Here is a 115,343-nt window from a genome sequence, read left to right as displayed (position 1 = left end):
GCCGGGGGGCGCCTCGGCCAGGAGCAGCGGCGACGACGCGCGCAGGTCGTGGAGATCGGCGACGTCCCACGCGCCGGCGCGCTCTTCGAGGCAAGCGAGCGCCGCGTCCGCGACCGCGCGCTCGTACCCCGACGCGGCCAGGACATCGTTGTAATCGGTGATCCCGGCGCCGAGCAGCGCGACGACGCGCTCGTCGCCGACGCGGTGAACCGCGAGGGGCGCGAGGCCGACGAGCCCCCCGTCCGACCGGAAGACCAGGGCGAGCACCTCCTCGGGCCCGAGCGCGCGGCACCACGGGATCAGCCACTCCGGCCGCTGGAACGTCGTCGCCGCCGGGCAGCGCTGCCACAGCGCGCTCCACGGCTCCCGCAGCGCCTCGAGCTCCTCGCGGCGGCTCAGCACCTCTACGTCGAGTCGTTCGCTCACCTGCCCTCCGAGCGGCGGGCTCAGCGCTCCTCGGCGCTCGTCGGTCGTCGTCGAGCGCGCGCGGGCGCTCACCGGGCTCCCCGCCCCTGCCGGCGCCGTATCCTCGCAGAGGCGCGCGGCCACGCAACCGGGGCGCGCTACCTCGGAGAGGGCTCTGGAGAGCTCGAGCCAGCCGGCCCGTCGCCTCTCTAAGCCCCTCCCGCGCGCGCCACGGCGAAGATCAGGTGACGTTGCAGCCGGATCCCCTCCGGCGCGCGGCGGCGCTCGAGCTCGGCCGCGAGCGCTGCCTTGACCCGCGTGGCCTCCGCCGGATCGAGGTTGGACAGGAAGTTGCCGAACGAGCTGGCCAGGTAGAACGCGATCACGTCGTCCGTGTCCGCGAAATGGTCCGTGAAGGTGCGGATCTGGAGCCTCGGATCCTCGAAGCCGGCGAGCAGGAGGGTGCTCGTCAGGTCGTCCGAGGTCACCTTGTAGGTCGTGCTGCCGAGCGTCTCCGCGGTGGCGGTCACGCCGAGAGACGACCGCACACCCTCGATCACCTGCTCGAGCTCGTGCGGGCGCTCCCTGGCGGCCGAGCTGATGCCGAGGCGCCCTCCCCGCTTGAGGACCCGGCGCGCCTCGCGCAGCGGGCCGAGCTTCTCGGGCAGCCAGTGGAGCACGCTGTTCAGGAACACGACATCGAAGCTCCCGGCCGCGAACTGCGAGAGATCCTCGGCCTGCCCGACGCTGGCGCGGAAGTTCGGCCAGCGCTTCTGGTTCGCCAGCTCGACCCGGAGCGGCAGCGGATCGACGCCGGCCACCGCGCCGGAGGGGCCGACCCGCTCGGCGACGTAAGCCCCGAGCCGGCCCGTCCCACACCCGACGTCGAGGACGCGCTCGCCCGGGGAAATCTGGAGATCTTCGATGAGCAGCTTTCCGTGGTTGAACTGCCGATCGCTCACGCGATCGTACGTCTCGGCCAGGACAGCTGAATCGAGCGAAAGGCTGACCATCATGGCTCCTTGAGAGAGGAGGTGGAGATCGGCGAAAGACGGGGGCCGAATGGAGGATCTCCCCGAGCGCCACACGTCTGCTATCGAGGACAATAGTCCGCCATAACGGACCGAGCAAGCGCTATCTCGATGGCTGCGCGTGATGTGCGCGTGACGGCGGCGGTGCTGGCCCGGTTTCGCCGTCGGGGGCGGGCGTGGTAGCGTTCGCGCCTGCTCTCGAACAATGAGGAGTCGCTCATGAGCTGGATCGACCAGTACCGCGCCTTGGCTCGCTACAACCGGTGGATGAACGACAGGCTCTTTGCGCTGGTCGGCAAGCTCGACGACGTGGAGCGCAAGCGCGATCGCGGGGCCTTCTTCCGGTCGATCCACGGCACGTTGAACCATATCCTGCTCGCCGACCGCACGTGGATGGGGCGCTTCACCGGCGGCGCGGAGCGGTTCGTCTCCCGCGATCCGAGCGGGGAGGCCATCGAGATCACCGCGCTCTCGCAGGAGCTCTACGCGGACTTCGGCGATCTCTCCCGCGAGCGCGCCAGGACGGACGCCGATATCCTCGCGTGGGTGCACGAGATCGATGACCGGGCGCTCGCGGGCGACCTGACGTACACGCGGAGCGGGACGGTCTACACCTCTCCGCTCTGGTGGTCCGTGGGGCACTTCTTCAATCATCAGACCCATCACCGCGGTCAGGTGACCACCCTGCTCACGCAGATGGGAATCGACCCTGGCGCGACCGATCTGATCGCGATGCTGCGGGACGAGAGCCGCGGGCGATGACGCGCGCCTCGCCCCCCGGCGAGCGCGGATGTCCGATGGCCCGATAGCACCTTGAGCGGGCGGGCGGGCGAGGCCAGCCCGGGATCACCGGGCGGCGCGCCGCCGGCCGTCCTGCCGCGCCTGGCTCGCCGCCCTGACCTCGACGAGCGGATTGCGCGCCTCGGCGGCGCGCAGCCGCTCGAAGCGCTCGATCCTCGCGCGGTTGCCGCTCTGCCGCAGCGTCCGCGCGAGCACCACGCTCTTGGCGAGCCGGATGAACCGCAAGCGGTGGGCCGAGTCCACGTCCTCGACGTCTCTCCTGCCCGCCCGGGGCCCGAACTCGCGTTCGTAGGCGGCCCGGAGCCGGCGCTCTCCGTGGAGGCCCAGCGCGTCCGAGAGCCCCTCGAGCGCGGCCCGCTCCGCCGGGGTCGACCACGAGAGGACCCTGGAATAGGGCGTCGCCATGGTCTCGTGATCGGGCTTGATGACGAAGCGGCGCAGGAACACATCGGACGTCGCGACCGGCACATCGCCCGTCGCCTGGTGGAGGAGGGCGTACGCGAACGCCTCGTTCATCCCCACGAGCTGGTTCCGATCGTAATCGGCGCCGTCGACGCGCTTCCCGAGGCGATCGACGCCCGAGAGGGCGGCGAAGAAGAAGCTGCTGAAATCGGTGTAATCCGCCTCGTCGATCTCGGGCGTGCAGCCCGACGCGGGGCGGTCCCGGGTCGCCGCGAAGAAGCCGACGATGTCGCGCTCGACCAGCTCGCCGTCGGGCCTGCCGCCCTCGAAGAGGAGGTTCGCGAACGAGCCGGAGTAGCACTGGGCCATGACGAGGACGACGGGGGTGCCGCCGGGCAGCTCCTTCATCCGGGCGGCGAGATCGCGCACGGACAGCGCGCCGCCGCCCCAGAGGTCGAACACGTTGTTGTCGAGGTCGTGCCCTGGATCCGGGCTCCCGTGGCCGGCGAAATAGAGCAGCAACGGGTCGGCGGGGCGCGCGTGGACGAACCTGCGCCAGATCGCGTCGAACCCGGGGCGGGTGGTCGCCCCGTCGATGCGCGGCAGCCTGGGCGCGCGGTAGCGCGTCTGGTCGCCGTCGAGGAACTGCACGCTCCGCGTGCCCCGGCGCCCGTCGGCGAAGAGGACGCGCCGCTCCGCCCTGGCCGGGAGCAGCGACTGGAAGTACCGGATGTGGCCTTCGATGGCCACCTGGTTCATGGGCGGCCTCGGGCCGCCGCCCACGACGAGCGCGCGCCAGGCCGCGGGCTCGGGGGAAGCCGGGGCAGGCAGGGCGGGCGGGGCGGGCGAAGCCGGGGGCGCGGCCGGCGCAGGCAAGAGGGCCTGCGGCGCGGCCGGCGCAGGGCGCGGCGGGCGCCGCGGCGAGGGGGCTGGCGCACGGCGCGGCGAGCCCACCGGCGAGGCCGCCGGCGCGGGGCGCGGCGGGTGAGCCTGCGGGGCGGCCGGCGCGGGGCGCAGCGGGCGCAGCGGGCGCGCGCCCGCCGTCGCGGCGGTCGCCGTGGCGACGGCGATCACAGCGACCCGGAGGAGCAGATGGTGCGCGGCGGTCACGTCCTCGGCCTCGGCAGCGCGCGCATCGCGGCGCTCGATTCTAGGTAGCACGACCGGCTCCCCCGCGTCGACACGCGCTCTCTCGATCTCTCTCGGCCGCCCAACCGGCTTGGCCCGGCCCACGTGGGTTACATCGAGCGCGAGCTACACTGGGGACGCCTGGTTCCGTGGCGAGCGCCACCGGGATGCCCTCGCTGCGTACTCGTGGGCCTCCACGAGGGCGCCGCGCGTCGCGTGTCGGCCTGTTTCTGTCTGCCAGGCAGTCTGTCGGCCAGCGTTCAAGCAGGCAGTCTGTCGGCCTCTCTGCTTCTGGTTCAATCGGATCCAGGGGAACGCGATCACCGACGAGGACCTGCGCCAGCCGGCAGCATTTCGCCGCAGGCGGGGCAAATTGCATCGCCGAGCCCATCCTCGACCACAGCAGAGATCCCCTGCTTTCACCGCGGTCTCCGCCAGGTGACCGCGACGCGTCGCGGGCACGACGGCGCGGTCCGGCAGCGCGACGGGCTCCGCGGCGCGCCGCGCTCGGTCCAGGGAGCCACCGTATGGCCGAGGTCGGCCCTCGCGTGCCCGGATCTTCTCATCGGCCTCTGGCATGCGGATTGCCGTTCCCCGCGCCATCGATGCACGAGCACAGGAGGGAAGACCATGTCGGCCAGCTCATCGAAGACGACCATCGTTCATGACGAGATCCGCCAGTGGGTCGAATCGCGCGGAGGCCGCCCGGCGACGGTGAAGAGCACCCAGGAGGGCGGCGAGCCTGGCATCCTCCGCATCGATTTCCCCGGGTACAGCGGGGAAGACACCCTGGAGGAGATCTCGTGGGAGGACTTCTTCGACAAGTTCGAGGAGTCGAACCTCGCCTTCGTGTACCAGGAGAAGACGGCGGACGGGCAGCCGAGCAACTTCTCCAAGCTGGTGAGCCGCCCGGCCGACGTCGGCGGCAAGAAGGCGAAGCAGGGCAAGCAGAAGTCGAGAAAGGCGGCCTGAGCCCGGAAGCCAGGACCCGGCCGGGAGACCGGCAGAGACCGGCACGCGGCAGGAAGTGCGATGCCGGGGCTCAGCGCCGGCGCGCGGGCGGTGTCGGGGCGGCGTCGGTCGCGCTCGACGCGCCCGACGCGCCCAACGCATGGTTTCTCTGCCACGCCGCGGCGTGCGCGAGCAGCGCGTCCCGGAGCTCCGCGGCCGCGCCCTGGAGCTCGCCGCCGCGCCGGCGGACGAGATAGAAGACCTTGCGCGGCAGCTCGGGCAGCGGGCGCGCGACGAGGCCGCGGGGGAGGCGGCAGCAGGCGTTGACCACCGCGATGCCGACGCCGAGCTCGACGAAGTGGAGCATCAGCTCCCAGCCGTTCGCCTCGACCGCCGGCTCCCAGCGGACCCCCGCCGAGAGCAGCGCCTGCGCGAGCAGGGCCCGGTGGGGCCGCGACGGGCCGGGGACGACGAGCCGCGCCCCCTCGAGGTCGCGCAGCCGGATGTGGCGCTTCCGGGCGAGCGGGTGGCCGTCGGGCACGACCAGGACCTGCGCCACCTCGGTGAGGCGATCGGCGGCGAGCCCGTCCGGCGCCCCCTCGAGCGGCGCGACGCCGAGGTGCGCCTCGCCCGCCGCGACGGCCTCGATCGTGCCCTCGCGGTCGCGCGTGAGCAGCCGGAGCGGGGCGGCGCCACGCGCGGAGAAGGCGCGGATCCCCTCGCCGAGCAGGTAGAGGTACGAGCCCTCCCCGGCGCAGAGCACCACCGGCTCCCGGCTCTCGCCGTGGCGGAGCACGTCGAGGAACGAGCGCGTCCGCTCGCCGACCTCGCGCCCGAACGCGGCGACGCGCTTGCCGTCGGCCGTGAGCTCCAGCCGTTGCCCGCGCCGCTGGTAGAGCGTGACGCCGAGCGCCTCGCCCAGCTTGCCGATCTGGGCGTGGAGCGCAGGCTGCGAGACGTGGAGCGCCCGCGCCGCGCGCGTGAAGTTGAGGTGCTCGGTGAAGACCACGAAGGCGCCGAGCCAGTCGAGGTTGAGCATGGCGGCAAGCTATCGCGAAACGCGATAGCGACTCCAGAAATACTTCTTCCGCATGATAGCCGGGTGTCTATTCTTTCCTCTGCCGATTCCCTTCACGGTTTCGGTCCCGGTCCCTGCACCGTCCAGGGGCCTTCCGGAGGCCTCTGCGTGCCCGCGCGAATCGCGGGCCGCGGCTCCGGCTCACGAGACGAGAATGGAGCTTGACGATGGGCCGCGATCGCTTGACCGACACGAGCAAGAAGCTCTCCTGGCTGCTCCGCCACGCGGCGCCCTCGCAGGGCGTCGCCATGGACGACGCCGGCTGGGTGGCCGTGGACGACGTCCTCAAGGCGCTCCGGATCTCCCGGCCGGTGCTCGACGAGGTGGTGGAGAAGAACACGAAGAACCGCCTCGAGATCCGCGGCGACCGGGTGCGCGCCTCGCAAGGCCACTCGCGCGACGGCATGCCGGTGACGCTCGCGGGCCTCGAGGCGTCGTGGGAGGAGGTCCACGGCGACGCGTCGATCTGGCACGGCACCAGCGTCGACGCCGTGAGGGGCATCGCGCGCCACGGCATCCGGCCGGCGGCGCGCACGCACGTCCACTGCACCGACGCGCTGGGCAGCGCGGTGGGCAAGCGCGCGAAGGTCGACGTGATGCTCGAGATCAGCCCGGCGAGGCTCCGGGCGCGCGGCGTGCGCGTGTTCCGCAGCCAGAACGGGGTGATCCTGGTGCGGGAGGTGCCGGTCGAGTGCCTCGTGGGGCTCTTGCCCATCGTGGCGCGGGCGCAGCGGGAGGCCGAGGCGCTCCGCGCGATGCTCTTCGGCGACGGGTCGCGCGGGGCGGCGTGATGTCCGGATAGGCCCAGGCGCTTCGCGCGACGCGGATCATCGGTGCGTCCTCGAGCCGCCCAGCGTGGGGACCAGCTCGTCGCCCTCGACCGCGAACGCGCGCCGCACGACGGCAGCGTCGCGAGACAGGTCGTCGAGAAAGTCAACGGGGCGTCATCACTGAGCCTGCACGTAGAGCGAGAACGGGAATTGCCCTCCCCGTCGACGAAGGTCGCGTCAGGGACGTCGAGCACGAACTCGTGCATGCCGGCGCCCGCGGCCCCCACGGGGCGATCCGGGTGTCGATGATGTCGCAAGGGCATGAGTTGCTGAACGACTGCCACTCTTCGTCCGACCGTCGGCCTCTGTCGATCAAGCGCGAGGGCCGGAGGGCCGGGGAGTTGCATCACTCGTTCGCCTCTATTTCTCGGCTTTCGAGCTGCTCGGGTACGAGCCCGGCGTGCGCTGGGAAGACGGGCTCGGTCGGACGGCGGACTACCTCTCGGACCTGCGGGTATGCTTGGGCTGGTACTCGAAGAAGACGTGATCCTTGTCCGCGAGGACGACGAAGAAGTGTCCCTTGCGGCACGGCCCGGGCTTCTTGTCCTTGCGCTCCTGGATGGCCCCGGGCTGGATGGAGACCCCGGTGGCGTCCGTGGACAGGCGACGACCTGGAGCGGGGCCGCTTCCCCCTCGCCAGAGCTGCTCGCATCCGTGACGGACCGCTCGGCCTCGTACACGACGCGTGCGAGCACGATGCGGCGCATTCCGCCGCGCTCGTAGCCGGCGGCGCAGCGCAGGGGGCACCGGCTCGTGTGTCCACGTCGGATCCGGCGGGCCGTTCGGCGGCGCGCCCATTGACCGCGGCCCTCGCCGGCGCGATTCATCCATCATGAACGCGCCAACGTACGAGCTGTACTATTGGCCTGGCATTCAGGGCCGCGGCGAATTCGTGCGCCTCGCGCTCGAGGACGCCGGCGCTCCTTATGTCGATGTCGCCCGCCTGCCCGCGGCGAAGCACGGCGGCGTCGCCGCCATGCAGAAGCTCATGAAGAGCCACGCGCTCGCGCTCGAGCCCTTCGCGCCGCCGTTCCTCCGCTCCGGCGATCTCGTGATCGCCCAGGTGGCCAACATCCTCTTCTACCTCGGCCCGCGCCTCGGCCTCGCGCCGGACGACGAGGCGAGCAGGCTCGGCGCCCATCAGCTCCAGCTCACCATCACCGATCTGGTCGCCGAGGTGCACGACACGCACCACCCCATCTCTGTCGAGCTCTATTACGAGGACCAGAAGCCCGAGGCCCTCCGCCGCAGCCAGGCCTTCCTCGCCGAGCGCATGCCCAAGTTCCTCGGCTATTTCGAGCGCGTCCTCGAGCGCCACGGCGGCGGCCGCGTCCTGGGAGGCGCGATGTCCTACGTGGATCTCTCGTTGTTCCAGGTGATCGCGGGCCTCCGCTACGCGTTCCCGCACGCCATGGCCGCCTTCGCGCCCAGGATCCCCTGGCTCGTCGCCCTGCACGACCGCGTGGCCGAGCGCCCGCGGATCGCGGCCTACCTGGCCTCGGATCGGCGGATACGCTTCAACGAAGACGGCATCTTCCGGCACTATCCGGAGCTCGATCCGGCGCCGTCGAAGAGGCGGTGAATCCGCCCGACGCGATCTCGAGCTTCGTGCGGGTCGCGCTCGCGCAGGGAGCGCTCGCGACCTGCGCGTGCGCTGGGCGCTGGAGGAGGCCGGGCTTCCTTACACAGACCTGGTGACCGAATTTCCCGTGCTCGACGCCTACGTCAAGCGCTGTGAGGCGCGGCCAGCCTTCCCAAAGGCCTTGCGCGACCAGATGGCGGACTACGCTCGAAACGCTCCAGTCGCAGCCTGATGCCGTGAAATGTGATCGTTCACATGGACGAGGTCAATCCAAATTAGCCGATGATGGGGCGAGCTCTTGGCCGGAGCGCGCGCTCGAGTCGTCGCGCACAAGAGGCGATGCCCGGGGCGCCGGTCGCCTGTGGCATCGAGCGCAGCCGTCCGTGCGCAGGCCGGCATCGAGGCGCCAGCCGTCCGTGCGCAGGCCGGCGTCGAGCGCATCGGACCTGCGATCACCGCGGTCCGGCGCCCGCCCGCCCCCCGTGACGCGGCGCTCCGGAAGAGCTCGCCAGCGCAGTCCTCCCTTCGGGATCGAGGATCCCGCCCGGGCCGGTCGATTGGGTTTGACACCAGGAATGTGATCGTTCACATTTTGAAAGGGTATACTTGTGCTTTGCCCTGGGGGGGTCGTCCTGCGTGCCTTTGCGCGGGCTGCCCTCTCATTGGATGGCGCCTCCGTCGAGTCAGCACCAGGGGTGCGGGGCGCCGGCAATTTCGCTCGCGAGAGGATTCAACGTGCGCTTAAATACAACGTTCTACCGAGCAAGAAGAATGACCCTGTCGGCGATGGCGCTGGGCCTCGTCGCCGCGATCCCCTCCCCCGCTCGGGCGGACAACCCGATCGTGCAGACCTTTTACACGGCCGACCCCGCGCCCATGGTGCACGAAGGCAGGTTGTACCTCTACACGTCCCACGACGAGGACGTCACGGTGGACAACTTCTACACCATGAACGACTGGAGGTTGTACTCCACCACGGACATGGTCAACTGGACGGACCACGGCTCGGTGGGGGGCTACAAGACCTTCAAGTGGGGAACCGACAATGCGTGGGCGCCGCAGGGTATCGCCAGGAACGGCAAGTACTATCTGTACGTGCCGCTGAACAACAACACCGGCGCGAGGATCGGCGTTGGCGTATCGGACAATGTGGCAGGCCCGTTCATGGACCCGCTCGGAAAGGAGCTGGCCATGGCGCCCGGAGGCGGCAACATCGACCCGACGGTGTTCGTCGACGACGATGGACAGGCCCACATGTACTGGGGGAATGCCAAGCTCCGGCACGTGAAGCTGAACTCGGACATGATCAGCACCTCGGGAAGCATCACCGAGGTGCCGTTGAGTGGCTTCACCGAGGGGCCGTGGCTCCACAAGCGAGGGTCGCTGTACTACCTCGTCTACGCCGCCATCGCCGGGACCGAGAAGATCAGCTACGCGACCAGCAACAGCCCGACCGGGCCCTGGACCGTCCGCGGCGAGATCATGGGCGCTGGCCGGACCTACACCAACCACGCTGGCGTCGTCGACTACAAGGGGCACTCGTACTTCTTCTATCACAACAGCGCATTGCCGGGCGGCAGTGACTTCAAGCGCTCGGTCTGCGTGGAGGAGTTCACCTACGGCGCCGACGGCAGCATTCCGAAGATCACGATGTCCACGAACGGACCGTCCGCCGTCGACACGCTGGATCCGTTCAAGCAAGTCGAGGCCGAGACCATCGCCTTCTCGTCCGGGCTCAAGACCGAGGTGTGCACCGACACCGGCGCCGGCATGAACGTCACGTCCATCAGCAACGGCGACTACATCAAGGTGAAGGACGTCGATTTCCTGGACGGCGTGACCTCTTTCGAGGCGCGGGTATCGTCCGCAGCCAGCGACGCGAAGATCGAGCTCCACCTCGACAGTCAGAACGGCACGCTGCTCGGGACGTGTGACGTCTCGGGCGCGTCGTCCTGGACCACCAAGACCTGTGCGGTGACCGGGGGCAGCGGGAAACACGACCTGTTCCTGAAGTTCGTCGGTGGCGGCGGCGACCTCTTCAAGTTCAACTGGTGGCGGTTTACCGGACCCACCATGCCGGGTGACGGGGGCGACGGAGGAGGCGGTGCCGGCGGCTCGGACCAGGGAGCGGGCGGCAGCGGTGGCAGCGACGGCGCCGGGGGCGCGCCCACGGGCACCGGCGGCAGCGCCGAGGCCGGGGGTACGACCTCGGGCAGCGGCGGCTCGGTCACCGGAGCCACCGGCGGAACGACCGGCTCCGCCAGTTCGGGCAGCGGCAACGGCGCCGGCCCCTCCGGCGGGAACGACGGGGCCGGCAACGACTCGGACAGCTCGTGCGCTTTCCGGACGGGCGCGAGCACCGGGGGAGGTGGACTCGCCGCCGCTCTCTGGCTGGCCGCTTCTGCGCTCGTTCTTGGGCGTCGGCGCCGGTAGCCGCTCGGCGGGTGGAACCGGGAGCCCGCACAGCTCGGGCTCCCGCTCGCGGGCGGAGCTGTCGTCCGGCTCGCGCCCTCATCCCTTGACCGTGACGAGCGGCCAGAGTCGCGCCACGCGCCGCGCGATCCCTGCCTCCTCGACGGAGCGCACCACCGGCGTGATGGGCTTGTAGGCATACGGCGCCTCCTCCTTCATCCGCTGGTGGTACTTCGCGAGGATGTCGCGCCGCCGCCGCACGTGCGGCGCGTCGGGGTCGAGCGGCGTCACGACGTGCAGCTTCTCGACCGCGCGCCGGTAGACGTCCTCGTCCGCATGCGCGGAGCGGCCGCGCGTGAGGCTGCGGCCCGCGCCGTGGCACGCGCTCGCGAGCAGCGCCGCGTGCCCTGCGCCCGCGAGCACCCAGCTCGAGTCGCCCATCGAGCCGGGGATGATCACCGGGTCACCGGTGTACGAGAACGCGCCGCCCTCGCCGTCGGGTCCCCCGGCGGGCGTCGCGCCCTTGCGGTGCAGGTAGCGCGGCTCGGCCCCCTCGGGCTCCCAGATGAGGTTGTGCGGCGCGTCGTACACGAGCGTGCTCGTGACGTGACGGCCAAGGACCTCCCGCATCGCGCGCACCACCATGAGGCCCAGGAAGAGGCGGTTCGCGAACGCGAAGTTCGCGGCGTTCCGCATCGCGTCGAGGTAGACGGAGGCCTCGTGGGCGTGGGGGCCCACCGCCGGCAGCACATAGAAGCCGTGCGCCGGATGGGGCACCCCCGCCGGGTACAAGGCGCGCGCGCGCTCGTTGAAATAACCGCCGACCGCGTGTCCGAGCCCGACGGAGCCCGCGTGGGCCATGATCGTGACGGCGTTCTTCGAGAGCCCGAACGAGCGCGCCGTCGCGCCGTCGACCAGCTCGTCGACGGCCTGTATCTCGACGAAATGATTGCCGCCGCCGACCGTGCCGATCTGGATGTCACGCCCGTCCGCCCGGCCCGACGCCTGGATGTACGCGTCGAACGCGAACGTCCCACGCGCGGGGAGCCCGCCGTGGAAGTGCACGCGATCGAGATCCGCGCGCTGGGCGCGAGGATCGTAGTGGGCCCACAGGCCGGTGCGGGCGTTGTCCGCCGCCGTCTCGTGCAGCCCGGACAGGCCGTCACGGAGCATGGCCGCGCGCTGGCGCGGCGACATGGGGATATCGCGCTGGCCCTGGAAGAAGATCGCGCGGAGCCGCTGCTTCAGGGCGCCGATGTGCGGCGCGAGCTCGCCCCGGTCCACGTCCGTCGCGAGCAGGCGCATGCCGCAACAGACGTCGTTGCCGACGGCCTGCGGCACCACGAACCCGCGGGCATCCACGACGGTGCCCACGGGGATGCCCGCGCCCTTGTGAAAGTCGGGCGTGAGCACGATGGAGCGGATCTCGCCGGCCGTGCCGCCCCAGAACGGGGCAATCCTGCCGGCCTTCTCCCATGTCCGAAGATCGCGGAGCGTGCCTTCAAGCGAGGCGAACCGGAGGAGCTCCTCGATGCCGTCGGCCTCGACGACGACATCCTCCCTGGCCACGAGGGTGATCGGAATACCGAACGGATTGTCGATGCGGGCCGTCGCGCCATCCAGGCGACGCACCACCGCATCGAGATGCAATTTGCCAACCATGCTGCTGTCCAATCCACGAAGACGCACGCGGCCGGCGCGATCACGCGACGGGGCCGCGGCTCACTCTCCCTCGATTTGGACCCGGCGCGCGAACGAGGGGATCGCACACCGCAGCAGCGAGGAGCACTATAGACGAGGGACGCCGGTCGTCAAGCGGCGCCGGCCGGCTCGACCTGCCCGGCCGGGGCGGGGCCCGGGCGGCGCGTCCGGTCGCCGCGGGCCTCGCGCTCATCGCGGTTCAGTGGACGCTCAGCAGCGGCAGCCGCAACACCTGGAAGGGCGGGATTCCAACGCGGAACGAGCACGACTGGTTCGCGAGGCTCGCGAGAGCCTGCTTGCGGTTGTCCATCTCCGCGAACGAATGGCTGAGCCCCCGATTGTCCGTCACCGTCAGTGGACCTTGCAGGAAGGCCGAGATGCTGGGAATGCCGCCGGGCCCCGCGGGGCGAATGTGGTAGAAGAGCGTGTCCGTCTCGCCCGTATGGCAGCCGCTGCACGTGTTGGACGAGAACCGAAAGCGCGCGTCGAGCTCCGCCGGCGTCTCCAGGTCCGGGTGATCCCAGAAGGTCCCGGCGTTGTAGGTCGACGCGCCGCCCATGAAGGGCACGCCCCCGCGGGCCTCGGGCATCGTGTAACCGGGGCTCATGGAGGCCAGGATCTCCGTGAGCAGCGCGTCGCTGCCATTCAGATCGATCGGCGCCGGGGTCGTGCCCGGAACCGACGTGAAGCTCGCCTGGTGCTCGCGGGGGTTGTTCTTGGTGGTGGTCTGTTGCAGAGGTCCGCTCCCGGGGCGGATCACGAACTCGCGCATCTGCCAGATCCCCGTGAGATCGATCTCGTTCGTGCGCAGCTGGTTGAGCGCGCTCTGGTTGGGGTTGCCCGGCGCGGCGCCGTTCCTCACCACCTGCTCGGTCAACGCCTCCAGCGCCGTGCCGTAGGCGGGGTCACCGGGGAGCAAGGCGCTCAGGTTGACCCACTGGTTCGCCCACTCCTTGATGTCGACGCAGCTCGTGATGGGCACGCCGTACTCGAAGATCGCCGCGGCCTCGATCGGCTGGCAGGTGTCCACGCCGTCCCTGGCGTCGCCGTCACGGTTGCCGTCGCGCACCTCCATCAGGCCGAAGACGAAGCGGAGCTCGCCTCCGTTGTTGCCGGCAGCCCCGCCGAGGTAGGGCGAGCTCTGCGCGAGGTCGGGGCGAACCAGGATGGCCTGCAGCCGAAACGGCGCGATGCTGAGGTTCAACGCGCCCCCGCCGCTCCTCTGGCGCCAGGGGTTGATGATCATGCTGTCCACGTTCGCCGCGGCGGCCGCGCTCGTCGCGTCGAGGACCAGGCTGCCCGAGCTCGCGTTGACGATCTGCTGGGTGCGCCAGGAAGCCAGCCACTGCTCGACGAACTGGCTCGCGGTGAGCCCGGACCCGATGGCCATCTGTTCCATCAGGTAGCCGAAGGTCCACTTCTTGAGCGGGGCGTTCGCGGCGCTCGAGTCGCACGGGTTCATGGTGCGCGCCGGGTCCTCGATCACCGGCAGCGAACGGATCAGCAGCGATTTCTGCGGGTTGATGGCGGCCGTGGTCACGCCGCCGAGCGTGCGCAAGGGGCCGAGCTCCGCCAGGTTGGGCAAACGGATGGTCGCGCCCTTCTTCAGCGCCTCGATGTCGATCGCGTTGGTCTGCGAGATCTCGATGGCCTTGGAGGCGAGACGCGACCCCGGCTCGAACGTCTGGAGCCTGCGGGTCTTGAGCTTCGAGATCTCGCTGTTGATCTGGCTCAGCCGTTCCAGGTCGATGGGGACCGAGGCGGAGAACAAGCCGTCTCCGGCCTTGAGATCCGGCTTCGTTCCCGAGTCGTTGAAGGTGATCGCCTTCTCGCGCGCATCGAGGCTCATCTGGAACGCCGCGCCTTTGTTCTCTTCGATCACCCGCTTGCGGTCGCTCGGCGCGAGCTCGAGCGAGAGCACCCCGACGCCATCCGACGTGAGCCGCAGATGCAGTTGATCGACCCTGGGCGCCCGCTTGGAGGGCGCCACGATGAGCGAGTCGCTGTTCGAACCGGCGAGCTCCGGCTCTTCCGGCTCGGTGCCGCAGGCGGCGAGCAGCAGGGCGCAGGTCAACGCTGCGCCTATCGATCGATTCTTCATGGAATTCTCCATCGCTGGTCGTTGGTGCGCGCGGCGCGAAAGGCTCCCGCGCGTGACGAGAAGATCCAGAGCGTCTGCAATCCTCACGCAGAGCTGGACGTATCCCCCGCCCTTGGCCACGGATCCCGGGCCGAGTGATGGCTATCCGGGCGCCTGACCGCCCGGTCGGGCAGACGCTTGCCGGTATTGCAGCTCCGGTGCCAACCGGACGGACGACCGCGTGTGGCCAGAGCTGGCGTTTCAGGCGCGTGCCAAACGCGGACGCCCGCGCCTCGACGGGGTGATGCCGAGGGCTGGATGTGGCGTGCCATGGCGGCCCATCGTTCGTGGCTCCACGCCGAAACGGACCGCCGGCCCGGCGCATCGGTACCGTCGCCGTCCTGTGACGCCCCTGGCTCCGCGCCGCGCGGTGCAACAGCGGGGCGCCCGACCTGTTACGGGGACACGTGCGCGGCGCGTTTTTCCGCAGCGCAACACGGTGTATCACCGGCGTAACACCCCGGTTTATCGCGGGCGCTGGGCGCGCCGAGCGGGCTCACCGCGCCGGCGCTCGGCCCGGCCTCGACGGGACGGCGAACGTGCCGCCCGCGATCAGAACCAGGCATCCAGCCACGCTGGTGGGCAACGGCGCGCAGCGCACACTGTGGCACGAAAGATGCTCTGGCGGCGGCAAAAACCATTCAGCATCGATGGGGCCAGCTGGCCAACCGCCGCGCGTCCGTGCCAGGATGCGCGCCCGCGAGGGGCGCTCACCTGGCGACTCGAGTTCAGGAGAAGGAGAATGCCTGTGGCCATCAGCCGTTTGTACATGGCGCTAGCCTGCATCGGCGTGGGTTCTTTCCTGGGGTGCGGCGGATGCATCGTCACGGTGAATCCCAACGGGCCTGTGACGCCGGCGTCCACAGGTGGGCCAGCAGCGCCAGTCGCGCCCCCGGGGCAGCTGCCTCACAACGGCATGCCCAAGAACGGCATCAGCGCGGAGGCGCTCCGCGCGAACAGCGAATTGCTCGAGCGCCTCAAGGTGAGCAAGCTGAACAGCCTGAAGCTCGACGATGTCAGGCCTTTCAGCACGCAGGACCCGACGCTGGAGCCCCGCGCCGTTCAGCTGATGCACTACATCGTATCTTTTGCCCTGAAGGAGGGCCAGAAGGTGTCGGCCCGCGTGGGGAACAAGCGCTATGAGTGGAACGGGCAGATCGGGGCATGCGCCGGCGGGGGATCGCTCGGGGACTGGTTCAACGACCTTCCATCCCCGGAATGCCTGCAAGCGGTCTCCGCCGGCGTGCTCGCCCGGGTGAACGCGCTCAACAAGGTGGTCGTGGTATCCATGCGCGGCCCAGGGGATCTCGTCGCGCTCCACGACAAGGTCCCCGCCGAGACCAGGTCTCGAGAGAGGAACACCGGCACAGGCGAGGCCACGAAGATCGAGAGCTTCGCCGCGTGCAACGCTCCCGGAGGACCACGTCAGGCGACGAGCGCCTGCGGGTGGACGGCGCGTTACGTCGGGCAATGCGTGGCGCAGCGGTCAGGCGATAGCGGGCCGAGGAAGGTCACGCTCAAGCTCAACTCGGCCCACGCCAGCTCATCTCCGGTGTTTGTGCGCGTGTGCGCGGGCATACACGGCTGCAACCATGTGGACTACGACGCGGCAGATCCTCGCAGCAGGTACATCAAGCACATCAAGAGCGACACGCTCGACGGTCCGGGCGACACGGTGGATTTCTTGTGTCCCGCGAATGGTCCTGCTGGCGCAGGCATTGTTGACGAGACGAGCTCCACCCCCGAACAGGTCGGGTACTTCAGCGTGATGCTATCAGAGCGAAATTTTGCGGTCGACGTGAAATTCGAGAATGCGGTGGGCGAGGGCGTGAGGTATCCGGCGAAGGAGGTGGAGCTGTTCAGGTACCGCGAGGGCGGGTTCTACGGGAACATCTTCGATTCGAACCCCGGGGGGGCTCGGCCCGACGGGGTGCTCTTCGACAAGCAGTACGCGTGTTATGGCGAGGACTGGAGTCAAGGCATGGCGAACCTCGCCGACAGGCTCTGCGCCCTCCCTGCGTCCGACGCGGCAGCGCAGTGCTTCGTCCATGAGCCGAAGCCATGCTCTCCTTTCAACGGGAATCCGGGCGCTTGCGCTCGGTCCGCTGGTGACAGGCGATCCATCTACACGCCGTGTGATGAGGCGGGCGCAAACTGGAAATACCCTGTCACGGTCTACTTGAACCATCCATGCGATCTCAGGAGCGATGCCGGGTGCTCGTCGTTCAAACCCTGGTTGATCGACCGTTCACTCAAGTAGCCTCGCCGCGAGCCGCCTCATCGACTCGACCGCCGGGACAGGGGCGTCCACCGCCGACCAGGCCTTGATCACCCGCTGGGCCAGCTCGAGGGCCCTCTGCCTGTCCCCGCGCCTCGCCGCGCGCTCCGCCTCGCGCACCGTCTTCAGGCTCGCGCCGTTCAGGGCCTCGCTATCGTCCGGGCTCGCCCGCTCCAGCCGGTCCACGAGCTCGTGCTCCCCCTCGCGCTCATAGGTCGCGACCATGGCGTCGCCGAGCACCTCGACGAACGGCTCGGGCTCCTGCAGCAGCGGGCGCCACGCCAGCGCGGCGCCCCTCCGGTCTCCGCTGGCATGACGCTCGGCTCCCGTGATGAAGCTCTCCGTGTTCGGCAGCTCGCCTTCCGGGAACCGGACCCGGAGCTTGCGAAGCCGCTCGAAGCAGCGCCGCGACACCGCCCGGCTGGCGCGGGCGCAGACGGCCCCCATGCGGAGCGGGACGCTGATGTGGGTGCCCTCGAGGAGGGGTGGCTCCGGGTCGAGGAAGCGGGCGGCGATGAGGTCGGCGATCTCGCGCTCGCGCCCGAGGACGAGCGCGAGCTCCAGCGCGCGCCAGGCGATCTGGAGGCGTTGCACGCGGACAAACCCGGAATCGAAAGGGGAGATGGCCATCGCGCGCGTCGCCCGCTCGAGGGCGGCGCCGATGCCGGCCTCGCTCGCCTCGACGCGGAGGAGGAGGAGCTCGCCGCCGACCTTGTGCAGCACCTGGCTCCCCTGGCCCACGGCGAGCGCTATCCCGCGCGCCTCCTGGCGCGCTCCCTCGCGGAGGAGCCGATCGACCAGCGTGTCGGCCACATTCATGTCCAGGGGCGAGAGGACATAGGCACGCCGCGCGAACCTGAGGGCGCGCCTGCGAGCCTGCTGCGCGGGAGCCTCGGCCGCTCCAGGGTCGGAGTCCTCGAAGAGCCACCCATACGCCTCCCACGGCATCCAGGCCCGCATTCCCTGCAGCGCGCTCGCCGCGCTCGGGGTCCCGTGCGTCACCGTCGCCAGCTGCACCCAGGGCGCGCACCACTCCCCGATCGGGTTCTTCGGCTCGGCCTGCACCGCGCTGAACGCCATGTCCTTGGCGAGCGTCGTCGTCTCCGTGGCGCGCTTCTCATCGGGCGACGGCAGCAGGCACGATAGGGTCGCCGCGAGGGTCGAGCGCCCCCAGGCCGACGCCTCGCGATCGTGGAGGCGCTGGAGCTCCGCCACCGCCGTCGGATCGACGGCACGCCGCATCATGAGATCGACGCGGGCGCGCGCGGCGAGCTCACCCGGTGAGGCGTTCGCGCTGACCGGTGGGAGCGCGAGCTCAGGTGCGGGCTCGCCGAGCGTGTAGGCGCAGCGGAAGCGCTCTCCTGGTCCCATCTCCGCGAGCCCGCCGCCACGCGCCTCGAACCGGGCGCACTCCTGCCGGAGCCCGCCGGCGTTGTGGGTCATGGCCAGCGTCAGGTCGAGCAGATCCAGCGCCCCGTCGACCGTGCGCGCCCTCGAGTAATCGGCCACGGCGTCGTCGAGGCGCGGGGCCTTTGGCAACGCCCCCGCATCGACCCAAGGGTCCATGGCGTTCCTCACGGCTTCATAGAGCGCGCTCGCCCTTCCGACCGAGGACGCGAGCTCCCTGCCGTCGGCGGCCCGCAGCGTGACCGTGAGCCGAAAGGCACGCGACGGCTCCAGGACGATCGCCCCGTCCACGTAAGCCGCTCCCCTCCTGCGCGCCGCGTCCAGCGATTGCGCGCGAGCCTCCGGCCCGGCATAGGGATCGATCGGAGCCGTGTCCGCGTGCGGCCGCGGGAGCGAGAGCAGCTCCGCAGGGACCAGCGTGCGCGCCGCGCGGCCTCCGAGGAGGACCCGAGCCCGCTCGCACAACGTCGCCGCCGCGGCCGCTCCCAGCCACCCGGCCGGCTCCTCGACCCCGGAGGCCTCCAGGATCGGACAGGCGAGCACGGCGCTGTCGGGCTCCAGCGGAGATCGCACGACGGTGGGAGGAGGAGCAGGCGCTGGCCGGTGAGGGAACGCCCACCGGACGGCGCCCAGACCCATCGCGGCCAGCGTGACGATCGAGGCTGCGATCCAGCGCCACCGGCGCGACCGATGCACGATGGCCTGCTGCTGAGGGGGGGTCGGGTTCGGTGCATCGCTCTCGGGCTCGGAGCGAAGCGGCTCGGTGCCGGACCCCCATGCGCCGGGGCCCACCGAGTCCGTGCGCCTCACCGCCTCGCCGCCGCCCCATCGCCCGTCGGATGGGAACGTGTCGGTCCGCGTCGACCGCTCGCCGACGGGCGGCGCCCCCTCACGAGCCTCGTCCACGTCGGCCTGCTCGGCGGGCAGATCGTGGCCTGGCACGCCGAGCGCTCGCGCGAGCGCCTCCACGGCGGCGCCCGCCGTCGAGAAGCGCTGGCCCGGCGCGAGCGCCGTCGCGCGAGCAAACCAGGCGTCGAACGCGGGCGGCAACGTCACGCCGTGGCTCGCGGCGCGCTCGCACGCACGGTCCTTGGGGCCCTGCAGCGCGATGAGCGCGAAGGCGACGGGGCTGTCGCCAATGCCCACTTCGTCCTCCCAGTAGGGTCTGCCGACGAGGAGCGTGAACGCGATCATGCCGAGCGCGTAGATATCGGCGGAGCGCGTGATCCTGCCGCTCTGGAACTGCTCCGGCGCCATGTAGATCGGCGTCCCGACCGCGCCGGTCGAGCCGCGGGTCGCGCCCTCGCGCAGCACCTTCGCCACGCCGAAATCGAGGATCTTGAGGCGCGGGGCGTCGTGCTCTCGCTGCTCCAGGAACAGGTTGCTCGGCTTCAGGTCGCGGTGGACGATGCCGAGCTGGTGCATCTTGTCGATGGCCGGCGCCGCTTGGCCGAGATAGGCGAGCACCTCCTCCGGCGGGTGGCGGCCCACGCGCGAGAGCCGCTCACTCAAGGTCTCCCCCCGGAGCAGCTCCATCACGAGGAAGGGAGTCCCCGTGGCGTCATCGACGCCCGCGTCGACGACGTCGACGAGCGCGGGGCTGTCGACCTGACCGGAAACGCGGGCCTCCAGCGCGAATCGCTCCCTCAGGTCGGCGCGCTCGACCGTATGAGGATGCATCACCTTGAGCGCCCGCCGGCGCTCCGTCTGGACGTCGATCACCTCGTAGACAGCGCCCATCGCGCCCGCGCCCAGCCGCCGCACGACGCGGTATCGGGCCGCGATGACCGTGTCCGGCGTCATGCCCGCCTCACCCCACGACCGCGGCGCAGCGCCTCACTGGCGGAAGTCATCGGGGTCGATCTCATAGCGCTTCAACCAGCGATGGATCTGCATCCTGGCTTTGCCCATGGCGCGCGCCACGCCGGCGATGTTTCCGCCGTGCTCGCGCAGGAGCGCCTTGAGCTCCTCGGGCCGGGTAGGATCGTCCCCCTGCTCCGCGGCGTCGGAGGCGTTGCGCCGCAGCGCGCTGTTCAGGTGATCGAGCTCGATCGTACCCCGCTGCGCCAGCACCGCCGCGGTCGTGATGCACTGCTCGAGCTCACGCACGTTGAGCGGCCAGCCGTACGTGACGAGGGCGCGCGCCGCGCGCGGGTGCAGCTGGATGTGCTCGGCGCGCTCTCCGTCGGCGCGCCGGAGGATCGCGCCGAGGATGAGGCCGAGGTCCTCCCGGCGAGCCCGGAGCGGCGAGAGCTCGACGGCGTGACCGGAGAGCCGCGCGAGCAGGTCGGAGCGGAAGTCGCCCGACGTCGCCATGCGCTCGATCGGCCGGTGTGTGGCCGTCACGACGCGAAGGTCCACGGAGATCGAGCGCGTGCCGCCCACCGGGCGCACCTCGCGCTCCTGGAGCACGCGGAGCAAGGCCACCTGGGCGGACAAGGGCAGGTCGCCGATCTCGTCGAGGAAGAGCGTGCCGCGATCGGCGCTGCGCACGAGCCCGGGGCGATCCTCGGTGGCCCCGGAGAAGGCGCCCTTCCTGTGCCCGAAGAGCTCGCCTTCGACGAGATCCCGCGGCAGCGCGCCGCAGTTGATCGCCACGAACGCGCCCGGCCTGCCCGAGAGCGAATGGATGGCGCGCGCCATGACCTCCTTGCCGGTGCCCGTTTCGCCCTGGATCAGCACGGGGATGGTGGAGGCCGCCACCACCCTGAGCTGCTCGAACATCTCGAGCTGCGACGGGATGAGGGAGAGCAGCCCGGGGACGTGCGCGGCGAGGCTCGACGCTTCCAGCAGAGTGACCTGCTCGGCGCCGCGGAAAATCGCCGCGCGGTAGAGGAAGAACGTGCGGCCCAGCTCGAGCACGTCGCCCTCCGCGAGCTCGGCGTGCTTCCTCGGCGCCCCATTGAGGACGCTGCCGTTCTTGGAGCCGCAATCCTCGAAGCACCACCGGCCGAGGACCCGCATGATCCGCGCGTGCCTCGACGAGAGCCATGGGTCGTCGAGCCGGATCTCGACGCGCCGGCGTGAGCCGCTGTCCACGACCTCCAGCCTCCGGGCATTGCCGCGGCCGATAACGACCTCCTCCACGTCATCGAGGGCGATGCGCGCCGACGACGCGAGCGGCCGATGGCTGTCCGCAATCAGAAACAAAAAGCTGCCGTTACCTGATTTGTCCAGATACCGCTGTCCGCCCGTGGCGGATAGCGTTCGTTGTTCAGGTTCACCAGGCACGAACCCAGTCGTACCCAGTCGGGCAGACGCGGTCAATATGCCACGGGCGGCATTCCGAGCGGCTGCCGCGCGGGTTGCGTCGGGTCATCGACTGGCCAGCGTCCCGGCGTCCTCGCCAGATCGAGCGGTCAACCGAACGCGCTGCGCTCCTTCTTGAGCCAGGTAAGCAGCGCCTTCTGTTGCGCCCGCAGCGCTGCTTCGCGGTCGAAGAGCGCCTTCTCTTTCGTCAAGACGAGCGTCTGGGGGCTTCCGCGGCGAAGCGTTGTGTGGGTGACGGGCAGGCGGTGAGCATCGATCACACCGTGGATGTGCCGCCTCCGTTCCTTGGCCAGAGGCCACGCGAGCTGGACCTGGGCTCGATCGACCAGAAACGCCGCGAGCACCTTGCACAGCGCACAGGAGCACCCGGGCGGGGGCTCGATCGACCAGTCGTCCGCGCTGCGCGCGTTCGCCGCGACGGCTCGTTCGAGCAGGGCCTCGACGCGGCGGACGAGCGCCTGCAGCCCGAGGGCCTGCACCGCGGCGGGCTTGCGCCCTTTCCGGCACGTCTTCAACAGCGCGCCGGCGGTCATGAGCGGCAGCGCCGACTCGGGCGCCGTGAGGGAGGCGATGAGGTCGTCGCGAATGGAGGGCGCCCGGATCGCGGCAGCGGTCTCCAGCAACGAGAGCAGATCGTCGACGAGTCGATCGGCGCCGGCCTCCCTGACGGTTTCCGGCAACAGGAGCGCGCCCTTGCGCCCTTTCTCGAACGAGTCCACCTCGCGCGAGAGGAGCCACGCGGCGAGCGCCTTGCCGTGCTCTCCGCCGGCCCGGAGCGCCTCGCCGAGGCGGGGGAGGAACGAGAGCCAGGGCGGGGTATTGTAGCGCGCGCGCTCGGCCCACGCGGAGAAGACCTGTTTCGACCACGAGAAGCCGTAGCGTTCGACGAGGGCCACGAAGGCGGGCACCACGCCGGGACGCAACCGATGCGGCCCCGAGGGCGAGACGAGCCCGAGGGCCAGATCGGCGTCGTCGAGCGCCGCCGATACCTCGATCAGCCGCTTGAAGGACGCCTCGCTCAGCTCGTCCGACGCAGCCGGATGCCAGGAGGGCAGGAGCCTCTTCGCCTTGTCGCGGGCCTCGTCCGCCCTGCCCGCCTCGACGTGGGAGGCGAGCTCGTCGACGGCCCATGACGGCGAAAGCTTCGCGCGCACCTCGAAGGCCAGATCCCGCGGCCACATCACCACGGCGGCCCGATGATACCAGCGGTCCACGGTGTTGCCGTAGTTGCCCATGTACCCCTCGTGCTCGGACCTGAACGGCGCCATCTCGGTCGAGGCCCTCGTGAAGCAGACATCGTCGCCCGCCCGCATGGTCGCGATGCCCGGCGCGCTCCGCCCATCCGGGCCGACCCAGTGGCGAAGCACGACATCCGTACAGAGGAGATCGATGAGGTCGTGCTCGTCCGCGTCGCGGGCGCCCTCGGGATCGTCGTCGTGACCGCGATCGCCGCGCCAGCGACCACCGTAGTCATCCCAGGCGCCCTCGCACGACCAGCTCTCGTGCACGTCGGCGAGGGCGAGGTACACCTCGCAATCGAGGCGATCGGCGACCTCTTGCAGCGCCGAGGCGCGCAGCCGATCCGCATTCTTGAGGTGGCCCCATCCGAGGCTCTTCTGCGTGTACTCGTGGTCCAGGAGGTAGATCAAGCGGTCCGGCCGCCGTGGGGGAGACTGCGCGTACGGCAGCGAGATCGGCGTCGAAAGGTAGGCTTTGATGCCCGCCTCGATGCGCTCGATCGCGGCGCGGCCGAGCGGCGCGCGGGCCTCCGCTGCCCCGCGGTAGAGGAGGTGGTACGTGAGGGAGATCCGGTAGCCTGCGTCGACCGGCCTCACCTCGTGGCGACAATCCGCGTAGAAGGCGAGCAGCGATAGATCTTTCGGACCCCGCGCGGCCCTCTGAAAGACCTTCTTCTTCCCGTCGTGCTCGACGACGATGGATCCGCCCTCGTGCCTGGACGGCAGCTCCACAACGAGGGTCCCCACCATGTCGTCGGCGCGCTCCGAGTCCTGGTGCGGCGCGAAGAACTGGCCGGGTCCGTACACGAGCATCTTGTCGAGCTCGGCGTGGAGCTCACCGCCCTCGGGCAGCCCGAGGCCTTGACGGACGAGCGCCAGCTTCGGAGCGAGCGTGCGTCGCCACCGCTGCGTGTCGATCTTGAGCCGGCGCCGGCCGATCTCCCAGCTGTCGCGCACGCTCGTATCGAGCAAGGTCTTGTCGCGCCGGCCGAACGGGGCCGGGCGGGCGACGGAGCACAGCTTTCGCGCGGTGGCGGCGGAGATCGGGAAGCGGATGGGGCCGACCCCCTCGACCTCGATGTGCAGATCCTCGCCGCTGCACCCGAGCTCCGTGGCGAACGCGCCTGCCGGCTCGACGGCGGCGAGCGCCGCGGCGATGTCCTTCAACAGACCAGCTTGCAAGTGGGTGTCTCCTGCCAGGGACGCATACCACGGCTCCAGACGCTTCGAATATCCAAATGGGCCGTTCACCGGCGCAATGGGGCTCTGCACCAGAAAAACGGAGCGAGCGGGCCGCGCGGATTCGCTGGATGACCTCGAAAAGAGATTTTTCTTTCGTCAGAATGAGAATCTGCGACCCCTGAAGGCAATGCCACCGTGATGACGTCCGTTGCGAGGCTGGTCGTCGACCTCGGGCTCCGCGACGGCATCCGGCTGGGCGCGATGGAGCGCGCTGCGCGCCTGCCGTCGCTCGCCGCCGATCCCGACCGGCGCATCGAGATCGACCGGCTGCTCGATCTCTGGACCTATCTGCGTCAGATGCTGGACGACCCGTCGCTGCCGATCCGCGTCGCGCAGCGGGCGAGGGTGGAGGACCTGCATGTGCTCGGCTTCGCGATCATGAGCGCGCCGTCCATCCGCCATGCGTTCGACACCGCGGCGCGGTAGAGCGCGCTCCTGACCGACTCGGGCCGATGGGAGGCGATCGAGAGCGGGAAGCGCGCCGAGGTGCGGTGGCATCGCCTGCGGCCGCTCACGCTGGGGCACCGCCTCTCCAACGAGACCGCGCTGGCGCAGAACCTCGGCTGTCTGCGGCAGATGGCGGGCGACGCCCTCACGCCGCTGGAGGTGAGCTTCCGCCACGCGGCCCCGCCGCGCCGGACTGCGCACGTGGAGTTCTTCCGTTGCCCCGTGCGGTTCGACGCGCCCTGGGACGGGATGGTGTTCCGCCGCGAGGTCCTCGACATGGTGCCTGTGGGCGCGAACCAGAGGTTATGGGAGTACCTGTGCCGGAGCGTGAGCGCCCTCTGCGAGCAGCTCGCGCCGCCGTCGAGCGCGGACGGCGTGCGGCACCAGCTCGCCCGCGCGCTCGCGAGCGCCGAGGGCGGGATCCCGACGCTGGACGACGTGGCTCGCTCCCTCGGCACGACGGAGCGGACGCTGCGCCGGCGCCTGGAGGTCGAGGGGACGAGCTTCCGGAAGCTGGTCGAGGAGGTGCGCCGCGACCGCGCGGCCGACCTGCTGGCGAGGAGCAGCGTGACCGAGACGGCGCTCCGGCTCGGCTTCTCGGACACGACCGCGTTCAGCCACGCGTTCCGGCGCTGGTTCGGCTGCCCTCCGCGAGAGCTCCGGGGCGCGAGGGGGCTGCGGGCAATCAAGGGACGTGAGCGGGGGCGAGCCCGGGGCCGAGGTGACAGTGCACCTCGATACACGCTCCGATGACTCGCTCCGACAGATCCCACAATCTTCTCGATTCCCTGTCTCTCGGTGCAAAATCGATGCTCAGGCCTAATATATCGACGCGGGACCAGCTCTGGCTGCGCGGAATTGACATCGCCGAGAACCGCCTGCAAACGAGCGGCCTCAAAGCCGCCGACCCCAATCGAGCAGGCTCGAGAATGGTCCCCACCTCTCGATTCTCCACGTTGGGCTCTCTCTCCTCCCCGTCTCCCCGTGTACTCTCCCTTTCTCTGTCTCCCGCCCAACAAGCCGCTGGTGCCGACCACGCCTCGCGCGGCGGCACGCCGGCAAGACGTTCGGCGGGCGAGTGCGGTGCCGATGTGGGACTGGCGATCGCACATCCGCGCACCGTGCCGGCGCCGGCGCGCCCGGCCATGCACCCGACGTGCCAGGGCAGCAAGCTGATCGGCACGATGGGGAGCGATGCCTCGTCCGCGACGGACGATGCCCGCCCAGGGCGCTGAGTCAATCCGATACGCCGCGGGAACCAGGCAGCAGACGTGCGGCTCTCGCCCGCCACGCGGCGCTTGACACGGGCGAACGTCTGGGTGTTGCTAGAGTTCCCGGAGAGGATTGAAGCATGAGTTCGGCCGCATCCCTGAAGACCTTCCTGAAGGACAAGAAAGCGCGCGATGAGGAATCGGGGCGTCTCGCCGACAAGGAAGAGAAGATCAAGCTGCGCAGCACTGCGATCGGTGAGCTCTTCAACCACATCGAGGCCTGGCTCAAGCCGTCGGTCGACGAGGGCATCGTCGAGCTGGAGAGGGACTCCTACGTCCATCCTGACGAGCAGCTCGGTATGCTCTCAGAGGAAAGCATGAGGCTGATTGTCGGGGTATCGGAGGTCCTCTTCGCGCCTCGTACGGGCACCATTGCCGGCGCCTCAGCTCGCGTAGACATGACCTGTGACGCTCGCACGCTGCCCATTGTGCTGCTGCCGGACCGCGGATGGCACTTCCTCGTGCGAGGTCCGATCACTCGTACTGAACCCGTCACCGAGGACTCGTTCGCGGACGCGTTAAGGGAGCTTCTCGGCGGATGAGCTTCTTCGCGGACCGACCGCGCGCCTCGCAACTTCGGCAGTGGCACCTCGAGATGCGAGCTGCCATTGACGACCGCGAACTCAAGATATTGGATCTGATTGCTCAACACCTCCCGGTTCCGAATGCAGTTCTGGGTATGACGAAGGAGGAGGTAACCGTCTACCTCGAGGACGCGCGCCGCGAACTCGATGCCGCGGCGAGCCTTTTGGCGCTTGCCGAAGCTGAAGCCGTGCTCCGCGTCGACTATCTTTCTCGAGTCCAGCGCAAAGCGAAGGATCCCGTCAGCAGAACCTACCGCGAGCTGTACAAGGACAAAGAAGCAAGCGTACGGCTCGATGAGGATCTATTGGCCACTTGGGTCACCCACCATGCGGAGTGCAAATCCGCAGTGTCCGAGTTCAGGGCGGCGCTGAACCTTCGCCATTGGCTCGCGCACGGTCGATATTGGACCCCAAAGCTGGGACGGGCGTACGCTCCCAAGGACGTGTTCGAGATAGCTGAGCGACTCTTCGCGAAGCTCCCCGGAGTCACCGGCTGGACCTGACGCGCGATGCGCGGAAGTAGTCGAGGATGGCCGTAACGCACACCGCCGAACAAGATTCAGGTGCTGACGACTCGCCTAGCCGGTGCACCGCAGCACAGCCATAAGGCGCTCGGCAGCCAGGATCTCCCGCAATATCACACATCTGAGACCACGTAATCCTACAATCGGCATAGAACCCGCGAGGAGACATGGCTGAACCATACACCATACGGATCTACGTCCCAGCCGGCGATCCAGAAGGACTGAAGATTGTCGATCGGCTTAACTGGACCGGTGTAGGAGTCGCCTTTCCTCGGCTCTTGTGGCCAGAAATTGCTGCGCGGCCGGAGTTCGCAAGAGCTGGTGTGTACATCCTGAGCGGCACGGAAGAGGGATCCGCCGACGATCTACCGACGATCTACGTCGGCCAAGGAGACGGCGTCGGCGAGCGAATCAGGGCTCACTACGCCGAGAAAGAGTTCTGGGAGTGGGGATACGCCTTCGTCTCGAGCAACAGCGGTCTGAACCGCGCGCACATCACCTGGCTGGAATACGCGCTACTGGAGAGAGCCCGCAATGCCGGGCGATGTCATTTGAACAACGCGAACGCCCCGCGAGAACCCGGCCTGACGGAGGCCGAAAAGGCGGACACGCAGGGATTCCTTCGAGAACTCCTTCGCATCCTTCCACTTCTGGGCGTTCGCGTCTTTGAGAAGCCCGTCCCCATCGCTTCCTCCAACACACCACGCGCGGCTGCCGTGCCCGTGTCGCAGATCGACGATCGCGACACCATTGTAGTTCCCGCTCAAGAGGACGGGTTTCGTGACGTTTTTCTCGCCGAGAACTGCTGGTATGCGATCAGGGTCAGCGGTGGCATGCTGACGCGAATCAAGTACATCGCTGCGTATCAGACCGCCCCAGTATCCGCGATTACTCACTATGCGCCGGTGCGCGCGATCGAGCCCTACGGGGACGAGGGCAAATATCGACTTGTCTTCTCGGAAGCCGCCAGGCCGATTGGTCCTATCCCCTTCGCGAACGCCCCGACGAGCTCCATGCAAGGCCCCCGTTACACGAGCCTTGCCAGGCTCAAACTCGCGTCGAAGGTTGCAGATCTATTTATCAAGTAGGACTATCCTGACGACCCGCACTGCGGAACGAGTCGCTGCTACCGACGGCGCCGCGCTCCGCGGCAGACCGGCGCACCGTACGTCGAATGTCGGGCAGGCGGCTTACGGCCCGATCGGTCGGGGGCCTGGACAAGCAGAGAGCGGCTGTCGATGTGAGCATCGCGAGCGGCGCCCGCTTGTTCGACACCGCGGGGATGTACGGCTACGGCGCCTCGGACGCGCGGTCGGAGAGCTGACGCGAGACACCGGTGCCTCCATCGCGACTGGTCGGCCTGCTCCGGGAGTTCCCCGAGGCGCGCGACAGGAGCCGTCGCCATGTGGCCCTGCGCTGGTTGATCCAGAAGGACGTAGTTACCGGGCGCGAAGAGCAGCGCGCAGGCACGACACAACGCGGGTGCGCTCTCGTTCGCGCAGTCGAGCTCGGATTGAGGACATCGAGCGTGAGGCGGCCGCGTGGCGCGAATAGGAGGACGATGGCGCACCTTCTGATCCTGACCGTCGCTCGCCGGGCAGAGAACCTACACCACCCGCCACCGGGTCTTCCGCATTTTTTCCTCGGGCGCTCGCGCAGGCGGCGGAGCAGCGGATAGCGTGGAAGGATGAAGAACCTTCTGCAATTTCCCCTGGTGATCGCGCTGTTCCTCGCCGCCTGCGACTCCACGCCGGGCTCCGGCGGCGACGGCGGCGCAGGGCCGGACGCGTCCTCGTCGGGCTCGAGCGGCGGCGGACCGAACAATGGCGGCGGGGGCGGCGGAACGAGCAATGCCGGCGGGGGCGGCGGCGACACGTCGCCGTCCGGCACGCTGAGCGAGCGCTACCCGGACGACGTGGGGATGGCCGGTGACCCCGCCGTGCTCTTCCACGACGACTTCGAGCAAGGCTGGGGGCGCTGGGACGGCCCCACCGCCGACACACGCTATCTGCACATCGAGGCCGACGCGGCGACCGCCCACGCCGGGCAGGGCTACCTCCGCTCGACCGTGACGACCGCCGATCTGGCGGAGGAGACGTACATCTCGTCGTCCACGTGGGTCACCCATGAGCGCGTCGACGCGCTCTACTGGCGCTTCCATGTGCGCTTCCCCGAGCTCGCCCCGAACCCGCACCACTGGGTGCGCATGGCGGCGGGCACCGAGAGCTGGGACAGCAGCGGCCGCGCGAACACGGTGCCGCCCGGAGACGAGGGCTTCTGGTTCGACTTCGACACGACCACCGACGACGTCTTCAACTTCTACGCCTACTGGTACAAGATGCGCTCCGGGCGCTGCAACGACGGGACCGCCACCCCTGGCTGCGCCGGCGATCAAGGCACGACGTACTACTACGGCAATGTCTTCCAGCCGCCGGGGCAAGCGCCGTTCCCGCGCGACCGGTGGTTCTGCGTCGAGATGCACGCGCGCGCCAACACGGTCGGCCAGAGCGACGGCGCGCTCGCGTTCTGGATCGACGGCGTGGCGATCGGCGACTACCGCCCCGGCTACCCCGACGGCACCTGGCTCCGCGCCCAGTTCCACACGGGAGGGTGTGACTTCAGCGCGTGCACGCCGCCCGAGCCGTTCAGTGGCTTCGACTTCCGATCGAGCGATGACGTGCGCTTCAAGAGCTTCATGCTCGACGCCTACTACGAGCGCGACTCCGACGCGCGCCGGCGGGCGGAGATGGAAGAGCTCGGCATGACCGTCTCCGACACACACACCATCCTCTACGACGATGTCGTCGTCGCGACCGAACGCATCGGCTGCCGCCGCTGAAGCACGCTCCGCGCTCGGCCCTCTCCATGGTACCCTCCCGCGCATGGGTACCGCGAACGCCCCCGCCCCCCGACGGCGCTCGGCCCTGCGCTGCGCCGCATGCGCGGCCCTCCTGCTGGCCGCGTGCGGCCCCGCGCCCACGCTGGCCGAGCCGCGCGCGCCGGAGCCGCCGCCCGCCGCCGAGACGGTCTACATCGTCCTCCAGGATCCGCCCCCGGCGGCGGCCACAACGGCGGCCGACGGCTGGGTGCCGGAGGAATTCCCCGGCGACAACCCGTTCGAGCGGACGCGGACCTGGATCGGCGATTACGACTGCCCGCAGGGCACGACCGAGATGACGTTCCGGATCCTGGAGGTCAAGGGCGACAGGATCAAGGCCGTGTTCGGCTTTCATCATGCCGAGTCCAGCGCCGCCGGCAAATACATCATGAGCGGCCGCTACGACGCCGAGACGCGGACAGCATCGTTCTCGCCAGGCGCCTGGCTCGAGCGCCCGCCCAACTACGTCACCGTGGGCATGAAGGGCGACCTCGCGCTCGACGGCTCGCTCTTCGCCGGGCGCATCGAACACCCCGACTGCGGCGCGTTCCGGCTCCGGCCGGCGGGGTAGCGCCGCCCCTCGCGCTGCTCGTCGCAGGGCCGCGCCGAGCGACGAGCAGCGGTTTCATGATGTGGGCAGTCGCGCGAGCGAGGGGCGCCGCGCGGTCCTCAGGGCGTGCTCGACGGGTCTGCCGGGTCGCTGCCCTCGTCTTCCTCGTCGCCGTCGCGGAATCCATCGTCGTCGCGATCCAGCCCGATCCGCACCCCCGAGCCCGGCGGCACGCACGTGTACGTGAGCTCGCCCCGGTTGCGCGAGGCCCGGTGCCGCAGCGCCGCGTCGCCGATCGGCGCGTCGCAGAGCCGGTCGCCGACGAACAGGCCGGCGCCGACGTAGAGGAACCCCGTCGCCTCGTGGTTGCGCGATCCCTTGACCACGAGATCGCACTCCCCTGCATCAGCCCGCGCGCGGAGCAGATCGATCCTCGGCCCGACCGCGGCCGCGTTGTGCTGGGTGAGCGTCACCTGCTGCCCGACGATCGGCGCCAGGTTGCTGTCGAACGCGAGCAGGAACTGCTCCACCTCGCGCCGCATCACCTCCCCCTCCGGCCCCGGCGGGAACCCGCCCGGGGTGAGCGGCGACTGGTTGAACCCCATGTCGGGGGTCGCCGAGCTCACGAAGCGGAAGAGCGTCGGGACGCCCCCTTCGTTGTTGAAGCCGAAGCCGCGGACCTGGTCGCCCAGGAACGCGTCGCTGCCCGGGAAGAGATCGTTGTTCGCCATCCCGAACATGCCGACCTTCTGGTACAGATTGCGGAAGTGCGGCGACTTGAAGGCCTCGGTCTCCAGGTCGAACGTGTACCGGCCATCGGCGCCGAAGAAGCCAGGCGCATCGACGCCGAACTCCTCGTTCCCGTGGCGGTCGAGCACATGGCACGAGACGCAGGTGCCCTCCTCGCTGAAGTCGGACACGTTGTTGAAGAAGAAGCCGCGCCCGGCCTGCTGCGCCGGCGTGAGCGAGTTGTCCAGCGCCCGGATCGGGTTGGGCGGATAGGTGACCTGCAGGATGAAATCGGCGAACGCCTGCATGTCGGTCTCGGGGATGAACTCGCTCCTCCCCAGGAGATCCGTGAACGCGGCCTGGAACTCCATGAACGCCGTCACCTCGTCGAACGTCCCGCTGTCCGGGTGCGCGCTCGGCTCGTCGTCGCCGCCGGTGCGATCGCCGCGCCAGTGCATGGGCCCGTGGTTCGCCATCCCGCGGAGGCTCTGCGTCGTCATCGGCCCCTTCATCGGGTGGTGGGTGTCGGGTATCCCGAAGTCCAGCGGGTGTGACTCGAACGGCCCCGGGATGTCGACGACCACGCCGTCCGGATTGCCGAGATCCCAGGCCAGGCTGTCGAAATCGCCGTAGACATGGCAGCTCGCGCACGACGAGTCGCCGTGGCTCGACTCGAACGACGCGTCGTAGAGGAACCGGCGGCCGGCGACCACGCTCGGCGGCTCCGGGTTGTGCATCGGCACGTGCGCGATCTCGGACTCGGTCGTCGTGCTGAGGATCGAGATCGCGTTGTCGAAGCGCGTGATCGTGTAGAGGCGCCGCCGCGCCTCGTCGAGCAGGAGCCCCGTCGGGCCGCCGCCGGGCACCGGGATCTGCTTGGAGGTGCTCGGCACGAAGGTGTCGTTCTCCAGGGCGGCGGTGCTGAACACCCCGATCTTGGACGACCCGATCGTCGCCACGTACAGCGTCTTGCCGTCCCTCGTGATCGCCATCTGCTGCGGGATAGCGAGGCTCTTCCCGTTCTCGGCGTTCGGGACCGGGGCGCAGCACGCGCTGTAATCGATGTGCTTGTTGAGGTGCCTCGGCGTGACGCTGCCCGCCGGGCCGAGGACGGTGATCCTGCTCTCGTGCAGGTGGCCTCGTACCGTCTGGCCGGCGAAGATCCCGGGCCCCTCGAAGCGCTTCTCGTTCCTCGCCTCGGTGTTCGACACGTACACCTTCCCGCTGACCGGGTTCACCACCATGTTGTAGAGGATGGTGCCGACGCCGGTGTAGACCCCGGCGGCGCCGGGCAGCTGCCTCGGCGGGCTCGCGTTCGCGTCGATGACGAACACGTCCTTGTCGGGCAGCGAGAGCCGGACGGAGCTGTCCCAGACGCGGTTCAGCTCGTCCACCCAGTGGGAACCGTTGAACTTGACGATGAGCCCCGTCTCCGGGTGCGGGATCCCCTCCACGTTGGTGGCCGGCCCCGGCACGCCCCCCGCCGCCTCTCCGCCGTTCGGGATCAAGCCCTCGTGGAGCGCGGTGGTGCGGTTCCCGGAGTGGAAGGCCGCCGCATACACCTTGCTGCCGTCCGGCGTCACCGCGAGCGCCCGCGGGGTATCGCTGAACAGCGTGACGATCGTGAGGGGCGCGCCGGCGAGCGTCGACCCGAGGTGGGCGGCGTCGAAGACCCATACGTCCGCCCGGCCCACGCCGGGGGTCGTGAGCTGGGGGTCGAACGGGATGTTCTGTCCGCGATGCGCCGTCGTGATGAACGCGCGGCGCTTTCCAGGACCCGCGAACACGATATCCCGCGGCTCGTCACCCACGAGCAGCGTCCGCACGACCCGGCCCGAGTGCGCCCCCTGGGTCAGCTCGACGACGCTCACGCTGTCCGACAGGTGGTTGACGACCCAGACCTCTGTATCGCTCCGCGCCGCCACGGCCACCGGCTCGAGGCCGACGGGGATGGAGGCGCGGTGCTCGATGCCCTGATTCTTGACCCGATACACCTCGAGGTGGTTGTCGGGCGTGTTCACGGCGAATAGCAGCTTTCCGTCGGGCGAGAGCGCGAGCGGACGCACATGGCCGCTCTCGAAGAGGGTGAAAGACGACGCCGCCTCGGCGGATCGGCCGGCCGCGAGGGCGACGAGCAGCGCCGACGCCGCGACGAGACGGGCGAGGACGTCGCGCACGACAAAGTACGAGCCCATGAGTCACCTCCGATGAGTGGGGTTCTCCGCACATGATTTCGAATGGCAAGCAGACGATAAGGCGCGAAGGTTATTGAAAGGTAGTCGTGGCTGGCGCGCATTGCAATATCGCAATGGTCTTGCTTCGGCAATCGATCCCTTCGGCACACCTGCGCCGAGCTACCTACCGAGGGGCCGCGACGGTGCGAGGCAGTCCTGTCGGGCAGACGGCGCCGGCGCTCCTCGAAACAGCCCCGGGATCGCCGTGATCCGGTCGCCGGGCATCGCGGCGCCGCGGCGGCTCATGGTAGGCTGCGCAACATGCAGGGGGGCCTCGCAGTCGGGTCGTCGTCTCGGCGCCGGGAGCGCGGCGCGCGGCGGGAGCCCGTCGAGCGCCCGTTCGACACGCGTTCCGCGCGCCCCGCGAAGGAGCCCCGACCATGAAGACATCGGCTGTGCGACGCACCATCGGCTGGCTCACGGTCACCGCGCTGTCCGTCCTCGCCTCGGCGTGCCAGCCGGATCCCTCGCCCGGCGATCGGGGCAACGAGGCGCGGCCGCCGCTCCGGGTCAGCCACGGCTACTGGGTCGGGTTCTTCCCGCTGTCGATCGCCGAGGAGAAGGGCTTCTTCGACCAGCAAGGGGTGAACGTCGAGCTTGTCTTCAACCCGGATCTCTACGGCATGATCTCCGATTTCACCGCGGGCAAGGTCGACGGCTTGCCGTGGACCATGGAGGTCGTCGTGCGCATCCTCGCGAGAGAGCCCGATGCGCGGGTCGTCCTCTACCTGGGCCAGACAGCGGGCGCCGACGTCATCATGGCGCGGCCGGAGATCCAGACGATCTCCGATCTCAAGGGGAAGAAGATCGCGGCCAAGACCGGCGCGCTGGGCGAGATGCTGGTCAGCGAGATGCTGGAGAGGAGCGGCCTCGCCATCGACGACGTGACGCTGGTCAACGCGAGCGAGACGGACGTCATCCCGTTCCTGTCGAACAACACCATCCAGGCCGCGCACACCTGGGAGCCCTACGCGACGCAAGCAGGGAAGGCCGGCGCCAAGGCGATCTTCTCGAGCAAGGAGACGCCCGGGCTCTTCGCCGATTTCGCGATGTTCCGCGGCGCGGTGCTGCGCGACCGCCCGGACGATGTCCGCGCCTTCATCCGGGCCTGGTTCCAGGCCGTCGAGTTCTGGAAGGCCCACCCGCAGGAGGGCAACGAGATCATCGCGAAGGCGCTCAAGATCCCGGCCGCGGACATCAGCACGGACGGGTACGAGCTCTTCTCGCTGGAGGAGGTCCGACGGCGGTTCGCCCCGAACAACGACCCCACGTCGCTGGCCCCGCTCGTCAACAAGCACATCGATTTTCTCGTTCAGGACGGGCAGCTGGGGCGCCGCCCGGACCTCGACAACATCTTCGATTCGTCCTTCCTGCCGCCCGCCACGAACCGCGAGTGACCGCCGCGGCCCGCGGAGCACCTCGACAGCATCGCCACGGAGGCTCGACGAACGCCATGAGTCGCGCAATGCAGCAGCAGGCCCCGCTCATCACCCTCCGCATGAAGCTGATCGTGGCGCTCTTGACGGTCGCGCTCGCGCCGCTCTCGATCCTCACGCTCCTGAACAAGCGGACCAACGAGGCGGTGCTGACCGAGAGCGCCAACCAGGCGCTCGCCGCGGCCGCGTCGCAGGCCGCGACCAGCGTCGACGACTTCATCGAGAGCAACCTGGACGCGGTCCGCGTCGAGGCCCGTCTGCCCGGCCTGACCAGCTACCTGAGCCTCGGCGAGGAGGCCCGGAGGAGCGGGACCGAGGAGCACGCGCTCGCGTCGAGGACGCTGCACGGCCTCATCCGGAAGGACACGATCAACATTCTCTCCTACGCGCTGCTCGACCAGCGCGGGCAGAACGTCCTCGACACGGTGCAGACGCCCGTCGACAGGGACGAATCCAAGCGGGACTACTTCATCCACGCGGTGGAGACGGGCCTGCCTTACGCCTCGTCGGTCGCGTTCGCCGGCGAGGTGCCCCAGCTCGTCTTCAGCAGCCCCGTCCGCGACGCGCTGAACAAGAAGAAGACGATCGGCGTGCTCCGGTGCACCTACAACCTGTCCGCCGTCCAGCGGATCATCCTGTCCCAGACGCGCCTCCTGGAGGCGTCGGACGCGTTCGCGATCCTCCTCGACGAGCACCACGTCCGCCTGGCGCACGGCCGCTCCCCGGAGCTCGTGTTCAAGTCGCTGGTGCCGCTCGCCCCGGAGCTCGAAGGCCGGCTCAAGGCGGAGCGGCGGCTGCCGGACAAGCCGGCCGCGGAGCTGTCGACCGACGTGCAGGCCTTCGACGAGGGGCTGCGCCGGTTCGAGCGCGAGCAGGACCCGTCCTCGACGGCGAGCCGCTTCCTGCAGGCCCGCATGGCCGCGCGGGACGCCCCCATGAGCGCGGTGGCCCTCGCGCGCGTGAGCGCCTTCGACGGCATGAAGAAGCCGCCGTGGACCGTGGCGTTCGTGCGGCCGGAGGCGGCGTTCCTCGAGCCCATCGAGGAGAGGACGACGCGCGACGCGCTGCTGCTCGCCTCGCTGATCGCCGCGATCGTCACGGCGGTCGCCGTCCTGATGGCGCAGGTCCTGACGAGGCCGATCACGCGCCTCGCCCAGGCGGCGTCGCAGCTGGCGAGCGGGAAGCTCGACACCGCGGTCGAGGTGCGATCCCACGATGAAATGGGCACGCTGGCGGATTCCTTCAACCAGATGGCGCGCCAGATCCAGGGGTCGTTCGAGGAGCTCGAGCTCCGCGTCGAGCAGCGCACGGCCGAGCTGAAGGACGCGAAGATCGCCGCGGACGCCGCCAACAAGGCGAAGAGCGACTTCCTCGCCAACATGAGCCACGAGCTCAGGACGCCGCTCAACGGCATCCTCGGCTACGCGCAGATCCTCCGGCGCTCGCGGGGGCTGAGCGAGCAGGACCTGCGCGGGATCGACGTCATCCATCGCTCCGGCGCCCACCTGCTCACGCTGATCAACGACGTCCTCGATCTGGCGAAGATCGAGGCGCAGGCGATGGAGGCCCACGCGAACGACTTCCACCTGCCCTCGTTCCTGCGATCGACGGCCGAGATCTGCCGCATCCGCGCCGAGGAGAAGGGCATCGCGCTGGTGTATACGCCCGATCCCGAGCTCCCCACCGACGTGGTCGCCGACGAGCGGCGGCTGCGGCAGGTGCTGATCAACCTGCTCGGCAACGCCGTGAAGTTCACCGAGAGGGGCCGCGTCTCCTTCACGATCAAGCGGCTGGGCGACGGGCCGCGCCCGCCGCACGGCTCCAGGCCGGACTCCGCCGCGATCCAGAGCGCCCCGCGCAGGACGCACCGGGTGCGCTTCGAGATCGAGGACACCGGGACGGGCATCAGCCCGGATCAGCTCGACCAGATCTTCCTCCCGTTCAAGCAAGCCAGCGACGGCAAGCGCCGCGTCGACGGGACGGGGCTCGGGCTCGCGATCAGCCAGCGCATCATGAAGCTGCTCGGCAGCTCCATCGAGGTGAGGAGCGAGCCCGGCAAGGGGAGCGTGTTCTGGATGGACATGATCCTCGCCGAGTCGCCCCGGCGAACCCAGCCCACGGCGCTCCGGCCCGCCTCGGCGGTCGTCGACTACGAGGGCAAGCGGCGCCATGTCCTCGTTGTCGACGACCAGCCCGAGAACCGCGCGGTGCTCGTGACGATGCTGCAGTCCGTCGGGTTCGAGACGTCCGAGGCCACGGACGGCAAGGAGGGCCTCGCGGCGGCGTCGGAGCGCGAGTTCGACCTGGTGATCACGGACCTCGCGATGCCGGAGCTCGACGGCTGGGAGATGATGCGGCTGCTCCGGAAGGCGCCGGATCGAGCAGGATTGAAGATCTTCGCGTCGTCCGCGAGCGTCTTCCTCTCCGATCAGGACAAGAGCCTGGCCGCCGGCGCCGACGATTTCCTCCCGAAGCCGCTGCAGCTGGAGGAGCTCTTCGACAAGATCCAGCGGCACCTCGGGCTCTCGTGGATCTACGAGCAGCAGGGCGACACCGGCGCGCCGGGCGAGGCGCCCGCCAGCGCCCACCGCGACCCGAGCTCACCCGAGCCCGCCGGCGGCGCAGATACCCCGATGATCGCCCCGGCCGCCGAGGATCTGCGGCTCCTCTTCGATCTCGCGCACAGGGGGCTCTTCCACCAGCTCCAGAAGCACCTCGACAGGCTCGACCGCGCCGAGCCGAAGCTCGCGCCGTTTTGCAGGCACCTGCGCCGCCTGATGCAGGATTTCAAGATGGAAGCCGTGGAAGATTTCATCAAGAGTCACCTGCGCGATTGACGTTGCTTGGACGGCGCGCGCCTTGATTGTGGCAATGGGAGCGCGCGCCTCCTGGAGGGTAGAACGATGGATGCCAGTGAAGCCGGGATGATACTCATCGTGGACGACAACCCGAGGAACCTCGGTCTCTTGTCCGATACCCTGACGGGCTCAGGCTTTGACGTCGCGGTGGCGGTGGACGGCGCGCGCGCCCTCCGGCTCGCGCGGGAGGGGATGCCGGATCTCATCCTGCTCGACGTGAAGATGGATGGGATGGATGGGTTCGAGACGTGCCGCCGGCTGAAGGGCGACCCGGCCACGGCCGCGATCCCCGTCATCTTCATGACGGCGAGCACGGACCTGTCCGCGGACCGGGTGAAGGGCCTGAACCTCGGGGCCGTCGATTACCTCGCCAAGCCGTTCCTGGACGAGGAGCTGCTCGCGCGCGTCCGGGTGCACACCAAGCTCAGGAGGCTGACGATGCGCCTCGCCGCGCAGGTGGACGAGCGGATCGCGGCGGAGGCGGCCTTGCAGCGGCTCACGCAGGAGCTGGAGAGGCGCGTCGGAGAGCGTACGGTCGCGCTGGAGCGCGCGCTCGAGGGGCTCACGCAGGCGCAGGCGCAGATGGCGACGGTCATCCGCGCGGCGCAGGCGGTCTCGGGCGAGATCGTCCTCGACGACGTGCTCGACCGGCTGATGCGGCTCACGCTGGAGCACGCCGGCGCGCGGAAGTGCGTCCTCGTCCTCTCGCGCGAGTCCGGGCTGGTGATCGAGGCGTCGATCACGAGCGATCCGGACACGGTGGTGCTCGGGCTCTCGACGCCGGTGGGCCCGGGCGCCGATCTCGCGGCGTCGCTCGTGGAGGAGGTCGCGAGGGCCCGGCAATCGATCTTCGTCTGGGACACGGGCCGCGAGGCTCGCCCGGGGGACGCGCGGTACCTCGCGGAGAAGGGGCCGAGGTCGATCCTCTGCCTGGCCATGATGTGCCAGGGCGAGCTGATCGGCGTCCTCTACATCGAGGGCGACGCGGCGCCGGAGCCGCTGCTCGCGGCGCAGCTGGAGACGCTCGGGCTCCTGGCCTCCCAGGCGGCGGTGGCCGTGAAGAACGCCCTGCTCTACGGGCACCTGGCGGACATGACGTCCGAGCTCCGCCGCTCGAACGAGCGCCTGGAGACCGAGGTGGCGCGCCAGACGGAGGAGCTCCGCCAGACGAACGAGCGCCTGCAGCGGGAGCTCGTGGAGCGCGCCCGGGCCGAGGAGGAGCGCGCCCGGGCCGAGGAGGAGCGCGCCGCGCTGCAGGCGGAGGTCATCGACGCGCAGAGCGCCCGGCTCGCGGAGCTCTCGACGCCGCTCATCCCGATCACCGATCATATCATGGTGATGCCGCTCATCGGGACGATCGACTCCGCGCGAGCAGAGCAGGCGCTCGAGGCGGCGCTGAACGGCGTCCAGGCGAACCGGGCGAAGGTCGTCATCATCGACGTCACCGGGGTGACCGTGCTCGACTCGGCCGTCGCGAGCACGCTGATGAGCACGGCGACGGCGCTGCGGCTGCTCGGGTCGAAGACGGTGATCACCGGCATCCGCGCCGAGCTGGCGCAGACGCTCATCGATCTGGGCGTCGATCTCGGCGCCGTGGTGACCAAGGGGACGCTCCAGAGCGGCATCGGCTATGCGCTCCAGCAGGCCGGCGGCGGCGTGGCGGGCCTGCACGTCAACGGCAAGCACGCCCGCAACGACGCCGCGCCCAGGCGCCGGAGCGGCCATTAGAGCGGTTCTCAGCTGAGCCTGGAACGAGCGTCGCAGAGCGGCGGTCACCCGCACAGGAGACGGGTCCAGATCGGCGTTTTCGGCGCGGAAGCGCACTCCTGTGCGCTGAGCACCGAAAACGTCGAGATGGGCCCGTATCCGAAGCGGGTGACCGCCGCTCTAGAGCGCCGCCCGGTACCCCAGGTAGCGCCCGAACGCGCGCATCGCCTGGTTCCAGTGCTTGGGCTCCTTCACCAGCATCTCCTTCACGCCGACGTCGGCCAGCGCGTCGCCCACCTCGATCCACCGCGGCTCGCGCGTCAGCGCGTAGGCGGCGCCGAACACGGGCACGATCAGCAGGTTGAGGTCGGCGGTCCCGCTGTCGTCGTACGCGTCGGTCTCGCAGCCCCACAGGTACCGGAACGCGCGCCCGTCCGAGGTGATGGCGCGCTCGGCGAGCCAGCCTGCCGCGCGCGCGACCACCTCGCGGACGCGCGGGTCGCCGGTGAGCGCGTGGTAGTCCATGAGCGCGTCGACGAGCAGCGCGGTCATGAACGGCGAGCCGCCGCGCGGGCCGCGCTCGCACTCCGACGGGTCGGCGCGGGTCAGGTCGTGCTCGAACGCGCCCGACGCGCCCTGTTGCTGCCACGCGACCGTGCGATCCATGAGCCCGCGCAGCGTCGACAGGAGCTCCGGCCGCGGGTCGAGCGCGTAGTAGCTCGACAGGGTCATCATCACCCAGGCCATGTTGCGCTCGGTCACGCGCAGCACGTCTTCCCTTCCGCCCGTGAGCGCGGCCTGGTTCTGCCGGAGGGCCTCGCCCATGGCGAGGACCGCCTCCCTGGCCGCCGGATCGCCGGTGAGCAGGTAGTCGTCGACCATCCCCTGGCCGAGCATGCGCCGCAGGACTTGCCAGGCGAGGGGCGCCGCCGGGCTCCAGTCTTCGCGCTCGCAGACGTGGACCGCGAGGCGGCGATCGGGCGAGAACCTGAGCTCGTGCTGCCGGTACCAGACGGCCTCGGCGCGCGCGCGCCGGTAGCGCGCGGCGTCGCCGTTGCGGAGGAAGCGCTGGTAGAGCGCGTGCGGGCCGTCGTAGTACGTGCGGTACGGGGCCGAGCAGCTGACGCCGTACGCGTCGTAGGCGGGCGTCATGCGGGCGAGCGCGCCCTCGATGCCGGCCTCGAAGCCGGGGAAGCGGCGATCGTCCATGGCCGGCAGCTGCGGCCCGGACACCAGGCTCGCCGCGTACCACGACGGCGGCAGCACCGCCGCGATCGGCCCGTCCGGGTTCGGCAGGAGCGCCTCGTCGAGCACGGCCCCCCGAGGGATCTGGGAGGGCTGCGGGAGCTGGGTGAGCCGGGGGGCCGGGGGGGCCGGGCGGTCGGCGCGCTGCGAGGGTGACGAGGGCGGAGGGGCGCCGAAATCCAGCGTGTAGATCGCTCGTTCTCCGGGCGCGAGCGCGGCGCGGAAGACGAGGAGCGCGCTGCGGATCGAGCGGCCCCTGGGCCAGACCGCGAGCGGCTTCGCGCGGAGCGGGACCGCCGCGCCGCGCGCGTCGCGCAGACGGATGAACCGGACGTCGCGCAGCGCGCCCGGCGCGAACGGCACGGCCGCCGACACGACGGCCTCCGGCGCCGGCAGCGCCGCTCCCGGCGGGCGCTTCGCAGGCGCGGGCGCGCTCGCCGCGGCGTCGGCGACGAGCAGCAGCGGGACCGATTCCGCGGACGGCGGCGCCGGCAGCGCAGGCGCGGCGCGCGCCTCCAGGACGGCCCGCACGCACGGCTCGATCCGGCGGGCGGCGGGCGCCCGAGCGGGCGGACGGCCGCAGCTCGCCAGGAGGAGCGGCGCTGCGAGGAGCAGCGCCGCGAGCGGGTGACGGGCGGCGGGCCTCGCCTTGGCGCGCTGCGCATCCATGCCGCCTCCGATGCTCTGTGCCCGCCGCGCATCGCGGCAGAGCCATCGAGCGCGCGGCCGCAACGAGGCGGGCCGCTCGGCACGGCGCGCTCGCCCGATCGCGCTCGCCGCCGCGGGAACGAGGGCGAGCAGCGCGTCGAGCTCGCTCGGCAGGCCAGCTTCTCGAACGCCTCGGCCCCTCGCCGGCATCGAAGGGGAACCTGCTGCGATGCTGTGGGCTGTCCTGAGCGTGTTCGTCGGAGCGCTGCTGGCGCCGGCCCTCTACCGCGGGCTCGGGCGCCCGGCCGGCTGGCTCTTCGCGGCGCTCCCGCTCGCGGTGCTCGTGCTCGCGGCGCGGCTCGCCCCGAGGCCCTTCGCCGAGGGGCAGGCCCATCACGCGTCGCTGCCGTGGATCCCGTCGCTCGGCGTGGAGCTCGCGGTGAGGCTGGACGGGCTCTCGCTCGTGTTCCTCGGGCTCATCTGCGGCATCGGGGCGCTGATCTTCGTGTACGCGAGCGAATACCTGCGCTCGCACCCGCGGCTCGGGCGGTTTTACGCCTACCTGCTCCTGTTCACGGGATCCATGGCGGGCCTCGTGCTCGCCGACGACGTCATCTTCCTCTTCGTGTGCTGGGAGCTCACGAGCGTGAGCTCGTATCTGCTCATCGGGTGGGACCACGAGCGGCCGGAGGCGCGCAAAGCCGCCTTGACGGCCCTCCTCGTGACGGACGGCGGCGGGCTCGCCCTGCTCGCGGGCCTCGTCCTCCTCGTCGTGGTCACGGGAGAGACGCAGATCTCGCGGTTCTCGGGGGACGTCGTCCGCGAAGGCCCCCTGTACCTGCCGATCCTGCTCCTCGTCCTCGCGGGGGCCTTCACGAAATCAGCGCAGGTGCCCTTTCATTTCTGGCTCCCTCGGGCGATGGAGGCGCCCACGCCGGTCAGCGCCTACCTGCATTCGGCCACGATGGTGAAGGCCGGCGTCTATCTGCTCGCGCGCCTGCATCCCACGCTGGGCGCGACGCGCGAATGGCACCTCGTCGTGACGGGCTTCGGCGCCGCGACGATGGTGGCAGGCGCGGCGCTCGCGGTCACGCAGAAGGACCTCAAGCGGATCCTCGCCTATTCGACCGTGAGCGTGCTCGGCCTCCTCACGATGCTCCTCGGCATCGGGACCCGGGCGGCCGTCTCCGCGGCGGTGGTCTATCTGGTCGCACATTCGCTGTACAAGGGCGCGCTCTTCATGACCGCGGGGACCCTGGACCACGAGACAGGGACCCGCGACGTCACCCGCTTGCGGGGCCTCGCGCGGCGGATGCCGATCACCGCGACGGCGGCCGTGCTGGCGGCGATCTCGGGCGCGGGGGCGCCGCCCCTTCTCGGCTTCCTGTCGAAAGAGCTCTTCTACGAGGCCGTCCTGGCGCCACCCTCGATGACGGCGCTCCTCGCCGGGGCCGCGGTCCTGTCGAGCGCCCTCCTGGTCGTGGTGAGCTTGATCGTCGCCCATCGCCCCTTCTTCGGGGGTTCCCCGGCGGCGCCCGCGCTCCCCCACGAAGCGCCGCTGTCCTTGTGGCTCGGGCCTGCCACGCTCGCCGCGGCGAGCCTCGTCCTCGGGGTGGCGCCGCGGCTCCTCGGCGACCTCCCGGGCGCGGCGGCGACAGCGATCCTCGGCCGGCCCGCGCCGCTCGAATTGCACCTGTGGCACGGCCTGACCCCCGTGCTCGGGCTCAGCGTCGCCACCCTCCTCGCCGGCCTCGGGCTCTTCCGCGCCCTCTCCGGCCGCGAAGGGCGCCTCCTCGACGCCGCCGCGCGCCTCGGGGCCTGGGGCCCTGCGCGCGTGTACGACGCTGCCTTCGCGGGGCTCCTCCGGTTCGCGGAGTGGCTGACCGGGCGGCTCCAGACGGGGCATTTGCGCCGATATCTGCTCGTCACGGCCCTGACCACGGTCGTGCTCGTCGGGACGCCGCTGCTCCGGAGCCTCCCTTTCACGATCCCGTCGCTCACGGTGGAGCTCCCGGAGCTCGTGCTCGCGGGCGTGATCCTCGCGTCCGCGGCCATGGCGACGCGCACGCAATCGCGCCTCGCCGTCGTCGCCGCGCTCGGCGCGATCGGCCTCTGCGTCATGCTCGTCTACGTGATCTTCAGCGCGCTCGATCTCGCGCTGACGCAGATCATGGTCGAGGTGCTGACGGTCGTCATCTTCGTCCTCGTCCTGCACCACCTGCCGCGCTTCGTGCCCCGATCCCCCGCGCGCGTGTGGATCCCGGACGCGATCGTCTCCGTGATCTTCGGGGCCACGGTGACCCTGTTGATCCTCATGTCGTCGACGCTCTCCCCGGAGCCGATCCTGCGCGAGTTCTTCGTGGCGAAGGGATACCCGGAGGCCCACGGGCGGGACATCGTCAACGTGATCCTCGTGGATTTCCGGGCGATGGACACGCTGGGCGAGTCCACGGTCCTCTGCGTGGCCGGGATCGGGGTCTATGCCCTGCTCGCGACCCGCGCGCGGAAGGGCGCCTGAGCCATGCCCTCCTTCATCCTGCGCGCCGCCACGCCGGTCTTGATGGTGCTCCTGATCATCGTCTCGATCTACGCGCTCCTCCGCGGTCACAACGAGCCCGGGGGCGGGTTCCTCGGCGGGCTCATCATCGCATCGGCGTTCTCGCTCCACATCCTCGCTCACGACGTCCCCTCGACGCGGAAGCTGCTCCGCGTGACGCCCCAGACGCTCATGGGGCTCGGGCTCTCGACGATCCTGCTCTCGGGCGTCATCGGGCTCGTGGACGGCGGATCCTTCCTGCAAGGCGTGTGGGCGACCGTCCCCGTGCCGGGGCTCGGCGACGTCGCGGTGGGGACGCCGGTGCTGTTCGACGTCGGCGTGTATGCCGCCGTGATGGGCATGGTGCTCATGATCCTCCTCATGGCCGCGGAGATGAGCGCATGACGGTCCTCCTCGCGATCGTCGTCGGCGGGCTCTATGCGTCGGGGCTGTTTCTCATGCTCCGGCGCAGCATCGTGAAGCTCGCCTTCGGCCTCGTGCTGCTCGGGCACGGGACGAACCTCCTCATCCTCACGGCAGCCGGCGTCGTCCGCGGCCGTCCCCCGCTGATCCCCAAGGGGGAAGGGGCCTTCCACGCGCCGCCGGCCGATCCGGTGGCCCAGGCGCTGATCCTGACGGCGATCGTCATCAGCTTCGCGGTCGTCGCGTTCGCCGTCGTCCTCCTTCATCGCGTTCATCGGACGATGGGCAGCGACGACATCGACTCTCTCGAATCGACCCGCCCATGAAGGTGCTCCTCGTCCTGCCCGTCCTCGTCCCCCTGACCACGGCGGCCCTCTCGCTCCTCTCCTTCCGGCGCCCGGGGAGGCAGCGCGCGCTCGGGCTCGTCGGGAGCGTACTTCAGCTCGCCGTCGGGTTCGCCTTGCTCCGCGCCGTGCACCGGGGAGGCATTCAATCGACCCAGCTCGGGGGCTGGCCCGCGCCGTACGGCATCACCTTCGTGGCCGACCTCTTCTCCGCGCTGATGGTCCTGCTCTCGGGCGTCATCGCGGTCGTCACGTCGATCTACTCCCTGTCGGACATCGACCGCGGGCGGCGGGCGCACGGGTTCTACCCGCTCATGCACGCGCTCCTCATGGGGACGAACGGGGTCTTCGTCACCGGCGACCTCTTCAATCTGTACGTCTGGTTCGAGGTGACGCTGATCGCGTCCTTCGTCCTCCTGGTGCTCGGCAACGAGCGGCCGCAGATGCAGGGCGCGATCAAGTACGTCGCGATGAACCTGATCTCGAGCGCCCTCTTCCTCACCGGCCTCGGCATCCTCTACGGGTCCGTGCACGCCCTCAACATGGCTGACCTCTCGCTCAAGCTGCCGAGCCTCGCGCCGCCGATCCGGTTCACCCTCGCGATGATCTTCCTCGTCGCGTTCGGCATCAAGGCCGCTGTCTTTCCCCTCTTCTTCTGGCTGCCGGACTCGTATCACACGCCCCCCGTGACGGTCACCGCACTGTTCGCGGGGCTCTTGACGAAGGTGGGTGTCTACGCCCTCGTGCGCAGCTTCACCCTCCTTTTCGTGGACGACCGGGAAGCCACCCACGCGCTCCTCCTCGGGATCGCGGCCTTCACCATGGCCGTCGGCGTGCTCGGCGCGGTGTCCCACCGGGAGGTCCGGCGGATCCTCGCGTTTCACAGCGTGAGCCAGGTCGGTTACATGGTCATGGGCCTCGGCCTGTTCACGCTGTCGTCCCTCTCGGGGGCGATCTTCTTCGTCTTGCACCACGCGATCATCAAGTCGAACCTCTTCCTCATCAGCGGGATCATGCAATCCGGGGGGAAAGACGCCCGCCTCGACCTCCAGGGCGGGCTCCTCGCGCGGAGCCCCGGGCTCTCCGCCTGCTTCCTCGTCACGGCCCTCTCCCTCGCCGGCATACCGCCCCTGTCGGGGTTCTGGGCCAAGCTCATCCTGGTGCGATCGGGGCTCGAGGTCGGCTCGCGAGGGGCCGCGGCCGTCGTCGCCACGAGCCTCACCGTCGGCCTCGTCACCCTCATTTCGATGACGAAGATCTGGAACGAGGCCTTCTGGAAGCCCGCGCCCGCCGGGGCCGACCTCGCCCCGCGCGAGAGCGGGACGCGGCGTCGCGCGCTCCTGTACGTGCCGGTCGTCCTCTTGACCGCGCTGGGCGTCACGCTCGGAATGGCGCCCGAGCCGCTCCTCGCCGTCGTCCGGCGGGCCGCAGCGCAGCTCGCCGATCCGACCGACTACGTGCGCGCCGTGCTGGGGGAGGGTCGCCCATGAGAGCCCTCGTTCTCAATCTGTTCCTGGCGATCGTCTGGGTGGGCCTGACCGGCCGCGCCACCGCAGGGGGCCTCGTCTTCGGCTTCCTCCTCGGGTACCTCCTGCTCCTCTGGCTCCGGCGCCTGATCGGCCCCACGACCTATTTCGAGAAGCTGCCAGGGGTGCTGTCGTTCATGCTCTTCTTTGCGAGAGAGATGGTGCGGGCGAACCTCAGGGTCGCCCGCGACGTCATCTCGATCCGGCGAAAGAGCCGCCCCGGCATCGTCGCGGTCCCCCTGGATCTGACGACCGATCTCGAGATCACCGTGCTGACGATCCTCCTCGCCCTGACGCCCGGCACCTTTGGCCTCGACGTCTCGGGCGACCGCACGGTCCTCTTCGTCCATGCGATGTTCGTGGACAGCGCCGACGCGCTGCGCGCGACCATCAAGAGCGACCTCGAGCGCCGCGTGAAGGAGCTCTTCCGATGACCCCGATCTTGCTCGTCGCGATCGCCGTCGTGACGGTGGCGTTCGTCGTCGCGTTCATCCGTCTCCTGCTCGGGCCGAGCCTCCCCGACCGCGTGGTCGCCATGGACCTCATGGCGACGGTCGGCAGCGGGGGCATCGCCCTCTACGCGATGGTGACCGACCACGGCGTCCTCCTCGATGCGGTGATGGTGCTGTCGCTCATCTTCTTCCTCGGCACCATCGCGTTCGCGTACTACGTCGAGCGGCAGGGGGAGGCGTCGTGATCCTCGAGTTCGTCGAGGGCGCGCTCCTCGTCGTCGGATGCATCTTCATGCTGCTCGCGGCCGTGGGCATCCTGCGCATGCCGGACCTGTTCACGCGACTCCAGGTGACATCGAAGGCCTCGGTGTTCGGGATGACATGCATCATCTCGGCCTCCGCCCTTCATTTCTACGACCCGGCCGTCACCACCCGGGCCATCGTCATCATCGCGTTCGTGGCGCTGACGATGCCCGTGGCGACGCACCTGCTCGCTCGCGGCGGTTACACGACGAGCACGCCCCTCTCGCCGGAGACCGTGGTGAACGAGCTCGCGGCGCATTACGATCCGACGACCCACACCCTCGCCGGCACAGAGCCGAGGACCCGCACGTTCGAGCTCGTGCCCGGGGCCGCCGTCGTCGGCAAACATATCGCCGAGCTCGGCCTGCCCGCCGGCGTGCTCATTCGCGCCATTCACCGAGAGGGCGGGACCATCGTGCCCCGAGGCCAGACGATCCTCGAGGCCGGCGACAGGCTCGAAGTGCTGGTGGAGCCGGCAGAGCTCGGCCGCGCGCGCGAGATCTTCGAGGCCTAGCACCGCAGCCGCACCTCGACGCCCCCGGCGGCCGGCGGACAGGCGTGTTTGCCAGGCTCGTCATCCTCTCTTATCCTATGCGGTTCGTCCGCCTACGCCGCTTCCATGCGGCGAGCCGGGACGAGTCGAGCTGCACAGCAGCACCGGCGGTGGCCACGGGTTCTCGATCGCGGACATCGGCCACGGGACGATCGCGATCGCCCCGGAGCCTGTGACATCGGGCGAGGTGACGCCGGGCAGCGCCTCCCTCGCGAGGAGACCCGGCGGAGGCACGCCGGATATCGTGTGTGCCACGGAGGGTCGCGAGGATATCGCGTGCCACTCGGAGCTCGAACCCCTGCAGGGGCCTGTGGCGCGGCTGAGCTTCGTGAGAGACGGGGGCGTATACCTGTGCACGGGCTGGCTGATCGCCACCGGGGACGCCCGCAACACCACGCTCATCACCAACAACCATTGCATCAGCACCCAGGAAGAGGCAAACACACTCGAGGCCCGCTTTGGTTACCAGAGGCCTATCTGCGGAGACCCGATGGTGGCGGCAGGCGTGAGCGTCGGGGGCGGCTCCCTCCTGAAGACGAACAGCCGGACCCGCACCCGGTCCAGAGGCGGCCTCGACTACACGCTGATAGGGCTGCCGGGCAACCCCCAGGCGACCTGGGGCGCGCTCACCCCGACGACGAAAGCGCCCAGCGTCGGCGATGAGATCTACTTCCTTCAGCACCCGGGCGGACGCCCGAAGGAAGTCGGCTACTGGAAGGATGCTGCGCATACCCTCCCCTGCGTGGTCAACGCGATCGATCAGACCTACTCCGGCACGGTCACGAGCTCGCAGATCGGCTACTCGTGCGACAGCGAAGGGGGATCGAGCGGGTCGCCGATCATCGATGCCGGGTCTGGCAAGGTAATCGGCCTCCACCACCTCGCCAACGTCAGTTGGTTCACCTGCAGGAACGGAGGAACAGAGATGTCCGCGATCTGCGCGGACGCCGGCGCCCTCATCAGATGCGCCACCGATTGAGTCGAACGAAGGCTCCACGCGTCTCGCCCTCCGAGGCGCCCTCGGCGTAAAGCCCCGCGCGCCTCGGCCCCGGGACTCGCGGCCGCCGCCCTGCGCGAGCGCGACGAGGCCCGCCCGCCCTCACGCCGCGGTCGAGCGACGGCGGCGCTCGACCGCGCCCGGCGTCGTGATACGCGTCGCCTCCCCGCGCAGGCGCCCGGCACCGACCCCTCCGCCGGGCAACCCGCCGCTGGACGCCAGCGGCAATCGAGGGGTATCCAGGTCACCATGATCGCGAGGGCGGGTTCACGGAGGCGGCGCGCGCGGGAGGCCGCTCGGCACGGAGGGCGATACGGTGGGTAAGTCGCCCGCGAGCGCGAAGACCCAGAGCCTCCACCGAGGTGACCTCTCCGGCGGCGATCTGGACGCCGCCGCATATCTCCTCGTGATCGACGGCTCCTCGTCGCGGCGGTTCCCGCTGCCCAGGGAGGGGGTGCTCTTCGTCGGCCGCTCCACCGACGCGGAGATCTGCGTCGCCGCCGCCGCGGCGTCCCGGCGGCACGCGAAGTTCCTCGTCGCCGACGGCGAGGTGCAGCTCATCGACCTGAAGAGCCACAACGGCACGCTCGTCAACGGCGAGCGCCTGGAGGGCTCGCGCCTCCTCTCCTCGGGCGACGTCGTCGCGATCGGCGACGCCCTCCTGATCCTCCGGCGCGAGCCCCGGACGCCGGACCGGGCCACCGTCGACACGGGCCGCTGGCGCCGGCGCCTCGAGGAAGAGCTCGCGCGCGCAGGCGATTACGGCAGACCGCTCGCCGTGGCCGTCGTGTCGGCCGGCGGCGGGAAGGACAGGGAGGCCACCGGGGTCGCGGCCGCGGCGGCGCTGCGGCTCATCGATGTCCTCGCCTGGAGCGGCGGCGCGCAGCTCGTCGTCCTGATGCCCGAGCTCGGCCCCGAGGCGGCGCGCGCGGCGACGCTCGATCTCCTGGAGGCGCTCGCGCCGCTCGCGCCGGAGGCCCGGGGCGGCGTCGCGTCGTACCCGGCCGACGGCGGCGACGCCGAGACGCTCGTCTCCGGCGCCGCCGCGGCGGCCGCGATCGCGGGGCCGGGCGCGGTGGCCCTCGCCGCGGACACCGCCGTCCGGCACCGCGTCGGCGAGCGGGAGGTCGTGCTCGCGGATCCGGCGATGATCCGCGTGTTCGAGCTGATTCGAAGGCTCGCGGCGAGCGACCTCTCGGTGCTCGTCCTCGGCGAGACCGGGGCCGGCAAGGAGAACGCCGCGGCCGCCCTGCACCACTGGTCGGCGCGGGCGAGCAAGCCGATGATCACGCTGAACTGCGCCGCCCTGCCGGAGACGCTCGTCGAGAGCGAGCTGTTCGGGTACGAGCGGGGCGCTTTCTCGGACGCGCGCGCGCCGAAGCCCGGCCTGCTCGAGCGGGCGAACGGCGGCACGGTGTTCCTCGACGAGATCGGCGAGCTGCCGCTCGGCGCGCAGGCCAAGCTGCTGCGCGCGCTCGAGGCGAAGCGGATCACGCGCCTCGGCGACGTGCGCGAGCGCGAGGTCGATTTCCGCGTCGTGGCCGCGACGAACCGCGACCTCGAGGCCGAGAGCCGCGCGGGCCGCTTCCGCGAAGACCTGCTCTTCCGGCTGAGCACGGCGGTGGTCGAGCTGCCGCCGCTGCGGCACCGCCCGCGCGAGGTGCCGATCCTGGCGCGCCTCTTCCTGGCCGAGGCGCGCGCCCGCGGCGGCAAGGCGCCGCTCGAGCTCTCGGAGGCCGCGCTGTCGACCCTCGCGTCCTACGCGTTCCCGGGCAACGTGCGCGAGCTGAAGAACGCGATGGAGTTCGCGGCGGCGACCGCGGAGGGCGAGGCCGTCGAGCTGTGGAACCTGCCGGACCGCATCGCGGGGCGAGGGCCTGCCGCGCCGGCCGGCGAGGGCGCGCCGGCCGGCGGACGCGCGCCGCCCTCGCCGCCGGGGGCGCCGTCGTCGCCGCCGGGCGCGCCCTCGTCGGCGCCGCGCTTCCGGCCGATCGCCGAGGAGCTGAAGGAGCTCGAGCGGCGGCGGATGCAGGAGGTGCTCGAGGCGACCGGCGGCGTGCAGACGCGCGCGGCGGAGCTCATCGGGATGCCGACGCGCACCTTCGTGTTCAAGCTGAAGCAGTACGGTATCGCGGTGCGCCCGGCGAAGCGGCCGTCCTGAGGGCGCCGGGTACCCGGCGCGCTCCGCCGGGGCCCGGTCCCCTCACCGGGCGCTCGCCCGGCCGGACAGGGATACCGGCTCGCCCAGGAGGCTCACCGCCACCTCGTGAGCACCGATGTCGTGGGTGCTCTCCTGGGGACGCGGGGTGCCGAAGAAGTCCTCCTGGACGTCGGGGAGGAGCGTCCCCTGGTTCCTGAGGGGTGAGCCGCCCAGCAGCCGGAAAGCGTCGGGTTCGGTGCCTTCCTCGTGGACGAGCAACGGGTCTCCGATCACGTCGCTCGCGCTCTGCCCCGATCCCCCCGGCGAGGAGCTCCCGTTGCCGCCGAACCAGCTGTTGCTGGCGAAGTCGATCCTGACGGTGTGACTGAACCTGGTCAGCGGCCTGTCGCTCCTCAGCTGGTAGAAGATGTTGTTGACGACCTGCGCTCGCCCGCCGGCGGCGGAGGGCGCGGGGCCCCGGATGCCGAACAGCTCAGCGTCTCCGGAGCCAACCACCGTGTTGTTCTCGATCCTGGTTCGACCCATGTCGCTCGGCCCCGTGCCGCCCCACGCGCTCAGCTGGAGGACCGTGCGGCGGGGGATGGCCGAGGGGCCGGGGCCGACGACGATGTTGTTCCGGACAAGGTTGTTGTCCAGGAAGACGTCGCCCGGGTTCTCGTTGGCGAGCGAGATCCCTACCGCGGCGGCCGGGATCCGCAGGTCCCCGGCCCACGTGCAAGCCGTCACGCCGGCGGGTCGAGCGGGGCAGCTCACGCCGTCCGGGCAGTAGGGCCTGTGGAACGCCGGCTCGCTCAGCGAGTAGATGAAGTTGCGCTCGATCGTGGAGTCGGCGAGGTTGCTGAGGTAGAGGTCGACGCTGTAGTTGTCGTGAAGCACGTTGTCGGCGACGTGGTGGTTCGTCCCGTAGGCGCCGATGCCCTCCCCGAAGTTCTCGTAGATCGTGTTGCCCACGACCACGTCGCCGCCCCGCGTCAGGTTCACCGCCGACGGCCACCCGCCCTGGTGGCAGAACTGCAGCTTGTCCGCGTTGATCTTCACGTTATCGTAGACGACGTTGTTCTCGAACCGCATATGGGTCGACTGGTGCCCGGGATAGACGGCGCCCTTGAACGAGCCGTGGATCGTGTTCCCCGCGATGCGGATGTGCTTGCCGCTGCTCGACCCGTCCCACTTCCAGAGGTTGATCGCGGCGCCCTTCGCGTCGCGCATCTCGAACCCGAGGATGTCGTAGTACGCTCCTCGGATCTGCAGGATGTTCTCGTTGCCACTCCCTCCCAGGCTGCCGTCGAGCACGACCGACTCGCCGGGATAGGGCTGGAAGACGATGTGCTCTTCCTCGGTGCCGAGGTGGTCGAGCTTCACCGGGCTCGCGCTGTCCGTGAAGTAGGTGCCGCCGCGGACGTAGACCGTATCGCCGACCTGCGCCGTCTGCCCCGCCTTCACGAGCGTCTTGAAGGGTTTGGCCAGCGTGCCCGGGTTCGTGTCGAGCCCGGTGGTCGCGACATGGTAGATGTTCCTGGTGAGCGCCTTGACCTGCGCGGCGGTCAGCGCGACATCGTAGAGGCGCACCTCGTCGATCGTCCCGGCGTAGGCGTTCGAGGAGGGGTGATTGCCGATGACGATGGGGCGCGTGGAGTCTTGCAGCGCCCGGGGCTCCGTCGAGACGGTGGCCGACGCTGCCAGGGCGCCGTTCACGTACAGCGAGACGCGCGTCCCGTCGTAGACGCCCGCCACGTGCGACCACACGCCCGGGGTCGCCGGAGCGGCGACGGTGACCGTCGTCCCCCAGGTCCCACCGGGAAAGGCGACGCTGAACCGGAACTGACCGTCCTGGAGGTGCAGCGCGTACGAGTCCATCGCGTACCACTTGTTCACGAGGGTCCGGAGGCCCGAGGTGCTCGACGGCTTCACCCACGCTGCGGCGGTCATCTGCGTCGTGAAGTGGAAGGCCGGGCGGTCCGGGATCTCGATGCGATCGTCGGCGCCGTCGAGGGCGGCGCCCCGGTCGACGCGACCTGCGCCGCACCCCGCCCCGTTGTACCTCACGCCGTTCGCGCCGTTGCCCGAGTCGTCGATCACGACCGTGCTCGAGCAATCCTCATCCAGGTGCCATAGCGCGACCGGCGACGGCGGCGATGCCACGAGCGGAGCCGAGGCCCCGGCGACCGGCTCGGCCGGGAGCGGCTCGCCCGTGTCCGCGCAGCCCGCCGCGACCACCGCCGCGAGGGCCAGCGTGGCCCGGCGCAGGAGCGATCGCCCTGTCCGCCGCGCGGGGGCCGAGAGGACGCCCGCGGCGTCCAACGGGGCCGGACGCGGCGTGTCGTTCCTGTTCCCTGTCCTCGAGGAGCCATATTGAATATGCATCGTGCTGTCTCGCTGTGGCGTGTTGAGCTGCAATCCGCATTCCGCTCTGGCAACTCGCGGGCCAGGTGGCGGCGTCGGGGCAGCGCGCGGGCGCAGCGCCGGTCACGCAAACGTTGCTCACCGCGCCGCAGAGCGAACGCAAACGTTGCTCACCGCGCCGCAGAGCGAACGCAAGCGTTGCTCGGCGCCGGCGCGCCCCGCTCGCTGCCCGGCGCGCGGCACTGCACAACGCTTGCGCTCGGCGCTGAACAGCGCGATCGGCGGTGAGCTGCTCGCCCATCCGACCTGGCACAGTGGATGCTCTGGCGCTCCAGGCGAGCCGAGGGAACGGCGCTTCATCACCGAAGCGCGCCGCACCTCAGGGGCATGCGACAGGAGATTCATGGTCATGAAGAGCGTTGTAAAGAGCATTGTGGGGCGTCGCTTCTTGCTGCTTGTGGTCGGAGCCAGCCTCGTCGCCACGGGGTGCGCGGTAGCGGCCGACACGGAGGCGGGCGATCCTTCGGAGGACGAGGATGGCGCGGTGGCGGAGAGCATCGGCGATGCGGACGAGGCGCTCGAGATCGTGGATGGATCCGGCTCCACGGGAGGAGCCGCCGTCGAAGATACCGGCAGCAGCTCGGCGTTCTCGCTGGTGAGCATGATGCACGGCCGCTGCCTTGATGCGCCGCAAGCCGTGGACGGGACCCACGTGTTCATGTGGGACTGCATTCCGGGGAACGCCAACCAGCGCTGGAGCTACAACGCCACGACTGGCGAGCTAAGAGTCCACAATGACATGTGTCTCAACGCCTTGGGGACGAGGCGACTGAGCCCGATCGTGGTGAAAGATTGCCGCAGTGGAGGCAACATGAAGTGGGATGTCGTCCTCCCGGGCCGGGTCATGCTGCGCGGGATCACGGACGAGTATGGCCGCTCGATGTGCATCGACATCGGCTATCAGAACCGCGACCTCGGAGCGCCGCTGCTGCTCCAGTACTGTCACCGCGGGGAGAACCAGGAGTGGCGCCGCAGCGACTCGGGGATCGGCGGGGCCACCTTCAACATCGAGAGCGAGATCGGCCTCTGCGCCGACCTCAACGTCTCGTACCCGGGGGCGTCACTCCAGCTCTGGGCCTGCTCGGGCACCAACGACAACCAGCGCTTTACCCGCACCGTGAACAGCGAGCTTCTCATCCGCGGCAAGTGCCTCGACGGCGGGAATCTCCAGCCGGGCGACGCGCTGAACGCCACGGCCTGCGACGGCCGCGTCAGCCAGAAGTGGAACCGCGACCTCCTGGGGCGGCTCGTCTCGGTCGGCAACCCGGCGATGTGTGCGGACGTCTGGGAAGCCAGCTCGTACGGCGGCGCGAAGATAAAGATGTTTCACTGCCATTCCGGCACCAACCAGAAGTGGTACTATAACCAGATCGCCAATCCGTGAGACCGTCCTTCACCACGCCCCTTGCACCCCGACCCGCGCCGGCGAGACGTCGATTCCCCAGCGGACAGCGCCCGTCGTTTCTGGCCTGTCCTTCCGCGAAGGTGCGGTGACGAGCAGCACCACGCCTCCCGCCGCCAGCACGCTGCCGACCACGAGCGCTGCCGTCGCCCCGTTCCCGAGCTGCATCGCCTGAGCGCGCAGGTCGAGCCCGATCTCGTCGCACGTGTTCCGCGCGTCGCAATGCCCCTCCTCGTTGCTCGCGTTCTTCTTTCCGGCGGCGAGCGCCGCCAGCACCCCGGTCGCCCCGAGCCCCGTGGCCCCGGCGGCGACCGCCGCGATGCCGACAGGCCATTGCCAGGGGTGCGCCGTTGGGGCGAACATCGCGGGCGCGGGCATCGCGGGCGCGGGCATCGCGGGCGCCGGCGTCACGGGCGCGGGCATCGCGGGCGCCGGCGTCACGGGCGCGGGCATTGCGTGCGCCGGCGTCACGGGCGCCGGAGCGGCTTGCTCCGCCTCGAGCAGGGGCACCTCCACGCGCGCGTGCGCGCCATCCTCGCCGATCACGACCCTGCGCGACCAGGGGCGATGCCCAGGCGCCTTGGCCTCGATCACGTGCTCGCCCCTGTCGACCGCCAGCGCCGCCGCCCAGACGGCGGCGCCGAGCGCGAGCCCATCGAGGGTGATCGAGATCCCTGGCAGGCGGCGGACGGCGTCCGGCAACTCCACCGTCAAGGTCGCGAGCGTCGGCCTGAGGGCGACCAGCTTCCTGCCTGCAGCGGCGGCGCGCTGAGCCTGACCGGTGCGGCTCGCCAGCGCCTCCACGAGCCCGTACTGCGCCCACGCGCTCGCGAGCCGGCCCTGGGCCTCGTAGCACCTCGCGAGCGTCTCCTTCGCGCCGAGCGCGTTGGGGAGCATCTGCGTCGTCTGCTCGAGCTTGGGGCAGGCGCTCGCGTAGTCCTTGCTGTCCATCTCCACGACGGCCTGCTCGAAGAGGGACTGGGCCGCCGCCATCGTCCTCGGATCGGCGGCCTGCGCGCCCGCGGTCGCGGGGACGAGCAGCAGCGCCAGGGCGAGCGTACAGGCACGGGACGGTAGGCTGGTCACGATCACATCACCAGAGGCTGGGCCGCGGGGTCGTGGAGCCCGGCGCCCACGGCCGCGCAGACGGCGCGCGCGCGGCGGCGGGCGCGGTAGGCGTGGCGGGCGCGCTCGAAGGAGCGAGGGCTTGCTGCGAGGCCCTGCCCGCGGCGCTCGCCGACGTGCTGGGTGCGGGAGGCGCAGGCGCCGCAGCTTGGACGGGCGCCGCAGCCTCGGCGGGTGACGCAGCTTCGGCAGGCGACGCAGCTTCGACAGGCGTGACGGCCACCGGCACCGCCGACGCAGGCGCCACAGCAGTCCCGGACGAGCGACCGCGGACGAACAACCATGCTCCGCCGCCCAGGACCGCGAGCGCCACCGCCGCCCCGACGGCCATGGCCACTGTCGTCTTCCGGCGCGGAGCCGGCGCAACTCCGGTGGCCCTCGGCGCCTCGTGGGTGGGCTCGCGGAGCGCCGGTGTGGGCTCAGCGACAGCGACCGTCGTGCTCGGCTCGATGATCGCAGGCGCGCTCTCCACCGTGGCCGCGAACGGCGCGGCAGGCGCCTCGATCGAGAGGGTCGCCATCGTGGACGAAGGGCCGGTGGGCGCTGCGGACGTCGGCTCCAGCGCCAGCGAAGGCACACCCGCCGGCTTCAAGTCCGGCGTCGACGCCGCGCGGGGCCGCGCCGGATGGGCGATCGTCGCGCCGGGAAACGCCGCGAAGGCGGCCAGGGGCAGGGCCGCGCGCAGCGCCGCGGCGAGCTCGCCGATGCTCTGGAACCGCTCCTCGGGCGGCTTGCGCATGCAGCGCAGGATGACCTCCTCGACGGACCGCGGAAGGTCCGGCCGTAGCTCGGACGGCAGCGCCGGCTCTGCCTGCAGCACCAGCGCGGCCAGCTTGAGGACGGTCTCGGCTTCGAACGGCCTTCGGCCTGTCACGAGCTCGTACAGCACGACCCCCATCGCCCAGATGTCGGTCCGTTCGTCGACCGACTTCGAACATGCGACCTGCTCGGGCCCCATGTACATCGGCGACCCAAGCATGGCGCCCGTGGTGGTCAGTTCCACCTCGTCGACGCCCGTTTGCTTGGAGACCCCGAAGTCGAGGACCTTGATGCTCGGGCTGCCGTTCGGGCGGCGGATCAGGAAGAGATTGGCAGGCTTGAGGTCGCGATGCACGATCCCGGCCGCGTGCGCCTCGGCGATCGCATCGCAGGCCTGCAGCACGAACAGCGCGGCGTCCTCGACGGGCAGCGGCCCCTTCTCGCGGACGAGCTCGCGCAGGTCGCTGCCCTGGAGGTACTCCAGCACCATGTACGGCGCCCCCGCCTCCGTGCGGCCGACGTCATGGACCCGGGCCACGTGGTCGCTCCGGAGGCGAGCCGCGGCGCGCGCCTCGCGCACGAAACGCTCGACCAGCTGGGGCTGCTCGGGCGTGGAAGGCAGGAGGAACTTGATGGCGAACAGCTCGCCCAGCTCGAGGTGGCGGGCCGCGACGACGAGGCCCATGCCACCTTTCCCGAGCACGCGCTCGACCCTGTACTTGCCAAGGAGGACATCACCGGTCTTGACGAGAGTGTCCATCGAGCAGGCGCGGGTCGGGGAGGGCAGGCGTGGGACCCCGGAAGAGAGCCGCTGCCAGGGGACAGCATCCTCGCCCTGGCAGCAAGGGGTCAGCTCGACAAAAGGGCCAAGAGCAGGCGAGGCGACCCGCAGCCTGCCTTCCGGCCGCATGTCCAAGGCCCCGCGCCCGGCGAACGGCGCTCGATGGGGCCGAGTCACGGGACGTCGTCGGGTTCGCCGTGAACACAGCGAACGAGGCCGGAGTCCGATGGCGGCCGGCTGACGGTGTAACCGGCCCAGAAATTCAGCCCCCAGACCTCGCTTGAGTAGGGATAATCGTCCGACGACCAGTACGCTGCATTGGAGGACAGATCTGGACCGCGGAACAACTCTGGGTCGATCACTGGATAGGCCCTGGCATGGTCCACGATCGTGTGCAGCTCTTGAAGACTGGGGAGCCGCCATGGCTTGCCCCAGTCAAGCGTCAGCTCGTCGCAGTGACCCACCGCGGCATCTCGGGTGAAGGTGCTCGTGTCGGCGTTACGCTCCCACGTCAGGCCCGTTCCCCTGTCTCTCACGACCTCCACGCCTTCCACGTCCAACTCGTATTCGTGACAGGCTCCGCTCCTCGGTCCTGCCGTCCGAACGCAACGAACGCGATGCCGCTCCTTTCCCATATGACACTTCCCGTCCGCCTCGGCTTGCTCCGAACACGTATCTTTCCCGCAGATCGCGACGTAGCCGTCATCAACGTGGACGCACCACGCTTGCGGAGAGGAGCGTTCCGCAATGGGCGTCGACCAGAGGAAATCTTCATCGACCGTCCCTGTGAACAGCGGGATAGCCGGAAAGTGGTCCGGGATAGCCGGAGAGTGGTCTTTATAATTCACGATCGAGACCAGCTCGATGCGTGACGGCAGCCGCCAGTCGTCATATCCCTCCAGCTCGGAATTCTCGCAGCGCTTCTCTGCGTCCTCCCAGGTGAGCTCATCCGGTTCCGCGACGAGCGCCCATAGAAGCGACGTCTTCGGATCGAACACCGTGTAGTCCATCTTGTTCGCCGCGTCGCTCTCCCACCGAGCCACGTCGAGGTCCGGGTGCCAATGCGCCCAGTTGATGTCATCGCAGGCAGGTGCACCTCCGGCCCCTCCTGTTCCTTCCTCGTGGGCTCCGCCGGTACCGCCCGTCGAGCCTGTCGAGCTCGTGGATTCCCCTCCGCCCGTTCCGCCCGTCGAGCTCGTGGATTCCCCTCCGCCCGCACCGCCCGTCGAGCTCGTGGATTCCCCTCCGCCCGCACCACCCGTCGAGCCCGTCGAGCTCGTGGATTCCCCTCCGCCCGTCGCTCCGACCTCACGAGACACGCCCGCATCGATCCCGAGGACCCCATTGCACCCGAGGCACGCGCCCATCAAGAAAGCCGCTCCACCCGCCCTGATGGCGAGCTTCATTGCTGTCCCCGTACCCGCACGAGCGGGCTTTCCCTTTGAAGCCATTTCCGTGTCCCTCTGCGCACGCGTTGACGACTCCGGCGCAATCGACTCATCCTGATCCTATCATCCCCCGCCGCAAGGGACGCTCCGTCCGAGCGGCGAACCGGTCGATGCTGGCCCCGAACCGCTCCAGCGTCGCCCTTCTCCGCTCCGCGGTGCCCCCAGGCGCCACGGCCCCCCGGTACCCCCCGGCACTCTCCGGCGTGGGGCCCCGATCGCCTCGAACCCCGGGGGTCCTCGGCCGCCCATCGTGATAAGCGTCGCCGCACCATGCAGGCGCCCGACACCGATCCCCCCCCGCCCTCGGAGCCGCTCCAGGACGGCGCCCCCACGGCCGAATCCCCCACGCTCGCCAGCCGCGGCATCGCTTCCCCGCGCCCGCCCGCGCACCGCTGGGCCGTCGGGCTGCTCAGCGCCCTGCACGCCCCCGTCTTCGCCTGGGCCGCGCTCTCCCTCCCCTTCCGGCCGTGGACGCTCTTCGCCGTGGTCACCGCCGCGCTCGCGCTGCTCCACGCCGCGACCGCCGTCCTCTCGCTCCTCCCCCACCCGCTCGCGCCGCGCGCCTTCCGCGCGACGTCGTTCTGCTCGCTCGGCTACCTCGCCTTCCTGAGCTTCGGGCTCCTCTCCTCCGCCGTCTACGTCGCCTCGCTGAACCGCGGCCTCGGCACCGGCATCGCGGCAGCGCTGCTCGCGGTCTGGGCGGTCGTCGCGCTCCTCACGCTGCCGTTCGCGTGCTGGGGCGTCGCCTCGACCGGCGGCCTCCGCCTGCTCCGCGCGAAGCGCCGGCCCTCGCCCGCGCTCGCCGCGCTCGCCGCGCTGGTCGTCCTGGCCGCCCTCTCGCTGCTCTTCCGTCACCGCGTCGCCAAGGCCGACGTCGTGCCCGTGCCGGGCGGCGCGCCGTCGCGCACCGGGGCGGCGCTGCGCGAGGCGCTCTCTTCCTTCGACGCACTCCCTCCGCCGCCGCCGCCGCCGGCCAAGGCGCCCTCCCTCATGACCAAGGCGCCGGCCGCGTGCGCCGCGCCCCCGGAGCCCGGCCGCCCCACCCTCGTCGTCACCCACCTCGCCCCCGGCCGCGACCCCGAGCGCGCCGCCGTCACGACCCGCTGCCTCCAGCCCGCGCCGGGCGAGGACGCCGCGGCGGCGCTGCGCACCGCGCTCGCCGAGGCCCTGCGCGGCCCGCTCAAGATCGACGTCGTCTCGGCCACGCAGCCGCTCGCCTCCCCCGGCCCAGGCCTCGACGGGCTGTCGCTGCGCCCCGGGCTCGACGGCCTCTGCCTCGCGGAGCGGTGCCTCATGCCGTGGCAGCTCATCGCGCTCGACGCGTTCAACACGAACGCGCCGCTGGCCGGCGTCCCCGACTTCCGCTTCGGCGTGGATCTCGCGGTCCTGCGCCGCGCCCTCGGCGAGCCGGAGCCGCCCGGCGGCCCCACCGCCGGCGGCGCCGCGCTCCGGGACGGCCTCGTGCGGATCGAGACGCTCAGCTACGCCGTCGACGCCGAGGGCGCGCTCCACCTCCTGTCGCGGATCGGGGAGCCGTCGGTCCCGCTCGCCGAGGCGACCGCGCAGCAGGCGGCGGCCGCCGCCCAGCGCTACATCCTCGGGGCGCAGCGGAAGGACGGCATGTTCCGCTACATCGTCGACCCGTTCACCGGGCGCGCCTCGTTCGACGGGTTCTCGATCGCGCGGCAGGCCGGCACGACGCTCGCCCTGTGCGAGCTCGGGGTCGGCGCCGAGGGCGTGCCCACGTCGCCGGAGCTCGCGAAGGTGGTGCAGCGCTCGCTCGGGCTGCTCGCGAAGCTCGAGCGCAAGGCCGGCGAAGGCAGCTCCGTCGGCGCGCTCTTCTACCCCAAGGACAGCCCCGGGACGATCGCGGGCCTCAACCCCACGGCGCTGAGCCTTGTCACGTTCCTCACGTGCCGCGACGCGCACGGAACGCACGACGCGCTCATCGGGCGGCTCGCCCGCATGGTGCTCGCGACGCAGCGGGACGACGGCGGGTTCGCGCCGCAGCTCGACCTCGCGCGCATCGCGCCCGTCCTCGGCCCGACGCAGCTCTACGAGGGAGGCCAGTCGGTGCTCGCGCTGACGCTGCTCGAGGCGCTCGCCGCCCGCGAGCCGAGCCCCGAGTACCCGCCCGCGGCCGCCGTGCGCGCCGCCGTCGATCGCGCCATGGACTACTACGCGAACCGCTACTGGGACCATTTCGCCAGTGATTTCGTGTACATGGAGGAGAACTGGCACTGCCTCGCGGCGCGCGCGGCGCTCGGGCACCACCGCCGCGACGACTACGAGCGGTTCTGCCTCGATTATGTCGCGTTCAAGTCGCGGCTCGTGCTCGACGAGGACAGCGAGGTGACGCCCGATCTCGTGGGCGGGTACGGGTTCGGCAACGTGCTGCCGCCGCACAACACGGCGACGGCGGGGTTCGGCGAGGCGCTGGCCGCGGCGATGGCGGTCAAGGAGGCGCGCGGCGAGGACCTCGCGCAGGACCAGGCGCTGATGCGGCGGGTGCTCGGGTTCCTCGTGCGGCAGCAGTGGTCGCCCGCGACCTGCTTCGCCTGCAGCCGCGACGTGGTCATCGAGGGCGGCTTCAGCGAGAGCATGGCGTCTCCCCGGATCCGCATCGATTACGTGCAGCACGCCTGGGCCGCGCTCGGCCACGGGGGCCGGATGCTCGGGCTCGTGCCAGGGCGGAGCGCGCCGGCGGCGGGGCCTCTGTGAGCGCGGGCGGCGAGGGAGAGGCCGTCGCGAGCGCTGGCGGCGAGGGAGAGGCCGTCGCGAGCGCTGGCGCCGGCGGTGGATCGAGCCCGCGCGGCGGCGCCGGGGGCGCCGGGGGCGCCGGGGCCGGCGGTGGATCGAGCCCGCGCGGGGCCGCTCGCTTCGGCGAGCGCCGGGCGTACGCGTACGGCGTGACCGCCGCGTTCCTGCTCCTCATGCTCGCCCCGCTGTTCCGCCGCCCTCCGGTCGACAGCTTTCCGCTGTCGACCTACCCGATGTTCTCGTGGGGCCGCCACGACGCGCGGACCGCCGTGGAGCGCGCCGTCGGCGTGGACTCCCGGGGCGGGCGGCGGCCGATCCCGCCGCGCCTCGTGGGCAGCGAGGAGGTGCTGCAGGCCAAGGCCACGCTGGCGCAGAGCATCCGCCAGGGCGCCCGCGCGGCCCGCGCGCTCTGCCGCGGCATCGCGTCGCGCGTCGCGGCGCAGGACGGCTACGCGGATGTCGTCGCGGTCGAGCTCCGGACCGACACCTTCGATGCCGTCGCGTTCTTCGAGGGGCAGGAGGCCCCGATCGACGCCAAGCTCCACGCGACATGCAAGGTGGGCGCGCGATGAGGCGGCTCCTTGCGCGGCTCGACCGCGCCTTCTTCGCCGAGGCGCCCGCCGAGCGGCTCGCGCTCTTGCGGCTGCTCGTGGGCGCCTTCGCCCTCGTGTACCTCTGCGCCCGCGCGGTGCACCTCCAGCGGGTGGGCCACCTGCCTCCGGGGAGCTTCAAGCCGATCGGGGTGAGCTCGGTGCTGTCCGCGCCGCTGCCTCTCTGGGCGGTGCGCGGCCTCATCGGCGCGGCGATCGCGGCCGGGGCTGCCTTCGTCGCCGGCTACCGGTTCCGCGTCGCCGGTCCGCTCTTCAGCGCGCTCCTGCTCTGGGTGCTGACCTACAGGAACTCGTGGGGCATGGTGTTCCACACCGAGAACCTCCTCGTGCTCCACGTCATCGCGTTGAGCCTCGGGGCCGCGGCGGACGCGCACTCGCTCGACGCGCGCGCCGCGCGCCGCGCCGGCACCCCGGCGCCGGCGCCGGACGGCCGCTATGGCTGGCCGATCCGGCTGCTCTGCGCGATCACGGTGATGTCGTATTTCATCGCCGGGGTCACGAAGCTCCGGAACAGCGGCCTCGACTGGGCGACGAGCGATATCCTCCGCAACTACATCGCTTACGACAACGTCCGGAAGATCGCGCTCGGCGACACGCACTCCCCGCTCGGCGGCGCGCTCGTCCGCTACCGGTTCCTGTTCCCGCCCCTCGCGCTCGCCAGCCTGGCGATGGAGCTCGGCGCGCCGCTCGCCCTGTTCAGCCGGCGCGTCGCTGTCGTCTTCTGCGGCGCCGCCTGGCTCTTCCACCTCGGCGTGCTGCTCACGATGGCGATCCTGTTCCCGTATCCCCTGCTCGGCATCGCGTTCGCGGGGTTCTTCGAGCTGGAGAAGATACGCGATCTGAGGCGCCCGCGCCGCGTGAACGCAGCCATTAGGCACGGGAGGTCGTGAGGGGCGCTCCCGGGCTCGCGCGCCGCTACGAGCGCTCGCTCGGCTCCTCGTCGAACGGCTCGCACACGAGATAGACCTTTTTCCCGCTCGGATGGATCGCGAGCGTCGCGTAGCGCGGGCAGGCGAAGCACTCCCGCGCGTCCAACGTCGCCGCCCGCCGCGGGCAGCGCACCGTCCGTGGTTCGGTGCCACCCCCCTCGACCTCGATCCACACCAGCTTGTCCGATTCCACCAGATGACAGGCCATGGCGTCCTCCTCCCGCGGCCATCCGCCGATGAAAGGCGGTTTGCAATCATCGAGCCGGAAGATGTCGACCCGCGGCGCCGCCATGGCGAGCCGCCGGGACCGCACCCGGATCGCGCCTGTTGCCACCGATTCCCGTGCTTCTTCACGGCTCCTCACGCCGTCGCTCGGCGGCGGGGCGGGCCGCTGCTCCTCGCCCCGGGTCCCGGGGCGCACGCCCTGCGCCGGCAGGCGCGCGGAATGCACCAGCGATGAAACAAGGAACGGGCCCTGCCGCGCCGGCTGGGCCCACGCCTCGGCGAAGCGCATGGCGCACCCCTTGCTGCGTCGTATGTGCTGCGGTGGGCGCCGCAGCGCTCTTCACAGGGGGTCGCGATGGCTGACTGGCTCGTCGTGCTGCTGGCGGCTGCTGGGGGCGTCGTGGCGTTGATCGCCGGGACGAGGCACCTGCTCGCCCGGCGGCATTACCACACCTCGGAGGTCACCCTGGTCTGTCCACGGACCGGGGCTCCCGTGCGGTGTCGGATTGTCGTCGACGGGCGCTCCGAGCAGCCCGTCGAGGTCGCACGCTGCTCGCTTCTCCCCGGCGGGCGGCCCACGTGCGACCAGGACTGTGTGAAGCTCCTGAACCTGGGCATCCGGCTCGCGCCCGTCGAGCCCGCGCGTCCACAACGAACCCACGAGCGCCCTGACGCGGGCGGGCCCGCCGCAGGCGAGGAGCCCGGCCCGCCCTCGCCCTGACGCGACCGGGGGATCGCGGCGCGCAAGGCGTGCGCTGCCCCGCACTCCCTGCATCACGCAGCGCGCCGGGCGGCCCGTCGCCGCCCGGGAGCCGTGATGGCACATCGCGTGCTGTCATCGCGGAAGCATGGCTTTCCAGACACCGAACATGACGACCCGCTCCTCGGCCAACCTGCCGATCGCGATGGTCCTCCTGGGGACTGGCTCCCTGCTGTGGATCCGCGCCGCGCTGCGCACGCCGGGCGCGCTGGACATGACCCCCAGCGTCGACGGCTGTCTCACGGTGGGGATCGTCGGCGTGCTGCTCGCGTTGCTTCACGGCATCACGTACCCGACAGCGCTCCTGTCCATCGCGGCCCCGATCGCCCTGGTGCAGTTCCTCGCTACCGGGGGTTCGGGCGTCGCTTTCCTGCCCGTGCTGGGGATCGAGCTCACCGCGCTCGGCCTGTTCGGCCTGCCGCTCTCCCGGCTGCCTCGCCGCCGCCCTGCGGCGACCGCGCCGGCGCGCTCGCTGAGCGCGGCGCACTCGTCGCCCTCGTGAGCAGCCAGCCGCCGGTGGGTTGAACGACGCGCCGCGATGTCGCCGCGGCGAGTACAGGCGTCGCTCCGGCCCCGCCCGCGCGAGCGGGGCCGTCGCTTTCGCCGCGGATCAGAACTCGAACTTGTCGAACGAGTTCAGGTCCTTGCACGCCTCGACGAGGCGCGCCGCCACGCCCTTCTCGCCGAGGTGGAGCCAGCCGCGCGGGTCGATGTACTTCTTGTTGGGCTTGTCCTCGCCCTCGGGGTTGCCGAGCTGCGACTTCAGGTAGGCGCCCTTGTCGTCCATGTACTTCTTGATGGGCTGCGTGAAGGCCCACTGCGTGTCCGTGTCGATGTTCATCTTGATGACACCGTAGGACACCGCCTCGCGGATCTCCTCGCGCGTCGAGCCGGAGCCGCCGTGGAACACGAAGTCGACAGGCTTCGGGCCCGTCTTGCGCTCCTTCTGGATCGCGTCCTGGGAGTTCTTCAGGATGGGCGGCCGGAGCTGCACGTTGCCCGGCTTGTAGACGCCGTGCGTGTTGCCGAACGACGCGGCGATCGTGAAGTTGCCGATCGGCTTCAGCGCGTCGTACGCGGCGAGCACCTCCGCGGGCTGGGTGTACAGCTTGGAGTTGTCGATGCCGCTGTTGTCGACGCCGTCCTCCTCGCCGCCCGTGACGCCGAGCTCGATCTCGAGCGTCATCTTGAGCGCCGCCATCTGCCGCAGGTACTTCTGGCAGATCTCGAGGTTCTCGTGGAGCGGCTCCTCGGACAGATCGAGCATGTGAGAGGAGAACAGGGGCTCTCCGTTCTTCTCGAAGAACCTCTTGCCGTGCTCCAGCAGGCCGTCGATCCACGGCAGGAGCTTCTTCGCGGCGTGATCGGTGTGCAGGATGACCGGCACGCCGTAGGCCTCGGCCAGGTTCCGCACGTAGTGCGCGCCCGCGACGGCGCCCGCGATGGCGGCCTTCTCACCCTTGTTGTCCAGGAACTTGCCGCCGAAGAAGTGGGCGCCGCCGTTCGAGAACTGGATGATGATAGGGCACTTGGCCTCTCGAGCCGCCTGGAGCGCGGCGGTCGTGCTGTGCGAGCCGATCACGTTCACGGCCGGCAGCGCACACTCGACGCTCTTCATGTACTCGAACAGCTCCTGAAGAGCGGAGCCAGTGATCACGCCGGGCTTGAGCTTCATCTTGGACATGGCACCTTGAATCCTTGTTCCTTGCTCGGGTCTCGCCCGAGCATGCAACGCGGCGAAGGAAAGCGGAAGGGCGGATCGGATCCGCAGGGCGGGCGCGGTCCGGGTACCATCGCCAAAGCCCAGGGAGCAAGCGGATTCTCCGCTGGCTTCACGGTGGAATGAACCCCCCACGGCGAGCTCGCTCTCGCCGAGCAGCCCGCCCGGAGATCCGCATGCAGGCCTCATCCATGTCGCCCGAAGAGCTCCTCGCATCCCTCGCGGAGGCCGCGCAGGGCCTGCTGTTCCCCAGCGAGTCCGATCACGAGCTGCGCCCGTTCCGGTCGCGCGGGGACGCGTCCTCGCCGGCCGCGCTGCTCGAGGCCGAGGGCCTCGACGCGGCGACGCCGGTCGAGGTCACGACGGCGAGCGACCTCTTCGCGCCCGTCATCGACGTGCCCGGGGACGCCGGCGACGCGGCGCTGGCCGAGGCGGGGCGGTACCGGCGGCTCGTGGACCTGCTGGAGCGCCACCTGACCGACGTCCGGGTCTACCGCGTCGGGCGCGTCGCGATCGATGTCTACGTCCTCGGCCGCCATCCGTCGGGCGCGTGGCTCGGCCTCGTGACGAAGGTCGTCGAGACCTGAGCGCGCCGCTCAGCGGCCGCCGGCGGGCCCGTCGTCGACGCGCGCCTCGAGCGTCCGCTGCGTGGCCTCGGGGAGGGCGGTCATGAGGTCGTAGCCCGCGCGCCGCTCGATCTCGTCCACCGTCGTCCGGTACTGCCCCCAGCCCCGATCGAGGATGCCCGCCTCGTTCGGCATCACCACCGCGATGACCCGCGTCGCCGGGCCGATGTCGCCGGGCCCCTGCCCCGGCTCGAGGACCACGGCGACCTTGAAGAACGCGTCCGGCACGGCGACGCCCTTGCCGATGGTGGCGGCCGGGAGCTCGCGCTCGTCGAAGAGGCCGCCGGCGATCAGGAACAGCACCCGCCGCTCCTTCTGCGCGAGCTCCTGGCACGCCTCCTCGAGCCTCAGCCACGGACCGGCGTTGAGCTCGTGCCGCTGCGGCAGGATGTTCGTGAGGAGGAACGTCGCCTTGTTGTCGTCGGGGGTCCGCGTCCGCTCCTCGGAGCGGACCATGTGGCCTCGATCGAAGCCGGAGCCGGTGTAGTCGTCGTGCTGCACGCGGTACCAGCCGTCCGGCAGCGCGCTGTCGGCCAGGAACTTGCCCCGATGGCGGGGCACGTCCCCGAACGACGCGGCGTCGAGCCGCCAGCCGACCCAGTTCGCCACGTTCCTGGAGCGGTTGTAGGAGAGGGCGTACTGGGGCTTGATCATCAGGTGATCGTCGGACGCGTCGGCCCGCGCGGCGCGCGCTCCCGTGCGGGCCGGGACGCCGAGCTCGAGATGCGGGCTCGGCGCGGGTGGGCGCGAGGAGGGCGCGTCCTTCGGCGGAGCGCCCTTCGGCGGCGAGACGCTGCCGGATCGGCCGGGCGTCGGCGATGGCCTGGAAGGGCGGTCGCCGCCGAGGTCGAGGCCGAGCTCCTCGAGCCCGCGTTCGAGACCGCACTTGACCCCCACCGCGCTGAGCCCGGTCACGAGGAGCGCGACGAGCACGCGCGAACCCGAGAACTTCTGCTGTCGCTTCCTGTTCGAGCCCACGTCGGCGCTGCCAGCTATCTACGGCAGGGACGGCGCGGTCGTCCAGCGCGACGTCGGCGAGGCGCGCAGCGCTCGGCCCGAAAGGCGCGTCGGTACGTTTTGCTTGAGCGTGCCGCCGCGACTCTCCATGGTTTCCAGCGAGCCGATGGAGGAGCCGGAGCACAGCGATCTGCGACGCCGGACGACGCGCGGCTCCGCGGCCGTCGCGGTGGCCGCGGCGACCGGCGCCCTCGTCGCCTTCACCGACGGCGAGGCCACGGCGGCTCCCGCGCAGGAGCATGCCGCTGCGGCGCCCGCGGCGGCCACGCAGGGCGCCCGCGTCACGATGCCGTCGCCGCTCGGCCCCACCGAGCCGCCCTACCCGCCCGGCGGCGTCGGTGATGCGACCGTGGTCGCCCGCATCACGGTGCACGCGGACGGCACCGTGGGCGCGGTCGAGGTGGAGGGCGAGGAGCCGTTCGCGAGCGCGACCGCGCGCGCGGCGCCGTCGTGGCGGTTCGAGCCCGCCCGGCGCGACGGGCGGCCCATCGGCGCGCGCGTCCTGTTCGCCGTGAGGTTCCGCGATCCTCGCGCCGCGGCGCCGGCCGCGCCTCCTGCCGCGCCCGCGGGGCCCGCGCCGCCCCGCGGGAGCGTCGTGACGGTGCCGCCCTCGCCGCCGGCCGCCGCGCAGGCCATCGACGTGGTGGTGGTGGGCGAACGCGCGGCGCCGATGACGACCTCGATGACGCGCGAGGAGGTTCGCCAGGTGCCCGGCGCGTTCGGCGATCCTTTCCGCGCGATCGAGGCGATGCCCGGCGTGACGCCCATCGCGTCCGGCGTGCCGTACTTCTTCGTGCGCGGCGCGCCGCCCGGCAACGTCGGCTACTTCGTCGACGGCGTGCGCGTCCCGCTGCTCTATCACGTGGCGCTCGGCCCCAGCGTGATCCACCCGGCGCTCGTCGAGCGCGTCGATCTCCACCCCGGCGGCTTCCCGGCCCGCTTCGGGCGCTACACCGGCGGCGTCATCGCCGGCGAGACCCGGGAACCGTCGCGCCTGCTCCACGGCGAGGCCAACCTCCGGCTCTTCGACGCCGGCGCCCTTGTCGAGGCGCCCTGGGCCGACGGCCGCGGCACCGCGCTCGTCGGCGGGCGCTACGCTTACCCGGGCGCGCTCCTCGCGCTCTTCTCGCCCGGCGTCGAGCTCGGCTACTGGGACTACCAGGCGCGCGTCACCTACGACGCCTCGCCGTACGACCGGGTCGGCCTCTTCGCCTTCGGGTCGCACGACTACCTCGCCCGGATCGAGGACGACGGCGACACGGACGTGGTGCTCGCCGGCGACTTCCACCGGCTCGACCTCCGCTACGACAGGCTCTTCGCGCGCGGCGGCCGCCTCCGGCACGCGATCACGCTCGGCCACGAGGAGAGCGAGAACCAGGACGGGGAGCGGGCGGGGCGCGCCCGCCTCCTCGGCGCGCGCGTGGAGCTGTCCGCGCCGGTCTCCGAGCGGCTGACGGCGCGCGCCGGCGCCGACGCGCAGCTGGAGCGGTTCGACATCGACATCCGCGAGAACGACGGCGACTTCCCGACCCGGAACGACAGGGCGCTCGCGCGCCTCTTCACGAGCCGGGAGGACCTCGCCGCGGGGCTCTGGGCCGACATCGTCGTCCGCGCCGCGCCCGGGTTCGAGGTGATCCCGGGCCTGCGCGGCGACCTCTTCGCGTCCGGCGGCGCGACGAGGGCCACGGTGGATCCGCGGCTCGCGACGCGGCTGCAAGCGACCCCGCGCGTCGCCCTGCTGAGCGCCTTCGGCGTGACCCACCAGCCGCCGAGCTTCCTCGGCGCGGTGCCCGGCCTGCAGGTGGGCGGCCTGCGCGGCGGCGTGCAGACGGGGCTGCTGGCGAGCGCCGGCGTCGAGCTCCGCCTCCCCGGGGAGATCAAGGCCACGATCACCGGGTTCCGGGGCGGCTTCTTCGACCTGAGCGACGCCCTCGGCAACCGGCCTCCCGGCACCGACGCCGGCCTCGCGCAGCGGGCCGAGCTGCGCGGCGCCGGGAGCACCCATGGCCTGGAGATCCACGCGCACCGCAGCCTGTCGAAGCGCATCGGAGGGTTCGTGTCCTACACCCTCTCCCGCTCCGTCCGCCATGTCGGCCGGGAGAGCTTCGACTCGGCGTTCGACCGCCGCCATGTGCTCAACATGGCGGCCGCGGTCGACGTGGGCCGCGGCTGGAAGCTCGGGGCCAGGGCGGTGTTCTACAGCGGCATTCCCATGACGGTCGATTACGACCTCTGGGACAACGACGGCGTCGACGGGCAGCGCCCGGATGGCAACGACGACCGCCCCGACACGGAGCAGGACATCCGGCGCCGCGAGCGGCAGCGCGAGCGGATCGCCCAGGTGGTCCGCCGGCTGAGCCTGCCGGAGCGGCTGCCGGCGTTCTTCCGGCTCGACCTGCGGCTCGAGAAGCGGTGGATCCTCCGCGAAGGACGGACCCTCTCGCTCACGGTCGAGGTGCTCAACGCCACCGCAGGAAAAGAGACGCTGCAATACGAGTGCTCGCTCCTGCGCGGATGCGAGCCGGAGACGCTCGGACCCATCCTCCTACCGAGCATCGGCGCCGAAGCGACCTTCTGAGCGGTATTGACGTCATCGCGCCGCGGGCAGCGCTCGCGCTCACCAGCGGCGCCGCGGCTGCGCGCCCGCGCCGCGCCGCGCCGAGGATCGCCGGGCTCACCCGTGCACCCGCGAGCACAATGCAGTAGAGCCACAAAAATCCCATATCGATTCATCGGACGATCTCCGTGCCGCGATGGCGTCTCCTGGCCATGACGCCCGGCAAGAGCGGTAAAGCACGGGGAGATTTGTTCGCCAGCACAGAAGCCGTCATGAGGACGCCCTCCCTGGCACATGTGCCGTGACCGGCAGCCGGCGTCACCCCTCATGCAAAGCATTGCGGCATCACGCAAAGACTCGTGCAGCGTCCACTCCTCACGACGGGCCTCGAGGGCCCGGCGAGCCCACGGTCAACGCGCTGGAGACCAAACAGCGCTCCGAAATGGCGGCGAACGGCGGCGCGGGCGGAGATCGTGCGCTATCCTGTTGACGTAGACGCTTTCTGGTCCAATGTTTGCGAACATGGCGTGGCGGCGCTGGAGCTGAGAGACAACTGGATATCGCACCGCGATAGACGTTGCCTCACCTCCAATCACCTGCCGTAACCATGAGGGTCAATTCATGAACTTGTATTATCGCGCACTCAGCACGGTACTCTTCTCGGCGACGCTCGCGGCCGCCGCGCTCTCTTCGGGCGATGCCGAGGCGTCGTCGTCGAGGCAGCCCACCAAGGTCGAGCGCCTGGTGTTCCCGGTGACCCTCTCCGACGGCAACACGTACGACGTCGTCGGATACCTCTACTATCAGGGTCAGACCAAGTACCGCCCCCTTCAGGTGCTCGTCCACGGCCTGACCTACACGCACGAGTACTGGGATCTCCCGTCGTTCGGCGGACACGATTACTCCTATGCCCGGCACATGGCGAAGGAGGGATACGCCGTCCTGGCCCTCGACATGCTCGGGGCCGGAGAGAGCAGCCGGCCCGACGGCGACTTCCTCGATCTGGCAGAGACCGCCGACAGCGTCCATCAGATCATCACCGAGATGCGCACGCCGGGCGGCGTCTACAGGACGCCTTTCACGCGCGTCGCGCTCGTCGGTCACTCGAACGGCGCCATCATCAACACGTTCGTTCAGAGCACCTACAATGACGCCGACGTCCTCGTGAACACCGGCCTGGCCTTCACGCCGCACCCGATCCCGGTCCCCCCGGAGGCGATCTCCGCGCTGCTGCAGACGCCCTATATCGCGATCCCGCCGGAGATGCGCACCGCCATCTTCTACGACACAGCGAACGCGAACCCGGCGCTCATCGATTTTGACAACGCCACCATCGCCGACACGTCCACGCGCGGGCAGTTCCTGAGCCTCCTCGCCGTCTCCGAGGACCCGACGCTCGCCGGCATCGACGAGGTGACGAGCCCGGTGTTCATCCAGTTCGGGGAGACGGACGCGCTGCAGCCGGCGTCGTACGTGGACTCCGACGCGGCGCTCTATGCCAGCGCCGAGAGCGTCACGACCGCGATCGTCCCCGACACGGGCCATATCCTGAACGGCCATCGCAAGGCGCGGGTCGGCTGGGAGCAGATCGACTGCTGGGTCCACCACAACATGGGCTGGTAAGGCGCGCTCGGAGCCCCGGGCAGCGCCGCCTGCCCGGACCGCCGCGGCCGGCGGCCGCCGGCCTCCCTCGCCCGGGCGGCGGCGCGCAGGCTTGGCGGCCGCTGTCCGGGGCCTATGCTGCCCCCATGCGCGAACAGCTCGCCAAGACGCTCGGGGAGGTCTTCTGGACCGATCTCCGCACCCATACGGTGCGCGACGCGGTCATCGTCGTCGCCGCCGATCTCGACCTCCTGGACGTCGGCGAGGCCATGGCCGCGAACGACACGGCCGCTGTGGAGGCCTGGATCGCGGCCGGCAAGCTGACCAAGCCGACGGCCGCCGATCTCGCGCGCTGGCCGCAGCAGCATGATCTGCGCTTCCTGTCGCTCGTGGTCGCGCCGTTCGTGCTGATCCGCCAGCCGCCCTCGCCGCCGCCCTCGTGAGGCGCGCCGCCAGCGCGACGTGATATCGTCGCCCGCATGCGCCGGTTCGAGTTCGTGCAGGGGACGAGCGCCAAGTTCTGGATGGCCGACGTGGACGACACGACCTTCATCGTCGTCTACGGGCGGCTGGGGACCGCCGGGCAACGCAAGGAGAAGGCGTTCCCCACGGCGGAGGCCGCGCAGCGCGAGTGCGACAAGAAGATCGCGGAGAAGCTCAGGGAGGGCTACCAGGAAGTGGCCGCCGCGGGCGGCGCGCCCGCCGTCGGCGCCCCCGCGGCCGGCGCCGGTGCGGCCGCGCCCCCGCAGCCGCCGAAGCTCGATCTGCCGCCGCGCGTCCAGCCCGGCGAGGCCACCGAGGCGCGGCGCAAGGCCGCCGTCCACGCCCTCGCCGCGGTCTCGGCCGCGCGCGGCCGGCGGAGCTGGGTGCTCGGGCGCGCCGTCCGACGCGCCCGCCGGGCGCTCGAGTCGCTCGGCGGGCTCGATCCCGCGACCGACGGGGCGCTGTCCGCCGCGCTGGACGCGCTCCTCGACCGCGTCGTCGCGCCGAGCGCGCGCGATCGCCTGCCGCTCGTGCGCGCGATCGAGCTGCTCTCGGAGCTCGACGCCGCGGCGTTCGCGCGCGCGGTGCGCGACACCTGGAAGGCCCCGCCGGCGGCCTCTCCTGCCGCCGGAGCGCTCGCCCTCCTGAAGCGGCAGCTCGAGGAGCTCGACGATCCCGAGCTCGGCCTCCGGCTCGGCGCCCTGCTCGTCGATCGGCCGCACCACGGCTCGATGAGCGCCGAGGCCGGGTGGGCGCGGCGCTGGAAGGCGCTCTCGCCGCACCTCGAGGCGCACCTCGCCCACCGCGGGCGCTCGCTGAAGGACCTCCTCGCGAGCATCGACGCGGGCGGCGACCCGCACGTCGCCGAGCGGGTGGCGCGGATGCGCGCGGCGTGAGCTGCTCGGCGTGAGCTGCTCGGCCTGAGCTGCGCGTCCGGCGCGCGCCTCGAGGCCAACGCTCCGGGCGCCGCGCGGCACCCCGGCATCGGCGAACACGCCCCACCCACAGGCGCACACCGCGGGGAAGCGACGACGCTTCCGTCATCGTCAGATCGACTCTGGCTTGACCTGCACCGCGGGGCTCGCGATTCTCCCAGGCCATCCCGCCGCGGGAGGGCGCCTTGACGAGCTCACCGAACCCGATCGACATCGCGAACGTCAAGCAGCTCGCCACGAGCGGCTCACCCACCCTGGCCGAGGCCGTCGAGGCGTACCTCGAGCAGCCGGATCCCAGACCGGAGACGCCGCCACGCGAGGGGACGCTCACCTTCGCGGCGTTCCTGCAGCTGCTCTCTCGCGCGCAGGGCATGCGCTCCCCGGAGCAGCGGCGAGAGCAGTCGACCGACGCGTGGAAGCGCTTCCTCGCGCAGGTCGACGCCGCGCCGCCGCCGCGGCTCGAGCTCGCGGACCTGCTCGTGCGCATCTACGAGGAGGGCACGGACGCAGGGCGCAGCGCGCTGCGCGACATCGCCACGAGCGCGCCGCTGGTCTTCGGCGCGTGGGGCGGGCTCAAGCGCATCTACAAGCTGGCCGAGGCGCGGCTCGACGCGGAGCTCTTCGGGGCGCTCGCCTTCCGCTTCGACGTCGAGCTCTCCCGCACCCGGCGGCGCGAGGTCTCCAAGGGCACGTTGATCTACATGCGCCGCCGCGCGTGGCGCTTCCTGCGCGAGCTCGGCCGGAGCACGCCGGAGCTCTACCCGCAGTTCGCGGTCGAGGTCCTCCGCCACTACGCGCCGGGCACGAGCTTCGGCGACCTCTGGGTCGCGAACCACGTCTGGGCGCACGGCACGGGCAAGTACGACGGGCGCTCGTTCCACGGCAACGTCCCGCCGAACGACATGGTGAAGCACCGCGCCTTCGACGAGGCGTGGAAGCGATCGCCCGATCCGCTGATGCTCCTGCTCTCGGCCTGCCAGGCCGATCCGCCGGCCAAGTTCGCGATCCAGGGGCTCAAGAAGGACTTCGCCGACACCCTGCGGAGCGTCACGCCCGCGTGGCTCTCGCGCCTCGCGTACCGGCCGCTCGCGAGCGCGCACGAGTTCCTGATCGAGACGCTGCTCGGCTCGCCGGAGCTCCACCAGAGCAAGCTGCGGGGCCTCGGGCTGCACGACGCGGCGCTCGCGCTGCTCGGCTCCCCGAGCGCGAAGGCGCGCACGTTCGCGATCGAGTACGCCCGCGCGCACGCGACGGACCTCGACCCGGAGCGCCTCGCCGCGCTGCTCGACTCCGAGCACAAGGACACGCGCGCCTTCGCGGCGTCGGCGCTCCAGGGCAAGAGCCCGCGCGCGCTCGGCCACGCGTTCCTGGGGCGGCTGCTCACGCACAGCGAGACCGAGGCGTGGGCCAGCAAGGCCCTGAGCGAGAGCTTCGACCGCGCCGAGCTGCCCGAGGGCTTCCTCATCGACATGCTCTACGGCGAGTCCGAGCAGAAGAAGTGGGCCGCCGCGTACTTCAAGGCCAAGTACCGGCCCGGCGAGCCCGGGGCGGGCTTCTGGGTGCGCGTGCTCGACGACCCGCGCCACGAGGACGACTACCAGGCGACGAAGTCCGCGCTCGACGCGCTCGGCAAGTACCCGATCGCGGCGATCGGGACGCCGTGGCTGCTCGGCGCGCTCACGCGCAAGCGCCTCGGGTCCACGGTCGCGACCTGGCTCCAGAAGGCCGACGCCCTGCCCGACCTGACGGCCGAGGGCGTCGAGCGCCTGAAGGGGCTCGTCTTCAGCGGCGAGACGCGCGCGGTCGCGCTGGAGGTGCTCGGCAACCCGAAGATCGTGTCGCCGCGGCAGCTCACGCTGCCCTGGCTGCTCGCGCTCGCGCGGCGCGCCGATCCGACGCTGAACGGCTTCGCGCGCCGCTACCTCCTCTCGCACATGAAGCCGCAGGACTTCGACGCGGGGCAGGACGCGAGCGGCCGCGGCGACCGCGAGGCGGGCACGGCGAGGCTGTTCGCGCTCGCGCTCGGCGAGAAGGAGCCCGAGCCGATGCGCGCGTTCGCGCAGACGTACCTGCGCTGCCACCACCCGGTCCTCGGGCCCGAGCAGGGCGAGGCCAAGGAGCTCGAGCTGAAGCCGGCGCTCAAGCGAGGCGCGTTCACCGCCGAGCGCATCTGGCCCGCGCTCTCCGACAAGCGGGACGACGTCCGGCGCTTCGCCGCGCTCGTCACGCGCGCCGAGCTCCGGGCGTGGGGCTACCAGACCCGCGTCTACGAGCTCGCGCACAGCGACGCGAAGGAGGTGCGCAACATCGCCTTCGACGCGCTCCGCAAGGTCGGCGATCCGTCGGCCGATCCGGCGATCGCGCTCACGCCGGAGGAGCTCGATCCGGCGCAGGTCTTCGCGCTCACGGAGAGCCTGAAGAAGAGCGCGCGCGAGCTCGGCCTCTCGCTCATCCTGAAGCACTACGCGCGGCTCGGCGGCCCGGAGCGCCTCGGCTGGCTGATGCAGAGCGCCGACCGCGAGGTGCGCCTCTTCGCCGTGCGGATGCTCTGGGAGAAGCACCGGCCGCGCGATCTGCCGCCGGGCTGGCGGCCGCGCGGCGCGCGCGGAGGCGACGCGCGCCCCGCGGCGGAGCTGCCCGAGGACGCCGGGCGGTTCGCGGACGTCGAGGCGCTCCGGCGCTTCCTGCGGTACGTGCTGTCCGGGATCCCCGCGGGGAGGTCGCCGGAGCCGGGCGACGACGCGGGCTCGCGCAGGCGCCTCTCGGCGAGCGAGGCCAAGCGGCACGTGATCGAGGTCGTGCGCGATCTCGCGGTCGAGGACGCGGCGTTCGCGGCGCTCGTCGCCCCCGTCATCGCCGAGTTCACCGGGTCGATCGCGAAGGGCGAGTGGCAGGCGTGCCTGGCGGCGCTCCTGCGGCTCAGGCACGCGCACCCGGGGCTCGAGATCGAAGGCCTCGAAGCGGCCGGCGAGGGCCGGGCGCTCCCCGGCGTCGGACAAGCGGCCGGCGAGGGCCGGGCGCTCCCCGGCGTCGGACAGGAGACCGCATGAGCCACGCGATCGGCCATTACGAGAAGGTCCGCGCGCTCGCGATCGGCCCGCGGCTCCTCGCGGTCGGCGGCGTGCGCGCGCCGGCGCCGGGCGAGGCGCGCGGGACGCGCGAGACGCAGACCGCGCCATCCCCCGCCGGCGCGAGCCAGGTGACGCTGTTCGATCACGTGGCGAACAAGCCGGTGCGCTCGATCGACGTGCCCGCGCACGTGCTGGGCCTCGCCTTCGCGGGCGATCTGCTCGCGGCGGCGTGCTCCGACGGGGCGCTGCGCCTCGTCGCGGGCGGCGTGGCCGACGTGCGGGCGATCGACGCGCACCCGGGCGGCGCCACGGCGATCGCCGCGGCGCCTTCTGGCGCGCGCCTCGCGACCGTGGGGGTCGACGGCGCGCTGCGGGTGTTTCGCGTCGGCGAGGCCGCCGGCTCCCCTGCCCCGCAGCCCGGCGCCGCGGTCGAGATCGCGTCGTTCGCGCTCTCGGCGGCGCCGCTCCGCGCCGTCGCCTTCGATCCCGCCGGCGAGCTCTGCGCCGCGGCAGGCGACGACGGCGTCGTCCGCGTGGTCACGCTGTCGACGGGCGCCGTCCGCGACATGCCGGGCCACGACGGGCCGGTCACGGCGCTCGCGTTCACGCCGCGCGACGGGCGGCTTGCGTCAGGCGGCGACGACGGCACCGTGCGCCTCTGGTACCTCGTCGGCGACGTCGAGTGCGAGGTGCGCGGCGCGGACGGGAGCGGGCACGCGGGCGGCGTCCGCGCGCTCCTGTGCCTGCCCACCCCGCCGCCGCAGGAAGACGGCAAGGAGAGCGGCGACCGCCTGCTGTCCGCAGGCGCGGACGGCGCGATCCGCATCCACCGGCTCGAGGACAAGCGCAAGCCCCGCACGCTGGAGACGAGCGCGCTGGCGCTCCACGCGCTGGCGCTCGCGCCGGCCGCCGCGCGCAAAGGCGCGCGCGGGCAGGCCGCCCGCGGCGGCGCGGACGCGAAGGACGGGCTCGGCGCCGTCTTCGCCGCAGGGGACCGGCGCACCGTGTGGCGCTTCCCGATCGACGCCGCCGGCGCGCCCGCGGACGGCACCGCCGAGCTCGCGCACGGCTTCGATGTCCTCGCCCAGGCGCTCTCGGGCGCGCGGCCGGCCCGCGAGAGCGCCGTCAAGACGCTCGCCTCGCTCGACGAGCCCGAGGCGCTCGAGGCCGCGCTCTCCGCGCTCCGATCGGACCGCGACGCCGAGGTGCGCGCGCTCGCCGCCCGCGAGCTCGGGGCGAAGGGGCGCCGCGGCGCGCGCGCGAAGCTGCGCGAGGCGCTCGACGACGAGAGCCCGAACGTCCGCATGGCCGCGCTCGAGGCGCTCCGCGCGATCGAGCGCGACACGCCGCTCGCCCCGCTCCGGGCGGCGCTCGACGCCCGCGCCGCGGACGTGCAGCGCCGGGCGCTCCTCGAGCTCAGGAAGCTCTACGGCAGCTCGCCGCTCGTCCCGGGGCTCATCGCCGAGAAGCTCGCCGGCCGCGACGCGTCGGTGCGGCTCACGGCGCTCGACCAGCTCCAGCAGATCCACCCGGACGGCCCGCAGCCGCTCCGCGCCGCCTTCGAGCGCGGCCCGGCCGACCTCCGGGTCGAGGCGCTCATCCGGGCGGCCCTGGCCGGCTGGCTCTCGGCGCCGAAGTTCGCGCCGATCGCGGCGCGCGCGCTCGACGACGAGGACGCCGAGGTGCGCCGCATCGCGTTCGCGGCGAAGGTGATCGAGCGGCGCGCGCTCGCCCACGCGCTCGAGGCGCGCGACGAGGACCTCGGCCGCGCGGCGATCGACATCGCGCGGCGCGCGGCCGAGGTCCTGCGGCGCGCCGGCGCGGGCGGCGCGGAGAAGCCCGCGGCGAACGCGAAGGATGGGGCGAAGGACGGCGCGAAGGCGGCCGACGAGGCGGCCATCAAGGCGGCGCGCGCCCGGATCCCCGGCGTGGGCAGCCCGGGGGCCGAGCCCGCCGAGGCCGACCTCGAGCCGCTGCTCACCGCGATGGCGTGCCGCACGCCGGACACGGCGGTGCGTGGGGCGCGCGGCCTCGCGCAGCTCGGCGACACGCGCGCCCTCGGCGCGCTGCTGCAGCTCACGCGCGAGCAGGACCCGTCGCTGCGAAGGCAGGCGGCGACCGCGCTCGCCGAGCTCCGGGACACCCGCGCCGAGAAGCGGCTCATCTGGATGCTCGACGACGCGGACGGCGCGGTGCGCGCCGCGGCGCTCGACGCCTACGCGCGGCTCCAGCCGTCGGCCCCGCTCACCGTGGCCGAGGCGTCGCTCCGCTCCTCGCAGGAGGACATCCGCGTCCGCGGGCTCGACCGGCTCGTCGCGCTCGCCGGCGAGGGCAAGGGACCGAGGCCGCCCGAGGCCGAGGCGCTGCTCGCCGACGCGATCGAGGACGAGTCGCCCAAGGTCCGCCGCGAGGCGTTCCGGACGCTCTGGTCGTGGCACGCCTCGGATCCGCAGACGGCGCTCGACCGCGCCCAGCTCGCGCGCTTCCCCGACCTGCGCCTGCGCGCCGTCGAGGAGCTCAAGGCGCACGGCGAGCAGCCGTGGGCTGCGGAGCGGCTGCACGCGGCCATCGGCGACCGCGACGCGAGCGTGGCCCAAGCCGCGTACGACGCCGTCGTCAAGCTGCGCGGCAAGGAGGCCGCGGAGCCGCACCTCGCCGCCATGGCGTCGATCCACCCCTCGGTCCGGGAGAGCGGCGCGCGCGGGGCCGCGCACCTGCCGGCGGGCGACGACGCGCGCAACGCCCTGCTCCGGCTGCTCGCCACGCGCGTGCCGGTGGGCGAGGCCGCGCGCAGCGCCCTGAGCAAGCTGCTCGAGGACGAGCACGCGGGGCCGCGCACCGCCGCGATCGAGGCGCTCGACAAGCTCCTGCCAGGCGAGGCGGGGCCGCTCCACATCGGCCTCCAGTCGAGCCACCTCGACCTCCGGGTGCGCGCGGCCGAGCTCTGCGCCGTCCGGCGCGACGAGCAGCTGATCAACCCGATGCGGGCGCTCCTCGCCGATCAATCCCTCTTCAAGCAGCTGCCGATCCAGGTCCTCGGCCCGCTGCGCGCCCGCGCCGCGACCGCGCTGGCGACGCTCGGCTCGCCGCGCCTCGTCAAGTACTTCGCCACCGAGCTCCTCAAGGACGAGTACCCCGACGTGCGCGAGCAGGCCGCGCGCGGGCTCGCGATGGCCGCCCGCCGCGGCGAGGAGGGTTACCTGCTCGACGCCATGGGCCACGCCGACGTCGCGGTGCGGTCGTGGGCCGCCGACGGGCTCGCGCGGCTCGGCGACGTGCGGGCGCTGCCGGTGCTCACGGGCACGCTGCGCCACGAGCACCCGCCCATCCGCGTCGCCACGATCATGTCGTTCGCGGCGCTCGGGCCCGAGGGCTACGGAGGCATGCTGCAGGGCCTCGAGGACAGCTCGCGCGAGGTCCAGGAGATCGTCTTCGCGATCGTGCTCGCGCGCGACCTCAGGGCATTCCGCCGCGGCGACCCGCCGGATCTCCTGACGAGCGCGCTCTCGTCGCAGCGCTCCGACGTGCGCTTCGCCGCGGCGCGCGCGCTGGAGCTCCGCATCGATCCGGAGGCGTACCTCGCCCACCTCATCGAGGCGCTGATGCCTCCGCGCCCCGACACGGCGGAGCAGGGCCGCGCGGCCGACGGCGAGAAGCCCGCCGGCATGAAGGACTGGCCGCCCGAGGTCGCGCGCGGGCGCATCCTCGTCGGCCTCGCCGAGGCGCTCGCCAGCGACGACCCGCAGCAGCGCTACGCGGCCGCGCAGGTGCTCCGCATCCGGCGCAAGCCGGTCGAGTACTTCCGCGAGGCGAAGCGCGTGGCCGCGCTGCGCCCCGCGGGCGCCCACGTCGTGGCGGACACGACCCCGCGCGCCGCGGAGGAGAGCGACACGAAGCCCGCGAAGGGGTGGCTCCGCCGCCTCTTCGCGCAGCCCGAGCCGAGCGGGCAGAGCGGCCAGAAGCAGAGCGACAAGCCGGCCGGCGACGCGGTCCCGGAGGGCGAGCAGCGGCGGCTGCGCTGGCTCGCGTTCGGCGCGTACATGGGCCTCCTCCGGCAGGTCTCGGCGGGCGACGACGAGGCGCACCGCACGCGCCGCGACGCCATCGATCGCATCGTCGACGTCTGCGCCAAGGGGCACGTCAGCAGCACGGCGGCGGTCCCGCCGCTCGTCCGGGCGCTCGACGACCCGCACCACCTCGTGCGCAAGGCGGCGTTCGCGGGGCTCAAGGCGCTCTTCCCCGCAGGGGCGGGCGAGCCGCTCGCGCTCGGGCTCGCCTCGGCGTCGGCCGACGTGGCGCGGACCGCGCTCGACGAGATCGCCGCGCGGGGCGGCGACGCCCGCCCCGAGATCGTGCGCGCGCTGAGCTCCGCCCTGCCCGACGTGCGCCGCTACGCCTTCGAGCTCCTGGAGCGGCTCTCTCCGAAGGGCAGCCTCGACCCGCTCCTCGCGGCGCTCGGCAGCGAGCACGCCGACCTGCGCCTCGGCGTGCTCGAGCGCCTCGCGTCGTCGAGCGATCCGCGCATCGTGCCCGCCCTGTGCCGCGCGATGGAGAGCGATCACGACGACCTGCGCCTGCGCGCCGCGGAGCTCCTCGCCCGCAGCCGCGACGATCGCGCGGTCGACGTGCTCGCGGCGTTCCTGCGCGAGGGCGCGGCCGCGCCGGCGGCGCTCGCCCGCAAGGCGCTCGTCGCGCTCGCGAGCGACGCGGCGGTGCGGGCGCTCGCGGCGCGCATGGATGAGGCCGCCACGCCGGCGGACCGCGCCGCGCTGGCAGGCGCGCTCGGGAGCACGCGGAACCCCGCGGCCACCGCCCCGCTCGCGGCGCGCTTCGACGACGAGGCGGCCGAGGTCCGGAGCGCCGCGCTCAAGGCGTGCCTCGAGATCGTCGACAAGGGGCGCGAGCGCGAGAAGCGCGAGACCGCGCTCGCGCTCGCGTTCCTCGCCGCCGCCGCGCGCGCGAAGGACCCGGCGCTCCGCCTCGCCGCGGCGCGCGAGCTCGATCTCGGCGACGATCCCGCGCAGAACGACCTCTTGGTCGCGCTCTTCGCGGATCGCGATCTCCCCACGCGCGTCGCGGCCGTGACCTCGTACGCGAAACGCGTCAAGGACAAGGGCGCGCCCTCGGGGCCGCTCGAGGCCGTGCTGCGCGCGGGCGCGCGCGAGCTCGTGCTGCCCGCCGCGGAGGGGGTGGCCCAGCGGGGCCTCGCGTCGGCGCTCCGGCCGCTCCTCCTCGTCGTGCGTGCGGGCGAGCCCGGGGAGCGCGAGCGCGCGCTGCTCGCGCTCGGCACGCTCGGCGACGCCCGCGCGCTGGAGGAGCTCGAGGCGGTGGCCGCCGGCGGCACCAAGGAAGCGGCAGTCAACGCGGGTCGGGGGTCGGCGTCCGCCGCCCCCTCCGTCGAGCCCAGCATGCAAGCCGCCGCCACGGAGGCGCTCGGCCGCATCGCCCCGAAGCTCGGGAGCGCCGAGCTCCGCAAGCGCGCCTCGGAGCGCGTCGAGCAGGCGCTCCACGCGGACTCCATCGATCTCCGCGAGTCGGCGGCGAAGGGCGTGCGCTGGCTCGGCGGCGAGCGCGCCCGCGTGCTGCTCGAGGAGCTCGTGCGCGCCGGCGACACGCCCGACAGGCTCCGCGTCGTCGCGGTGAGCGAGCTCGGCCTGCTCGGCGACGGCGCGGCCGAGCCCGCGCTCGCCCGCGCGCTCGACGCGCGGAGCAGCGAGGTCCGCAAGAACGCGCGCAAGGCGCTGGAGAAGCTCTTCCCTGGCGAGCGGACGCGCGTCGAGCTCCTCGCGGTCGGGAGCGAGCACGACGACATCGCGGGCCCGGCGGCGAGCTACCTCGCCGCGGAGGCCGACCCGGCCGAGCTCTTGCCCCGGCTCGCGGCGCTCAAGGACGAGGACCTGCGGCAACGCCTCGCCATGGGCCTGCTCCGCCGCGGCGCGCTGCCGGTGGCCGCGCTCCTGCGCATGCTCGAGGACGAGCGCGCCCCGGCGCGGCAGGAGGCCGCGCGGCTCATCGCCGCCGGCACCGTGGCCGGCGATCGCGGGGCCCTCGCGGGCGCGCTCGCCGCCGCGGCGCAGCGCACCGCGGAGCGCTGGTCGGCCGCGCACGGCGACGAGCGCGGCGCCGAGGCCGCGGCGTGGCGCGAGCTGCTCTGGGCCGCGGGGCGCGCCGGCGCGACCGCGATGGCGCCCGCGCTGCGCGCGCTCCTCTCGAACGACAGCGCCCCCGGCGAGGTCCGCCGCGAGGCCGTACGCGCCCTCGGCGCGCTCGAGTCGGCCGCGAGGTCCAGAGGGGCCGCGCCGCCCGCGGGCGCCGTGGAGGCGCTCACGGCGGCCCTCGAGGACATGGACGCCGGCGTCCGGGCCTCGGCGTCGGCCGCGCTCGCCGCGCTCGCGCCGGACGGCTCGGCCGCGATCGCCGTGGCGGTGAGGCCGTTCGACCCGGTCGCCTTCGGGCCGACCGCGCGCGTCGCCTCGCCCGAGGCGCTCGCGGCGCTCGCCGCGACCGAGCCGGGCCGGCGCCTCGCGCTGCCGTCGATGCTCGCGCGCCACGACGCCGCCGCGCTCGCCCCGCTGATCTCCCTCGCCCGAGGCAGCGGCGGCGACGCCTCCGCGCGCCTCGACGCCATCGCGGCGCTCGGCCGCGCCGGCGGCGAGCGCGCGCTCGAGGCGCTCGCCGCGCTCGCCTTCGACAAGGAGAAGGCCAAAGAGAAGGCCGACGTCGCCGTCCGCAAGGCCGCGTACCGCGCGTACCGCCGCGCGAAGCGCAAGGCGGCGGATCCTCGCGCGGCGCGGCTCGCGGCCGCGCCCTCCCCCGCATCGCCCGAGACCCCCGAAGGAGTCAACGCATGACGGCCGCACTCGCCCGCCCGATCCTCCTCCGGTACGCCGCCCCGAGCGAGCTCGCCGCCGCCCCGCTCCACACGAGCGTGCGCCTCTCCCTCGACGGCGCCCGCGGCCCCGTCGGCGTGCGCGGCGCCGTCCGCGACGCGGCGCTCTTCCGCGACGCGATGGCCGCGCTGGCGACCATCCTGGAGAGCGATCTCCGGTACAAGGGCCGGGATCGGACCGCGTACCTCGCCTACCTGATGAAGCAGGGCAAGAAGGCGACGGCGGCCATCTGGGAGGCGCAGAAGGCGTTCCTGGAGGGCGCCTTCCCCGACGACGCGGCGACCCAGGGCGACGGCTCCGCCGCGAAGCCGAGGGCCTCCGGCGCGCTCGATCCCGTGCTCACGGTGCACCCGGACGAGGTCTCGATCGAGGTCTTCTCGCGCGACGAGAGCGCCTACGCCCGGCTCGCCTTCTCCAGCGACCTCTTCGAGGGCCGCGAGGCCGCCCACGGCACCGCCTTCGTCGATCTCTCGCCGCGCGTCGTCGAGCAGATCGATCGCCTGCGCGCCTACGCCAAGGTAGAGCTCGACGCCGGCGCGGCGCGCGGAGACGCCGCGGCGGCGCGCGCCGCGCCGATCGAGCGCGCGCTCGAGGTCCCGACGACCTGGCTCCGCGGCTTCCTGCAGGTGCAGTCGGCGGCGACGCTCCCCGCGGTCTCCTGCGAGCTCGCGCCGATCGATCTCTACAACGCGCTGTTCGTGCTCCGCACCCGCAAGGCGAAGAAGCCGCCCCGCGGCCTGCGCTTCGAGCTCGTCCCCGGCAAGCCGCCGCGCCTCATCCTGGAGCCCTGGGAGATCTTGATCGAGGGCCACGGCCCTCCGTACGAGGGCCCGCCGCGCGTGGTCCGGACCTTCGGCCGGCAGCGGCTGCTCGCGCTGTCGCGGCTCCTGCCGCACGTGCAGCGCGTGCGCGCCGAGCTCCGGGGCCCCGGGCTGCCGGTCTTCTGGGTGCTCGATCTGGGCCGCGCGACGCTGACGATCGCGCTCACGGGCTGGACCGACAGCAGCTGGGCCAGCGCCGCCTCGTTCGACGCCCTGATGCCTCGCGAGGGGAAAGGCGGCGACAAGGCGCGCGCGGCGCTCGACGCGCTCGCGGCCAGGCAGATCGCCCTCCTCCGCGAGCGGGGGCCGCTCCCGCTCGCGTCGCTCGCGGCCGGCGGAGGCGCCGAGGACGCCCGCGCGGCGCTCCAGCTCGAGTGCCTGCGCGGCCGGGTGCTCTATGACGTCGCGCGCCGCGTCTACCGCCCGCGCGAGCTGTTCGCCGATCCGGTGGACGAGCGCGACATCCGCTACAGCTCGCCCCGCGAGGCCGCGGCCCACCGCCTGCTCGGCGCGCCCGGCGCGGTGAGGCCGACCAAGGTGCACGAGATCGCCGGCGAGGGCACCGAGATCCACGGAGAGGTCGCGGACCGGGAGGCGCGCCGCGACTTCGCGCCGCGGTTCACGATGGATCTCGAGGGCCGCGTCTCCGACGCGTGGTGCAGCTGCCCCACGTTCCGCCGGAGCGGCCTCCGCGAAGGCCCGTGCGAGCACATGATCGCGCTCCGCGTCGCCTACGCCCGCGAGCGCGCCGAGCGGGACGCCCTGCGCCAGACGGCCGAGGGGCGGTCGCTCATCCGCGCCGAGACGCGCACGTACGTGCGGCGCGAGGCCTCGGGCGCGGAGGTCGTCTACCGTGTCTCCCTCGACGACCGCGTAGTACACCTGTCGTGGGGAGCGCGCGCCGAAGCGCCTCGACACCAGCGCATTTGGTTTGACACGGACGGCGAAGCGCGCGACGCGTATTTCAAGAGACTGGATGTGTTGACGTCCTCTGGGTTCGTGGACGCCGACGCGTCGTCTGCATGAAGAAGGGGAAGGAGGTCAAGAGAAAGACATCGATCGTGTTGCCAGGAGAGGTTCTGAACGCACCAGCCTCCGCGCCTCGAGCGTAGGAGCGGCGCCGCGCCGCTCTGGAGGAACCGCCAGTCACTCTCCGCAAGGTAGCCTGTTCTTGGTTCTCTTCGGCTAGACCGGCCCTACGGCGCGGGGAGAGCTGAGACAACCTCGCAAACGCCGTTTCTCCCCGCGCCGTAGGGCCGGTCTAGCCGGAGAACCGGTGAGGCTACCGTGCACCAAGCGACGAAGGTGATGCGCTTGGAGCCTCTCTTGGCGACATGAGACAGCGATCGACGGTCCGGCCTCCTCAGGACAGATCGCTCCCATCGTGACTCACCACCACGCTCCCACCGAGACATGACCGCGAAGATCGACGCGACCGTTCAAGCCCGAGCCCCCGTCGTTCTCCCCATCACGACGCCGCCTGCCCCCGGCGGCGCGGCGGCCCGCGGCAGCGTGGAAGCGCGCCGGCTCGCCCACGAGGAGCGCGTCGCCCGCTGGAAGGCGATCGACGAGGCGGGCGGGATCGACGCGTGGGTGAGCGCGGAGCTCACGTCGAAGGGCGCCCTCGCGACCGGCGATCCCAAGGCGATGTCCGACCGGGAGCGCGCGCAGTGGAAGGAGCGCAAGAAGGTCGAGGCCCGGGAGCGCCGCTCGCTGCGCCGCCTGGCCTGGGAGGCCTACGTCGCCACGCACGTCAACCACCTTGGCGCGGGCGTGCACTGGAGCGACCGCGTCGGGCCGGACACGCTCGATGTGCCCGGGCTGAGCGAGCGCGCGCGGGCGCACGGCCTCCCCGACCTGCCGGGCGCGGCCGAGCTCGCGAGCGCGCTGGGGCTGTCGATCCCGCGGCTCCGCTGGCTCGCGTACCACCGCGAGGTCGACACGGGCACCCATTACCGGCGGTGGCACATCCCGAAGCGCGACGGCAGCGCGCGCACCATCTCGTCGCCGAAGCGGGATCTGAAGCGCGCGCAGCGCTGGGCGCTCCGCAACCTGTTCGAGAAGCTGCCGGTCCACGCCGCGGCGCACGGCTTCCTGGCGAGCCGGTCCATCGTCACGAACGCCGCCGCGCACGCTGGCGCCGATACGATCGTCAAGGTCGACATCAAGGACTTCTTCCCGACGATCACGTGGCGCCGGGTGCGCGGCCTGCTCCGCAAGGCGGGCGTGGCCGAGGGGCCCGCGACGCTCGTTGCGCTCCTCTCGACGGAGGCGCCGCGGGACGTCGTGCAGTTCCGAGGGCAGACGCTCTACGTGGCGACGGGCCCGCGCGTGCTCCCGCAGGGCGCGCCCACCTCCCCGGCGATCACGAACGCGATCTGCCTGCGGCTCGACCGGCGCGCGTCCGGCCTCGCCCGCAAGCTCGGGCTTCGTTACACGCGGTATGCTGACGATCTCACGTTCTCCTTCCGCGCGCCCGAGGCGCCCTGCGTCGCCGGCGCCGCGCGGCCGCGCGCGCCGGTGGGCGCGCTGCTCCGCGGGCTCCGGGAGATCCTGAGCTCGGAGGGCTTCCGGCTGCATCCGAGCAAGACCGTGGTGATGCGCAAGGGCAGCCGGCAGAAGGTGACGGGCCTCGTCGTCAACCAGGCGAGCGAGGGGGCGCCGGCGGCGCGCGTCCCGCGCGAGCGGGTGCGCGCGCTGCGCGCGGCGATCCGCAACCGGGAGCTCGGGAGGCCAGGAAAGGGCGAGACGCTCGCGCAGCTCAAGGGGCTCGCGGCGTTCGTGTACATGACGGATCCGGCCAAGGGGCGCGCGTTCCTCGGGCGCATCGAGGCGCTGGAGCGCAATCAGCCGGCGCCTGCCGGCGAGGCGGGCCCCCACGACGCGCGCCCCGTGCTGCCGTAGCGCAAGGGCGCTGGTCGTTCGATCGGTAGTGTAGCCGTCCGATCGGAGCGCCACGTCTCCGTGCAGCCGGCGGCGAGGCCCTCGCCCATGTCCGGCATGCCTTCCCGCTCGCTCGGCGGTGGTGGTGGTCGACTTTGCCCGAGGACGATCACGGGGAGACAGGGAGATTTACTGAGTTTTTCTCCCTGCCTCCCTGTCTCGCTGTTCAATTTGACCAGCACCCGAGAATGCCTCGACTTGCTGCGCGAGCAGGATCGCCGTCTGTGACCCTCCCGGGTTCATGACCAGAGGCCTCTGCCAGCTTCGAGGCACCGCAGGATCACGCCGTCGTGGATGGTAAGGAAGGAGCGGGATGCCGCCGACGTATACGCTCCATGGCCCGATCCCGACAAGGCAGCGGCGAATCGACCCATCACGGCCGTTGCGCGATGAGACAACAGCGCTCCCACGCTGCTCCAGGGCACTCCCAGCCAGCGCCGAACGGGCGGCGCCTGGCGTGCGCGAACCATGGTGAACGACGCGTGAGGCCATGCCGCTGCAATGCTGCTTTCTCCGCGAGGTGCCTGGACATCACGAGTGTGGAATGGATAGGATGGTCGGCTATGCGAAAGCCATCTGCTCGTCTCCTTGCGCTTCCGGCCGTCCTGCTCTTCGGCGCCCTGCTCTCGGGCTGCCCCAACCCGAACTCCTACGGGACTCCGCGGACCGTGGCGCCCGACAAGGTCGCGCATTCGGTGTCACTCGAAAGCTTCGGCTACATCGGCGAGACCGCCGAGCTCGTGGAGAATCCGGAGACCGGCCAGGCGGAGACGAGGACGAGGACGACCAGCGGGTTCGTGCCGACGCTGCCCTCGTATCAGCTCCGGACCGGCTTGACGGACATCCTGGACGTCGGCGCCCACGTCCATAACCTCAGCTCGTTCGGCGTCGATCTCAAGGTGAACCCGGTCCGCGGCGTCTTTGATCTCGCCGTCGATCCGGGGGTGCAGTACTTCTACCTCGCGTCCGACGAGGCGTCGGTCCACATCGTCTACCTCCACGCGCCGGTGATGCTCGGCGTGAACCCGACGGACTGGTTCTCGATCGTGGTGACCCCTGGCGTCACCTACGGCCTCGCCTCGGGCAATATCGCGGACGACGGCGAGGCCGCTTCGACCGCGGATGGCCTCCTCCTCCGAGGCAGCCTCGGGTTCCAGTTCCGGACCTCCGACAGCTTCGCGATCCACCCGGAGCTCACGATGATGAAGAGCCTCGAGGGGCGGGGGCTCGTCTACAACTTCGGCATCGGGTTCAACTTCGGCGCGCTGCCGAGCTACAAGGACCTTCAAGAGCCGATGTGACGCGCCCGCCGGACGAGCGGGCTGGCCCGGACGTCGAGAAGAGGCGGATCGCGTTTTTCGGGGTGCGCATCGTGACCATGCTCGACAGATCGATGCCCAGCGAGGTCATCGTGTGCGCGACCGCCGGCTGGATCCCCGTGATCGCCGCGCGCGCGCCGAGCAGGCCTATCGCGCGGACGATGCCGACCAGCCGGTCGGCGGTGCGCGTGTCGATCGTCTCGAGCGCCGAGAGGTCGAGCACGACGCTGCGCACCTGCCGCGTCGCGATGAGGTTGAGAAGGCGCTCGGTGAGCGTGGCCGTCCGCTCCTCATCCAACGCGCGTCGGGCTCGCGATTGCCAGCTACGGCGCTGCCGGGTGCGGGGCGTACGGAACGGCGCACTCCTCGTTGCGGCCGAGACGCCCACGGCTCGACCGGGGCAGCCGGAGGCGCGGGAGCGGCGGGCGGAGACGGCGGCGGATCGCTCGGGGTGGGCTCGGAGCGCTGGCAGGCGGCGGCCATGAGGAGAGAGAGGGCGATCGAGAAGGAACGAGGGTTCATGTCGGAGATCGCTTTGGCTGCTGCCAAACGTGAGACATCCCGTGGCCAGACGGCACTGCGGTGCTCCTGGCGATGCCTTTGCAGCTCACGGCAGCTCGACCTCCGGATAGAACGGCACCCGGCCGTACGAGCGCTCGCAGGACTCGTAGCCCCGGCGAGCGTCTTCGTCGCTCTCAACGAGGTAGGTCCGGCGCATCTCAGGAGAGATGCAGTCGCTGGTGGCGGCGCGAAGGGCCTGCCGAAGCGCGCCGGTAGAGATGGCCCACACCCGCGCCGTCTTGTCCGACGTGGTGACCACGCGCTGCCCGTCGGCGCTGAACGCCGCCGAGAGAAGCGAGCCCTCATGGCCACGGAGCACGATGGGCGTGCCGCTGCCATCCGCGTTCCACACACGCGCCGTCGTGTCGTGCGAGGCCGTCACCACCCGCAGCCCGTCGGCGCTGAGGGCCGCGGACCAGACCGGAGCCTTGTGCCCCCGGAGCACGACAGGCATGCTGCTGCCGTCCGCGCTCCACACACGCACCGTCGTGTCGTTCGAGGCCGTGACCACACGCTGCCCATCCGCGCTGAACTCCGCGGAGCTCACCTCGCCTTCGTGGCCCCGGAGCACCACGGCCGTGCCGCTGCCGTCCGCGTTCCACACCCGCGCCGTCCCGTCGTCCGAGGCCGTGACAACACGCTGCCCGTCGGCGCTGAACGCCGCGAACATGACGGCGCCCTCGTGGCCCCGGAGCACCGCGGTCGTGCCGCTGCCGTCCGCGTTCCACACCCGCGCCGTCTTGTCGCCCGAGGCCGAGACGATGCGCTTCCCATCGGGGCTGAAGTCAGCACGCAGCACGTCGCCCCGATGGCCGCGCATCGTGAGCATCGAAGGAGCCGAGGCGAGCACATCACGTGTCAGCTCGGTCCAGCCACGTACGTTTTCCGCGTCTCTCCTCGAGCAGCAGCTGCACCGCAGACTCTGGCCGATTTCGCGCCAGCAGCTCACGAGCGCCGGCCACCAGCGAGGATGCTCGCATCAGCGCCGCCTGGGTCGCCGCCTCCCGCCGCGCCTCCTCCGCCCTCCGCGCGGCAGCCGCCGCATTCCGTGCCGCGCCCCGCTGCTCCAGCGCCCGGACGACGATGACCGCCACCACCACGGCCACCGCGGCGGCAACGGCCGCACTCGCCACCAGCCTCCGTCGCGCCGCACGGTCCCGGGCCGCCCGCCGCTCCTCTTCCTCTCCCTGCTTCAACTTCGCCCGCTCCCGTTCCTGCCTTCGCTCGCCCCCTCGCTCGCCTCGAGCGCGACGACGGTAGCAGGCCGCAACCCGGTACGTGCCCCGGTCCCGCCACCCCGGGAGCGCCCCACGCTCGGCCGAGCAGGGTTCCCTCCCTCCTGCGCACGCGCCGCTCGGTGGTGGCCTAATTTGCCCCGGAGTGATTCACATGAAGGCGGTAAGGCGGTAAGGCGGGAAGAACATTGATCTTTTCTTCCCGCCTTACCGCCTTCATGTTCAAATTAGGCCACCACCCGCCGCTCCGGGACCGGAAGGGGGATCGAGACGCCCGGCGCCGGCGAGCCGGACGATGCTGCGAAAGCGCGGACACTCCAGGTGGCTCGGCGCGGTACACGCCGCCGCGTGGCGCAGGCCGTCGCGCAGGGCGACCAGGCGCTGGATGGTCCGGTCCAGCTCCTCGGCCTTGGCCGTCAGCCGCTCTCGCTCGATGCGCGGCCGGCCGTCGGGCGAGAACACCCGGGCGATCTCGTCCAGCGAGAACCCCGCCACCTGGCCGAGCGCGATCAGCGCCAGGCGCTCCAGCACCGCGGGATCGAACAGGCGCCGCAAGCCCCGCCGCCCGGTGGACGCGATCAGCCCCTTCTCCTCGTAAAACCGCAGGGTCGAGGCGGGCACGCCGGAGCGCCGGGCCACCTCCGCGATGTCCAGCTGTTTCACGCTTGACCTCAAGTTGACTTGAGCTTGCAGATTACGGCACATGAGTTCCGACTGCAAACCGAAGGAGACTCCGATGTCCGAAGCCCATCAACCGAATCGCGACCAGGCCACGCTGTGGAACGAGGCCAGCGGGCGCACCTGGGTGGAATTGCAGGAAGTGCTCGATGGCATGATGGCGCCGCTCGTGGCGCCGCTCATCGACGAGGGCTTCCCCGGCGAGGGCGGGCGCGTCCTCGACGTCGGCTGCGGCGCGGGCGCCACGTCCCTCGCGATGGCGCGGCGCCTCGGGCCAGCGGGCCTCTGCCTCGGCGTGGATATCTCCGGGCCGCTCGTGGCGGCCGCCGGGGCACGCGCCGCCGCCGAGGGGCTGGCGTCCGCCGCGTTCGTCCAGGCGGACGCGCAGACCCACGCGTTCGAGCAGGGCACGTTCGACGCGGTGATCTCGCGCTTCGGCGTGATGTTCTTCGACGATCCCGCGGCGGCGTTCGCCAACATCCGGCGCGCCGCCCGGCGCGAGGCGAAGCTCTCGTTCGTGGCATGGCGCAGCGCGGACGAGAACCCGTTCATGACCGAGGCCGCGCGCGCTGCGGCCCCGCTCCTGCCGAGCGTGCGCGTCCCGGACCCCGACGCCCCCGGCCCGTTCGCCTTCGCGGACAGCGAGCGGGTGCAGCGGATCCTGGACGCGAGCGGCTGGACCGACGTCGACATTCGCCCGATCGACGTGCCGAGCGGCGTCGCGGAGAACGACCTGCTCGCCTACGTCACCAGGCTAGGACCGGTGGGTCAGGCGCTGCGGGACGCGGACGAGCCGACGCGCGCCCAGACGGCCCAGGCGGTCCGCGCTGCCTTCGACGCGTACATCCAGGAGGGCGCGGCCCGCTTCACCGCGGCCTGCTGGCTCGTGAGCGCGCGCGCCTAGAGAAATCATGCCAGAACAGCCGGTCGATGTCAGGTCACCGCGCCGCGCTGGTGGAATTCCGGCTTGTCCCAGGCGCCGCTCTCCAGAAGGTCGCGCAGCGCGTCCACCGCATCCCAGACGTCGACGAAGCGGGTATACAGCGGGGTGAAGCCGAAGCGCATGATGCGCGGCTCCCGGTAGTCGCCGATCACGCCACGGGCGATCAGCGCCTGCATCACCGCGTAGCCCTGCGGGTGCTCGAAGCTGACCTGGCTGCCGCGGCGGGCGGCGTCGCGCGGGGTGACCAGGATCAGCGGATGCTGGCCGCAGCGGGCTTCCACCAGCTGGATGAACAGATCCGTCAGCGCCAGCGACTTGGCGCGCAGCGCGGCCATGTCGGTATGGCGGAAGACGGCGAGCCCGCACTCCACCAGCGAAAGCGCCGTGATCGGCTGGGTGCCGCACAGGAAGCGGCCGATGCCGTCGGCGGGGGTGTAGGCGGGTTCCATCGCGAACTGCCGGGCATGGCCGAACCAGCCGGACAGCGGCTGCCCGAAGCGGCTCTGATGGCGCGGCGCCACCCACAGGAAGGCCGGCGCGCCGGGGCCGCCGTTCAGGTACTTGTAGGTGCAGCCGACGGCGAAATCGGCGCGGGCGCCGTGGAGATCCACCGGCACGGCGCCGGCGGAATGCGCCAGGTCCCACACGGTCAGCACGCCGGCTTCGCGCGCGAGCGCCGTGACGCCGGCCATGTCGTGCATGTAGCCAGACTTGTAGTTGACATGGGTGAGCATCAGCACCGCCACGTCGTCGCGGATCGCCTGGGGCAATTCCTTGGGCGAGTCGATCAGGCGTAACTCGTAGGCTGCGCCGCCGCCCATCTTCAGCAGCTCGGTCAGGCCCTCGGCGATGTACAGGTCGGTGGGGAAGTTGTCGCGCTCCGACACGAGCACCCGCCGCTCGGGCGCGGTGCTCTGCTGCTGGCGCAGGGCGGCGGCCAGCACCTTGAACAGGTTGATGGACGTGGTGTCGGTGACCACCACTTCGCCGCTGCCGGCGCCGATCAGCGGAGCCAGGAGGTCGCCCAGGCGGCGGGACATGTGCACCCAGCCGGCCGTGTTCCAGCTACGGATCAAGCCGTCGCCCCATTCCGCTTCGATCACCTCCCTGGCGCGGGTCAGCGACGCCTTGGGGCGCGCGCCCAGCGAGTTGCCGTCCAGGTAAATCACACCGTCCGGTAGCGCGAACTCGTCGCGCAGGTGGCGCAGCGGGTCGCTTGCGTCGCGGGCAAGGCAGGTGTCGCGGGTGGTTTGCAGGCTCATCTCAGGCGTCCGTCGGCTCCGCAGCGCAGGGTGCGCAGCATGGCACGGACCGGACTCGCGCCCAGGGGGGCCAGCGGGAACGGCAGGGCGATCCGTCCGTGATCGCCCGGGCGGCGTGGCATCCAGCTGCAAGCGACACGCGGCCCCGGTCGCCCGTGCAGGTGCTCAGTCGGCGAGCGCCCGTTCGACGGCCTGCGCGTACGGCATGGGCGTGAGCGGGATGATGGCGCGGATCGGCCCCACATCGGGAAGATCGCGTCGTTGTCGATGCCGTACGGGAGCAGCGCGACCACGGCCGCGCGCCCGCACGTGAACGAGCCGGGAACGGCGCGCTCACCTCGTCCGCTTCAGCGCCGCCTTGAGCACGTGCTCCGCGATGAGGTAGCCGAACCCCTCGCCCTCGATCCGCCGGATCAGCTGGTCGCGCGTCGTCCGGAGCGCCGCCGCGGTGGCGACCAGATTCCACCCGTGCGCCGCGAGCTGCTGGAGGAGCCGGGCGCGCCTCACCTGCCCCGCGGCGAGCCGGTACGTCTTCGCGTACTCCAGCGTGCCGTCCTCGCGCACGATCGCCTCGCCGATGTGGTTGTCCAGCGACGGATCGAGCTCGGTCATGAACCGCTGCAGCGAGAACGGCCCCGCCCGGTACACGCGCTCCGCCGCGATCGGCCGGCCGAGGAGCCCCGCGGCCGTGTCCACGTGCAGCGCGCCGGCCTCCGCCCGCGCCCGGCCGAGCGCGGCCCGCAGGTCGTCGAGCGAGCCGATCTGCGCGGCGTCGAAGGTGTGCTCGAGCGCCTGGCTGTCGCCGTTGTGGCGGGCCGCGTAGAGCAGCGTCTGCTCGTAGAAGTCCTCGATCAGCGTGCGGTGCAGCGCGCGGTAGTCGTCGGGGTGCGACACAACGAACACCGACGCGAGCAGCTCGCCGACGAAGAGCAGGACGCCGCACTGCCCCTCGTGGATCTCGAAGACGCGCAGCGCGTCCTCCAGGCTCGGGATCGCCCGGCCGGAGAGCGATACCTCGGTGCGCGGGTCGAGACCGCGGGAGATCGCCCGCCGCGAGTACTCGGACCAGGCGATCTCGGGGGCGTTGAAGTGCAGGGAGAGGAAGCCCTCCATCGCGAGGTGCAGCGGCAAGAGGCGCAAGCGGTTCCGCTCGGCCGGGTCCTCGCCGCGCGCCTCGCGCCGGGCCATGCGGTGGAGCAGCTGGACGCCGCAGCCCCATTTGCTGAGCGGGTTCCGGACCTCCGGCCCCGCGAGCGCCGCGCCGTAGGACGCGACCGGCGAGCCGTCCTCGGTCCACCCGACCACGAGCGCGTGCGGCACGTAGGAGCAGTAGGCCGTGCCGTCGCCGAGATCGACGATCGACCAGGCGTCCTCGTGTCTGCGGCCGGCGATGCGCAGGTCGCCCCGCGGCGCGTCCCGGAGGAGCGGGACCAGGCGCACGCCCGCGAAGACCTGGGCGTGCGTCGCCGAGAGGCCCCGGAGCGAGAGCGACCGGAGCAGGGCCGGCGCCTTGGCCATCAGGGCACCTCGAGCGCCGCGGCGGGCGCCTCTTCTGCCGTCTCCGCCTCATCTGCCGTCTCCGCGGCGTCTGCCGGCTCCACGCCGTCTGCCGTCTCCGCGGCGTCTGCCGGCTCCAAGGCGCCTGCCGGCGCCAAGGCGCCTGCCGGCCCCGCGTCCGCCGCTGGCTCCGCGGCGCCCGGCGTCCGGGCGTGCCGCGAGAGCAGCGTGGCCGCGCGCTGCGCGAGGTAGCGCTCGAGCTCCGCGAGCGGCGCCGTGCCCTCGGCGAAGCGGGCGAAGCCGAGGACCGTCGGCAGGTCCTCCGCGTCGCGCAGGCCGACCGTCGGGATCGACGGGCCGAGCGCGCGGGGCGCGTAGCGCTCGCTGTCGAACACGGGGTTGATGTGGACGATCGACGTGCGCTGCCCCGGATCGAGCCGCGCCCGGAAGCAGCGGGCGACCTCGGCGGCGGCGCCGGGCGGGTCGTTCTCGAAGCCGTCCGAGAGGACGACAACGACGTCGGGTCGCCAGGCGAGCGCGTCGAGCAGCGGCGTCGCGAGATCGGTCTGGCCGCGCGCGCCGACGAGGATCTCGTCGGGCGTGGGCGCGGTCCAGAAGGCGCGGTACTCGCGCGCGGCGGCGCGGAGCAGGTAGCTCACGCCGAGCGCGACGGCGAGCGGGCGGCGGCGCTTCTCGCTCGATCCGGACGCCGAGTAGCTCCGGTCGAGCACGGCGGCGACGCGCCCGAGCGCGGCTGGGCTCTTCCTGAGCGCGCGGGCGGCGGCGCGCTCGAGCGCCGCGTGGAGCTCGTCGCGGCGCTCGCGCCGCACCTCCTCGGGCAGCGAGAGCGCATAGAGCGCGACGCGCGTGAGCGCGGCGCGGCCGAGGTCGACGGCGAGGTCGACGTCCTCGCGCCCGGCGGCGCGCTGGAGCCGGAGGCGCTCGCCCTCGGTCATGCGCGGCGCGGCGCGGCGCAGGAGCTCCTCGCGAGAGACGCCGCGGGCCGCGGCGAGCCCCTCGGCGACGGTCAGCGGCAGGTCGAAGATCGCCTCTTTCGCGTGACGCGCCTGCCGCGCGCGCTCGAGGAGCGGCGTCTCGAACGGCGCGCGGCGCTTGGGCTCGAACAGGAAGGGCCCTATCTCGCCGGGGAGCTGGAGGTGAGCGTGCACCGCGAGCGCGCGGAGGTGGGCGCGGTACTTGACGGCGTCGAACGCCGGGTCGGGCCGGCCGGCGAGGTAGCCGCGGATGACGGCGCGCGCGCGGCGGTTGTTCACGCGGCGCTCCCGGAGCTCGCGCAGCGCCCGGAGCGCGCGCTGCGGGGGGAGCTCCCGGAGGGCCGCCGCGATGAGCGAGCCCTCCTCGCGCCGGTCGGGAGCGGGCGTCTCGGCGCCGGTCGCGAGGAGGTTCACGGCGATGCGCGCCTGGTTGAAATGGTTGATGCCGGCGGCGAGCGTGCGCGCGTAGAGGCGGCGGTAATTGCCGAGGATGTACTCGTGGAGGAACTCGATGGAGACGGCCTGGCCTCCGGAGGTGCCGTAGAACTCGGCCTGCCCGGTGCACGCGAAGCAGGCGTTGATGAACATGACGAGGTCCTCGCGCTCGACGCGCTCGGTGTGAAAGCGTGCGGGGGGCGCGGGAGGGGCGGTGGGCATGGCAAAGAGCCGCCCGGGGAATGGTGGGGCGATCAACCTACGACAGTTTCCAGACTGGGATCGGAAATCGCCCCGAAGTCCCACGGGCGGCAACCGGCAGCATACACCCGGGGGGGCACCTCTCGAAGGACAAGATCTCCCTTGACGACAAGGTCATCGCTGGCAGCGCTGAACTCTCCACCCTGCCTGCCATGTCTTCGTCCCCCGCTCCGAACCCAGTTAGGGCAAGGGTGGCGAAAAACGGACAGACATCGACCTCACGAAGCAGGCCCTCGTCGCCTGGGAGGGCACGAAGCCTGTGGTTGCGACCTGGATGTCCCGCGGACTCCTTGTCCCTTGACCGCTTTCCCCGAGGGAGGCAACGCGGCGTGTGGGGCGCGAGCCGCCCCTGGCACGCGTGCCCGCACGGAAAAGTTCCTGGTACAGCGTCACTTTTCCAGGGGGAGCGGGAGGACGCGATGGGGCGGGTTTCAGCGGATTTCGAGGGGGTCGAAGCCGGCGTCGACTCGGCGATCGTGGGCGCTAACCCCGCGATCTCTGGTCGGCCGGACGATTCCGTGACGCTTCCGGCGATGCCCTCAGCGGTTGTGAAGCAGACCGCGCTGACGACCCCTCCCCGACCCGAAGCAGCCCCGATCACGCCCCCGGCGAGCAGCCCGCGCCAGGTGCTCGTCACGACCCTCACGCAGACCATCGCCGCTGCCCACGTAGCGGGCGACCTCGCGACCGCGCAGATCGCCGCTCGCACCCTCTCGGCGCTCCTCAGCGCCCCGCAGCAGCCCAACCACGTTGCGCCTGTCGTCGACCTCGCCAGCGCGCGCCGCGCGCGATCCTGAGCCCATCCTGAACGCCACCGCGGCCGGCTGAACGCCGTCGCCGTCCACCAGGCCGCAAGTCCCACGACGGGGTCTGCCGCCTGGAGGTCGCCGTTCCGCTGATCTACGTCGCCGGTCGGTAGCGGGCGCCGTCTCCCTACGGCGAGGTAGAGGTTCGCGCCATCGTGGACCTGCTCTGGGAGGTGCATCAGTGGGAGCGCTGGGTGTTGATCCTCGTCGGCGGCGGTGAGCAGGTGAGCGAGATCGCCCGGAGCCTCGGGATGCCGATCGGGACCGCCCTCTCGCAGCTCCGCCGAGGGCGCAGCCACCTTGCCGCCATGCTCAAGCAGCGGCGTCGCGTATTCGGTTACACCGCCTTGCCATCAAACGCAAACTGCCCCTTGTTCCCGTTGAGGGGGCGCAAGCCCTCTGTGCCAACGTCGGGTGAGACAGGCTCCCCCTGGAAATCTGTGGTGAGAGGGCGGAGAATGGACCTGACCCGTGCCGAAGCCTTCCCATCTCCGATCCGTCGATCCTACCCTTGCCCCAGCGGCGCAGGGCGCTGCTCCTCGCGCGAGTGGCGTCGCCGTCGAGACCATGCCGAAGGCGGGCAAGAGGCGGAAGTTCTCGGCGGCGGAGAAGCTGCGCATCGTTCGCGAGGCGGCCGCATGCACCCAGCGCGGCGATATCGAGGCGCTGCTGCGCCGCGAGGGCATCTACAGCTCCCTCCTGACGGCGTGGCGCAAGCAGCTCGCTCTCCACGGCAGCGAGGCTCTCGCGGGCGCAAGCCCGGCCGCAAGCCGAAGCAGGACGCGAAGGACCGGCGCATCGCCGAGCTCGAGAAGCGCTCGGCCCGACTCGAGGAGAAGCTCGCGCTCGCTGAGAAGCTCATCGATCTCCCAAAAAAAGTCTCTGCCATTCTGGGCATCAACCTCACGAGCGACGAAGAGCGCTGATGGACGTTATCGAAGAGCTCGATGACCCGCACGTCCCCATCGCGCAGGCGTGCGCGACACTCGGCGTCAGCCGCGCTACGCTCTACCGGCAGACCCAGCCCGCGAGGCCACCCGCGCTGCGGGGGCCCGTTCCGAGCCCACGCCGTCTCAGTGACCCCGAGCGGCAAACCGTGCTCGATGTGTTGCACAGCGACGAGTTCGTCGACCAGCCCCCGCCGGAGGTCTACGCGACGCTGCTGTCGCGCGGCGTCTACCTTGCCTCCATCCGTACGATGTACCGCCTGCTCGCGGCGTCCGGCGAGAGCGGCGAGCGACGCGCGCAGCGTGAGCCGACGAAGCATGCCAAGCCGACGCTCACCGCCACAGCCCCCAACCAGATCTGGACGTGGGATATAACCAAGCTGCGCGGGCCGCTGCCCGGGGTCTTCTACTGCCTGTACGTCGTCCTCGACCTGTTCAGTCGCATGACCGTCGGCTGGCTGCTCGCCGAGCGCGAGAGCGCGGAGCTCGCCGAGCACCTCTTCGCAGAGACGGTCGCCCGCCACGGCGTCGAGCCCGGTTCGCTCACGGTGCACACCGACCGCGGCTCCGCGATGAGGTCGGAGGGGCTCGCTCAGCTCCTCGGCTCGCTCGGCGTCGTTCGAAGCTTCAGCCGGCCTCACGTCAGCGATGACAACGCCTTCTCCGAGTCGCAGTTCAAGACGCTCAAGTACCAGCCCGACTATCCGGACCGCTTTGCCTCGCTGGCTCATGCGCGGTTCGAGGCGAAGCGCCGTCGGCCGCTCACGGTGGAGCTCGATGGTTTCAACGTCGAGGCGGCGGTGCGCATCGAGGGCTACGACGACGAGGGGCGCGAGCGGCTCGTCCGGTAGTGCGCGCGTCCCTGCTTCGCTTTGGAGCGGCTCAGCATCCTCCGCGACGGTCGGGTGGCCTATCAGGTGAAATACCCGCGGCGAAAAGGAACGCATCGGGTGATGACGCCGATTGTGTTTTTCGCGAGGCTCGCCGCGCTGGTGCCGCCGCCGCGCCATCCGCTGGTGCGCTACCACGGTGTGCTCGCGCCGCATGCGAAGCAACGCAGCCTCGTGGTGCCGAAGGCGACGGGGAAGGCGCGTAAGGGCGAGCAGCGCGCCGGAGCTGATAGCGCGGGCAGCGATGACAAGAAGAAGACGACGACGATCACGCCCTTGCCGGCGGGGCAGGCGCCGAAGGGGCCGGCGAGAGGCATGGAGACGCCGTAGCGCAGAGGAGACGAGCGAAGCGAGGCGGCGCCGTCGGCAGTGTCGGAGCGAGGCGCTCGGGACGTGGCGGTTGGGGCGCTGCTGACGATGGTGCATGGCGCGGTCGAGCGCGAGCGGGTGTCGACTGCGCTGGGCGCTGTACTGCCGTGGGCTGATGTTGGATTCGTGTCGGAGGGGATCTCGGTCCAGCATCTTGATCGGCTGCTGGATGGGCTCCTTCTGGCGACGTCGCCTCGCGTCGAATGGGCGAAGCTTTTGCGGCGGACTTACGCAGTAGATGTTCTCGCGTGCCCGCGATGCAGCGGGCGGATGCGACTCATGGCCGCGATCACGGACAAGGCGACGGCGAGGAAGATCTTGAGCCACCTCGGTCTGTTCGCCGAGCCGCTGGAGTGCCGCGCGCGGTACCCGGCGGACCCCGCGTGACGAAACTGAAAGGGGAGGGACGCTGCTCGACGACGTGGCCGGGGGGAGGTCTGCCCTGAGGTGCGTGCGCCGGCCATCACGACGCGCCGCGAACCGCGACGGCGGCCGTTTGGACGAGCTCAGTAGTGTACAGCTATACGGTAGGATGCCTTCCGCTTGGTGCCAGTAGTGTACAGCTATACGGTAGGATGCCTTCCGCTTGGTGCGACGTCGCGGTAATCGCAGGCGTTTCACGAGTGGAAGGCCTGTCTGATCGCATAAGGCCCGTTCTGTCGATAAACTCGTACAGTCGGACTGCACGAGCCAGGAACGGCTCCGAGAATCTTGACTTTGCGGAACGCGTTTGCTTGTCCTATCCGCACGGAGACAGCTGATGGACCTGGTGGAAGACTTCGCCGAGCCTGGGGTCTCGGTGATCGCCGCGTGCGCCGCGCTGGGAGTGAGCCGTGCGACGTTGTACCGAGGTACGAGCCCGCCGCGGCCACCGGCGATACGAGAGCGCGTGCCGAGTTAGGATTCTCGTGACCGCTGTCTCATCCGCGTTGACAAATTCCACCTCCGACGACCGAACGAGAATTCGCCGACGTACTTTGGGTTTCGCAGCATCTCGCGAATGGCGAAGTGCATCCAGCCCGCCCCAGCTCGGCGTCGCCCACGAGCGCCCACGTGCTCACCCGCGGATCGGACCGAGGGAGCGAACAGCGAAGGAATAAATTTATAGACCGTGACTCCGGTACTTACAAGCGGTAGGTAAACCCGTACGTCCCCTTTATGGAGAGGCCTAATGAACCGCGCTTCCCTCGTCGTCATTCTCAACTTGTTCGCGTGTGCCTCGGCGCTCGTCGGTTGCTCGTCCGATTCGAGCGACACGCAGGGCTCTGGAGGTAGCGCTCCCAATGGTTCCGCAGGCACCGGTGCCGTGGCCACGGGCGGCTCGGCCACGGGCGGCTCGGCCACGGGCGGCTCGGCCACGGGCGGCTCGGGCACGGGCGGCTCGGACACGGGCGGCTCGGGCACGGGCGGCTCGGACACGGGCGGCTCGGGCACGGGCGGCTCGGGCACGGGCGGCTCGGACACGGGCGGGGCTGCTGGCTCAGGTGGTAGCGGAGCCGGCGGGGCCGGGTCCGGTGGTGGCGCTGGTGGAGGCTCGGACACGGGTACGTTGTCCGCCGGGTGCGGCAAAACGCCGACCATTGACGCCAGCATGTACAATAACGGCAACCCGATCTCGATTACGGCGGCGAATCGGCAACGTCGATACATCCTGAGCGTGCCGGCCAACTACGACAATAAGAAGCCGTACAGATTGGTCATCGCTTGGCATCAGCTCGATGGAAACGACAAGCAGATGTATCAGCAGAACTACTACTGGCTGAAGGACATCGCCGACGCCGCCAGCAGCACGATCTTCGTGGCTCCCAATGGGGAGAAGAACGGAACGCCGTGCACCGGGAATGGCAACGGGGAAAGCGGCTGCGGGTGGCCCGACTCAAGCGGCTCGAACGTGGCACTCGCGGACGCCGTGGTAGAGCAGGTCGAGCAAAATTTCTGTATCGACAAGAGCAAGATCTTCGCAAACGGCTGGAGTTACGGCGGCAGCATGTCCTACCGGACGGCTTGCTCGCGTCCACTCGATGGAGCCGGCACTTGGGGTGTCCGCGCCGTCGCCGTCTACAACGGAATGGCGCAGCTCAGTGCCGGCAACTGCAAGCCGAGCGAAGCGGTCGCCTTCTACGCATCCCATGGCACCAACGACAACGTCCTTCAGTACAGTGCCGGTGTCTCGATGGCGCAGACGTACGCCGGGCTGAACGGTTGCACCTGGAAGGAGCCGACAAGGGCCACCGGAAACCACGTGTGCACCAACTTCATGGGCTGCACGACGGGTTATCCGGTCGAGTTCTGCTCCTTCGTGGGACCGCACACGCCTGATCCGCCGCGAGAGGGTGGTCAACGTTGGCAACCGCAAGAGGTTTGGAAGTTCTTCAGTCAGTTCTAGGCTGCCAAGAGTCGAGCCTAAAACCTCTTGAAAGGTCGGATCGAGTGTGAGCTACAGCGCTTTGTGGAAGCCAAGTTTGCCGACGTGCCCGACGCTCTGTGGCGTCGGATCGAGCCGCTGATACGAGCGGAGCCGCCGAAGCCGAAGGGAGGTCGCCCTCCAGTCTCAGCGCGAGTCGTGATGGCCGGCATCCTGTATGACGGTCGTCGCGGCATCGCTGGAAGTGGAGCTCTCTCGACAGCGCCTCGGTAAAGGCGCCAAAAGGGGGACCTCACCGGCCCAAATCCGACGGGTGCGGCTCTTCTGGAACGATGGCGTTTTGCTCATTTCACCCGGCGCAGCTTGGGTCGAGGCGGCGGCAGCGGTGAGGGAACATCGCCCTCTGTCTAACGTGCACGGTGCGTTCGGTCATGCTCCTGCTGCAGGTGGAACGCCCAGTAGGCTTCGAAGTCGCCGCTCGAGCGCAGCGAGCGGAGGCGCAGCACCGCCTCTGCGCCTCGGAGCGACCAGCGAGCCCCGGTGCGGTCCATGCGATCCTTGACGAGATGGCGGCATGCGCCCTCGATCACGCCCGTTGCGATGGGCAGCCCCGCTGCGAGCGCGCGATCGTAGTGCAAGAGCGTCCGATGCTTCACAAGGTAGCCGATGCAGGTATCGAGCGTCACCGCTGTCCCCATGTCCACCACGCGGCTGCTGGCGTGGCGCCGGATGGTGCTGGCAATGGCTCCGGCCGTGCGCCCCGCGAGCAGCTCGTGCAGCCGGCACGTCACCCACGGCTCGGCTTCCTTGGTCCCATCGGCGAAGAAGCAGTGCGCGGCCTTCCAGAGATACTCAAGCACGTGGATGATATCGAGGACTATCGTGATCTCGATGCATGCCTTCTTCGCGGCGCGCTTGACCAGGGTGATCTGGTCCTTGTTGCCATCGACCAGCACCACCCACCGCCGAAGGCGTTCCGGATCGCGACGCAGGCCTTCAGCAAACGCCGCCGAGATCACCTCCCGCGCTGACTTCTCCACGCTCGCCCAGACCCGTTTGTTCACCGGCCGCGGCCGTTGCGCCGCGACGTCATGCACAGGGCGCAAGTCGTTCACGATGTCGTCAGGCGTGCGGACCCAGGGGTCTATCGTGTAGATGGTGGCGACCTCGGCCATTCGCTTCCGGTTGCGCTTCTCGCCCTTGGCGAGGCGCTTGGTGAGCTTGTGTTTCCCGGCGTCCGCAGCCTTCTGCGTCGCAGGTCGGAGGTCTTCGCGCCTCATCGCGATCCCCTTGCCGTCGAAGCTGAGTACCAGCAGCGCCTGAGTGTCCTCGGACTCGGATGACCGAAGATGATTCTCCATGACTTCTGCCTGCTCCCGGGCGCTCTTGAAAGGGTCCTGACCTGCTGCAACGGCGTACGCGGCGCTCACGACCAAGTCCTCCTGCCGGTCCAACCTGCCTGTCGGGACCGGCCTCTTGCAGAGGCCATGGGTATGTCAGATTCGTAGCATTTTTGGATTTCCTCGCCCTGCTGCCCCTCGGAACGCCTGAGGCGTAGTTTTGCATGCCACCTGCAGCGCGCTGCGCGACCCGTGCGTCGGCACGTGCCGCTTGCTTGGGACACCACCGGTGGGTGTCAAGATAGTTGTCCAGTGAATCGGTCAGGTCCTCATGAGTGCTTTGGCCTCGTGGGTGTGGGGGTTGAGGGTCACGGGGCCGATCGGTGTCCAGTTGCGAGTCTGACCGGTCCAGCGCAGGGGCGTCCTGCGGCGGGCCCGCTGGTAGAGGGCGTGGCGGGCGGCGAGCAACGCGCCATCGCGACCGCGGTGGCGGTCGTCGGGCGTGACGAAGCGGATGCTGCTGTGCAGGTGCTCGCTGTTGTACCAGGCGACGAAGTGCTCGACCCACTGGCGCGCCTGCTCCACCGTGGCGAACGGGCGGCGTGGGTACTCGGGCCGGTACTTGAGCGTGCGGAACAGGGCCTCGGCGTAGGGGTTGTCATCGCTGACGCGAGGACGGCTGAAAGAGGGCACGACGCCCAGGCGCTGGAGGGTGGCGAGCATGGTCGAGCCCTTCATCGGGCCGCCGTTGTCCGCGTGCAGCACCAGGCAACCGGAGCCCACGTTTTCGCGGCCGCAGGTATGCTCGACGAGGCGAGCGGCAGCCAGCATCGACTCCTCGGCCTCGACCGACCAGCCGACAATCTTGCGGCTGTAGACGTCCACCACCAGGTACAGGAAGTAGAATGCTCCGCGCACTGCGCTCTTCAGGTAGGTGATATCCCAGCACCACACCTGATTGGGGCGTTTGGCGACGAACTCGCGAGGACGATGGGCGCGTGCCGGTCGAGCCGGATTGCGGTGCGCGAGCAGCCCCTGCTCGCGCAGGACGCGGTAGAAGCTCGACTCCGAAGCGATGTAGACGCCACGATCGGCCAGGCGCGGGACGATCTGCTTGGGCGAGAGATTGCGGAACTCGGGGCTGTTGGCCGTCTCGACGATGCGCCGGCGTTCCACGTCGGTCAGCTTGTGCACCGGGGCGTGACGCGGTCCGGCGCGGCCGTCCTCGCCGCCGGCCTCTCCTCGCCAGCGGGCCACGGTCCGCGCGCTGAGCCCGAGCGCGCTGCAGGCCGCCTCCAGCGTGGCGCCGGCCTGCACGGCCTCATCGATGAGCTCGAGCGTCACCTGTCGGTCTCCGGATCCGTGTCGTCGTCCCCGTCCCCCCAAATGGCTTGGACTTTTTTTTGCAGTACCAGCAGCGCCGCCGCCTCGGCCAACGCCTTGTCCTTGCGCCGCAGCTGCCTCTCCAGCTCCCGAACGCGCCGTGACGGGGCCGGGCTGTGACCTGCCTTCGCCGGCCCGCCCAGCGCCTCCAGCGCGGCCTTGCGCCACTCGGCGAGCTGCGCCTCGTGCAGCCCCTCGCGGCGCAGATACTCGCCGAGCTCCCGCTCGGAGAGCCCCGCCGCCTCCGTCATCGCGCGCAGCTTCTGCTCCGGGGTCCAGTCCTCGGGGCGGCGAGCGACGGCAGGGGGCGGAGCGGCGGAGCGGCGAGCGTCGTCGGACATCGGCGCCAGGCTACGAGCATCGCGAAGCCAGCGCGAGAGCGTCGTCTGATGCACCCCCGTCTCGGCCGACAGCGCCACCGCCGTCGGTCCTCCTGGAGCGAGAAGCCGCTGGACGATTTTTCTTTTGAAGGATTCTGAGTACTCTCTCACCTCAAAGCCTGTCTCCGCTCCCCGACAACGGTGACCTGATCCTTCGTAAGCGGATCAGACCGGGCGACAACTTCTCTGACACGGGGGGCCACGGTCACAATGCAAAACGCGCCAAAGCACTTGTAGCGCGGACCATGGAACTAGCGCGGGCCATGGAACTCGAGTTTGACTCTTACGCACGTTGGAGGCCCTCATGCCCTTTAAAAACTGGCCTGCTGTCCTTTCGTTCTCGGTCATCTCCGTCCTCCCCGCCGCGGTGTATGCCAGCGACCCCGCTGATCTTCCCCTTCCGCCCAGGGGCTTCGATACCAAGGACGCCGGCATTCCCCATGGGAAGCTGGACGTCTCCGTCAGCTATCCGACCCGAAACTACGGAATGCGGAAGGTGACGGTTTATATGCCGCCGGGGTATTCGACGAGCCAGAATACCCTGTCGTTTACCTGCATCATGGAATCGGCGGCAATGAGGTCTCCTGGATCGGCCAGGGGAGCAACGAAGGCAATGCCGACAATATCATGGACTATCTGTACTCGAAGCAGATGGCCAAACCCATGATCGTCGTGATGCCCAGCGGCAAGATGGACGGAGGAGACGATTTCGCGCGCTTCGCGAACTTCGGGGACGTCCTGCTCAACGACCTGATCCCCTGGGTCGAGAAGACTTACTCCGCCGCCACCGACGCCGATTCGCGGGTCATCTCCGGCCTGTCGATGGGCGGGGGGCAGACCTTCAACTTCGGGTTCCCCAACACCGATGTCTTCCATTACATCGGACCGTACTCGGCTGCGCCCAACACCCAGCAGCCGAGTCAGACCATCAAGGATGTGGCTGCGGTCAAGAACAACGTGAAGCTCATCTTCATCTCTTGCGGCAGCGCAGACAACCTGATCGGCAATAGCAGAATTATCACGACTTCCTGGATCAGAACAACATCGACCATATTTACCAGATCGAGGCGAACGAAGGCCATACCAAGACGGTCTGGAACCGCAGCTTTTACAACTTCGCCCAACGCATCTTCCTCGACCGGGGCACGACGGGCAGCGGTGGGGCCGGTGGGGCGGATGGCGCCGGAGGGGCCGGCGGGGCCGCGGGCGACGGCGGTAGCGCAGGGGACGGGAGCGGCAACGGCGCGGGCGCAGGGGACGGGAGCGGCAACGGCGGTAGCGCAGGGGAAGGAAGCGGAAACGGCGGGGGCGTGCCCGGAAGTGGTGCCGTCACGACAGGCGGTTCTGCAACGACTGGCGGGCAGGTTTCGAGCAGCGCGAGCGGCGGCACCGACGAGGGGGCGCCCGCGACGGAAGACTCTAGCTGCAGCGTCTCGGTCCCCGGGTCCGAGCCCGGAACGCCGCCTTGGCGCTTCGGGATCCATCTTGCGGCGATCGGAGCCCTCCTCTTCAGAGCGCGAGCAAGAAGGAATCGAGGCTGAGCGGCCGAGCGTCGCTCGACGCTTGCACAGCGTAGAAGACGACGGATGCGCCATGGCGGGCCCGTGGAGGGCACAGCGTGTGAAGGCGGCGCCGTTGATGCCTGGATAAGAAACGGTTGAGCTCGAGCGGGCGCCTCGCAGAACTGGCTGGAGCGCCCGCACGATGCGGCGCACGGAGCCAGTTTCCGACGTCGGTGTGAGGCCATCGGAAGCGCGCCCACGTGATACCCTCGCGCCGGCCAGTGCGCGGTCGGGGCTCCCTCTCTCTGCTCGCAGCATTCCTCCTCCACGCGGGCGGCGTCATCGCGGCTCGTGTGCTCGTGCCGGAGGGCCTCGAGGCGCCGGCGCGGGCTGGCGCGAGCGACCAGCTCGAGCCGCTCCTGGTGCTGGACACCGATGTCTTGCTGGACGAACCCAGGACGCCGGAAGCCCGAGCGACGGAGCCCCGCCAGGTCCTCGCCCGGGCAACGGGCGTCGATCCCGGCTTCTCGCGTGCCGCGCCGAGAGAGCGCGGCCGAGCGCTGTCCGAGGCGCCTCCTGCGCGAGCATCTCGCTCCGGCGCGGCGACCCACGATCACGCGCCGCCGGACGCGGCTCACGCGCTGCCAGACGCCGCCCATGCGCCGCCGGACGCTGCCCACGCGCCGCCGGGCGCGCCCGACGCGCCTCCCACCGCCGCGGCACCTCCAGGCCTCGGCGGCGCGCCGGTCTGGGCATTGCCAGGTGTCTTGCCGGTGGAGCCTCCGGTGCATCCCCGCGCTGCCGAGCGCCCCCTCGCCCCAGTGCGCCCCGTCCCTGAGCGCTCCGCGCGGAGCGACGCGGCCAAGGACGGGCGGCAGCCGGTCCTGGTCTTCCCCGCGGCGGGCGTGCTCGCCTCTGCTGTCGCGGAGGAGGTGTCGTCATCCGCCGTGCCGCCGGACTCCGAGAGCTCGTTCGAGCTCACGCTGGACGCGAAGGGACGGCTGGTCTCGGTGCGCGTCCTGGAGGCAAACACGGGGAACGGCGACGACTTCCGGCGCGTCGCCCAGGCCGTGTTGAAGCGCTTCTCCGCGCGTGCGCTGGCGATGAACGGCGACTTTGCCGCCGGGAGCAGGGTGACGGTCCACGTGACCAGCCGGGTCGTCATGCCGGATGGGACGTCGCACGGGATCCCGACGCCGACGAAGAGACCTGGAGACGGCAGGTCGATCATCCGCGAAGACTCGCTGGACGATCGCTTCAGGTCGCCTCATCTGGCGCCGTCGCCGGGCGTGAAGCTGCCCAAGCTGACGTTTCTCTTCGATCTCGCGAACATCGGCGCGCAGCGCCGGAGGGTCGTCAGCACGCGGGTCGAAGCGGTGCCCGCCGCGCTGCCCTAGAATACTGTTCACGTTGCTCAAGCGAGAAATGAACCGCCAGAAGACGCCAGAAGACGCCAGAAGAATAAAAATATCTTGGCGTCTTCTGGCGCCTTGGCGGTCCGAAATCTGCGCTTTTCAGGCAGCTTCAGCCCGTTTGTCGCCCTACAGCGGTTTCCGCCCGCCTCTGCACCATGCAGAGCAGAGCGGCGGTCACCCGCACAGGAGACGGGCCCAGATCGGCGTTTTCGGTGCTCAGCGCACCGGAGTCTCAGGATCCTACACATCTCGCTTGATGTGTACTGGGCGACGTGATCAAAGCTGCGGATGGGTTCACCTGCAGCAGAGCACGCAGCGGCACTCGCCGAGGAGATGAGCGACGCGCACTTCGGCGATGCGCGGCTTTCGAAGCGCCAGAGCAAGCTGGTGCAGAAGCTGGCGCAGGCGCCGGACAAGAGCTTCCCCTCGCTCTTGTCCGACAGCGAGCTGGAGGCGGCGTACCGTTTCTTCGGCAACGACGCCGTCACGCCCGCGGCGATTCTGGCTCCGCATGTGCGCGCCACCCTCGCGCGCATGGAGGCCGAGCCGGTCGTGCTCGCCATCCATGACACCACGACCCTCTCCTTCCGCTCCGACGGCCAGCGGCAGGGGCTCGGACGGCTGCGCTCCTCGGGGCAGACGTTCTTCGCCCACTTCACGCTGGCGGTCAGCGGCGATGGAACGCGCCGCCCGCTCGGCGTGCTCGATCTGAGCACGCACGTGCGCGACGACGGCACGACGGACAACGAGCACGACCGCTGGGGAGAGCAGGTGGAGCGAGTCGCGGCCCTGGGCGCTGCTCCGCACGATGTGGTGCACGTCATGGACCGCGAAGGAGACGACTACGGCCTGTTCGCGCAGCTGTTGAGCGCACGGCATCGGTTCGTGATTCGGCTCGCGCACAATCGCCTCGTCGAGGCTGACGCCCTCGGAGAGGAGGCCAAGCTCGAGCAGGCGCTCGCGCATGTTCAAGCGGTGGCCGTACGCGAGGTAGAGCTTTCGCCGCGGCCGGCGGGCAATCGCAGCCCTCAACAGAAACGGCTGCATCCTCCGCGCGCAGGACGCTTGGCCAAGCTCGCTCTTGGAAGCACGCGCGTGACCCTGCGGCGACCGAGATCCCAGCCGCGCGAGCTGCCTGCGACGCTCTCGCTCCAGGTCGTACGCGTCTGGGAGATCGAGCCGCCGCCGGGCGAAGCGCCGGTTGAATGGGTGCTGCTCACGGGCGAGCCGGTCGAGTCCGACGAGCAGTTGACGCAGCTGGTCGACTGGTACCGGGCGCGGTGGATGGTGGAGGAGTTGTTCAAGGCGCTCAAGACCGGATGTGCCTACGAAAAGCGCCAGATCGAAGACCTGCACGGCTTGCGCAACGTGCTGGCGCTCTTCGCGCCCATCGCCTGGCAGCTACTGCTGCTGCGCAGCGAGGCCCGGCGCGCTCCGGAACAGCCTGCGAGCGCCGTGCTCACGCCCACCCAGCTCCAGGTGCTGCGGGTCTTCGCCCGCAAGCCGCTGCCCGACAACCCCACAGCTCGCGATGCCTTCCTGGCCATCGCTGCGCTCGGCGGACACCTCCGGAGAAACGGCGAGCCCGGCTGGCAGACCTTGGGACGCGGCTACGAGCAGCTTCTCATGCTCGTCCAGGGCTGGAGCGCCGCGAAGGAGACGGGGAAAATATGATCAATCCTGAGACTCCGGTGCGCTGAGCACCGAAAACGTCGAGGTGGGCCCGTATCCGAAGCGGGTGACCGCCGCTCTACTCCGGCCAGACCTCGATCCAGACGAACAGCACCTGTCCGGCGGCCTGGTTGTCGACCGCCACCGGATAGACCGTGCGCGCTCGGAGCGCCTCGACGAGGTGACCGTGGTGGATCGCGAACCGCCCGATGAAGTCGTCGTTCACGAGGTCCCTGTCGATGAGCTCACCGCTCAGGTGGACATCCGGCGTGAGCGGCACGCGGTACCAGGTCGGCGGGCCTTTCCATCCGGGCGTGCAGGTGTCGCGTTGCCCCGGGCGATCCAGCGCTCGCCTCCCGAGCGACCGGCCGCCCACGAACAGCTCCGCCGAGCCGAAGGGCTCCGGCGGCTCGGTCCCCGCCCCTGCCGCCTCCGCCGCGAAGCCGGCCACGCTGGCGGCCGCGGCGACAGGGTGCTTCGTGCGGAGCAGGCCGCCGATGGCGGTGAGCGCCTCCGCCGGGACCGCGCCCATGCCGTCCCATTGACGGCCGTCCGCCTTGGCCGGGCTGATGACGGCGCCGTCGATGGAGATGCGGACATGCGCCGGCAGCGGCGGCGCCGCCGGCTTGCACGCCGCGCAGCCAAGGGCGATCCCGCACAGCGCGGCCGCTCCGAGAGGACGTGACGCCATGCCCCGAGAGCGTATCTCGGCGGCCGCGGCGCACCAACACCGAAGCGCGCGCGGATTTCAGCGAACGTGCCTGTCCATCACCTGCGCGACCCACAACTCGCGCCGAGGGCGTTCACCCGCGCGATCGCCTCGACCAGCACGCCGTCGTCCGCGCCCTCCGCGTCGCCCGAGAGCGCCTCCTCCGCGGCTGCGAGCGCCGCGTCGCGGAGGCGGTAGAGCTCGGGCTCGGGGATGCCCGCGCGCGCGGCAAGCACGCCCGGCGGGACGCCGCGCAGCATCTCCAGGACCAGACCCAGGCGGCGGCGGGCTTCGGGCAGCGGCGGCGCGTCGAGGCCGAGCCACCGCCGCGTGGCCCGCGGCCCTCCGGCGAGGCGGCGCGCGGCGGCCTCGGCGACCTCCGCGGCGAGCGCGTTGTACGCCGGCGGCGACGGGAGCCGCGCCTCCGTCCAGACGAGCAGCCGCACGAACTCGCGCGCCCCCTCGAACGCCCGCCGCCCGTGAAGCATGCGCCGGTTGTCGACGACCAGGAGGTCCGCCGGGCCGAGCGACAGCTCGATCACCTCGCGTCGCGACGCCTCGACGAACCACGCGAGGCGCGCGGCGAGCGCGTCCCCCGGCGGCACGACCGGCGCGTGCGTGAGCGCGAGCGCGCCGCCGCGGAGCGACACGGTGGGCCCGAAGAAGTCGCCGAAGACGAACGGGATGCGCCTGTACACCGTGAAGAGCGCGCGGAAGAGCTCGGGATCGGCGCGCTCGATCGCCGAGAGCAGCGGCCAGCCGTCGAGCAGGAGGCAGCCGCCGCCGCGCTCCGCCGGCCTGACGCAAGCCATGATCTGCACCGCCGGAGGCGCGCCCGCGTAGCACTGGCTGTCGGTGTGGAGCGGCGCCGCCGCGGAGCTCGCGGCGAACGACCTGCCGCCAGGCACGGCCTTGATCGGCTGCCGCTCCACCAGGAGCGGCCTCGCCCCGAGGAGCCGCTCGGCGAAGCTCCACGGCGCCCGCGCGGCCTCCTCCGGCGCCAGCGCCGCGTCGCCGCGGAGGACCGAGAAGCCGCGCGCCGCGAGCTCGTCCAAGAGCCTCGCCGGACCGCCCTCGGGCCCGGGCCAGATCCATCGCTCGCTCATGGGCGCGCTCCGCGAGGGCGCTCGAATGGCAAAATCATCATTCTCATCCAGCACATACAGACCCGCTGGTCGCGCCGTCCATTCCGCTCACGCATCGAGGAAGCGGGCCTCCCGGAAGCCGGCCCGGAGCAGGTCGCGCGGGATGGGCACGATCCGGAGCAGCTCCGCGCCCTCGGGCACCTCGATCGGCGCCCCGAGCTGGCGCACGTGGAACACCGCCGGGGTCGCGAAGAAGGCGTCGGTGGCGACCACGCCGCGCATCACGTCGTAGCCGTCGCCGTGGACACCGTCGAGCAGGCTCGACCAGCCCGGCGGCGTCCGGGTGAAGGCCCAGGGCTTCACGAAGAAGTGCGGCTCGCCCGGCGGATGGGGCGTGAAGTACTTCGTCAGGTACCAGAGCGCCCCGCGGTTCGCGGCGAGGAAAGCGTCGCCGAAGGTCCGCGCGAACGCGCGCTCCACCGCGGCCGCCCCGTCGGCGAGCCGCAGCGCGTCCGGCGCGACGGCGAGCGTGTGCCCGTCGAACGTCGCGCGGAACGGGACGGCGTTCCTCACCACGATCGACGCGAGCCGCCGAGCACCCCCGCGCCAGGGGACCGGATCCGGCCCGGCCGCGGTCGTGACCTCGGTCACCTCGGTGATCTCCGGCGCCGCCGGCCCGGCGACGACCAGCCGCACGCGCGCCCGCCCTGCGCTCTCCTCGCCCGCGCTCCCCTCGCCCGCGCTCCCCTCGCCCGCGCTCCCCTCGCCCGCGCTCCCCTCGCCTGTGCTCCCCCCGCCCGCGCTCCCCTCGCCCGCGCTCGCGTTCCGCCCACCCGCCGTGCCCGCCACGAGCCGCCGGTACTTGCGGGTCACCTGGCCCTTCTTCACCGCGAAGTACCTCGCGTCGTAGAACTCCGCGTGCGCCCGCCCCACCTCGGGCGCGTCCGCGAGCGAGCACGCCTCGATCTGCACGTCGGGGAGCACGGGCGCGATGCAGCCGATCTCCCCCTCGAGCTGCAGGCGCTGCGGGGCCTCGTCGCGGACGCGCAGCTCGACCACCAGCGGGACGAACGCGCCGTCGTCGGCGAGGTACGCCTCGCTCACCTCGATGAGCGCGTTCCGGCGGTTGGCTGCCCCCGCGACGCGCAGCCACAGGCCGGGGTCGGGGCGCACCAGGAGCCCCGTCCACAGGCGCAGGCGGGGCGGCCCCAGCCCCTTCCGGCACGTCCAGGCGAGGCCGCCGCGCAGCGCCCGGTGCCATGCCCCTTCCGGCGCAAGGAACCCCTGCGAGACCAGCCGCGTCAGCGCGACGCGGTGCGCGCGGGCGAGCGCCTCGCGGTGCTCGCCCGCTGGCTCGGCGCGGAGCGACCCGAGGCGCCGCCGCACCTCGATCGGCCGCGCCAGCGTGATCTGGAGCCCGAACGCGTTGCCCTCGAGCAGCGGCACGCACGCCTTCGCCACCCGGAGCGGCACCGCGCCGTCGAGATCGCCGGTGCGCCGGGTGAGCCGGCACAGGCCGAGGGCGTCGAGCACCTCGAAGCGGGCGTCACCCGCCGCAGCCACCACCACCGCCGCAGCCGCCGCCACCGCCGCAGCCGCCGCCGCCCCCGCAACTCGACGAGCTGCAGCTCGATCCGCCGGACGAGCCGCCCCCCGTCGAGACCGGAGGGGGCGGGGTCATCGCGTAGACCATCGGCCCGAAGAGCGGCGACATCGCGAGCGCCGCCGTGCCGCTCGCGGCGACCGTCAGGCCGATGTCCACCGCCTCCCGGCGGCGGCCGCTCGCGACGTCGGAGCGGAGCGAGACGGTCGAGTCGTCGAGCCACCGGAGGTAGTCCGACTTCATCGTGCTGTACGCGCTCGCGGTCCGCGCCACGATCCACGTGGCGACGAGCAGCGCGATCATCTCCACCACGAGGAACGCGTAGGGCCGGTCGAGCTCCTCCGCGCGGATGGCGCGGATCAGCCCCACGCCGAGCAGGCCGACGCCGACCGCCCACACCACGGCCGAGAGCGCCGTCATCGTCCCCCGCGGGCGGAGCATCCCCGCGGCGGCGAGCTCGCCGCGGAGCTCCTTCTCGAAGCGGGCCGCGATCTGGTCGGCGGAGGCGCGCACCTGATCGAGCGAGAGCGTCACCGTCTGCTGGCCGTGGGCGCCCCTCGACGAGAGCGAGCTGAAGAACGCCGCGAGCACCCGGTCCGGCGGGGGCGAGCCGACCACGAGGTGGAGCGCCTGCGGCGCGTCCTTCGCGTCCCCCGCGGGCACGAGCCAGCCCGCGCCCATCGCGACCGCGATCAGCGTGGCGGCGACGCCCTTGTTCTCGTCGCGGAGGTACGCGATCGCCCAGTACTCGTCCGGCTGCGGGATCCAGCCCGCCGACAGCCGCTGCCGCTGCGGCGCATGCGCGTAGGCCGGGGAGCGGTAAGGCGTGCCCCCCGGCGCCCCCGCGACCGCCTCGGCGCCGCGCAGCTGCGCCGAGCGATCGAGGGAGGCGCCGACGGCGCTGCGCACCAGGATGGCGACGACGAGGCCAGAGACCGAGAGCGCCAGATAGAAGAGCAGGAACGCCGGCCCCGACGCCATGTTGAACGGGAAGAAGTCGAAGATCTCGTGGATCATCGCGCCGCCTCCGGGTGCTCCAGCCGGTCGACGTCGTCGACCGCGCGCGCGAGCAGCTCCGCCAGCGCCGCGCAGGCCGCGCCCGGCGCCTCGTGGACGCGCCTCAGCGGGGCCACGTCGACGCCGAGGAGCTTGCCCGCCCCGGCGAGCACCGTGCCCAGATCGTCGGCGCCCTCGATCCCGCGCAGGCCGAGCAGGGCGTGGAGCGGGCCGCGGATCTGCTTCACCTTGCGGGAGACCGCGCCCTTCAAGGCGTCGTCCGCGCCCATCCCGTCCACCACCGCGCGCCGGAGGCGGATCTGCGCCTCGCGCAGCTCCTGCTCGACGCGCAGGCGGCGGTTCTTGCCGTCGATCACGAGCGCCGAGAACGGGTCGCGGCCGGAGAGGAGCACGTGGCACCGGCGGATGTCGTCGTAGAGCAGCGGGAACACGTCCGCGGCCCGCGGGATCTCGGCGGCGGTGAGGATCATCGCCTCGATGCGGGCCGCGTAGCGCGCGATCTGGAGCGCGTTGGCGATCGCGTCGAGGCTCTGGCGGGAGGCCTCCTGGAGCACCACCATCAGATCGACGTCGCTCTGCCCGTCGCGGTAGCCGCCCCGCGCCGCGCTCCCGTACACGAGCAGGCACGAAAGCTCGTCGCCGAGCGTCCGCTCCAGGCTCTCCTTGAGCTCGACGAGCCGCGCCTGCACCGGCGCCGGCAGCCTGGAGACGGCGCTCCCCGTGGCGATGGATCCATCGTTCATGGTCTACCTTCGCGGCTCGATGAGCCGGACCTCGGCGCTCGAGCCAATCCCCTTGATCGCCCAGACTACCCGACCTCCCGGCAGCCGCTCTCGCCGAATGAACGGCAGGAGCCTGGGCCTGACGCTCCCGTCGCCCGAGGGCCCGACGAAGCGGGCGCGGAGCAGCAGGCGGTCGACGATCGCCTCGGGCGCGAGCCGGGCGTCGTCCACCGCCGCCGCGGCGATGCGGAGCGCGTCGGCGACCGCCGTGAAGCTCGGGGCCCGCGGCGACGCCTCGACGCACAGGGCCCCGAGGCGCGCGGCCGCCTCGCGGTGAGACGAGAGCCGCGGCAAGAGCGGGAGCGCGTCGTCGACGCGCTTGCGCTGGAGGATCGCGCGCGACCGGGCGACGTCCTCGGCGTCGAACGGAGCCACGGCCTCCGGCGGCGGATCGACGGGTGAGGTGAGCAGCTCGGCCACGCGGGCCTGGACCTCGGCGAGCGCCGACGCCTCGGGGGGTGAAGCTTCAGGAGAATTTTGCAGCAAGGAGGTACGAGAGGCGGGCAACCCCGGTCGGGTCGGCGCCAACGTGGGTTCGGCCGGTGTGGGCCCGGCCAACGTGGGTCGGGTCAACGTCGGTCGGGTCAACGTCGGTCGGGTCAACGTCGGTCGGGACGGCGCGGACCGGGCGATCGCCCTCGCCGTCGCGATCTCGGCCGCGAGCGCGGCAAAGGGCGGGAAGTCACCGTCGCGCTCGAGAAGGATCGGGAGCGGCCCGGCGCGAACAACAACCTGGGCGAGCAGGGCGAACACCGGCGCGGGGACCGGATGGGCATGCGTGTCGAAGTAGAAGCCGTGCTCCACGGCGCCGCCGGCGATGTGGATCATCGCCACGCGCTCGAGCGGGTAGGAACCGACGAGCTCCGCGGGATCGACGCCGGCGTTGACGGCGTTCGCATAGACGTTGCCGACGTCGAGGAGCAGATCGCACCCGGTGCGGGCGACGACCTCGGCATAGAAGTCCCCCTCTTCGAGGGCGTCGCCCGGGAACCGCAGCGTGCACGCCGCGTTCTCGAGCAGCAGGGGGATGTCCGGGAGCGCCCGCCGGGCGGCGGCGACGTTCTTCGCGACGGCGCGCGCCGCCTCGAGCGTGTACGGCAGGGCGGTGAGGTGGCCGATCTCCCGGCCACCGCCGCGCACGAACGCGACGTGCTCGCTCACGACCGGGGCCGCGAGCTCCCGGCAGAGCGCCCCCAGGCGGCGCGCGCGATCCATGTCGATGCCCGAGGCGCTGCCGAGCGAGAGCTTCACGCCGTGGGGCACCACCGGCCAGATGCGCGCGATGGCCGAGGCCTCGCGCCGCGCGGCCGGGCTCGCGAAGCAGGCCTCGGCGACGACCTCGACGAAGTCCACCGCGCCGGGCGCGGACAGCAGATCGGCGGCGAGCTCGGGGCGGAAGCCAACGCCGACGGCGCCGATGCCGGAGAGGGGCGATCTGGGGGCGGGCACGAGCACGCGGGGACCTGCCTCAGTCTGCCCGCGCGGAGGGATCCGGAACAGAGGGCATCGGGATCGGCGAGAAGTCGAGCTCACCCGAGATGCGAGAGGCAGCGGCGATCCTCGGCGACGACGAGGGCGTGGTCCCGCTCGGCCAGGCTCCGCCGCCGCGCTCCGCGGCTCAGAGGAACTGGCTGCTCCACTTGCGGAACGTCATGATGCCCTTCTCCCCGGCGCACAGGACGGGCTGAGCGCGGTAGATCTTGTTCTCCCAGATCGGGATGTC

Annotated in this window: 82 protein-coding genes and 4 pseudogenes (2 of these 86 running past the window's edge); 51 read left to right on the top strand and 35 right to left on the bottom strand. The window is 71.2% G+C overall.

All coding sequences use genetic code 11. From position 1 onward, the window contains the following. Together WMF27_RS09940 and WMF27_RS09935 are read right to left on the bottom strand one after the other, a co-directional pair. On the bottom strand, window positions 1-426 hold the 5' end (the start) of the coding sequence (locus WMF27_RS09940) for a GNAT family N-acetyltransferase (RefSeq protein WP_437944096.1). It extends 1,515 nt beyond the left edge of the window; the window shows 426 of its 1,941 coding nt (coding positions 1-426); the start codon lies at window positions 424-426; its stop codon lies beyond the left edge, outside the window. 188 nt (window positions 427-614) lie between these two features. Next, window positions 615-1,421 (bottom strand): class I SAM-dependent methyltransferase, encoded by an 807-nt coding sequence (locus WMF27_RS09935; RefSeq protein WP_437944095.1) that lies wholly within the window; start codon window positions 1,419-1,421, stop codon window positions 615-617. A gap of 234 nt (window positions 1,422-1,655) precedes the next feature. Here WMF27_RS09935 and WMF27_RS09930 point away from each other — a divergent pair, with 234 nt between their 5' ends. Next, the gene (locus tag WMF27_RS09930; protein WP_437944094.1) at window positions 1,656-2,198 is read left to right on the top strand and encodes a DinB family protein; all 543 of its coding nucleotides are present in this window, start codon (window positions 1,656-1,658) and stop codon (window positions 2,196-2,198) included. Between the two features lie 84 nt (window positions 2,199-2,282). Here WMF27_RS09930 and WMF27_RS09925 read toward each other — a convergent pair whose 3' ends face one another. Continuing rightward, complete coding sequence (locus WMF27_RS09925; protein WP_437944093.1) at window positions 2,283-3,800, bottom strand: hypothetical protein; 1,518 nt, start codon at window positions 3,798-3,800, stop codon at window positions 2,283-2,285. Window positions 3,801-4,397: 597 nt separating this feature from the next. On the opposite strand from WMF27_RS09925, the gene WMF27_RS09920 reads away from it, so the two are divergent. Continuing rightward, a complete protein-coding gene (locus WMF27_RS09920; RefSeq protein ID WP_437944092.1) occupies window positions 4,398-4,739 on the top strand; it encodes a hypothetical protein in 342 nt (113 codons plus the stop codon). Window positions 4,740-4,809: 70 nt separating this feature from the next. Here the strand turns inward: WMF27_RS09920 and WMF27_RS09915 are convergent, their stop codons facing one another. Next, on the bottom strand, window positions 4,810-5,757 hold the full coding sequence (locus tag WMF27_RS09915) for a LysR family transcriptional regulator (protein ID WP_437944091.1): 948 nt from the start codon (window positions 5,755-5,757) through the stop codon (window positions 4,810-4,812). Between the two features lie 206 nt (window positions 5,758-5,963). Here WMF27_RS09915 and WMF27_RS09910 point away from each other — a divergent pair, with 206 nt between their 5' ends. The 3 genes from WMF27_RS09910 (at window position 5,964) to WMF27_RS09900 (ending at window position 10,641) form a co-directional block, all read left to right on the top strand. Further along, a complete protein-coding gene (locus tag WMF27_RS09910) occupies window positions 5,964-6,587 on the top strand; it encodes an RNA 2'-phosphotransferase (protein WP_437769153.1) in 624 nt (207 codons plus the stop codon). 871 nt (window positions 6,588-7,458) lie between these two features. Further along, on the top strand, window positions 7,459-8,208 hold the full coding sequence (locus WMF27_RS09905; RefSeq protein WP_437769154.1) for a glutathione S-transferase: 750 nt from the start codon (window positions 7,459-7,461) through the stop codon (window positions 8,206-8,208). A 771-nt stretch (window positions 8,209-8,979) separates the two neighbouring features. Then, window positions 8,980-10,641, top strand: coding sequence for a glycoside hydrolase family 43 protein (locus tag WMF27_RS09900; protein WP_437769160.1), 1,662 nt, complete (start codon window positions 8,980-8,982; stop codon window positions 10,639-10,641). A 78-nt stretch (window positions 10,642-10,719) separates the two neighbouring features. Here the strand turns inward: WMF27_RS09900 and WMF27_RS09895 are convergent, their stop codons facing one another. After that, window positions 10,720-12,282 (bottom strand): RtcB family protein, encoded by a 1,563-nt coding sequence (locus WMF27_RS09895; RefSeq protein WP_437944090.1) that lies wholly within the window; start codon window positions 12,280-12,282, stop codon window positions 10,720-10,722. A gap of 238 nt (window positions 12,283-12,520) precedes the next feature. Next, window positions 12,521-14,422 carry a hypothetical protein gene (locus tag WMF27_RS09890; RefSeq protein ID WP_437944089.1) on the bottom strand — a complete coding sequence of 634 codons (1,902 nt, stop codon included), beginning with the start codon at window positions 14,420-14,422 and terminating at the stop codon, window positions 12,521-12,523. A gap of 955 nt (window positions 14,423-15,377) precedes the next feature. On the opposite strand from WMF27_RS09890, the gene WMF27_RS09885 reads away from it, so the two are divergent. Next, window positions 15,378-16,721 carry a hypothetical protein gene (locus tag WMF27_RS09885; RefSeq protein ID WP_437944088.1) on the top strand — a complete coding sequence of 448 codons (1,344 nt, stop codon included), beginning with the start codon at window positions 15,378-15,380 and terminating at the stop codon, window positions 16,719-16,721. Here the strand turns inward: WMF27_RS09885 and WMF27_RS09880 are convergent. From WMF27_RS09880 to WMF27_RS09870, 3 genes are all read right to left on the bottom strand, one after another. After that, window positions 16,710-19,949: a serine/threonine-protein kinase gene (locus WMF27_RS09880; RefSeq protein WP_437944087.1), complete on the bottom strand. Its 3,240-nt coding sequence runs from the start codon at window positions 19,947-19,949 to the stop codon at window positions 16,710-16,712. The genes WMF27_RS09885 and WMF27_RS09880 overlap by 12 nt on opposite strands. 33 nt (window positions 19,950-19,982) lie before the next feature. After that, window positions 19,983-21,296 carry a sigma 54-interacting transcriptional regulator gene (locus WMF27_RS09875; RefSeq protein WP_437769165.1) on the bottom strand — a complete coding sequence of 438 codons (1,314 nt, stop codon included), beginning with the start codon at window positions 21,294-21,296 and terminating at the stop codon, window positions 19,983-19,985. Between the two features lie 209 nt (window positions 21,297-21,505). After that, entirely contained in the window at window positions 21,506-23,836 is a 2,331-nt protein-coding gene (locus WMF27_RS09870; protein WP_437944086.1) for a 2OG-Fe(II) oxygenase, read from the bottom strand. A gap of 198 nt (window positions 23,837-24,034) precedes the next feature. Here WMF27_RS09870 and WMF27_RS09865 point away from each other — a divergent pair. The 7 genes and pseudogenes from WMF27_RS09865 to WMF27_RS09835 all read left to right on the top strand — a co-directional run. Continuing rightward, window positions 24,035-24,562 (top strand): annotated as a pseudogene (locus tag WMF27_RS09865) (AraC family transcriptional regulator ligand-binding domain-containing protein); the annotation flags it as partial. Window positions 24,563-24,592: 30 nt separating this feature from the next. Further along, window positions 24,593-25,096, top strand: coding sequence for a helix-turn-helix transcriptional regulator (locus tag WMF27_RS09860; protein WP_437944525.1), 504 nt, complete (start codon window positions 24,593-24,595; stop codon window positions 25,094-25,096). Between the two features lie 598 nt (window positions 25,097-25,694). Continuing rightward, window positions 25,695-26,156, top strand: coding sequence for a hypothetical protein (locus WMF27_RS09855; RefSeq protein ID WP_437769167.1), 462 nt, complete (start codon window positions 25,695-25,697; stop codon window positions 26,154-26,156). After that, window positions 26,153-26,701 (top strand): hypothetical protein, encoded by a 549-nt coding sequence (locus WMF27_RS09850; protein WP_437769168.1) that lies wholly within the window; start codon window positions 26,153-26,155, stop codon window positions 26,699-26,701. Before WMF27_RS09855 ends, WMF27_RS09850 begins: the two co-directional genes overlap by 4 nt. Window positions 26,702-26,889: 188 nt before the next feature. Beyond that, entirely contained in the window at window positions 26,890-27,810 is a 921-nt protein-coding gene (locus tag WMF27_RS09845) for a GIY-YIG nuclease family protein (protein WP_437944085.1), read from the top strand. 599 nt (window positions 27,811-28,409) lie between these two features. Continuing rightward, on the top strand, window positions 28,410-29,561 hold the full coding sequence (locus WMF27_RS09840) for a hypothetical protein (protein ID WP_437769170.1): 1,152 nt from the start codon (window positions 28,410-28,412) through the stop codon (window positions 29,559-29,561). A gap of 43 nt (window positions 29,562-29,604) precedes the next feature. After that, a complete protein-coding gene (locus tag WMF27_RS09835) occupies window positions 29,605-30,171 on the top strand; it encodes a hypothetical protein (protein ID WP_437769171.1) in 567 nt (188 codons plus the stop codon). A 98-nt stretch (window positions 30,172-30,269) separates the two neighbouring features. Here the strand turns inward: WMF27_RS09835 and WMF27_RS09830 are convergent, their stop codons facing one another. Beyond that, window positions 30,270-33,074, bottom strand: a complete 2,805-nt coding sequence (locus tag WMF27_RS09830; protein ID WP_437944084.1) for a hypothetical protein — start codon at window positions 33,072-33,074, stop codon at window positions 30,270-30,272. Window positions 33,075-33,493: 419 nt separating this feature from the next. Here WMF27_RS09830 and WMF27_RS09825 point away from each other — a divergent pair, with 419 nt between their 5' ends. The 3 genes from WMF27_RS09825 to WMF27_RS09815 all read left to right on the top strand — a co-directional run bounded on the left by WMF27_RS09825 (window position 33,494) and on the right by WMF27_RS09815 (window position 39,135). Then, on the top strand, window positions 33,494-34,510 hold the full coding sequence (locus tag WMF27_RS09825) for an ABC transporter substrate-binding protein (protein ID WP_437944083.1): 1,017 nt from the start codon (window positions 33,494-33,496) through the stop codon (window positions 34,508-34,510). A 56-nt stretch (window positions 34,511-34,566) separates the two neighbouring features. Further along, window positions 34,567-37,386: an ATP-binding protein gene (locus tag WMF27_RS09820; RefSeq protein ID WP_437944082.1), complete on the top strand. Its 2,820-nt coding sequence runs from the start codon at window positions 34,567-34,569 to the stop codon at window positions 37,384-37,386. 66 nt (window positions 37,387-37,452) lie between these two features. Next, complete coding sequence (locus WMF27_RS09815) at window positions 37,453-39,135, top strand: response regulator (protein ID WP_437944081.1); 1,683 nt, start codon at window positions 37,453-37,455, stop codon at window positions 39,133-39,135. 159 nt (window positions 39,136-39,294) lie between these two features. On the opposite strand, the gene WMF27_RS09810 is transcribed toward WMF27_RS09815, so the two are convergent. Beyond that, window positions 39,295-41,028 (bottom strand): hypothetical protein, encoded by a 1,734-nt coding sequence (locus WMF27_RS09810; RefSeq protein WP_437944080.1) that lies wholly within the window; start codon window positions 41,026-41,028, stop codon window positions 39,295-39,297. A gap of 208 nt (window positions 41,029-41,236) precedes the next feature. Here WMF27_RS09810 and WMF27_RS09805 point away from each other — a divergent pair, with 208 nt between their 5' ends. From WMF27_RS09805 to WMF27_RS09765, 9 genes are all read left to right on the top strand, one after another. Then, a complete protein-coding gene (locus tag WMF27_RS09805) occupies window positions 41,237-43,525 on the top strand; it encodes a putative monovalent cation/H+ antiporter subunit A (protein WP_437944079.1) in 2,289 nt (762 codons plus the stop codon). A 3-nt stretch (window positions 43,526-43,528) separates the two neighbouring features. Continuing rightward, window positions 43,529-43,948: a Na+/H+ antiporter subunit B gene (locus tag WMF27_RS09800; RefSeq protein ID WP_437944078.1), complete on the top strand. Its 420-nt coding sequence runs from the start codon at window positions 43,529-43,531 to the stop codon at window positions 43,946-43,948. Beyond that, the gene (locus WMF27_RS09795; protein WP_272101619.1) at window positions 43,945-44,292 is read left to right on the top strand and encodes a Na+/H+ antiporter subunit C; all 348 of its coding nucleotides are present in this window, start codon (window positions 43,945-43,947) and stop codon (window positions 44,290-44,292) included. Before WMF27_RS09800 ends, WMF27_RS09795 begins: the two co-directional genes overlap by 4 nt. Then, window positions 44,289-45,800 (top strand): proton-conducting transporter transmembrane domain-containing protein, encoded by a 1,512-nt coding sequence (locus WMF27_RS09790; protein ID WP_437944077.1) that lies wholly within the window; start codon window positions 44,289-44,291, stop codon window positions 45,798-45,800. The genes WMF27_RS09795 and WMF27_RS09790 overlap by 4 nt, the downstream gene beginning before the upstream one ends. Then, window positions 45,797-46,270 carry a Na+/H+ antiporter subunit E gene (locus tag WMF27_RS09785; RefSeq protein ID WP_437769192.1) on the top strand — a complete coding sequence of 158 codons (474 nt, stop codon included), beginning with the start codon at window positions 45,797-45,799 and terminating at the stop codon, window positions 46,268-46,270. Before WMF27_RS09790 ends, WMF27_RS09785 begins: the two co-directional genes overlap by 4 nt. Then, window positions 46,267-46,533, top strand: a complete 267-nt coding sequence (locus WMF27_RS09780; protein WP_437769193.1) for a monovalent cation/H+ antiporter complex subunit F — start codon at window positions 46,267-46,269, stop codon at window positions 46,531-46,533. The genes WMF27_RS09785 and WMF27_RS09780 overlap by 4 nt, the downstream gene beginning before the upstream one ends. After that, entirely contained in the window at window positions 46,530-47,105 is a 576-nt protein-coding gene (mnhG, locus tag WMF27_RS09775; protein ID WP_437769194.1) for a monovalent cation/H(+) antiporter subunit G, read from the top strand. The genes WMF27_RS09780 and mnhG overlap by 4 nt, the downstream gene beginning before the upstream one ends. 349 nt (window positions 47,106-47,454) lie before the next feature. Further along, window positions 47,455-48,123, top strand: coding sequence for a trypsin-like serine peptidase (locus WMF27_RS09770; RefSeq protein ID WP_437769195.1), 669 nt, complete (start codon window positions 47,455-47,457; stop codon window positions 48,121-48,123). Between the two features lie 334 nt (window positions 48,124-48,457). Further along, window positions 48,458-50,302 carry a sigma 54-interacting transcriptional regulator gene (locus WMF27_RS09765; RefSeq protein WP_437769196.1) on the top strand — a complete coding sequence of 615 codons (1,845 nt, stop codon included), beginning with the start codon at window positions 48,458-48,460 and terminating at the stop codon, window positions 50,300-50,302. A gap of 42 nt (window positions 50,303-50,344) precedes the next feature. On the opposite strand, the gene WMF27_RS09760 is transcribed toward WMF27_RS09765, so the two are convergent. Continuing rightward, on the bottom strand, window positions 50,345-52,666 hold the full coding sequence (locus WMF27_RS09760; RefSeq protein ID WP_437769197.1) for a LamG-like jellyroll fold domain-containing protein: 2,322 nt from the start codon (window positions 52,664-52,666) through the stop codon (window positions 50,345-50,347). Window positions 52,667-53,054: 388 nt separating this feature from the next. On the opposite strand from WMF27_RS09760, the gene WMF27_RS09755 reads away from it, so the two are divergent. Continuing rightward, the gene (locus WMF27_RS09755) at window positions 53,055-54,089 is read left to right on the top strand and encodes a ricin-type beta-trefoil lectin domain protein (RefSeq protein WP_437944076.1); all 1,035 of its coding nucleotides are present in this window, start codon (window positions 53,055-53,057) and stop codon (window positions 54,087-54,089) included. A 9-nt stretch (window positions 54,090-54,098) separates the two neighbouring features. Here the strand turns inward: WMF27_RS09755 and WMF27_RS09750 are convergent, their stop codons facing one another. The 3 genes from WMF27_RS09750 to WMF27_RS09740 form a co-directional block, all read right to left on the bottom strand. Beyond that, a complete protein-coding gene (locus WMF27_RS09750) occupies window positions 54,099-55,193 on the bottom strand; it encodes a hypothetical protein (RefSeq protein ID WP_437769199.1) in 1,095 nt (364 codons plus the stop codon). Between the two features lie 7 nt (window positions 55,194-55,200). Further along, a complete protein-coding gene (locus tag WMF27_RS09745) occupies window positions 55,201-56,751 on the bottom strand; it encodes a serine/threonine-protein kinase (protein ID WP_437769200.1) in 1,551 nt (516 codons plus the stop codon). A 194-nt stretch (window positions 56,752-56,945) separates the two neighbouring features. Next, window positions 56,946-57,770 carry a DUF1566 domain-containing protein gene (locus WMF27_RS09740; RefSeq protein WP_437769201.1) on the bottom strand — a complete coding sequence of 275 codons (825 nt, stop codon included), beginning with the start codon at window positions 57,768-57,770 and terminating at the stop codon, window positions 56,946-56,948. A gap of 720 nt (window positions 57,771-58,490) precedes the next feature. Between WMF27_RS09740 and WMF27_RS09735 the strand changes: the two genes are divergently transcribed. From WMF27_RS09735 to WMF27_RS09725, 3 genes are read left to right on the top strand one after another with little or no spacing between them, the layout of a single operon-like run. Continuing rightward, a complete protein-coding gene (locus WMF27_RS09735; protein ID WP_437769202.1) occupies window positions 58,491-60,941 on the top strand; it encodes a hypothetical protein in 2,451 nt (816 codons plus the stop codon). Next, the gene (locus WMF27_RS09730) at window positions 60,938-61,552 is read left to right on the top strand and encodes a hypothetical protein (RefSeq protein ID WP_437769203.1); all 615 of its coding nucleotides are present in this window, start codon (window positions 60,938-60,940) and stop codon (window positions 61,550-61,552) included. Before WMF27_RS09735 ends, WMF27_RS09730 begins: the two co-directional genes overlap by 4 nt. Beyond that, entirely contained in the window at window positions 61,549-62,481 is a 933-nt protein-coding gene (locus WMF27_RS09725; protein ID WP_437769204.1) for an HTTM domain-containing protein, read from the top strand. The genes WMF27_RS09730 and WMF27_RS09725 overlap by 4 nt, the downstream gene beginning before the upstream one ends. Window positions 62,482-62,506: 25 nt before the next feature. On the opposite strand, the gene WMF27_RS09720 is transcribed toward WMF27_RS09725, so the two are convergent. After that, the gene (locus tag WMF27_RS09720) at window positions 62,507-63,034 is read right to left on the bottom strand and encodes a hypothetical protein (protein ID WP_437769205.1); all 528 of its coding nucleotides are present in this window, start codon (window positions 63,032-63,034) and stop codon (window positions 62,507-62,509) included. A gap of 66 nt (window positions 63,035-63,100) precedes the next feature. Between WMF27_RS09720 and WMF27_RS09715 the strand changes: the two genes are divergently transcribed. Both WMF27_RS09715 and WMF27_RS09710 read left to right on the top strand, forming a co-directional pair. Further along, window positions 63,101-63,466, top strand: coding sequence for a hypothetical protein (locus WMF27_RS09715; RefSeq protein WP_437769206.1), 366 nt, complete (start codon window positions 63,101-63,103; stop codon window positions 63,464-63,466). A 148-nt stretch (window positions 63,467-63,614) separates the two neighbouring features. Then, window positions 63,615-64,007: a hypothetical protein gene (locus WMF27_RS09710; protein WP_437769207.1), complete on the top strand. Its 393-nt coding sequence runs from the start codon at window positions 63,615-63,617 to the stop codon at window positions 64,005-64,007. Window positions 64,008-64,115: 108 nt separating this feature from the next. On the opposite strand, the gene fbaA is transcribed toward WMF27_RS09710, so the two are convergent. Then, a complete protein-coding gene (gene fbaA / locus WMF27_RS09705) occupies window positions 64,116-65,189 on the bottom strand; it encodes a class II fructose-bisphosphate aldolase (RefSeq protein WP_437769208.1) in 1,074 nt (357 codons plus the stop codon). 212 nt (window positions 65,190-65,401) lie between these two features. Between fbaA and WMF27_RS09700 the strand changes: the two genes are divergently transcribed. Next, window positions 65,402-65,812 (top strand): nuclease A inhibitor family protein, encoded by a 411-nt coding sequence (locus WMF27_RS09700; RefSeq protein ID WP_437769209.1) that lies wholly within the window; start codon window positions 65,402-65,404, stop codon window positions 65,810-65,812. Between the two features lie 9 nt (window positions 65,813-65,821). Here the strand turns inward: WMF27_RS09700 and WMF27_RS09695 are convergent, their stop codons facing one another. After that, on the bottom strand, window positions 65,822-66,829 hold the full coding sequence (locus tag WMF27_RS09695; RefSeq protein WP_437769210.1) for a DNA/RNA non-specific endonuclease: 1,008 nt from the start codon (window positions 66,827-66,829) through the stop codon (window positions 65,822-65,824). 127 nt (window positions 66,830-66,956) lie between these two features. On the opposite strand from WMF27_RS09695, the gene WMF27_RS09690 reads away from it, so the two are divergent. From WMF27_RS09690 to WMF27_RS09650, 9 genes are all read left to right on the top strand, one after another. After that, window positions 66,957-69,446: a TonB-dependent receptor plug domain-containing protein gene (locus tag WMF27_RS09690; RefSeq protein ID WP_437769211.1), complete on the top strand. Its 2,490-nt coding sequence runs from the start codon at window positions 66,957-66,959 to the stop codon at window positions 69,444-69,446. Window positions 69,447-70,046: 600 nt separating this feature from the next. Next, on the top strand, window positions 70,047-71,048 hold the full coding sequence (locus WMF27_RS09685; RefSeq protein WP_437769212.1) for an alpha/beta hydrolase: 1,002 nt from the start codon (window positions 70,047-70,049) through the stop codon (window positions 71,046-71,048). A 125-nt stretch (window positions 71,049-71,173) separates the two neighbouring features. Beyond that, on the top strand, window positions 71,174-71,470 hold the full coding sequence (locus WMF27_RS09680; protein WP_437769213.1) for a DUF2288 domain-containing protein: 297 nt from the start codon (window positions 71,174-71,176) through the stop codon (window positions 71,468-71,470). Between the two features lie 36 nt (window positions 71,471-71,506). Beyond that, window positions 71,507-72,406 carry a WGR domain-containing protein gene (locus tag WMF27_RS09675; RefSeq protein ID WP_437769214.1) on the top strand — a complete coding sequence of 300 codons (900 nt, stop codon included), beginning with the start codon at window positions 71,507-71,509 and terminating at the stop codon, window positions 72,404-72,406. Window positions 72,407-72,630: 224 nt separating this feature from the next. Further along, window positions 72,631-75,495, top strand: coding sequence for a hypothetical protein (locus WMF27_RS09670; protein ID WP_437769215.1), 2,865 nt, complete (start codon window positions 72,631-72,633; stop codon window positions 75,493-75,495). After that, complete coding sequence (locus WMF27_RS09665) at window positions 75,492-82,367, top strand: HEAT repeat domain-containing protein (protein ID WP_437944075.1); 6,876 nt, start codon at window positions 75,492-75,494, stop codon at window positions 82,365-82,367. The genes WMF27_RS09670 and WMF27_RS09665 overlap by 4 nt, the downstream gene beginning before the upstream one ends. Then, window positions 82,364-84,253, top strand: coding sequence for an SWIM zinc finger family protein (locus WMF27_RS09660; protein WP_437944074.1), 1,890 nt, complete (start codon window positions 82,364-82,366; stop codon window positions 84,251-84,253). Before WMF27_RS09665 ends, WMF27_RS09660 begins: the two co-directional genes overlap by 4 nt. A 387-nt stretch (window positions 84,254-84,640) precedes the next feature. Continuing rightward, window positions 84,641-86,131, top strand: coding sequence for a reverse transcriptase family protein (locus WMF27_RS09655; RefSeq protein WP_437769218.1), 1,491 nt, complete (start codon window positions 84,641-84,643; stop codon window positions 86,129-86,131). A 602-nt stretch (window positions 86,132-86,733) separates the two neighbouring features. Next, window positions 86,734-87,471, top strand: a complete 738-nt coding sequence (locus tag WMF27_RS09650; protein WP_437769219.1) for a hypothetical protein — start codon at window positions 86,734-86,736, stop codon at window positions 87,469-87,471. Here WMF27_RS09650 and WMF27_RS09645 read toward each other — a convergent pair. The 4 genes from WMF27_RS09645 to WMF27_RS09630 form a co-directional block, all read right to left on the bottom strand. Next, window positions 87,422-87,787, bottom strand: coding sequence for an STAS domain-containing protein (locus WMF27_RS09645; RefSeq protein WP_437944073.1), 366 nt, complete (start codon window positions 87,785-87,787; stop codon window positions 87,422-87,424). The genes WMF27_RS09650 and WMF27_RS09645 overlap by 50 nt on opposite strands. Window positions 87,788-88,096: 309 nt before the next feature. After that, a complete protein-coding gene (locus WMF27_RS09640) occupies window positions 88,097-88,870 on the bottom strand; it encodes a WD40 repeat domain-containing protein (RefSeq protein WP_437769221.1) in 774 nt (257 codons plus the stop codon). 31 nt (window positions 88,871-88,901) lie between these two features. Next, the gene (locus tag WMF27_RS09635) at window positions 88,902-89,246 is read right to left on the bottom strand and encodes a hypothetical protein (RefSeq protein ID WP_437769222.1); all 345 of its coding nucleotides are present in this window, start codon (window positions 89,244-89,246) and stop codon (window positions 88,902-88,904) included. Between the two features lie 261 nt (window positions 89,247-89,507). Further along, complete coding sequence (locus WMF27_RS09630) at window positions 89,508-89,948, bottom strand: helix-turn-helix domain-containing protein (protein ID WP_437769223.1); 441 nt, start codon at window positions 89,946-89,948, stop codon at window positions 89,508-89,510. Window positions 89,949-90,021: 73 nt separating this feature from the next. Between WMF27_RS09630 and WMF27_RS09625 the strand changes: the two genes are divergently transcribed. Next, a complete protein-coding gene (locus tag WMF27_RS09625) occupies window positions 90,022-90,867 on the top strand; it encodes a class I SAM-dependent methyltransferase (RefSeq protein ID WP_437769224.1) in 846 nt (281 codons plus the stop codon). Between the two features lie 29 nt (window positions 90,868-90,896). On the opposite strand, the gene kynU is transcribed toward WMF27_RS09625, so the two are convergent. From kynU to WMF27_RS09610, 3 genes are all read right to left on the bottom strand, one after another. Continuing rightward, entirely contained in the window at window positions 90,897-92,162 is a 1,266-nt protein-coding gene (gene kynU / locus WMF27_RS09620) for a kynureninase (RefSeq protein ID WP_437769878.1), read from the bottom strand. Window positions 92,163-92,501: 339 nt separating this feature from the next. Beyond that, a complete protein-coding gene (locus WMF27_RS09615) occupies window positions 92,502-93,686 on the bottom strand; it encodes an ARPP-2 domain-containing protein (RefSeq protein WP_437769225.1) in 1,185 nt (394 codons plus the stop codon). Then, complete coding sequence (locus tag WMF27_RS09610; protein ID WP_437769226.1) at window positions 93,686-95,317, bottom strand: hypothetical protein; 1,632 nt, start codon at window positions 95,315-95,317, stop codon at window positions 93,686-93,688. The genes WMF27_RS09615 and WMF27_RS09610 overlap by 1 nt, the downstream gene beginning before the upstream one ends. A gap of 572 nt (window positions 95,318-95,889) precedes the next feature. Between WMF27_RS09610 and WMF27_RS09605 the strand changes: the two genes are divergently transcribed. The 6 genes and pseudogenes from WMF27_RS09605 to WMF27_RS09580 all read left to right on the top strand — a co-directional run. After that, the gene (locus tag WMF27_RS09605; protein ID WP_157906582.1) at window positions 95,890-96,153 is read left to right on the top strand and encodes a hypothetical protein; all 264 of its coding nucleotides are present in this window, start codon (window positions 95,890-95,892) and stop codon (window positions 96,151-96,153) included. A 576-nt stretch (window positions 96,154-96,729) separates the two neighbouring features. Next, window positions 96,730-97,113 carry a transposase gene (locus WMF27_RS09600; RefSeq protein ID WP_437769227.1) on the top strand — a complete coding sequence of 128 codons (384 nt, stop codon included), beginning with the start codon at window positions 96,730-96,732 and terminating at the stop codon, window positions 97,111-97,113. Beyond that, window positions 97,088-97,960: a transposase gene (locus WMF27_RS09595; RefSeq protein WP_437944072.1), complete on the top strand. Its 873-nt coding sequence runs from the start codon at window positions 97,088-97,090 to the stop codon at window positions 97,958-97,960. Before WMF27_RS09600 ends, WMF27_RS09595 begins: the two co-directional genes overlap by 26 nt. 12 nt (window positions 97,961-97,972) lie before the next feature. After that, window positions 97,973-98,329 (top strand): annotated as a pseudogene (locus tag WMF27_RS09590) (transposase); the annotation flags it as partial. 1,210 nt (window positions 98,330-99,539) lie between these two features. Further along, window positions 99,540-100,754, top strand: coding sequence for an alpha/beta hydrolase family esterase (locus WMF27_RS09585; RefSeq protein ID WP_437769229.1), 1,215 nt, complete (start codon window positions 99,540-99,542; stop codon window positions 100,752-100,754). Between the two features lie 84 nt (window positions 100,755-100,838). Continuing rightward, window positions 100,839-100,970, top strand: a pseudogene (locus WMF27_RS09580) (transposase); the annotation flags it as partial. Window positions 100,971-101,140: 170 nt separating this feature from the next. Here the strand turns inward: WMF27_RS09580 and WMF27_RS09575 are convergent. After that, a complete protein-coding gene (locus WMF27_RS09575) occupies window positions 101,141-102,163 on the bottom strand; it encodes an ISKra4 family transposase (RefSeq protein ID WP_437769230.1) in 1,023 nt (340 codons plus the stop codon). Window positions 102,164-102,394: 231 nt separating this feature from the next. Then, window positions 102,395-103,947, bottom strand: a protein-coding gene (locus tag WMF27_RS09570) for an IS3 family transposase (protein WP_437763867.1) whose coding sequence is annotated in 2 segments (ribosomal slippage) — window positions 102,395-103,479 and window positions 103,479-103,947 — 1,554 coding nt in all. Because the reading frame shifts where the segments join, the coding sequence is not laid out codon by codon here. Window positions 103,948-104,388: 441 nt separating this feature from the next. Here WMF27_RS09570 and WMF27_RS09565 point away from each other — a divergent pair. Next, window positions 104,389-104,685, top strand: a pseudogene (locus WMF27_RS09565) (alpha/beta hydrolase); the annotation flags it as partial. 71 nt (window positions 104,686-104,756) lie between these two features. Here the strand turns inward: WMF27_RS09565 and WMF27_RS09560 are convergent. After that, on the bottom strand, window positions 104,757-104,960 hold the full coding sequence (locus WMF27_RS09560; RefSeq protein ID WP_437769231.1) for a hypothetical protein: 204 nt from the start codon (window positions 104,958-104,960) through the stop codon (window positions 104,757-104,759). Window positions 104,961-106,159: 1,199 nt separating this feature from the next. Between WMF27_RS09560 and WMF27_RS09555 the strand changes: the two genes are divergently transcribed. Together WMF27_RS09555 and WMF27_RS09550 are read left to right on the top strand one after the other, a co-directional pair. Next, window positions 106,160-106,735 (top strand): hypothetical protein, encoded by a 576-nt coding sequence (locus WMF27_RS09555; RefSeq protein WP_437769232.1) that lies wholly within the window; start codon window positions 106,160-106,162, stop codon window positions 106,733-106,735. Window positions 106,736-107,086: 351 nt separating this feature from the next. Beyond that, complete coding sequence (locus WMF27_RS09550) at window positions 107,087-108,427, top strand: IS4 family transposase (RefSeq protein ID WP_437769233.1); 1,341 nt, start codon at window positions 107,087-107,089, stop codon at window positions 108,425-108,427. A gap of 76 nt (window positions 108,428-108,503) precedes the next feature. On the opposite strand, the gene WMF27_RS09545 is transcribed toward WMF27_RS09550, so the two are convergent. The 7 genes from WMF27_RS09545 to WMF27_RS09515 form a co-directional block, all read right to left on the bottom strand. After that, the gene (locus tag WMF27_RS09545) at window positions 108,504-109,115 is read right to left on the bottom strand and encodes a hypothetical protein (protein WP_012234525.1); all 612 of its coding nucleotides are present in this window, start codon (window positions 109,113-109,115) and stop codon (window positions 108,504-108,506) included. A 77-nt stretch (window positions 109,116-109,192) separates the two neighbouring features. Continuing rightward, a complete protein-coding gene (locus tag WMF27_RS09540; RefSeq protein WP_437769234.1) occupies window positions 109,193-110,239 on the bottom strand; it encodes a TauD/TfdA family dioxygenase in 1,047 nt (348 codons plus the stop codon). Window positions 110,240-110,326: 87 nt separating this feature from the next. After that, window positions 110,327-111,805, bottom strand: a complete 1,479-nt coding sequence (locus WMF27_RS09535; RefSeq protein ID WP_437944071.1) for a hypothetical protein — start codon at window positions 111,803-111,805, stop codon at window positions 110,327-110,329. Continuing rightward, window positions 111,765-112,838 carry a hypothetical protein gene (locus tag WMF27_RS09530; protein ID WP_437769236.1) on the bottom strand — a complete coding sequence of 358 codons (1,074 nt, stop codon included), beginning with the start codon at window positions 112,836-112,838 and terminating at the stop codon, window positions 111,765-111,767. Before WMF27_RS09530 ends, WMF27_RS09535 begins: the two co-directional genes overlap by 41 nt. Beyond that, entirely contained in the window at window positions 112,835-113,581 is a 747-nt protein-coding gene (locus tag WMF27_RS09525) for a nucleotidyltransferase domain-containing protein (RefSeq protein WP_437769237.1), read from the bottom strand. Before WMF27_RS09525 ends, WMF27_RS09530 begins: the two co-directional genes overlap by 4 nt. Before the next feature lie 3 nt (window positions 113,582-113,584). Next, the gene (locus WMF27_RS09520) at window positions 113,585-115,075 is read right to left on the bottom strand and encodes a multinuclear nonheme iron-dependent oxidase (protein WP_437769238.1); all 1,491 of its coding nucleotides are present in this window, start codon (window positions 115,073-115,075) and stop codon (window positions 113,585-113,587) included. Between the two features lie 163 nt (window positions 115,076-115,238). Then, window positions 115,239-115,343: the end of a Rieske 2Fe-2S domain-containing protein gene (locus tag WMF27_RS09515; protein WP_437769239.1), read on the bottom strand. The gene runs 819 nt beyond the window's last position; the window shows 105 of its 924 coding nt (coding positions 820-924); its start codon lies beyond the right edge, outside the window; its stop codon occupies window positions 115,239-115,241.

Source organism: Sorangium sp. So ce281, assembly GCF_051527395.1.
GTDB classification, from domain to species: domain Bacteria; phylum Myxococcota_A; class Polyangia; order Polyangiales; family Polyangiaceae; genus Sorangium; species Sorangium cellulosum_B.
Note: the sequence above shows the minus strand (reverse complement) of the source record. Positions and strands in the feature narration are given on the sequence as shown.

Bases quoted from the DNA above. Each gene is read 5' to 3' on its own strand.
- WMF27_RS09935 (WP_437944095.1), bottom strand. From the start codon at position 1,421: ATGATGGTCAGCCTTTCGCTCGATTCAGCTGTCCTGGCCGAGACGTAC.
- WMF27_RS09930 (WP_437944094.1), top strand. From the start codon at position 1,656: ATGAGCTGGATCGACCAGTACCGCGCCTTGGCTCGCTACAACCGGTGG.
- WMF27_RS09920 (WP_437944092.1), top strand. From the start codon at position 4,398: ATGTCGGCCAGCTCATCGAAGACGACCATCGTTCATGACGAGATCCGC.
- WMF27_RS09915 (WP_437944091.1), bottom strand. From the start codon at position 5,757: ATGCTCAACCTCGACTGGCTCGGCGCCTTCGTGGTCTTCACCGAGCAC.
- WMF27_RS09910 (WP_437769153.1), top strand. From the start codon at position 5,964: ATGGGCCGCGATCGCTTGACCGACACGAGCAAGAAGCTCTCCTGGCTG.
- WMF27_RS09905 (WP_437769154.1), top strand. From the start codon at position 7,459: ATGAACGCGCCAACGTACGAGCTGTACTATTGGCCTGGCATTCAGGGC.
- WMF27_RS09900 (WP_437769160.1), top strand. From the start codon at position 8,980: ATGACCCTGTCGGCGATGGCGCTGGGCCTCGTCGCCGCGATCCCCTCC.
- WMF27_RS09895 (WP_437944090.1), bottom strand. From the start codon at position 12,282: ATGGTTGGCAAATTGCATCTCGATGCGGTGGTGCGTCGCCTGGATGGC.
- WMF27_RS09890 (WP_437944089.1), bottom strand. From the start codon at position 14,422: ATGAAGAATCGATCGATAGGCGCAGCGTTGACCTGCGCCCTGCTGCTC.
- WMF27_RS09885 (WP_437944088.1), top strand. From the start codon at position 15,378: ATGCCCAAGAACGGCATCAGCGCGGAGGCGCTCCGCGCGAACAGCGAA.
- WMF27_RS09880 (WP_437944087.1), bottom strand. From the start codon at position 19,949: ATGACGCCGGACACGGTCATCGCGGCCCGATACCGCGTCGTGCGGCGG.
- WMF27_RS09860 (WP_437944525.1), top strand. From the start codon at position 24,593: ATGGTGTTCCGCCGCGAGGTCCTCGACATGGTGCCTGTGGGCGCGAAC.
- WMF27_RS09855 (WP_437769167.1), top strand. From the start codon at position 25,695: ATGAGTTCGGCCGCATCCCTGAAGACCTTCCTGAAGGACAAGAAAGCG.
- WMF27_RS09850 (WP_437769168.1), top strand. From the start codon at position 26,153: ATGAGCTTCTTCGCGGACCGACCGCGCGCCTCGCAACTTCGGCAGTGG.
- WMF27_RS09845 (WP_437944085.1), top strand. From the start codon at position 26,890: ATGGCTGAACCATACACCATACGGATCTACGTCCCAGCCGGCGATCCA.
- WMF27_RS09840 (WP_437769170.1), top strand. From the start codon at position 28,410: ATGAAGAACCTTCTGCAATTTCCCCTGGTGATCGCGCTGTTCCTCGCC.
- WMF27_RS09835 (WP_437769171.1), top strand. From the start codon at position 29,605: ATGGGTACCGCGAACGCCCCCGCCCCCCGACGGCGCTCGGCCCTGCGC.
- WMF27_RS09830 (WP_437944084.1), bottom strand. From the start codon at position 33,074: ATGGGCTCGTACTTTGTCGTGCGCGACGTCCTCGCCCGTCTCGTCGCG.
- WMF27_RS09825 (WP_437944083.1), top strand. From the start codon at position 33,494: ATGAAGACATCGGCTGTGCGACGCACCATCGGCTGGCTCACGGTCACC.
- WMF27_RS09820 (WP_437944082.1), top strand. From the start codon at position 34,567: ATGAGTCGCGCAATGCAGCAGCAGGCCCCGCTCATCACCCTCCGCATG.
- WMF27_RS09815 (WP_437944081.1), top strand. From the start codon at position 37,453: ATGGATGCCAGTGAAGCCGGGATGATACTCATCGTGGACGACAACCCG.
- WMF27_RS09810 (WP_437944080.1), bottom strand. From the start codon at position 41,028: ATGGATGCGCAGCGCGCCAAGGCGAGGCCCGCCGCCCGTCACCCGCTC.
- WMF27_RS09805 (WP_437944079.1), top strand. From the start codon at position 41,237: ATGCTGTGGGCTGTCCTGAGCGTGTTCGTCGGAGCGCTGCTGGCGCCG.
- WMF27_RS09800 (WP_437944078.1), top strand. From the start codon at position 43,529: ATGCCCTCCTTCATCCTGCGCGCCGCCACGCCGGTCTTGATGGTGCTC.
- WMF27_RS09795 (WP_272101619.1), top strand. From the start codon at position 43,945: ATGACGGTCCTCCTCGCGATCGTCGTCGGCGGGCTCTATGCGTCGGGG.
- WMF27_RS09790 (WP_437944077.1), top strand. From the start codon at position 44,289: ATGAAGGTGCTCCTCGTCCTGCCCGTCCTCGTCCCCCTGACCACGGCG.
- WMF27_RS09785 (WP_437769192.1), top strand. From the start codon at position 45,797: ATGAGAGCCCTCGTTCTCAATCTGTTCCTGGCGATCGTCTGGGTGGGC.
- WMF27_RS09780 (WP_437769193.1), top strand. From the start codon at position 46,267: ATGACCCCGATCTTGCTCGTCGCGATCGCCGTCGTGACGGTGGCGTTC.
- WMF27_RS09760 (WP_437769197.1), bottom strand. From the start codon at position 52,666: ATGCATATTCAATATGGCTCCTCGAGGACAGGGAACAGGAACGACACG.
- WMF27_RS09755 (WP_437944076.1), top strand. From the start codon at position 53,055: ATGAAGAGCGTTGTAAAGAGCATTGTGGGGCGTCGCTTCTTGCTGCTT.
- WMF27_RS09745 (WP_437769200.1), bottom strand. From the start codon at position 56,751: ATGGACACTCTCGTCAAGACCGGTGATGTCCTCCTTGGCAAGTACAGG.
- WMF27_RS09735 (WP_437769202.1), top strand. From the start codon at position 58,491: ATGCAGGCGCCCGACACCGATCCCCCCCCGCCCTCGGAGCCGCTCCAG.
- WMF27_RS09725 (WP_437769204.1), top strand. From the start codon at position 61,549: ATGAGGCGGCTCCTTGCGCGGCTCGACCGCGCCTTCTTCGCCGAGGCG.
- WMF27_RS09720 (WP_437769205.1), bottom strand. From the start codon at position 63,034: ATGCGCTTCGCCGAGGCGTGGGCCCAGCCGGCGCGGCAGGGCCCGTTC.
- WMF27_RS09715 (WP_437769206.1), top strand. From the start codon at position 63,101: ATGGCTGACTGGCTCGTCGTGCTGCTGGCGGCTGCTGGGGGCGTCGTG.
- WMF27_RS09710 (WP_437769207.1), top strand. From the start codon at position 63,615: ATGACGACCCGCTCCTCGGCCAACCTGCCGATCGCGATGGTCCTCCTG.
- fbaA (WP_437769208.1), bottom strand. From the start codon at position 65,189: ATGTCCAAGATGAAGCTCAAGCCCGGCGTGATCACTGGCTCCGCTCTT.
- WMF27_RS09700 (WP_437769209.1), top strand. From the start codon at position 65,402: ATGCAGGCCTCATCCATGTCGCCCGAAGAGCTCCTCGCATCCCTCGCG.
- WMF27_RS09690 (WP_437769211.1), top strand. From the start codon at position 66,957: ATGGTTTCCAGCGAGCCGATGGAGGAGCCGGAGCACAGCGATCTGCGA.
- WMF27_RS09685 (WP_437769212.1), top strand. From the start codon at position 70,047: ATGAACTTGTATTATCGCGCACTCAGCACGGTACTCTTCTCGGCGACG.
- WMF27_RS09680 (WP_437769213.1), top strand. From the start codon at position 71,174: ATGCGCGAACAGCTCGCCAAGACGCTCGGGGAGGTCTTCTGGACCGAT.
- WMF27_RS09675 (WP_437769214.1), top strand. From the start codon at position 71,507: ATGCGCCGGTTCGAGTTCGTGCAGGGGACGAGCGCCAAGTTCTGGATG.
- WMF27_RS09665 (WP_437944075.1), top strand. From the start codon at position 75,492: ATGAGCCACGCGATCGGCCATTACGAGAAGGTCCGCGCGCTCGCGATC.
- WMF27_RS09660 (WP_437944074.1), top strand. From the start codon at position 82,364: ATGACGGCCGCACTCGCCCGCCCGATCCTCCTCCGGTACGCCGCCCCG.
- WMF27_RS09655 (WP_437769218.1), top strand. From the start codon at position 84,641: ATGACCGCGAAGATCGACGCGACCGTTCAAGCCCGAGCCCCCGTCGTT.
- WMF27_RS09650 (WP_437769219.1), top strand. From the start codon at position 86,734: ATGCGAAAGCCATCTGCTCGTCTCCTTGCGCTTCCGGCCGTCCTGCTC.
- WMF27_RS09640 (WP_437769221.1), bottom strand. From the start codon at position 88,870: ATGCGCGGCCATCGGGGCGACGTGCTGCGTGCTGACTTCAGCCCCGAT.
- WMF27_RS09625 (WP_437769224.1), top strand. From the start codon at position 90,022: ATGTCCGAAGCCCATCAACCGAATCGCGACCAGGCCACGCTGTGGAAC.
- WMF27_RS09615 (WP_437769225.1), bottom strand. From the start codon at position 93,686: ATGGCCAAGGCGCCGGCCCTGCTCCGGTCGCTCTCGCTCCGGGGCCTC.
- WMF27_RS09610 (WP_437769226.1), bottom strand. From the start codon at position 95,317: ATGCCCACCGCCCCTCCCGCGCCCCCCGCACGCTTTCACACCGAGCGC.
- WMF27_RS09605 (WP_157906582.1), top strand. From the start codon at position 95,890: ATGCCCTCAGCGGTTGTGAAGCAGACCGCGCTGACGACCCCTCCCCGA.
- WMF27_RS09600 (WP_437769227.1), top strand. From the start codon at position 96,730: ATGCCGAAGGCGGGCAAGAGGCGGAAGTTCTCGGCGGCGGAGAAGCTG.
- WMF27_RS09595 (WP_437944072.1), top strand. From the start codon at position 97,088: ATGGACGTTATCGAAGAGCTCGATGACCCGCACGTCCCCATCGCGCAG.
- WMF27_RS09585 (WP_437769229.1), top strand. From the start codon at position 99,540: ATGAACCGCGCTTCCCTCGTCGTCATTCTCAACTTGTTCGCGTGTGCC.
- WMF27_RS09550 (WP_437769233.1), top strand. From the start codon at position 107,087: ATGAGCGACGCGCACTTCGGCGATGCGCGGCTTTCGAAGCGCCAGAGC.
- WMF27_RS09545 (WP_012234525.1), bottom strand. From the start codon at position 109,115: ATGGCGTCACGTCCTCTCGGAGCGGCCGCGCTGTGCGGGATCGCCCTT.
- WMF27_RS09540 (WP_437769234.1), bottom strand. From the start codon at position 110,239: ATGAGCGAGCGATGGATCTGGCCCGGGCCCGAGGGCGGTCCGGCGAGG.
- WMF27_RS09530 (WP_437769236.1), bottom strand. From the start codon at position 112,838: ATGATCCACGAGATCTTCGACTTCTTCCCGTTCAACATGGCGTCGGGG.
- WMF27_RS09525 (WP_437769237.1), bottom strand. From the start codon at position 113,581: ATGAACGATGGATCCATCGCCACGGGGAGCGCCGTCTCCAGGCTGCCG.